Raw genomic sequence first — 109,970 nt, forward strand, 5'->3', positions numbered from 1 at the left:
AGCCAACAAAACAACAGACCACAGCTACCCATTCCAAGAAACAAACCTCCTGGCTCCGCCAGGCTTATGAACAACTGCAGCAGGCCTACGGCCTGCTGCTTTGGGGTGATGACGGATGAGGGGGAAGTGAGGGTGGTTCAGAATCCCTAGAGGGCACGTCCTGTGAGTGTAATCAAGGACTGAGTGAGCTTTTTAAGTGGCAGCAGATCATCAGAATTGTGGCCCTCCTGGGTCTGCCGTACCCAGAGTGGCTTTTCGCCCTGGCTGCTCACCCAAAATAGACTGCTAATATGATTTATTTCAGTGGCTATACCCGGATCAAGCGGCAGGGCATAGACCGACACCGGAGGCTTGTCATCGGGGGGTTTGATACCGGCTCCTTCTAATATTTTCTTTATGACATCAGGGTCTGTAAGTGACATGAGACGATGCTCGTCCTCTGTAAATATACTTGCAACGAGTTGTTTATCAGGAATAGAGCCCCCATATGGGTCTAGCTCAACCACGTGCAGGGTGCCCTTGCCGGCAAACACCTCAAGCTTCACGACGTTGCCCGCCACAAAAACGGTCGGTTCTGTGTGGTCGGCAATCTCTAGAAATCGGCGATCACCATCGTTCATTTCGGGATTATAAACTTCATGCACCGCATGGCCGGGTGCTTGGGTCGTACTGGCAAAAAATTCTTGTTTCTCTAAAAAAGAAAAAGGGGTTTCGGGTGACATAAGATTTTATTAAAACATAAATTAACCTGAGCGCAAAATATTACAAGCTAGACTGCTATGCTTGCGGGTATGGGCCCCTTATGCCCCTTCAGGATTTCCTGGATGATAATTTTCTTAGGGGTGATCTCGACAATCTGAGTACGGTCTATGCTAAGCTGCCCGCCGCTAATACTCTTTAACAAGGTCTGGTTGACGTAGAGCTTTTGAATATAAAACGTGGTGGTTTCCAGCGCGTAGTCGGTTACCTTGCCAATCTTTTCTTTACTGACCGTCTCTACCGACCTGCCCAGCAGCTGAAAGTTTAGCTGCAGCACATCAGTCAAACGCACCAGCTCTTCTGGTTCGCTCAGTACTTCTATGTCGTCTATCACAAAGCCTTGTGGTAGCAGATCCCGAATATCCTGGGTGAGCAAAATGGGCTGCTTTTTTTCGAAGTCACAATAGAATCCCTCGATCTTCAGGTTGTTTGGGTTGATGATGTGCCCCACGGTGCGCGCTACTTCTCCACCGGTGCGCAAAGACATAACAGGAACGGATTGGAATGATGAGCCCAACTGCAACATATAGCTCCAGTATACTCCACGCATTTCGACAGATGGTACTATATACGCTATGACTCTCAGTGTTGTCTCAGCCAGTCCAGAACAAACGATGACCATTGCCGAAACTATAGGCCGCCAGCTAAGGGGTGGTGAGGTTATCGAGCTAGTGAGTGATCTTGGTGGCGGCAAGACTACCCTTACGCATGGTTTGGCAAAGGGCATCGACAGTCCGGACCGCGTGGCCAGCCCAACCTTTACTGTTAGCAAGCTCTACGTGGGCAAAAAACTAGAGATGTATCATTTTGATTTTTATCGCTTGGCCGAGCCGGGGCTGATGGAGCACGAGCTTCAGGATGTCCTGGGCGACCCCAGCATAGTTATTGTGGTGGAGTGGGGCAGCGTGATGGCACATGTCTTGCCGGACGAACGGCTGACCATTCACCTAAAAAGCATCGGCGATACCGAGCGCAACCTAGAAATAACCTACCCAGAGAAACTAAAATACCTGGTGGAGAAACTGGCATGATACTAACCCTACGCACTGATAAACCCCCTATGAGACACCCACAGGTGGGTTTCTCATCGCGCCGGGATCGAAATAAATTCGATCGCGGGCTGCTCTTCCCGGCTGGGGGTAGTGTAGCGTGTTAGTTTTAATCCTACGCACTGATAAACCCGTGTCCGAGATTGGGCTTTACGATGGCGACAAACAAATTGCTTACCATACATGGCAGGCCCATCGCCGACTAGCCGAGACCATTCACGACACCATAAAAGAAACGTTGGATGGACAGGGCAAGACGCTGGCTGATATTTCTGGACTCATTATCTACAAAGGCCCGGGCAGTTTTACGGGGCTTAGGATTGGTACCAGTGTAGCTAACGCCCTGGCCTATAGCCAGGACGTGCCAATTGTGGCTACTGCCGAAGAAGACTGGATTCAGGAGGGACTGAAGCTGCTGCGGACAGATCCCCAAAAACACGTGGTCCCCGAATACGGTTCTGCGGCTATCACCACAAACCCCAAAAAGTAGCTACGCTAGCTGGGCTTTGGCTCGGCGGACAAACTCGGCCACTTGATCGTCCAGGTCGGCGCGGGAAGTTTCGAATGTGTATATGTATGGAAGTTCTTGTACTCCGGGGGCGGCGTGCAGCTCTTTGCGCTGGTACAGATCCAGGGCGTGGTTTATATCTCTGAATAAAAAGCCCGGACCGCGTGCCTTTATATTTTTGACAGTCACGTCTTCTGGGGCTTGCACGCGAATCCACAGCTCTGTTATGCCTAGTTCTTGGTCGACTTGGCCAAGTAGTTCACGAGAAATAGGTGCCGCAAAGTCGCCGTCGTGAGCAATATTGTAGCCCTCTTATTTCAGGCGGATACAGGCTTCTTGGGTGATATACATGGCGTCATCAAAAGGTAAGCCTTTGGTGCGGAGCAGACCACGCACTTCGTCGGCCGATACCCGGATGGCGGGCAATTGGGCGCAGATCTTTTTCAGCACCGTGGTTTTTCCGGTTTCTATTAGTCCAACAGGGCAGATACAAAATTGGGGTTTTGATTTTGCAGCCTCTAACTTGTCTAGCTGGTCGTAAAATTCCATGGCTAGTTCTTTGACCTGATCTGGTGGCATTTGTGCGGGCATAGGGTAGTCTCCTGGTGTTAGTCAAAATCAGAATAACACCGATAGTTTTTTAGGCAAATCCAAGGGTCGCCGTAATGGGTGCGTGGTCAGAGAGGCCAAAGGGCAGAATGGCGTACCCTTGCTCTTCTACGTCCTCAGAAATAAAAATACGGTCAAACTTTCCTTTTATAACTCTGCTCATATGGGTTGGCATGGAAACGTGGGCACCACATTCCGTAAAGCCCTCTGCCTCCATAAGGGTGTGCAAGCTTCGTGCGACGAGCGGGTAGTTAAAGTCTCCGGCAAGTATGACGGGCAGTGTATCGCCTTGGGCGGTGACTCCTTGCAGTATCTCTTGCAGCTGCTTTCGTCTGGCGCGGCTGGGTGCCAACAAGGCAGAGAGATGTATGTTTGCCACCACAATCAGCTTGCCGGTAGCCAAAACCTTAAAATGTGCCACCTGAAAGATGCGGCCGCCATTTCGTTCCTGCCAGGGTAGCGGCAATGCGAAACGCTCTAGGCTTATGAGCTCGAGCTGCCGAGGATTGTAATAAATGGCCATGCCGGCATTCTTCCAGGCAGACGTTGTGGCGGTCTTTTTGCTCTGACGATGTATGAGCGGAAGCCGGTGTACATAGGCATGCGAGCCGGCAAGCCTGAGGCCCTGCACGCTTTTTTTGAGGTCGCTTGGGTAACACTCTTGGAGGCAGATAATGTCAAGCTGTTGTCCGTCAACTATTTCGGCAACCTCATGGTAGGCCTTGTGCCACCAGAGGTTGTATGAGGCTATGCGAATTCTGGAGCGTGGCTCTTTGCGAGAGTTAGACATTAGGAATAACTATAACAAAATCAACTTTACAACCGCTTGCACTGGTGTATAAAAAAGGGCATGGAAGACTATTCAGACTATGTAGTTGTTTTTGGCCGTGGGTTGACCCAGTTTGACGGAGAATGGCAGATGTCTATCGGTACGCAGCGGCGCGTAGAGGCTGCCCTGGAATACACAGAACAGTACGCGGTAGATGGCATATTTTTGCTAGGTGGTTATTCCAAGTGGGCACCCGTGCCGCCTCCGGGCGTAACTGAAGCCGGACTTATGTTGGCGGATATCCAGGACGAGCTAGACTACGGGGTGCCTGTCCTGACAGACGAGGGCATGACATCCCGGGATACTTTTGACAACGCCGTTAACCTGGCAGCGTTGGTACGGGCCCATGATATGAATCTTACGGAAAACGACAGGCTGTTGTTCGCGTCGGGTAGCAACCACTTTCCGCGTATCAGTCAGCTGAGTGGCTTGGCTATCGGCCTGTCAGAAATGGACATTGCCTGCGCCTTCGACCGTATCCCGGTGGCCGAAGACTCTCGCCTGGGTGCCTTTAAGGAGGCGGTAGGTCGTCTGCTGCTAAAGCCGCTATTGCTCGATATCGAGCCAGGCGACATAACCGAACTGCGAAAAGCCCAGGACATCATGGACGATTGGCTGAATCATAAAATAGACATGCGGACCATACGCCAGATCGTGCGAGCTATGGGCATGTACACTTTTCTTGCGTACGGTACGCATAGGTCCGGGGGATACTTTAGTTCTCAGTATGAACATTGACCACTTTTTATAGGGTGTCGTATAATTTACTGTAGGATTTTCTGTTTTGTTGGGAGAAGTCCGATATATCAATTTTTGTGTACCTAGTGCAGCGTACTGGCTAAGAGTTTCGGCTCCTGAAGTGAAAGTGATTGCCAAAAAAGCGCCGTGCTAGACCGATAGAAAGGTAAAAATATGGAAATAGTCGCCGTTATTCTGGCCTTTGCTGGTATTGGTGCTGGTTTTGGCGCAAGCCAAGTTATGACCAAGAGAAAACTCGGTAGCGCCCAAGACGCCGCCGAAAAAGAGATGAAAAGAGCCAAAAAAGAGGCCGAAAAGGCACTCGAACAAGCCCGCGAAGAGGCTGCCCAAGTGTCCGAGCAGGCCCGCAAAGACGAGACTACTCGTCGTAAAGAGATAAAAGAAATAGAGCAACGCCTCATCGACCGCGAAGAAACGCTAGACAAAAAACTAGACAATCTGGACAAGCGGACCGAGCAATTACGCAAGAGCGAAAACGAAGTAGAAGAGCTGAAGAACGAAATCCGCACCATTCGCGCTCGTCAGCAGGAAAAGCTCGAAAAAGTTGCCAAGCTGACCAAGGGCGAAGCTGCTGACAAGCTTATGCAGATGACCGAGCGTGACATCCGCAACGATCTGACCGGCCTAATCAACAAACTTCAAAATGAAGCCAGAGATTTGGGCGAGGAAAAGGCCGGAGCGATCATCGTAGAGGCTATGGAGCGTATGGCCAGCGAAGTAACCGCTGAGCGCACCGTGACAGCCGTCAAGCTAGAGGACGAAGAAATGAAGGGCCGCATCATCGGCAAAGAAGGCCGCAACATTCAGGCTCTGCAGCGTGCCACTGGCGTAGATATCATGGTAGACGACACGCCTGGCATGATCATCCTCAGCAGCTTTGACCCCGTTCGCCGCGAGGTTGCTCGCCAGACTCTAGAAATGCTTATGAAAGATGGTCGTATTCACCCGGGCCGTATCGAAGAGATTGTTGAAAAAGCCCAAAAGAATGTCCAAAAAGATGTCATGCGTGCTGGTGAAGACGCTGCCCGCGAAGTTGGTGTCATTGGCATCCCGCGCGAAGTCTTACAGCTGTTGGGCGAACTCAAGTTCCGTACCAGCTACGGCCAGAACGTCCTAAAGCATAGCACCGAGATGGCTCACATTGCCGGTATTATCGCCGAAGAAGTTGGCGCTAACGTAAAGACCGCCAAATACGCTGCCTTGGTCCATGACCTCGGTAAGGCCCTGACCCACAAGGTAGAAGGCAAGCATCACCACATCAGTGGCGAAATGCTGCGCAAGTACGGTGCCCCAGAAGAAGTCGCCCTGGCTGCCGAGCAGCATCATGACGATGTCGAAGCCACTACTACCGAAGCTTTGATTGTCCGCGTCGTAGATGCTATCAGCGCATCTCGTCCTGGTGCCCGCAATATTTCTGCAGAGAACTTTGCCGAGCGCATGAAAGAGCTAGAAAACGTCGCCAACAGCTTTAGTGGCATCGACAAATCTTACGCCATCAGCGCTGGCCGCGAAGTCCGAGTGTTTGTAAGGCCTGGGTCTATAGACGACCTTAGCGCCATCAAGTTAGCCCGTGACATTGCTACCAAGATAGAAAGCACCATGCAGTACCCAGGTACTATCAAGGTCAACGTCATCCGCGAGACCCGTGCTATAGAATTCGCCAAATAGTGAGCACTCCTTGGACTGGATAGCTGTTAAAATAGTGGTATGGCTACATCGGAAGAGAAAGTATATCAACAGGCTGAACGACGTCTCCAGCGTATGTTAGACCGTAAGATTGCGGCAATGAAAGAAGAGAACGTTCGCTTAGAGCGTATAGAAAAAAACATCAAGCACTTGGCCAAAGAATTGGGGGTGGAGTTAAAATGAAGTCCAATGAAAAAAGTGATTCCCTGTCCCGACAAGAATTTCACGATTTTTCGGTAAGGCTTTTTCGGTACTTGGATGAACGCTTTGATCGCGTAGATAAGAGATTCGAGGAGCTTGAGGGCAAATTCAGTAACCTGCAGACCACGGTTGATTCTTATGCAAAGCAAGTCGAGGTCTATCATCAGGAATCTATTGCCAGAGATGCTCACGTGGACAGGCTGCAGCGTTGGATTGAACAAGTAGCACAAAAGACGGGTATAAAACTAGAGTATTAGCATATGATGATATTTCTTTTAACAAAAATTCGGCTGACGGTTTACTTTTGGCTGTTCTTCGGGCTGTATGTTCTGGCATCTTTTTACCTGCCTACACAAAAGTTTGATAGTACGGCCCTGACCCTGTTCTCGGTCAACTCGTTCCTGTATGGCTTTTACATATCACCTATTTTGGGTGCCCAAAAAAGCCGCATAGAAGAACTGCACAAGATTGTTCGCGGCGAAACCAATGCGTTGTTCAACATGGTGCTCAAGCTCAAGAAGCTGCCAGACGACCTGCGCAACAATCTGCAGCAGATGTTCAGTGACTATATCCATGCCGAGATAAAGGCCAGCAAGCCGGGCGGGGGCGAAAAAGAATACGAAGCGCTCATTGGCTATTGCCTGTCCTACAAGGGCAAAGAACAAGAGTCCATAGACAAAACCCTGGACCTACTCATAGCCAACCAGCAGAACCGAACCAACCTGAGCATGCAGCTGTCCAACAAAGTCTTTAGCAACGAATGGATGATTATGTTCATTCTGTTTTCTATCACCCTCGGCTTTATCATGATGCTGGACCTGGGCGAGTCGATTGTTCTGAAGCTGGTGCGGGCCTTGCTGTGTACCGGCTTGACTATGCTGATTGTTATCCTGGTAAAACTTAGCACCCTGACCCACAAAAAGGCTCGCCAAATCTGGGTGCCCATGAAAAAACTGGTGGACACCAACTTCTATCGTATAGACTAGAGGAATGCAAACAGAAATCGAGGTCAAGTTCCTGGGCATAGACCATGACGCTGTGCGGACTCGGCTGAAGAAAATTGGTGCCAAATGTGCCCATCCTATGCGCCAGCTTCAGCGAGTCAATATGGACTTTCCGGATAACCGGCTAGAGGAGAGGGGCGGCTGGGTTCGTATTCGCACCAACGGCCCCAAAACGGCGCTGGCCTACAAGCAGCTCGAGGATTGGACGCTTCATGGCGTCAAAGAAGTCGAGGTAGAGGTCTCGGACTTTGCCGACACACAGAAGTTGCTGGAGGGAATTGGTTTGGTCGTAAGGTCGTATCAAGAAACCAAGCGAGAGACCTGGCGCCACAAAGGTGCCGAGATTGTGTTGGACGAGTGGCCTTGGGTGCGGTCCTTTATGGAAATAGAAGGAATATCCGAAGAGAATGTACGTCAAGTTGCTAGCGAGCTTGGGCTAGACTGGAAGGATGCTGTATTTGGTAGCGTCGAGCCGGTGTATATCGCCGAGTTCGATATCACCGAAAAAGAATTCTACACCCTAGACCATATGACCTTTAAGTCACCAATTCCAGATTGGCTCAAGGCCCGAACCAGAGCACTATAATACATAAATAAAGAGGAGGATTTCATGAAACTGACCAAATTTGTACACTCTTGCTTGTTGGCCGAAGGCGATGGCATGACGGTCCTTTTTGACCCCGGAGAGTTTAGCTGGAACTCGGGGCTGTTTGACGTAGACAAGCTAGAAAAACTAGATGCAGTGGTTATTACTCACGAGCATCCTGATCATTTTCATGAACCGTTTGTGCAGGCCCTGATAAACAAGTTTCCAGAAATACCTTTCATTGCACCACCTCCCGTAGTTACCAAACTGAAAGTCCTAGGTGCACCGAATGCCACGAGCAAGTCGGTTGATAAACTGGTTGTATTCTCGACCAAACGTCACGCCGAGATCGAACCTTTGGCGCCAACACCTGAGAATATCGCCGTTCATTTTGCAGACAAGCTCACCGTGGGCGGAGACCGCCATGACCTGGAAGAAACCAAAGATATCCTGGCCCTACCCATCACTGCTCCGTGGGGCAGCGCCAAAGAAGCTGCGGACATGGTCATACGGCTCAGGCCAAAGTACGTGGTGCCGGTTCATGATTGGCACTGGAATGATACGGCTCGCCAAGGTGAATATGGGCGCTCCGGAGGAGTTTATCAGCAACACAGCATCACCCTCCTGAAGCCGGTCGACGGCCAAGCCTTTGAGGTTAAAGATTCTGAAGACAACGATCGGCAAGGATTACAATAGATATGAAGAACATAGTAATTATTGGTGCCAGCATAACGCATGGTGTCGGGGGATCTCAGGGTTGGGCGGATATGGTCAAACGAGCTGTCCATCAAAAGCTATACGCCCCCGAGGGTCCCGGTGAGATTTGCGAAGTATACGAGCTAGGCATTCCGGGACAAACCGCAAAAGATATCCTGGAGCGTTTTGAGGCAGAGGTGCGTCTTCGGATTGGCGGACGACAGGCCAATGAGAACTGTATTGTCCTATCGGTTGGCGCAAACGATGCCAAGGCCATCGGTGAGCCTGAAAATTACACCACTACGTCCGGAGAGTATGCCGAGCATATACAGGCGCTCCTGGGGCTAGCAAAAAAATATGCTACCACTGTATTTGGTTTGGGATTGACGCCAGTGGACAAAGTCAAAACTAACCCAAAACATAATCCACTGAACGGCAGTAAGTCCTATTTTGATAACGATCGCTTGAGTCAATTCGAGACAGTCTTTCAAGAAGAGTGCCAGAAACAAGCTGTAGAGTTTATTCCTCTGCACGCGCATGTACCAAAAGACTGGGCACAAAAGTTTATTATTGCAGATGGCCTTCACCCCAACCAAGCTGGACATGAATGGATATTCGAGCAGCTATGGCCGCATATTGCTCCTTTTACTGAGGCTGAGTCATGAATATCTTGTACGTTGGCGACATCATGGGTGACGTGGGCATGCAGGTGGTCAAAGAGGTATTGCCAGGGATCAAAAAAGAACACGCCGTAGATCTGGTAATAGCTCAGGCAGAGAACGTGACCGAAGGCAAAGGCTTGTCCAAGGAAGACTTCAGACGGTTGCGGGATATGGGCATAGACTTTTGCACCGGTGGTAACTGGTCTGGCCACCGTCCCGAGATAGAAGACTACCTGGGTGACCCCCAGCAGCCAGTTATTCGCCCTGCTAATTATCCAGAAGGTACACCCGGTCGGGGCTGGAAATATGTCCACACCAAAGACGGAGCGGTGCTGGTGATCAGCCTGCTTGGTCAGATTGTTGGGCGCGACGCTGACAAGCCTACCGACAATCCCCTCAAAGTTGTCGACGCTATTCTAGAAGAAAATAAAGACGTGGACCGGCTAGCAACTATTGTTAATTTCCATGGCGACTTCAGCAGCGAGAAGAGAGTCATTGGCTACTACCTAGATGGTCGGGTAACGGCCGTCGTGGGCGACCACTGGCATGTGCCGACGGCCGATGCCATGATCTTGCCCGAAGGCACGGCTCACATGACAGACGTTGGTATGTGCGGCAGCCTGCACTCCTCGTTGGGTATAAAGGCAGATCTCATTATTTCGCGTTGGCGTGACGGCCAGGTTAGCAAAAATGAGCTGGCGACTGATAGGCCCTATCAGTTCAACGCTCTTCTCATAGAAACAGATACGATGACCGGCTTGGCTCTGTCGGTGAAACACTTACAAAAATACCTATGATAAAATAAGATTTAGTTAATAATCTAAACGAAAAATAAAAGTGCACTTATATATCGGAGTGCACAAAATTTCGCAGCAGGGGATATTTCCTCTGTTACAGTAGGCAACAATGAAAGCTGAAGTCAGTACTAATACAGTCCATCTGCACGACTCAATAGTAGAAGTGGTTATGGGCGAACAGCAGGGTGCGGAAAGTATTCTAGAGCTCAGGCAGCATATAGACACCGCCTCCCAGGGCAAGGCTTTGGATGTGTTGGTTGACGTCAGTCCGGTTACCGGGGGTGACGGCTCTGGTCGACCGGTTGTCTTGGATCAATTTTTCAAAGATCTGCCATTTCGACGAATGGCAGTGTTTGGCGCGCGGACATCTTCGGCCAGCCTGGCTATCAAAGAGATTTTAGAGGAACTGGCTCAGCCAGACCGCCTAAAGCTCTTTCATAGAGAAGAAGACGCCCGGGCCTGGCTACAAACCAAGCTCTAAGCTTTCCGGTGGTGAAAAATCCGCTTGCTTGTACGGCTAGTCTTTGTATGATCAGGGGGTATGAAGCAATCGTCATACTCGGTCCGCAAAGATGGCAACAAGATAGTCGTCAAGACCACTGGTACCCAGCAGGTGGACTCAGTTATGGCGATCCGAGAGAGGATTATAAAGATTGCTAGCAAAAGCCCACAATCACTCGACGTCCTGGTGATTTCCAGGGGCGTGGGAACTCCTAATATGTCGGCTATCCAGGCAGCGCTACAGGGGCTGCTGGAACTGCCGTTCCGACGGCTGGCAGTAGCTGGGGAGACGCCCCATCGTCTAGAGTCAGCCCGATTGGTTTTGCAAGGCGGCAATGACAGGGAGCGGCTCAAGGTTTTTAGAAGCGAAGAAGACGCCCGTGCCTGGCTGGACGAAGGATGGCCCGTAAAACGTAGCCCTAGCAAAAAACCCAAGAACACGCTATAATCACCCTTGTTTTTCCAGCCATGCAGCTGTCCCGTTGACCAGACCAAGCAAACTTGTTTTGTCGGCGGTTCGGCAACCATACCATTACAGGTCGACGGCGGGGTGTGGCGCAGTTGGCTAGCGCGCCGCGTTTGGGACGCGGAGGTCGAAGGTTCGAGTCCTTTCACCCCGACCAAAGAAAAAAGGTCTCTGACAAGAGGCCTTTTTTCTTTGGATGAGATAGTGGGCACGAACCTTCGACCCAAGCTTTTTGCTTGCAAAAAGATTGTAGGTCGAAGTTCGCTCGCAAAGGCCACGCACAGGAACTTGTTCCGAGCATGGCCTGCAGCTGTGCCGAAGGCAGTCCAAACGTGTCACCGAGATGTGCCTCGCCCTTTCACCAAAAGACTATAATAAATACCTACAAACAGGAGACCAGCCGCATGAGAGAGGAAAACAAGTATGGGTGGCAGCCAGATTGGGGAGTCGTAGGCGAAAACATGCACACAGCCCTGCAAGAGGTGGCGGCTGAACTGGGAGGGCCCGAACTGGCCCAGGCGATTGCTGAAGCCGCAGACTCTGACGGTCTGCTGCCACAGGCGAGCGCTCTGAAGTTGCTCGATGACAGACATCCCGGCTCTGCCGACATGGTCATGCACAGGACATCCGAAATAGGCCAAGAAAGGCACGAGCGTGAGATTGCGGCCATCAACAAGCCCAGTATCAGGAAGTTTGGCCGGGCGATTCTGGATGGATTTGGGACTTTCAACTTATTCGGGAATCGCCGCTAGGCAGAAGGTGCCCACCGTTTCTCTTTTTATTGATATTTTTCTGCCACCCCTTATGCTTGAGCCGACAAGCCATGATAGACATATTCAATAAATATGGTATTATATAGATTATGTCAGAAGTTCCTCCCGTTAGAGTTCTTGAAGCCATTAAGCCTATCAATTCAGGGGCCGGTGAAGAGCAATTAATATATCAAGGATTATCTGAAGTTGTTGATAGATACCGGTCAACTAACAGTGAAAGATCGGCCGAGGTATGGAGTAGTGAGTCGGATAGCTTTAGAGGAACTTTCGGCTGCCAAAGAACTTGCCGCAGAGTATTTACTAAGAACAGCAGACAAGGTAGTTAATTCTCACGACTCAAATCGTGATCTGTGGGCAGAACGCTTCACGCAAGCGACTACCGAGCTTTATGGTGAACCAGATAAGGCTGAGGCCCGCAAGCTGCTAGCCATTGATTATAAAGAGCTTCTGAGTATGGTGGGCAATGGCAGTTTCTCTCAGGCTCATGTTAATTTTTTGCTAACTACATTCCGACCAATCATAGGTGAAACGTATGACGATATTAGCTTCGTCGAAACTGGGTTGCAGCAAGAAAAGGAAGCTATTCGTAAATATGGTAAGGCAATAACTGATGTATATAAGCCTATTTTCGCTTTTGTAGCCGAATCGGGGAAGAGCAAATTTAATCCTACGGACTTGCATGAGTTATTCGATGAAGGCTTGGGCTGGCTAAGGGAGTACGATGACCCTGCTTGGGGAGACTGGGAAGTAGTTGACGTTGATGGAACATCTGTATCGGTTAGTGCCGTCGATCGTAAAATAAAGATACCATCAAGAAGAGAGGATGCTACCGCACAAGATGCCCGAGCATTAATAGCCCACGAGTTGTTAGTACATGCCCTGAGGGCTAAAAATGGCTATAAAACAGGTGACGTAAAGTTAGCCACTGGTCTTCCCGGGTATTTAGAAGCGGAAGAGGGGCTCGGGGTTTTAGCCGAGGAAGCTGTAAATGGGGTTTTGGCTGACAAGTTATACGATGGTTATTTAGATATTGCCCTAGCTCTGGGCACTATTGACGGTGTACAGAGGTCTCGCCAGGAAATATTCCAAATAAGCTTCGCTGAACAGCTCTTACTTGAGCAAAAGAACGGTACTTATGATGAAACAGGTTTACCATCCATAGAGCTTAATGTTTGGGGACGAGTCGATCGCATCTTTAGGGGAAGTCGCGGTGACAGTCTAGGTACTAGACAGGCCGTTTTTACAAAAGACATTGCCTATTACGTTGGTTACAAGCAGATGGCAGCTTACATCAGCAAACAACTGTCTTCTGGTCTACCGGCAGCTGAGATATTCCATTACTTGTCACAAGCCAAGATTGACCCCAACAATCATCTGCACGCCAAAAGATTGAAGAATCCTAAAAAATCAAATTCTGGATAATATCGGCTTTTCGCATTCAGTAATCCTTAACTTACATTTCCCTGGCGGGCTGTAGGGCCTTGTCATTTCCGATTTATGACTGTATAAGGGGGGATATGCCAAAGAAGTCGATTTTTATACCTGCCGCCATTCTGACCGTTGGCTTAGCCGGTGCTTTCTTTATATTCCAAAAAGACAAGCCAGAGCAGGTTGCTAGTACCCAAACTTCTCAGCCACCTGCCGCCGGACATGTCCACGCACACTCCACAACAACCGCTCCACTAGAGGATCTGACCGGCCAAACAGAGGTCACTATAGACATTAAAGATTCTGGCTACGTACGCCCTAACGTCAAGATAAAAAAAGGCACCAAGGTGACCTGGATTAACAAAGATACCCTCCAGCACAACGTCATGAAAGAGCATGACCACAGCGACGAGGCTCACGAAGCTCCCCGGCGTGATGAGGTGAAGCCTGATGTCTTTGCGGGCCCGTTGCTAGCCCAAGGCGAAAGCTACAGTTTTACCTTTTCAGTGGTGGGCACATTCCCATACCACTGCGCACCACACCCGTTTATGACTGGTTCCATCACGGTTGTTGAATAGAGGCTATTGCTGAGATGTTGGGGTAGGTGAGCGCCGTGCTTTGCGTCTGACTCGAAACAGCATAAGAGTACCCAGCAAGATAAGGGCGGCTGGGATGACCAGTGACAGCGCTTGTCCGGTATTGACCAGGCCGTCGTCAGTGGTCGCGGTACCACATACAGCCCCATTGTCATATGTGCCGGCCCCGTAGGCGCCACAGTTGTAGTCGGCGGCAAAGGCAGGCGTTACAACTGCCAGCATGAGGGCCAAGGTTACGCCTAAGCCAGCCAAGAATCTTTTGATAGATTGTTTGTGTGTTGCAACTACCATAATCACCCCTAGTATACCAGAACTGCTTATGGTATTTGCAACTACAAGAATGAGCGGTATAATATCAATCGTACACACAACACACAAAAAATAGCCAGCTATAAGGAAAACAAAAATGATCAGAGACCAAATAGACGCCCTGTTCGATAAAGAAATGGATCGCAAAGAGTTCCTGCAGCATGTAGGCGCCGGCGTGCTCATTGTTTTCGGACTTGGTGGCCTGCTCAAAGCCCTGACTACACAGCCCCAGCGCAAGCAGGATATGGGGTATGGTGCCAGTGCCTACGGTGGCCACAAGCGCTAACCAGCCTTCATTTTCAAAACAACAATTTTCTCTACAACTTGAAAAGTATGTGTTGATATTTGTATGTGCGCTTATGCTATAATTCTAGGTGAACCAACAAGGAGAAAACATGTTTGGACTCGGATTGCCAGAATTAATAATTATCTTGGTTATCTTGTTGCTTTTGTTTGGAAGTACCAAGTTGCCTAAACTAGCCAAGAGTCTTGGTGAATCAGCCGGCGAGCTACAAAAGGGTTTCGATGATACCCGTAGCGTCAAAGCGAACGCAGACAAAAAAGCTGCCAAGCAAGACGTGGCCAGCTAAAAAGAAATAGGGGGTGTATAGTGGCAGAAACGCATCTTACGTTTGCTGATCATATACACGAACTTCGCAAACGGTTGATGTGGTCGCTGCTTTTTGTGGCGATTGGCGCGGGGGTGGGCTATGTATTGCACGACACTATTCTGAGTATCCTGCAGCAACCCCTGAACGAAAAACTGTACTACACCACGCCGACTGGTGCTTTTAGTTTTATCATCAAGATCTGTTGTGTGTTTGGGTTTGTGGTGGCGCTGCCGGTTGTGGTCTACCAGGCTTTTGCGTTTTTTGAACCGCTGGTGTCCCTCAAGACCCGCCGGTCTCTTGTGGGGCATGTCCTTTTGTCTGTGCTGCTCGCTGCGACCGGCATTACCTTTGCGTACTTTATTAGCCTGCCGGCAGCCCTGCATTTCTTGGTCAACTTCGGCAGTGACGGCGGCAATATCCAGGCACTTATCACGGCCAACGAGTACTTCAACTTTGTGCTGGCATACATTGCGGGCTTTGCGGTACTTTTTCAGCTGCCGCTCATTATTAGTTTTATAAATCGAGCCAAGCCGCTCAAGCCTTCGCAGCTGATCGGGGGCACACGGTACGTTATTTTGGGCAGCTTTATTATCTCTGCCGTAATCACCCCTACACCAGATCCACTCAACCAAGCCCTTATGGCCGGACCTATCATTATTCTGTACTTTGTCTCGGTACTGGTGGTGGCTGTAACTAACGGTATTCGGCGGCGTAGGTACAGACCGGCCGTGCCTGACATGCCCACAGCCGGCATAGAGGCACTGTTGTCCGATACTGAGCCGGTAGCTGTTCCGGCGGCACCGCTACAGCTGCGGCCAGCACAGGTAGCCAGTGTCACGCCAATAGTCCGGGCGGCTGCACGGCCTATGCGCCGAACAATAGACGGCATGTTGGTGCCGGCTCGTCGGGCGCCGGTCACCGTGGTCCAGCGGCCACAGCCTATTCAGCAGTCGGCACTGCAGTCCAGCCAGCCCACTCGGCCATCGGTACGCGGAGTCATCTCAGACTTCGTCCCTGTAACAGAATAAATTGAACAGAGAAGATCCAGAGTTTATACTTAACCTGTTAACGTCGGAGTGTGGCGCAGTTGGTAGCGCGCAGCGTTCGGGACGCTGAGGTCGGCGGTTCGAGTCCGCCCACTCCGACCATATTTTTGTTATGCAAGAACCGGTAATTATCCCTACCTTACGAGAAGGGGTGGAACTCCGTCAGCTGGCCACCGAGGCTGATGACGCGGCGTATTATGATGCCGTAAGAGCCAGCCAGGAACATTTACATGAGTTCGGTAACGAGACACTTCTGGCTTATCCTGACTTAGATGCTGTTGCACAAGCACGGCTGAACCCGGCAAACCCTGAAAAGTTGCGGATGGGCATATGGGATGGTGACACGTTTGTGGGCAGCGCCAACCTTACTCCGCAGGGCAATGTGGCAGAGATTGGATATTGGCTGGACGCCAGGCATACCGGGCAGGGCTACGCAACCCTGGCCGCCAAGGCGATCACAGCCTATGCGCTGCGATCGTATCCTACGGTTACAGCCGAAACTATGGATGGCAACAATGCCAGTGCCAAGGTTTTGGCCCGGGCGGGCTTTCGCAAAATAGCCGAGGAAGCGGGTCGCTTATTTTTCGAACTTGTCACGACCAAGAAGCTCACAGCGCCAAAGGCACCAGAGCGTGTCGCTGACACAGTAGAGTTTGCCGAACACCCCAATCGCCAAAAAGCACTGCGTGCCAAAGATAAAAAGAATGGAACCGTATTTATAGCATTTTCTGTGGCAAAAAGAGCGTATAGATGCCTCTGCTGCGCGCAAGAAATCGCCATTGGGCAGGGCCATGCGATTGTCAGCCAAGTACAGCAGACGAGTCGCTTCACTCATCACCACGTCGACCTTGACTGCACACACAGTAAGATACTTCCCGAGCTCAGAGGCATACAGACTATCGATGCAGAGAAGGCTTCAAAAACGGCTATGAATGCGCGAAGACGTAAGCACAGATATCGGCAGCGCAAGCGCGCAAGATAAGAAAAGCATATGCTTTATCCTCTCGTCTAAGATGTTATAAGTGTTACAATAAGCCCATGCTTGTTATCGCCCTGTATCGCTGGTGGTATGGTTCTGGCTGGCTCTGGGCCGCTGCTCGATTGCGCCACCGCCTGAGCGGTGTTGGTCGGGAATATTCGGTGAATATTTTGCTGAAAACAATGTTTAGCCCGTGGAAGCAGATTATAAGCTCGTCTGGCGCTCAATCTACCATTGGGCTGAAATTTAATATGATGATAGACAACTTGGTTTCGCGCATGGTGGGCTTTACTGTTCGGAGTTTGACGCTCATGGCCGCTGGCTTTATTTGGCTGACCACGCTGACAATCGGTCTGGTCATACTTATTGCGTGGCCCATTATTCCGCTCTTATTTGGCATTATTCCGTTGTACGCGTTTGGGGTGATTGCATGAATCCAAATGGTCTTGGATTTTCATCTAGCAGTCTGCGCGCCAAAAAAGCTCGCCTGAGCGGATGGTTTGACAACAAAGTGGGCCGGCTGGTTATCGGTGGCAGCTCATTTACCGCGGCACTTTTCGGGGTATTGCTAACCGTCACGGGTAGTCGTTTGGGGTTACTGTGGGCCTTGCCAGGGGTGGTGGGCTGCATGTTGCTGGCGTGGTACGCCGGGGATTTGAGCAAGATGGATCACCCCAAACAGCAGGTGAGTTCTGTGGACGAAATACTGGAAAGACATGTTTTGGCACGTTTGCGATCTAAGAATCCAAGCCCTTACGATATCTGGCGAGCAATTCAAGAGTTGTGGGGCTCGACCTTTATCGTGGCGCGCTACGGTATGGGGCACAAGATTTTTGACGAAGGGCTCAGCCACCACGACACAGAGACGCCATCTATCTGGCAGCGTGCCTACGCACTTGCCCAGGCCTACAAACAGCCTACAGTTGGCCCTGCCGAGCTGACGGTGGCCCTGTTCGAGAGCTTGCCTCACTACCGTGATTACCTACCAGCCTTGCACCTGACCGGCGAAGAAGTGCTAGAAGGTCTGGAATGGCAGCAGCACGTCGAAGCTCTCTTAAACAAGCAAACGCACCAAAACGAATTTGGCGGTGGCGTGGCCCGTGACTGGGCGGCTGGTTACACGCCCATGTTGAATCAGCTGGGCGTAAATGTCAGCGCCTCTATCCAAAGTGGCGGTGGCATGGCACACCGCGATACACCCAGTCGCAACGCGGTGGTGAGCAGTATTATCAACACGCTTGGGCAAGGGCAGCGCCAAAACATTGCACTGGTTGGCGAGACGGGTGTCGGCAAAACAACTGCAGTGTATGGCTGTGCCGAGGCGCTACTGGGCCGGGGTGCACCACCTTCGCTGCGCTATCATCAGATTTTCACCCTCGAAGCTTCTACTATATTGTCTCGGACTGCAGAGCGGGGAGCCCTCGAGCAGTTGATGATTCGTCTGGCCAACGAGGCCAACAAAGCCAAGAACATTATTATCTTTCTGGACGATGCCCAGCTGTTTTTGCATGACGGGCCTGGCAGTGTAGATATCAGCACCACCCTCCTGCCTATTCTGCAGAACAGTGTTGTGCGCTTTATTTTTGCCACCACACCCAGGGAATGGCAGGACCTAAAAGCACGCAACCCAGCCCTTGCGAGCATGCTGAACTATCAGTACATGGGCGAACCGTCAGAGGCTGACTGTTTGCAGATCTTGCAGGACAGTTCGATATTTATAGAGCACAAGTCACAGGCTGTGTTTTCTTATCAGAGCTTGCGCGAGGCACATCGATTGTCAGAGCGCTATGTCCAGGATATTGCTTTGCCCGGTAAGGCGATTCGGCTTATGGAAACAGCTGCCACCCAAAGCCAGGGTGGGCTCATTACCGAGGAATCTGTACAGGGTGCCGTAGAGGGTCAGTATGGCGTGAAGGTTATGAAGGCAGATGCCTCCGAAAAGCAAACCCTGCTGAACCTAGAGGACGAGCTGCACAAGCGTATGATCAACCAAAAACGGGCAGTCGCCGTTGTCGCCAATGCCTTGCGCCGTGCCCGTAGTGGTATCGGCAATCCAAAGCGGCCCATCGGCACGTTTTTGTTCTTGGGCCCTACGGGTGTGGGCAAGACCGAGCTAGCCAAGGCTATAGCCGACACCTACTTCCGCGGCGCCGGCCAAATTATCCGCGTAGACATGAACGAGTATATTCGGCAAGAAGACGTACACCGCCTCTTGTCGCCCAGCAGCCAAACCAGCAGCAGCTTTATGCAGCAGATTCGGCGTCAGCCATTCAGCGTGGTGTTGTTTGACGAGATCGAAAAAGCGCACCCCGACATTATCAATATCTTCCTGCAGCTGCTAGACGAAGGCATCATCAAGGACAGCGACGACCGCCAGGCCAGTTTCAGGGACGCCATTATTATTGCTACTTCTAACGCAGGAGCTGACGAAATCCGGCAGCGTATTGCCGCCGGCCAGACACTAGAAACCTTCGAGAAAGAATTTACCGACAAGCTCATTACGGCTGGCTCATTCAAGCCTGAGTTTTTAAACCGCTTTGACGAGATTGTCCTGTTCCGGCCACTGACCAAAGAAGAGCTCATGCAAGTAGCCGACCTCATGCTGACCGATATCAACAAGACCCTGGCACCGCAGCACATTGCTGTGCTGCTGAGTCCCGAGGCCAAAGCCTGGGTGGTAGAGCGCGGTTATGATCCACGCTTGGGTGCCCGTCCGCTACGGCGTGTCATTCAGCGCACTGTCGAAAACGTGGTGGCCAGAAAGCTTCTAGACGGTACGGCCGCAGCCGGCACCACTGTTCAACTAAGCCTGGCTGACCTGCAGGCAATCGAGGAAGTTAGGCAGTAGTACCTCTATGATAGGCATCATTATTGGGGTTATTGGTATCGCATGGATATTGTTGTTATCCGAATGGCTATGGCGCAAAAAAGTAGTATCTGCCGAATTCTCGCGCAAGTTCGTCCATATTCTGACCGGTACGTTCATCGCCTTTTGGCCATTCATGATGGACTTTTGGGTTATCCAGCTGTTGAGCTTTGGGCTGCTGCTGGTGGTCTTTTTGTCTATGAAGCTCCATATATTCAAGTCTATCCATGGAGTGCCCCGCCAAACATACGGCGAAGTGCTGTTTCCGGTGGGTGTGGCAATCGCTGCTACCTTTGCCCAATCCGAGTGGGTGTACACGGCGGCTATTTTGCATCTCAGCTTGGCCGACGGTTTTGCCGCGCTCATAGGTTCTCGGCATATCAAAAAACACGGCTATAAAATCTTGGGTCAGTACAAAACTATTGTGGGTACCTTTGTGTTCTATATTATTTCGCTCAGTATTATTATTTGTGTGGTCGTCTTTGACTCGGTCCACTATCAGGCGGTGGGCGCCTCGCTGATATTTTGGCTACCCCTTGCTGCCACGCTGGTAGAGAACGTTGCCGTGTACGGCACAGATAACTTGCTAGTGCCGGTGTTGGTTATCGGCGTGCTCAATTCACTGCAGACCGTGGGCTAGAATCTACCTAACCTCTATTCCGCGCCAAAACCGCCCGAAATGAATCAGTCTTGGCATCGGAAGCGAGATCAGAGGTAGACTCTAAACAGGGGTAAAGGGTATACTAGCAGTATGTCTATTATTGGAAAAATCAAACAACACCTCGAAGATTATCTAAGCGAATTCGTCTATGGCGGTATTGACGGTGCCGTTACTACCTTTGCAGTGGTGGCTGGTGCTACTGGCGCGCGGTTCGATACTAAAGTTATCTTAGTATTGGGTGTCGCCAACTTGATTGCCGACGGCTTTTCTATGGGAGTGGGGTCGTATTTGTCCACCAAGTCAGAACAAGAGCTGATGGTAAAAAAAAGCGAATCCATCAAGGACGAACCCTCGCCGATCATCAACGGTGTGACTACCTACGTATCCTTTATCTTGATTGGGTTTGTGCCGCTTGCTGCCTATATAGTCGACGTTGTATTCGACTTGGGCCTGGATAACCTGTTCAGCATCGCGACCGCCCTCACCGCCTTGGCGTTTATCGCTATTGGACTGCTCAAGAGCCGCGTGGCCCAGTCTAATGTGCCGCGGGCTGTCGTAGAGACGCTCGTACTTGGGGCTATTGCAGCCGGCGCTGCCTATGTCTTGGGTGACGTTCTCGAAAGAATTATCACTTAGTATCTAGCTACCGGTGGTACGACTTGTAGTTTATAATGTATAAGCATTAGAAGAATCAAAAGCAGATATGGCACGACTACCAGTACCTGGCAGTGACGAAAACACCTGGGGAAGCGTTCTTAATGACTTCCTAGCCCAAGCCCACAATACCGATGGCTCTATTAAAGACACTGCCGTGACCGGTCTGGCTGGTCAGTCGGTTGCTTCAACTGCACCCTCTGACAATGATGTTTTAGCATACAACTCTTCAACGCAGCAGTGGGAGCCGACGGCGCCTGGTGCTGTAAGCGTTCCCGATGCTTCGGCGGGGACCAAGGGTATCGTGCAGCTTACTAATGACCTTGGCGGCACTGCTGACCTCCCTACGGTGCCAGGTCTGACTGCTCATATCAACGACACTTCAGATGCTCACGATGCGAGTGCCATTAGCTTCTTGGCTGGCAGCACGGTGAGTGCTACCGATGTACAGGCGGCCATTATAGAGGTGGCGTCCGAGACGGCTACCTCGCTTGCTGGTAAAGAAAACACTATCACCGGCGGTACTACCGCCCAGTACTGGCGGGGCGACAAGTCTTTCCAGACCCTTGATAAAACAGCAGTCGGCCTGGCCAACGTAGATAACACGTCTGACGTTAGCAAGCCTGTAAGCTCAGCAACCCAAACCGCCCTGAACGCCAAGGCAGACAGCAGCACGCTTACCGCTCATACCAGCGCTACTACTTCTGTGCATGGCATAGCCAACACTGCCAGCCTAGAGACCACAACGGGCTCTCAGGCCAAGGTAGACGCTCATGTAAACGACACTACAAACGCACACGCCGCCAGCGCTATTGGCTATACGGCCAACGCCTGGCAAACGGCAACGACCGTACAGGCTGCGCTTGAGCAAGCCTATCCCACCAAGACCATTTTCTGGGACAGCAATAGCTGGACGCCATTTACCCACTACACCATGACACAGGACTTCGGGCAGACCATGACAACTACAGTTGTGGATAATAAAGGCCGGGTGTCAAATACGGCAGGCAGTCCAAATTTTCTCTCGAATGTCCGCCACTGGTACGTCGACAGCACTTTTCCGGCCACTGACTCAGAAGTTACTACCCTCCAGTGGGGCGAGGCTGGCCTTTACGCCAACGGCTCGGGTACCTACCAGCAGGGCAATGTACACCGAGTGCAAAATAGCGCTGGTAGTACCAAGGGATTCATCGCCTGGCAAGACGTGACATTCGGGCAGCCACACATTATCAACGTTGGCTTGTGGCAGGCTGACGGGACCACCTTAATTCTGCACAACACCAACTCCAATTTCGTAGCCACTGGCCTGCTTAAATACGTACAGGTTACTAACGCAGTGCGGGCATCAAATGTAGTGACGCTGACAGTACTGCCCGGTCACGGTATCGTGGCGGGCGATGGTTTGGGTGTGGATCTGACAAACAATACCTTTGATGGGCCGGGCTTTGCCGTGACATCGGTGACTGCAACTACAATTGTATATAACCAAACCGCTTTAGACGCATCTGGTGCTACTGGTACTTGCTATAGCGTAAATCACATATTTCCGTACTGGGTAAAAACCCGCTTAGTGGGCAACACCCTGTATACCAAGGTCTGGCGTTATGGCGATAGCGAATCCGATTGGGGCGACCCCACTCGAGCATATAACTGGACATACTCAGCAGGTACAGTAACCGTTCCTACAGGCGTTGGTCTGACGGGCATATTTGCGGGGCATATGGGCAATGGACGGTTTGTAGACTTTGGCCAGACCACCTTTACCAAACTGAGCTAATCTTCGACAACAATCTTGTGATGAGCTGCCAGAGCAGGGGCTAGCGCCATGAGTTGGCTGCTATCAATGATAGCGCCCCCTAGGCTGTCAACGCCCCTGATAGCCAGTATGTCAGACGACCGAAGGTCCACTTTCTTCAGCTTGGACGACGAAAACTCTACCCTGTCCAAGTTGCAGTTTTCGAACTCTACATTGTGCAGTTCGGCCGCATAAAAATCGGCTTCAGTTAGGTCGCAATCTTTGAAGTGTACATTTTTTAGTTTGGCGAACCGAAAATTAGCCAGGTCCAGTTTGCATCCGTCAAAAGTAATTTCTTTGAGTGTGGAATTTTGCAACTGTACCCCACTGGCTCGGGCGGCCAGCAGTACAGTTCTTTGCCATGAGGCATCCGGTAGCTTGCTTGCCGTGAAGTCACATTTGGAAAAAATACAATCAATAAAGGCGGCACGCTCTAACTTTGCCTCTACAAAACCCGTGCTGGTGGCTTTTACCTCGGAGAGCGATACTGATTTGGCTGCCACGCCAGTCACGTCTTCTTGGTCAACAGATACGGCAGAAATAGTCTCGTCTTTCATGATCTGGCGCTTCAGGTCAGTCAGTGGGGTAAGTTCGGCCGGTAGTTGGGGCGCTGCGACTTTCATAACTTAATAATACATCTCTTCCCAGAGCACGACGCTGGGCACATAGTTTTTGGGGCTTTTGCGGGTGTCTGTCAAGATGGCGTCTTTGGCGACCCATTTGATCTGCGCCACTTCGTCTTCCTGAATGGTAAAATCGCTCAGTGGCTTGTCTATCCCTGCCTTAAAAAACGTGAACATCCGGCCAAAATTACCACCCGGTTCCCAATACAAGCGTTTGCCGACTTCTTCTGGTTTGATGCCGACAACACCGATCTCTTCTTCGGTCTCTTTAATAACATTGCTCAGATAGGTCTCGTGTGACTCTACGGTGCCGGCTACTGCCGGACCCCACAGGCCAGGGCCCAGTTTTTTGGTCAGCGCTCGCTGCTGCAGTAATACCTGGCCGCGGCCATTTTCTATCCATAGGACAGAGACACGCAGAATATCCTTGGGCTTCAGGTCTTCACGAGACTTCGTGCCAATAACGGTGTCGTGTTCGTCTACTACGTATACCAAAGGTTTAGTCATGCTAGCTTAGTAACTCGGTTTTGAGCCTTGTTTCCTTGATCCCGTCACCCACTCGAGTTATATGATACGCAAATTTACCAGGCCTGTCCGCTATGGCCTTGTGAAATTGGTCGTCAACATAGTGTATAGCCGCTCCATCGTCTGTCGCATAGCCTTCGTCCAGGATGTTTTCTTGTACCAGGTTCTGAAACAGTGGGCGTCTTTGCTTGTGTACATCATAGTGGACGCCATTCGAATACGGCAAAAATCCCAGCGCATTGATTACGGGGTGTAGGTCTTCGCCGAATGAATCGGTTGTGCCGCCCGTATGCCAGCAGATCGAGCCAGCACTGCATCCGGCCAGCACAATGCCCTTTTCCCATGCTGTTCGCAAGATGCTATCGAGCTCATGGACACGCCACACTGCCAGAAGGTTGGCGACCGACCCTCCGTCTACCCATATCATGTCTTGTCTCAAGATATGCTCTCTGACATCTTTCACGTTCGGCTCTGTGAATAGTTGCAAGTGACTCGGAGTTACTTCTTGGTCGATACAGGCATTGTAAAAGGTTGTAATCTCGCTTACGGCATCTCCGGTTGCGGTACCGATATAGCAAAGTCTTGGCTTCTTTTTACCCGTCAGTTGTAGCCCGTATTTGATAATGGGTCCTAGGCTTGCTCGTTTGTAGCCGACTATGTATCCGCCACTGGCAGCAAGGATATGTCGGCTATGCATGGCATGATTATACTCCGAAGACGGCTATTTCATAATAGGCTCTGACTTAGGGCGGCTAATGCGGCAGCACAGTGGGTTTCAAAGTAAAAAGACCAGGACAAACCTGGTCTTTTTATTTTGGGGCGAGTGATGGGGATCAAACCCACGACCTCCGGAACCACAACCCGGCGCTCTAATCAACTGAGCTACACCCGCCATATTTACCGTATTTACACTACGCATTGGTAACATAAAACAGGGGTGATTATAGTCTAATATGCACTTTTATACAACCCGACTACTGAGCTTGGCTGCAAGGGCCCGCGCGGCCGAGGCTCGGTGGCTTATCTGATTCTTTTGGGATACATCCATCTGTGCGTTGGTCTTGTCGTGTCCGTCGGGCATAAAAACAAAGTCAAAACCCCAGCCGCGTGTGCCTCGGGGCGAGACAATGGTTCCCCTGACTGCTCCATCGACAATTTCTTTGTCTGCACCGTCAAAGTAACCCATGGTGCAGCGAACGGTTGCTGCACGATTATCGTAGTGTCGCGCCAGTTCCCACAGAGCGGTCTTGCCCAATTTTTCCTCGAAGTGTTTTATGAATGGCCCGGGCAGTCCGTTCAGGCAGTCCAGTTCGACTGACACGTCCTCGACAATTACCGGTTGTCCAAGCGTCTCGTAGGCCCACGCTAGCTTATCTTCTACTATGGCATGCGGCTCGCCTTGTATTTCTGGTATCTCTATGGCTGCGCACTTCAGCGCTAGCTCTGGTGGAAAAATGGCTTGAAGCTCAGCTAACTTGTTGGCGTTTCCGGTTACAACATAAATGTCAGACATAGCGCTATGATAGCATGGCTACTGATTGGCTTTGATATTTTGGTCAGCTAGCTCGACGGTTTTGGCAGCCCGATCTTTGGCGTGAAATTCCGGTACGTCAAGGCACGGTCTATAAATCTTTTCGGAAGTTTTGCTTTACACTCGGGCGTGTCAAATACACTATGGCGCCGGCGTAGGCAACGATAGTCAGGCCGTACTTTATGTACGTCAGTTGCATACTTTTGCCTACTTGCTTTTCGAGGGTGTTCAGCTGCTTGTTCATGTCGTCTAGCTGCTGCTTTTGCGTGGTGGAGAGGGACCTGCTGTTTAGCTGCGCCACGGCTGTGTCATAGCGTTGACGCTGGACTTTCATTCTGCTCTGTAGCCCCACAAAGCCAACTATCAACAAAATAGACAAAACAACAGTAACGCCGGATAAAACAGTCAAAAGCTTACGAGCAATCTCCAGCCGCAGGAACAATCCAATGGTTGTTACCAGCACCAAAAACATATCGATGGTGTAGGCAATGCTGTTTTGGGATGTGTCAAAGAAGCTTACCAAGAAAGCAAGCGCTCCAATGACGGTCAGGATAATAACACCCTTTGGTAGGCGGACTTTTTCAGGCGTGAGCTGCGAGCCGGTCATTCCAATGAGCTTGTGGCTCGGGCCTTGCGGGGGCGGTGTGTCGGTTGGTGACTGAGGGGTGGTTTGTATTGGTTGAGGGTTTTGATTTTGTGGTTGCATAAAGTAACTATAACAAAGAAAGACTCCTCTGATAAAAGGAGTTTAAGCATGAGCAAAATGGTACGGTATTGTTGTAGAGGCTAGAACTATTTTATGTAGCCAACGAGCTTGAGAAGGTTGTGCAAGTCTCGAATTAAATCTGTTCTGGCGTAACACTCATCTGGCGATAACCATTTATATTCTGAGTGAGCACCTTCTTCAAGCTTGACGTGATGGGGTTTGCTTAATTTGACGCTAAATATAACGTATTGGTACTGCAGATTTTCAGATGTTTTAAACTCGTACTCTCCGAGTAGCTGAAGCTCTTGAGCATCCGTTTCCCCCGGTTCAACTTTACCGCCAGGCAGGGCCCAAGTATTGCCTTCGGGTTTATGGCTATGTCTGAAGAGAACCACAAACTTATCATCAAATCCAAGGAAGCAACCAACAACTCTCATCAGCTAATCATAGCAAAGAAAAAGTACTTCATTATGAAGTACTTTAAGCATAAGTTATTTGGTACCCCGGGAGGGACTCGCCTGACCACCCAGCACAAATGTGCTGGTCATGGTCACCCTCGACAGGCCATCGGGCCTGATCTCGGGCAAGGGTCCGGGGAATGCCTTTCATGGCATTCCCGTTCGAGCCCCAGCCCCGGGCAGCCAAATAAAAATAGACCTGCCTTTTCATGCAGATCTATTTTTATTGGTACCCCGGGAGGGACTCGAACCCCCGACCTTGACGTTAGAACCGTCTTGCTCTATCCAGCTGAGCTACCGGGGCACGTTGACGTGTAATGGTACGGTTGCCGAACCGCCGACAAAACAAGTTTGCTCGGCACTTCTGGCAACCCTACCAAGCCGTCTCCTTTTCCGCCGCCCAAACAGCAAACTTGTTTGCTTGGTTTGGTCAGCGGGACCAGGCGGAACGCATTCTGACGTGGTGCGGGATGGGGTAGTATACATACATCCTGCAGCCATGCTCGGAGCAAGCTCCTGTGCGTGGCCTTGGCTGTCGAAACCCCCACGGGTTTCGCCTACTACTCATCTCACATGTTTAAGGTAGAATAAATCCTACTTTAAACATCTGGTGCGGGATGGGGTAGTCGAAACCCCGTCTCAAGTTTGGAAAACTTGCATATTAACCGTTATACGAATCCCGCTCGTTGACTGGCTCATTATACCAGGTTATCTCTGTTAGCTCATCTTAGATTGTATGCAGGCGATGGGTGGTGGGGTTACCCATCGCCTGCGGTGGTGTCTGTTGCATGTCTAGCCGGGCGCGTATGCTAACCAGTCCATGGTGTTCAGCTTTGCTGCCCAGCAGGCTGCTATACATGCGGCGGTGAGCCCCATGGCCACAACGCTTGGAGAAACGCTCAGTATCGATCGTCGCTTGGTATCACCTGCGATAAAGATCATGGTCAAGATGGCTGGTCCACCATACACCATGAAGGCAATAACAAACTGGGCCAGTATTGGCCACCATGGAGCGTGATCTACCCGGTAGGCAGTATCTAGCGCAAGGGCGTAGTCCTGGCCAACCGAGCCGTCAAAGATCGCCCCGCCGATCGCGAAACCAATCACGGCACCCACGGCTGCAAAGATCAGGTACGTCACACAACGGCCATCCCCGTCTTTCGCGGCCAGCACAAGTCTGACCAGGATGATGGCGATCATCGTTGGGATGGCCAGGCTGACCAAAATGAAGCCAAATACTCCAATGACTGCGGCGATAGCCAATAGCCAGGCCATGAACACAAGCCAAATGGTTACCCGTATCACATCTACCTCTCTCGGGTTCTCGGGCTACCTATCGGCAGCGTATGCAAAGTACAAAAACCGCTCGTGTATACGAGGGCATAAATAATATGATATAGCAAACACCCCAGAGAGCGCAATGCCTTGCAGGGTGATGAGCTATACTGGGAGCAGCTATGACACTCCGTCGCTTCAATAACATGTTAAGTATGGTCGTCATCGTATTGTGCTTATACGTGCTGCTGGCGCCCTTGTTCCCGCAGGCAGCTTTTTGGTGGCGCAAGTCGGTGGTCAAGAAAAGTCCCCCCTTGGTTACGGCCGCAGAAGGCAAGGGGCCAGAGGTCATTCCGGCCCAAGATACCTTGGTTATACCAAGGCTACAAATGCAGCAGGTTGTACACGAGAACAAGAATCCCCAGTGGGGACTGGCCAAGGGCGTCTGGCATGACCCCAAGTCCAAGACACCTGGTGCAGGAGGCAATACAGTGCTCACCGGGCATCGTTTTACTTATGCTGGGGCAGCTGTCTTCTACCACCTGGACAAGCTTCAGGTAAACGACGAGTTGATTGTGTATTGGGGCAAAAAGAAATACATCTACAGAGTGCAGACGGTGCGGGTGGTGTCACCCACCGAAGGTGCAGCCATAGCGGCTACTCAGGACGAGACGCTGACTATTTACACCTGTACACCGCTCATCACTGCAAGGAACCGGCTCGTGGTAACGGCCAAGCCAGTCGAGGAGGCGCAATGAAAGAATGGCAGCGAACGGTGTTGTTGATACTGTTCCTAGTGATCCTGGTGGGACTGATTGCCTGGACCCTGCGAATACCAGAAGATACCCTCACCCGCGGACTGTAGGCGGGTCTACTAGCCAACTTTTTCAGCAGATGTGGCTGGAGTAAGCTGCTGGGGTTGTGTTTCTTGGGGCAAGACGTTCTTGCCATAGCGCTCTAGTTTGTTCCAGGTAGCATTATTTCCACGGAGGTATTCAATGCCTGCGCGCAGTGTGGCGTAGCTGATCAGGTGATAGTAGATAAAACTATCGATGACAGCCAGGGCAATAAGCTTTTTATTCTCTTTGTCGGCTACCAGGGCGTACATAATGAGGCTAACTTGGAGCGAAAACATAACAACTACCATGCCCAAGAAACCGAGGAGGTCGTTCGTCACAATGGCCCGGAACAAGGACAGGACGAATAGAATGGTGATACCCATGTCCAGCCAGGGAGACAGCAGGAAGTACGGCATACCTATAAAGCCCATAAAGTTGGTATTGCGCTTCCACAAGGTGCTGCGATGCTTGGACAAAACCTGAAAACTGCCGTATATCCAACGGTGTCGTTGCTTCAGGAAAGCGTCCAATGTTTCGGGCGCCTCAGTATAGGCTATGGCGGATGGGTTGTAGACAACCTTGTAGTGGTGTCGGGCAAGCTCTATGGTGGTGTCCATGTCTTCTACGATGGTGGTGGTAGAGTAGCCACCAATGCCCAAAATAGCTTCACGGCGAAAGGCGCCAATGGCTCCAGAGATGACCTGCATGCAGCCCAGATGGGCAAAAGCCTTGCGTTGGATAGTCAGGCCGGTTATGTATTCCAGTGATTGCTGGCGGCTCAGCAGCTTCTTATTGTTGGCAACTTTAACGTTTCCGCCCACGGCAGCTACGTCCTTGTCATGAAAGGACAGTACAAGCTGTTCGACCGTATTGGGCAAAAAAATAGAGTCGGCATCTATGCAGACAATAATATCGCCCCTTGACCGGGCAATACCACGGTTAAGGGCGGTTGCCTTGCCGCCGTTCTCCTTGGTAACTATACGGATCAGAGGCTTGTACTGCCTGGCTATGCGGCGGGCCACCTGCAGTGTATCGTCGGTGCTACCGTCGTTCACGATAACGATCTCGAAGTTGGGGTAGGTCTGGGCAACAAGACTCTCGATACAGTTATTCAGTGTCATACCTTCGTTATAGGATGGCACAATAACAGATACAAAAGGAGTATAGGAGAGGGCACGTGGGTGGAGGCGCTTGTGCCGGGTGTGGTGTTTCATGGACAGGGTAGTAAAGAATAAGATCTTAGCAATTACAAAAACCAAGATTACCCACGAAAACCAAGACACAAAAGTAAAAAGCCCCGCCTCCATAAAACGTCCTTTATAAGATGAACAGTTAAGTATCAGAAGTAACAGTAGCACTTTGGGAAAAGTGGAAATGTTAGAAATTTCACATTATGTACAAAAAAGTATGCTTGTTGTTAAAACTAAAACTATTAATGCCGAGTTATATAAAAGTCCCGAGCTACATTGCCCGGGACTTTTACGGTCACTATTTTGTTTTAGAGTTGGCTCTGGGTTTCGGTCAACGCGCTCTGATAGGTGCTGACAGTGATACCACTAGCCTGGATAGCTTGCAGCTGAGCCTGGAAGTCGGCAATCTTGGTGTCGAACTGTTCAGGATTATTGGCAATGCGGTGGTAGACCAGTACCAGCCAAGTATTGGTGGCTTTGGCCTGAGTGATCCAGCTCTGGAACTCAGCCATAGTCGTGGTGCTCTGTAGGTTCTGAACACGTACGCGGTACTTGTTGTAGTTGTCCTTCGAGTTGTAGCCTTCGTCAACAGTACGGTGCGACTGATAGTAGTCGTCGATGATGGAATTGACGTTAGCGTTGTAGTCACCATGTGGGCTGGCAAAGTTCAGTACTGGCTGGCCGATGATGCTTTCGAGTACTTGCTTTGAGTGCTCCAGCTCGTAGCGAGCCTGGGCCTCGGTCAAAGTTGTCAGCATTGGGTGGGTAACGGTGTGAGAACAGATCTCGTGACCGCTGTTGAAGAAGGATAGGACGCCTTGCTGTGCGGTTGGGTTACCTTCCAGTACGCCGTTGCCAGTCATGTAGCACTGGGTGGTCTTGAAACCGTACTGGTTCAGTAGTGGCAGGGCGTTGGCGATGTTGTCTTCGTGGCCATCGTCAAAGGTCATGGTCAGTAGTGGACGATTGAAACCAACGGGTGTGTAGTCAGTGATGTTGTAGTCATCGGTCTGAACCCAGCCATTGCCGTTGATGTAGAAGAAGATAGTTACAGTCTTGGCATCTACGGGTACGGTAAAGGTGTCGCTGTACTGCTGCCAGGTAGTGGCGGCGTTGGCACCTGGCTGTGGGTTAGGCATGCCGTAGTATTGGGCGGTGTTGTTGTCTTTGATGAACTGAACAACCGCGTTAGGGGTCGTGTTGGACTTGTACCATGAGCTGAAGCGATACTGTTTGCCGCGCTGCAATTGGTTGGCGCCGGTGCCGGTGGTGATCTCGTCAAAGACCCACTTGGCATCGCCGTCTACATAGTTGCTGACAGTAACTTTAGCGCTCTTGCTGCCGGTGTGACCTTCGTTGAGCCATTCGTACACAGGAGTGTTGGTGCCCCAGTTGCTACCGGTCCAGTTGGCGGGCAGGTTGGGGTTGTTGGCCGAAGCGTTCTCGAATGAGTTGTTTGCAATAGGTCCAGTAGATGGTGCAGTTGCTACTTCTTTCAGTGAAGCATCGTCGAGGCTGAGACTGCCTACGCCTGCAATGGTATGGAAGACGGTGAGTTGCTTGGCGTTTGCGGGCGTGGTAAAGGTTGCGGATACTTCTGCCCAGTTAGCACTGGCTGGAACTGTCTTGATCCACTGGAAGGTCCAGTTGTTGCTGGCGTCGATGTAGGCGGCTAGCAGTTCGGTACTTACAGTTGATTGGTAGAAATGCTTGTAGGTGTATTGCTGATTGGCCTTGGCTGTAATCGGATTGAAGTACCACTTGGCATCGCCGTCAGTAAAGGCGGTCATAGTAGACTTCACACTGCGGCCAGTGTGACCATTGGGTTCCGAGGTAAAGGCGGCTGTATTGGTGCCCCATTTGCTAGAAGTCCAGCCGGTTGGGGTTGTTTCTGATCCGGTGATTTCCATAGAGGGGTTAGGGATCAGGTTGGTTGGATCAGTTGGAGGTACAACTACGGGGTTGTCGACGGTAACTTGTACGCCGGTGGTAGTTGTTGATAGGCCGTTGGTGCTACGTACGACAGCAGTAAGGGTATGGCTGCCGTTGCTGACAGTCTTGGTGTCCCAACTTGCCTCGTAAGGAGCAGAGGTGTCCTCGGAACCAACATTCACACCATCAACCTTGAACTGCACACCAGCTACGGTAGAGCCAGGGCTTGCAGCAGAAGCAGTGATGGTTTGTAAGTCAGTAACAGTAGAGGTAGCGGTTGGTGCGGTAATGCTACCGGTAGGAGCGATAGGGTTGTTAACGTTTACGACAACGGCGCTTGAAGTGGTGGATAGGCCGTTATTACTGCGTACAACAGCCGTGACAGAGTGTGAGCCATCAGTAGCGGTCTTTGTGTCCCAGCTAACTGAATAAGGAGCAGAGGTGTCCTCGGAACCAACATTCACACCATCAACCTTGAACTGCACACCAGCTACGGTAGAGCCAGGGCTTGCAGCAGAAGCAGTGATGTTTACGTTGTTGCTGACAGTGGCGTTAGTAGCAGGAGCAGTAACGGTTACCGTTGGAGCAGCTGCGACGTTGTTGACAGTGACAGGTACATCAGTAGAAGTGACTGTTTGTCCGTTGGCGCTGCGCACTGTGGCGGACACGGTGTGACCGGCGTTACTATAAGAAGTCGTGTTCCAGGCAACTGAATAAGGAGCCGTGGTGTCCTCTGCCCCTACATTCACACCATCAACCTTGAACTGCACACCAGCAACAGTTGAGCCGGGGCTGGTAGCGGTGGCGGTCATGTTCTGAGTGCCGCTGACAGTAGCGTTAGCAGCAGGAGCAGTAACAGTAACGGTTGGTGAGTTATTGACTGTAACGGGTACCTGGGTTGAGGTGGTTGTCAGGCCATTATTGCTGCGAACAACGGCTGTAAGGTTGTGGGCACCAGCAGTTGCAGTGTTAGTGTTCCAGGCAACGGAGTAAGGAGCGGTTAGGTCCTCAGAACCAACGTTGACACCATCAACCTTGAACTGCACACCAGCTACGGTAGAACCAGGGCTGGCAGCAGAGGCGGTCAGGGTAACATTGCCGTTAACAGTAGCATTAGCGGCAGGAGCGGTAACGCTGACAGTAGGTGCAACAGGGTTAGAGGGGGTTGTGTCTGACAAGCCAAAGTACTGGTCATCAAGCTGAACCCAGCCAACTTTGTCTATAACGTGATAGATGGTAGCTTTCTTGGCATTTGCTGGGGCGGTGTAGTTGGCAGTAAAAGTGCTCCAGTTTGTAGCGCTGGCAGCAGGGTTGCCAATGTTTGTGTATGAAAGAGCACCGCTGGTGTTCTCTAGTTCAACCCAAACGCTGGTAGTAACGTTTGATTTGTAGTAGTCAGTAAAGGTATAGGTTTTGTTTGGTTCAATGGTTACGGGAGTAAAGTACCATTTCGCATCGCCGGTAGTGTACTTGGTAACGGTAGATTTAACACTTTTGCTGCCGGTATGCCCGGTATTTTCGTACGTAAAGCTGGCAGTAATAGTGCCCCACTTGTTTGTTGCCCAGCTCTGGGGAGAGCTAGGAGTGCCAGACTTTGGGGTCTCGACCGACGCATTAGGTACCAGGTTGGGACCAGGGGTCAGGGCATTAACTGATAAAAATGTAGACAGAGGCGCCACCAATAGTGCCAATGCTAATAGTGCTGTGAAAAATCTCTTCATACCGGGTTGAACTCCACTACCGATTACGTTAACTCTATAAGCCACAAATGTACCATAGAACGAACTAAAAGTCAATAAGATTATGTTTATGAAGTAAAGTATAAGCATTTAAATAATATACTTTACAAAGTAACATAAATTGGTTATAATAGTGTCGAACATGAGGGTCTTTGTGTGAGAGCACGAAGACTCTTTTGTGATTAACACACATCTCTTAGTGAGGTGAGTAAAAAGGAGTTCCTAGATGTACGGACCAAAAGTACTAGGAAGTGGTGCCACTGTAACTGGCGCCGCAGTACTGCCTGCAACAGGCAGCAACCGTGTGGTTTTTGTAGCAGCTGTAACGCTGTTCGCCGCCGGTCTGGTTACTTTGGCTGTTTCTCAACTGGTTGCCCGCAAGGCAACTAAGTAAGGAATACCTAAGGTATTAGCAAGATAGCGGCCGGTTTATTCTTGGCCGCTATCTTGTTCTAGGAGACAATTACTATGATTATTTCTAAGAAGTTATTGGTAGTCGGTTCTACTGCAACTGTCCTCGGACTGGCTGGTATTGCGCCAAGCGCATACTATCGGTACCGTGACTCGCATGCAGTACGGGCGTCTGCTTACAACCCCCCAACAGTCACAACCCCTACGGTTGTAGCTGCTCCACAAGTGATAACGGGCAAGCCGAGCCGTTTGGTTATTCCAGGCCTCAAGCTCGATCTATCGGTAGCGGACGGCGTTTATGATACAAAGTCTGGCCGGTGGACACTCTCTAATGATAAGGTTCATTACGCCCTGATGACCATGCAGCCAAACGACCAGCAAGGAAACACCCTTATATATGGACACTATCGCCCCGGGGTGTTTGCAACGTTGAAGTCAATCAAGCTGGGTGCGGAGGTGCGGGTGGTGACGGACAATGGGTACACCTTTGCCTATACGTTTCGTGAGGCTAAGACTATTGAGCCATCAGATACCTCTATTTTGAGCTACGAAGGCAAACCTCAGTTGACGCTACAGACTTGCACTGGCGCCTTTATGCAAAATCGCCAACTCTTCAGCTTTGATTTTGTTGGCGTAACCAAAAACTAGTCGTACAGTAGCGGCTATGAGTTTTCGGCATTATTCTGCGGAGCCTATGTTTGGGGCACCTATCGATGACCCTGAGGTCATTGCTAGTGTCGCCAGGCTTGAGAATCTAATGCAGTCATATGATATCGAGCCACAGGCATTGCCTGTAGGTGAGGCGGTGAACCTTACCCCTCCCTATTTTATAAAGCCGAGCCTGAGGTGTTCTGCACTGTTGGCTCATCCCGAGGGGCCAGTGATCATCGAGTTTGTGGTTGCGCCAGGTATGGCTTCGGCACGCTTACGTTCAGCTGCACAGGGGGTAGAGATAACAACTGGCGCCTCAAGTAGGTTCGAGATCCCAACCGACTATCAGTTTGTGCCCATTGCCGGACCAAGTCCACGTTTTGCTGGGCCGTGCTTGCACCACCTGATCTTGTATGAGGACTAAGAGACGGGCCTGTTAGGCGGCGGCGTCTTTGAGGGCGTTGGCGTCTAGCTTGTAGCGACGGCCTTCGGTATCCCAAGGGCGAACGGTTTGAAACTTGCGTAATGCGTAGATTTCTACAAAAGCCCAGACAAAGATACCGATCTCTACCCAGCGCAAGAAGTAGAAGTAAGGCAGGGCACCTACAAGGTTCCAGCGCTTAATAACAACAGACGATGCCATGGTGATAACACCGGTCAATACAAAGTCAGCGGCCAGTACAAAGGGTAGTAGTTCCCAGTTGCCAGTGGTGGCAATCAGGTAGGGTAGCAGTATGAACATTTGGGCTAGGTAGAAGACAGCTTGCCAGACCTGCCAGCCAATGCTGATATCGATGGCGTGTGGTCGAAGACCGATGTTGTACTTTTTGACACCCTGGAAGAACCCACGCTGCCAGCGAAGGTTTTGCTTGCAGAAGTCGATAAAGCTTTGAGGGTCTTGGGTATAGTTGACGGCTTTTGGAATGTAGAGGATTTTACCCAGCTTGTGGCGGTGTACCTGCAGGGTGATATCAAAGTCTTCGGTTAGCGTGTGGGCCTCGAAGTCTAGTTTGTGCAAGATATCGGTGCGGAAACAGGTGATAGGACCCGGGAAAACCGAAATCATACCCAGTTTGGACTGGATACGGCGGTTGACGTGCTGGCTATAGGTATAACTGGCGGCTCGGTAAGTACTGATCCAGTTACCACGTAGGCTCTGCACGAACCCAACAGCTACGGCATATTTCTTGGGATCTAGCTTTTTGCGATAAATACGGAAGTAATTAGCACCAAAGACACTGTCGGCGTCAGCAATATGTAACCACTGATAGCGGGTGTCTAGATCGAACTTCTTGATAGCTTTCTTGACGGCGAGGGCCTTGCCGCTGCGCTGGACGCTGAGGACATGGTCTTTGCCAAGCATGCGAATGGCTTCGGCGCGGGTATTGTCGCTGGAATTATCGTCAACCACGTAGATGTCGCGCTTGTCTTGGCCAGCTGCAATGGCTGATTGAATGGTGGTGGCCACGATCAATTCTTCGTTATGACCAGGCAAGAGCAGGACGAGTTTGCGCTGAGTGCGTCGGTCGAATTTCTTGGAGCGAGCAGGGTCGCTGAGTTTTATCTTTTGTGAATCCATAGCAAAATTACTCCGGTTAGGCCGAATAATACCCCTGGGGGCAGCAGTTACAGCATGACGTATAGGGCCAACAGCACTACCTTGTCGGCTACGGGGTGATGTGGTCTGCCGGGGGTTGTAGGTGGTTATGCGCTTGGTCATTGCGATTTGTCTGATTTGGGGAGGGATAGGCAAACCATGGTCTGCCAAGCCGGTAACGTACCGATTCTCCATAAAATCCACTCGTTTAACTACACAATTCTAACATATAATTCAATACAATGCAAGCACTTATCAGAGATAAGTTTTGGTGCTGTCACGGCTTATGTCAGAATGAGTACCTATGGCGAAAAAGATTTACTTCAGGAATATAACTACTAAAGCTAAAGCGCTTGGCGCTCAGGGGGTTCAACGGATACAGGGCCTTAATACCCGAAATAAAGTTTTGCTGGCAGCGGGGTTGGTAATGGTCTTTAGCACCAGTACTGTGGCTATCGCCCGGCACGGCAATCGATCACGCTCAAAAAGGCCACCCGTGGCTACTACATCAAATGGTACCGATAACAAGCAAGAGGTACTATCCACCAAAAGCGAACCGCCAAAACCGGCTCCGCAGCCAGCTCCTGCGCCAAAGCCCCAAGCCGCCGCACCCAAGTTGGTATGGCAACAAGATTTTAGTAAGTATCCAAATGGCCCGCTAGACCCCAAGTACTGGAATGTCGCTTCTGCTGCCACGCCCATCTATAACGACGAAGCCCAAAAGTATGATGCCAGCTCGGCAAGTGTGCGGATTGTCGGCGGCAAACTAATACTCGAGGCTCGCAAGACAGCCAGCGGTTATACCTCTGGGCGGGTTGATACTATGAATAAACAGCAGGTAACAATTGGCAGCCGTCTTGAGGCAAATATCAAGTTGCCAAAGGGTAAGGGAACATGGCCGGCTTTTTGGCTGCTGTCCGCTAATCAGCCTCACACTACCAAATTGCACCCTACAGAGGCCGACTGGGAAGGCGAACGCTTCTATATGTGGGACGGCGAGATAGACATCATGGAGGCCTACGGCACTTACCCCAACACCGTAGAGGCTTCGGTCTTTACCTTTGGCAAGGACGAAGAAAAGTCTACGCCGGTGGCCGGCGCCTCAGATGGCTTTCACACCTACTGGCTCGAGTGGCGCACCGACGGTCTGACCTTTGGTGTAGATGATAAAGCCTATAGTACGTATAAAAAAGCCAGCGATGATGCACGGCTGTGGCCATTCAACGCTCAGAACAAAATGTATGTCATCCTCAACCTGGCTATGGGGGGCAGCGGTGGCGGCCCTATTGTCCAGGCAGCTGGCGACAACTGGGGTATGGAAGTAGCCTGGGTCAAGTACTTCCAGCTATAAAATTATTGCAAGATAGTAAAAAAGTTTTATAATTGACTCTCTAAATAGAGAGTTTGAGTACCTAATGCCCCCCGAAAATGAAATGTTGGTAGAAGATATGCAGCCTGGACGCCTCGAGCGTTGGCGCCAGGTGGCGGCCAAAGCTACGGGGGTTCTGATGGCGGCAACGGTTGCGTTGATGGCATGCAGTGGTGGCGGTGGCGAGGATGATCCAGCCGCCCAGGCCACTACTGAAACGACCAGCATCACGCAAGAAACGGATACCACTGTAACCCAGCCCGAAACAACTGCGCCAGACCCCACCAACCGCTATATGCACTTTGTGGACATGCCGACTTCTCGTGAGGCTGCTCGGGATGCGGCTGTGGCAGCGGCCCCAGGGATCAAGTTCCTTACCGACCAGGGCATTGCACCTATGGTCATGTTCGAGCACGGAGGGGTAGACCTGCACACCGTAGAAAAAGACACCTTTGTGAGTTATTTCCAGACGCTCAAAGAAAATGGGATTACGGATCAGACTATTGGCACGTGGGCGCTCTTTCCGGAGCCCAATATTCCAGAGTGGGGTGTAGGGGGTGATAAGGGCAATACTGACCCGGAGACGTTCAAGGAAAACTTCGTGACTGTGGCCACTGCCCTAAAAGAAGTGTTCCCCGAGGCCAGGGTGGCACTGTTGCTCAACAATGTGTCATGGCAAAACCACGATACCGGCTATACCGACTCCATCATGTCCGAACTTGACGACCAGGGTAAAGAGATAGACCCGCAAACTCGTATTGACGGACTGTTAGCCTACGTCCAGGGGCTGCCCCCGGGTTTGGTTGATGAGTTTCATTTTCAGGGGCTGACCTTTCCAAACGAAACAGACCCGGCCCTGTTCCTAAATGCCGAGGCTGCTATTGCAGTGGCCCGGGCCCTCGGCGTTCAAGACGTGGTACTGAATACCGGCACTTTTGCCGAGACCAATCCAGAGCACCTGGAATATGCCACACTGACGCCTGTCGAACGCCGGGATATCCTGCTCCAGATCTTAGAGCAGGCCAAGGTTATTAAAGCCGCGGGCTTCAACGTTACCCTTAACGTATTTGCAGAAAACAAGTATGCCGACGAAGCCAATTGGGCCTATGAAACCCCTGAAGAACTGGATGCGCTGAACGAATTTTTGGCCGCAGCCGCAGAAGCGGGTATTCCGGTCATTACCTTTGAAGGGTAACAGCCTCGTCTAGAGTTCGTGCATGACCGTGATATGGGCACCGACCGAGTTAAGCCGCTCGGCTAAATCTTCGTATCCACGGTTGATAGAGTAGACGTTGCGCAGTATCGATATGCCATCGGCGGCCAGCATACCAATCAGCAGTAGTACGGCCGGCCTCAGAGCTGGCGGGCAGACAACGTCGGCGGCGCTGAATTTGGTAGGTCCGTCTATATATGCCCGGTGTGGATCGGCCAATGTCACGTTGGCGCCAAGTTTGCGCATCTCGGTGTAGTACAGGGCGCGTTCTTCGTATACCCAGTCGTGGATAAGCGTGCGGCCCTTGGCTACGGCGGCAATCGGCACAAAGTAAGGCAGGTTATCGATATTCAGACCAGGATAGGGACGAGCGTAGATCTTTTCTTCTAGGGCTATCAGCTTGCCATGGTGTTTGTGGATGGTTACGTCTGCCAGGTTGGTTTGGTCATTATTGGATTTGTACCACTCAGAAATGTCGTACTTGAGGCCCATATGTTTGAGCTTGAGTAGCTCGAGTTCGAGGAATTCTATAGGCACACGAGTGATGGTCAGCTTAGAATCGGTGGCTATGGCGGCTGCAACAAAGGTCATAGCCTCTACGGGGTCCTCGCTTGGGTAATAGGTGACGTTTTTCTTTATGTCTTTGACACCTTTGATCCTGAGGGTGGTAGTGCCAATGCCATCGATACGGACACCCAGCTTGCGCAGGAAGAAGCACACGTCTTGCACCATATAGTTGGCGCTGGCCATCTTGATAGTTACCTCGTGCTCGAACTTGGCGGCAGCCATCAGTACGTTTTCGGTGACTGTATCACCTGACTCGTACAATATAATCTCTTTGGCGTTCTTCTTGGCGACATTAACGCGGTAGTGTCCGGACTTGGCGACGACATCTACGCCAAACTCTTCTAGCGCAAACAAGTGTGGTCGGACTGTACGGGTGCCCAGCTTGCAGCCACCGGCATAGGGAATACGGAATTCTTTGAAGAGGTGCATGAGTGGCCCGATCATCATGAGAACCGAGCGTGTCTTGCGGGCGGCATCTTTGTCCATGCTGTCCATGCGGAGTGTTTCGGGCGGTTTGATCTCTAGGTCGTTGTCGGGTAGCCATTTAACGTGTACGCCGACGCTAATGAGTACTTCTATAATGCGGTTGACTTCCTCGATACGGGGCATGTGCTTGAGCTTGGTTGTGCCCTTGTTGAGTAGCGAGGCAAATAGCAGCGCAGTAGCGGCATTTTTGGATACACGAGTAGCAACTGAACCTTTCAACTCGTGTCCGCCCTCGATCCGTAAGTTTACTGAGCCTCCGTTGAGGCTTATGAGTGGTTTTTTGAGTACGTCGCTGATGCGGCCCAATGTCTCTAGGCTGAGGTTTTGCTTGCCGTGTTCTATGCGGTTAACGGCCGACTGGCTGGTGCCCAGTTTGCGCGCGAACTCAGCCTGCGTAAGTCCTCTATCTTGTCGTATCTGATAAATAAGGTGGCCAATTTTCTCGTTTGTGGATATCATAGCGGAATAAATTATACCGTCCAGGATATAAAAGTCCAGACTTTTTTGTAAGAAAAATTACTCTGGAGTGACTTCTGGTAGCCGACAGCGTAAAATGACAGCTATGATCTGACACTATCCTCTACCTAGCAACCAAACGACAGATAATGAGGAGATCTTAGTATGAAAAAAGACGACGCCATAGCCAAACTGATACGCGCAGAAGAAAAGCGCCAACGCGAGGGCCTAGAACTTATTCCGTCCGAAAACTACGTGAGCCGTGAAGTTCTAGACGCCTTGGGCAGCATTTTTACCAACAAATACTCCGAGGGCTACCCGCACCGTCGCTACTATGGCGGTCAGGAAAATACTGATAAGGTCGAAGAAATTGCCATCGATCGGGCCAAACAGCTCTTTAAGACAGACCACGCCAATGTGCAGCCACACTCTGGCGCACCCGCCAACATTGCCGTTTACCAGGCATGGCTGGAGCCCGGCGACACCATTATGGCCATGAAGTTGGACCACGGTGGGCACCTGACGCACGGACACCCAGTGACCAGTAGCGCTAAGCTGTACAACTTTGTTCGCTATGGCATAAAAGACGTCGAAACGGGCGAGATTGATTATGAAGAGATGCGTCAGGTAGCACTGAAAACCAAGCCGAAGATTATCTTGGCTGGCTTCTCGGGATATCCCCGCGATCTGGACTATGCCAAATTTGCAGCTATTGGCAAAGAAGTAAACGCGGTTCTGATGGCCGACATGGCCCATATTGCTGGCCTGATTGTGGCCGGCGCCAAGCCCAATCCATTTGATTTTGGGTTTCATATTATTACCACTACGACGCACAAAACTATGCGCGGTCCCCGCGGCGGTATGGTGCTGAGCCAGGGTACGGTCGGGAATCCTCTAAGAAAAGTAGAAAAGACGGTAGACAATCTGCCAACTCTCATCGACCGTGAAGTCTTCCCTGGTTTTCAGGGTGGCCCGCACATGCACACTATTGCCGCCAAGGCCGTGGCTTTTGGTGAGGCCCTGCAGCCAGAGTTCAAGACCTATGCCGAGCAGATCCTGAAAAATGCAAAACGCCTGGCTGATGAATTGATGAAGCGCAACTTCAAGCTAGTGACCAACGGCACTGATAACCACCTGATTCAGATTGATATGATGACTAGCTTTGGCATAAATGGCCGTGAAGCCCAGGATCTATTTGATCGCCTCGGCCTGTCCGCTAACTGCAATGCCATACCTAACGACACTTTGCCACCCTTCCGCCCCAGTGGCCTGCGCCTGGGCACACCGGCTATGACAACACGCGGGCTGAAAGAGGATGACATGGCCACTGTGGCTGAGTTTCTGCTGCAAGCCACTAAGGCCAAACAGGATGACAAGAAACTAGCCAGTCTGCAAAAAGATGTCCAGGCATTTGCACTGCAGTTTCCGCTGCCGAGTGATCAGTAACTCTTGCGATAGGGTATAAAAAAGTCCGCTCTTAGGCGGCTTCCATGGGCGTATAAAATGATTTTGACATGCCAGGTGTGAGAGAGAAGAGGAGGGGTAGAAGCGAAAGCTCGCGGAGTGCCCCATGGGCTGTAATACCACATGGGGCACTCCGGGCTGTCTAGCTACTACCGGCGACGGTCGTCCCGCGCGTTCGAGATCTCGCTGGCCAGCAGCAGGGTCTCGGCGGGAGCGACGACGGCGCAACCGACCACGGCGGCAGCGGTGGTGGCGACGACGGCGGTGCCGACGGCGAGCTTGGTCGTCCCGACAGCGGTGTCGACGGCGAGGTCGAAAAGTCTGCCTAACATTGGTGGCTCCTAATTCGCTGACGAATCAGCGGGAAGGTGATGGTGTGTCGGTGTGTGGGTCAACAGTCTGGCGGATGGCCAGGCGGTGACTTTTGCTGACTAAGTGTCAACTCCTCTCTGGATCGTGTCGGAATATGGGCACAAAGCAGTAGGCTACTGCCCTCTGTCCATATTCCAAACTCTACCTGGCATGTCAAGGGGCTGCTTTGGTAGTTAAAACACCACTAAAGCTATAGCATTATACACCTTTTAATGCAATTTGTCAATATTACCTACAGAGGTGACTAAGCGTTTATGCGCCTATGAGCTCTGGCTCCTGAACGAGGGCCACACCAAACTTTGCCTGCACTGCGTCAATGATTTTTTGCTTGAATTTTAAGAGGTCGGCGGTGGAATGTGCTCCTTTGTTGGTGAGTACCAGATTTTGGTAGGGCCAGGTGGCCATGCCGGTTTCTTTGTCTTCGTAAGCCTTAAAGCCAGCTTGCTCTACCAGCCAACCAGCAGACAGCTTTACTTGTTCATTGTCCAGAAACCAACGGGGTGGTTGCGACCAGCCCATAGGAGCTTTTTCGATCTGGGGATGATTCTCGACGATGGTCTGGTATGCCTCTTTGCTGATAATCGGATTCTGAAAGAATGATCCGGTGTTGGGTATAATACGGGGGTCAGGCAGCTTCTTTTCACGAATGTGGCTGACGATATCACGTAGGCTAGCAAGGGTAATGTCTGTGACTTTGTTTTGTTCTATGTAGGCCTGGATGTCTCGGTAGTACGGAGGCTGGGCCATGCCGTGCTCGAGGCGTATGGTAATGCCGGTGATAAAGAACCTTCCCTTATCGGCGGACTTGAAACGGCTAGTCCGGTAGCCAAAGGCGCAATCTGCGGCCATGAGTGTTACAAACTTGTTGGCCTGGAGGTCGTAAGTTTCTAGGGTCACCAGCACATCAGACAGTTGAGCGCCATAGGCACCTATGTTCTGAACAGGCGCAGCGCCAGCCGTGCCTGGAATGCGCGACAAGAGCTCTATGCCGGACAGGCCCTGTTCTACGGCTCGTGCTACTACCGAGTCCCAGTTTTCGCCCCCACCCACTATCAAATACTTGCTGCTAGCGTCTATATCCTGTATTTCGAAGCCAGTGATTTTATTGACTAGCACTAGTCCGGCAAAGCCTTTGTCACCCCAGATGATGTTACTACCGGTGCCGATCATCATAACTGGCAGCTGTTTTTGTGCTGCCCAGGTCAAGGCTTCGGTGAGGTCGTTTCTGCTGGCAATGTCGGCAAGATACCGTGCCGGTCCCCCAAGTTGCATGGTGGAGTGAGCAGACAGGGGCACGTTTTCCTGAATATTCATATCCCTATACTACACGACCTTCGCCTTGGTCGTTTGGCGGTAGGGCTTGCCAACCGCGTGTCAACAGGCGTAACATAGGTGTGAATGAGTGACAAATCTACCGAAAAGTTTCCGTATAAGCGTCTTGGGACGCACTTGAAGAGCCGCCGCCAGAAGCTGCAAGCCAGCTTGGCTGAGGTATCCGGTGCCGTCGAGATAGAGATGGAAACCCTACTGGCCATAGAGGATGGCTCACTTTGTCCAAGCGAAGACATTCTGCTGCTCCTGATTAGCTACTTCTCTATTAAAGAAGACGAGGCCACTAGTCTCTGGAAACTGGCCGGCTATGAAGCTCCAGAATCATCCACCTCTGCCCCAGAAAACTCACTGTCTGCACAGCAAGTAATGGTTTTACCTATTGATGCTCGTGTGGTCTATACCGATATGGCTCACATAGCCACCACCCCTTACGGCGTAACAATAAACTTTATGCAGAGTCAGGGCCTGGACGGTCGTCCACTGGCGGTCTCTAGGGTTGGAATGAGCCGCGAACAAGCACTAAAAGTATTGGGTCTACTACACAAGGCACTCATAACGGATGCCCCAAAACTACTGCCAGCGCCAGAATCTAACCCCGACAGCCCTACCTCCTAGACCCTAGAGCCAATCTCCATTTCGCCTCACAACCGTCCATTCCGGCAGCAATCCGCCCTGGCTTACCAACCGTAACTACGGTTACGCTTTGGCAGCCCAGAACGAATCACTTCTCGAAATGGGCCGATTGTGAGATCAAGAGAGCGAGATTGGCTCTAAGGTCTGGGATTTTTGTATTTTGGTAAAAACAGAGTACTATAGGCATAAGTATTTTGGCATGTAAATAAGGAGTAATCTACATCATGGAACCAAACGCACCAAACCCTGTTAACCCTAATGGCCCTGCGCCAACCGACCCTAATGCCGTACCACCAGCTGGTGCTGCTCCGGGTGTCACTCCTGGTACCCCTCCGGCAACTCCCGCCCAGCCAGCTATCACTGACGTGCCAGCTCCCGGTGGTGTGACGCCACCAGCAGGTCCACTGGCAGCCGCCCCCACAAAGAACCGCAAGATGATGGTCGCTATCCTTATGGTAGTGGTCGTTCTGGTCGCTGTTGCTGTTGTAGCAATGTTGTTGATGTAAAACAGGTTATAAAAAAACTCAGAAGAGGCGAGGAACAGCCGGACAGGGCGTCGTTGGTGCGACGGTTGTCGGCTGAACCTCGGCTCTCTTCTGTTATGGTCGACGCTAGGCGTCGGCGGGGGTCTCGACTCGGGGGAGCGCCGACTGGTCGTTGGCGGCAGCGGTCAAGTTGACCCGATCTTCATCTTCGAAGACGCGCTTGGCGTAGGCACCCAGAGGGATCGTCTCGTCTTCACTCTGGAGCTCGGTGTAGCGGAAGAGCATGAAGTCGTGGGTGGTGTCCGGGTAGGGGTACTCCTCGATGTAGCTGGCACGCTTGAAGGCGTGGTGCGCTTCGTTGGAGATTGCCAGTGCCCGCACCATGCGGCGCAGGATGAGTCGCTTGAGCCAACCCCAGAGCGGCGCCAGATCTCTGGTGCTCACGTTGTTGTCGATAGCAACGGCATCCAGGCCCCACTTGATGTGCTTCCACAGCCTTAGCTCTCGCTCCAGCTGCTCGCGGTTGACGCTGGCTGGCAGGGTCTCGGGGGCCAAGGTCTCGTAGATGGCGGTGGTTCGACCGCCGATGTCGTCCAGCAGTTCGCTGAGAACACGCCTCTTGGCGGTTGTCCAGGTCAGCATTTCGGGTACTCCTCTGTGGTGGAGGGGTCGAGTGTTACTCCGATGAGTCGAAGTAAGCATACGATACAACTTTATAGTTATTAGATCAATGATTCTGGACCTGAATCCCGAAACTACACCCCTGTTATAAGGATTTGGGTGAAGTTGCCGTCTCTGTTGGGGTGAGTAGACTTTCATTTTCACCTACCTCTGTTAAATGAGTTTCGGGATTCAGGTTTCTGGTCGTTGACTCGTGGCAGGGTTGGTGGTAGTTTAACGACAACCTGCACTCGACGTGAAGGAGTACCGCATGAGACGTGTCGCCGTCGCACCAGGACTGGTGTTAGACGATGAGATGTATGCAGCTACAGCACATGTGTTGGAAGAACGCGCACCAGAGTGGGCCCACCGGCTGACCTGGGAAGTGTTCACCACCCGCAAGAGCTGGGTCCTGGTCCCTGACGCCGAGCGCCCCGACGAGCCTTTCCATAAGGCTGAGTTGGTAGTGCTCAACGAAGAGCCCTGGACACACATGCTGATGCTGAGTGTCTGGCATTCGCCGGATTCCCGCAAGAACGGGACACCACTCCCGTACAGCCACCCGTGGCCCTGCGACGAGTATGTTGCCGTAGGTGGCTTTGCAGAAGATCGCTACCACGTAGGACCCGGTGGCGGTGTGATCGGCCCCGAACGGCATGTGTACCAAGCGGGTGATGTCAACCATCTGTCGCTCACTGACTTCCGTGAGGTCACCGAGATTCTGGTGCCTGACTGCACCCTGACTGTCATGGATTGTGGTCCGCGCAAGAAGGGCCCATGGGGTTACCTGGACCCAAGGACGGGCGTGTACACCCCGGTGTTCAAGCAGCCTCTCTCTGATCGGAGTTCCCAATTCAAGCAGTAGCAGGCCACGTGATCGAACACAAACAAGCCAGAACTCTTTGTTCTGTGTTCGATCACGTTAGCCCTTTATTCAGTATTGGCCAGGGCTATAGAGGCCATCCACCGATTGCCCTCTGTGGCAAGCAGTCTGTCATCCATGCCCATTCCGGTCAGCCAGTCACCCGGCGCCTCAAATCCAAATAAAGTAGCGTCGCCAAAGGCTGTCCGTTCACGATCTTTTTGGACCAGCACAATCAGGTCGGTCTCTTGGGCACCTCGGCCAGCCAGGTAGGTTGTGGTAAAGGCAGCGGTTATACCTTCGTCTAATACATCGTCCAGTAATACCACGGGACGGTCTTTTACAACTGTTTTTGGCCCCAGGTCCATGACAATTCTGGTGGAGCCTGCCTCTCGTCGCTCACCATAAGTGCTGACGGTCATATAGTCTAATTCTGGGTGAAAGCCCGGGTCCTGGCGGGCAATAGAGAACATGAGCATAGACGCAAAAGGAGCCCCACCGCGCAGCAAACACACAAACAACGGATCCTTGTCTTTATATCTTTCTATAACATTGGTGGCGAGTTCATCAATCCGCTCAGCGACTTGCTCCTCAGAAATAAGTACCTCTTTGAAGAGTGGTGAACGTTCCGGTACGGGTTCTCCACGTAGCATGCATGTATAATAGCAAATACCCAAAAAAAGCTTAAGCTTCTGTAGTAATGTTAGTTCGTTGCTTTCGTCCTTTTGGACTCATCAGCATGACCACACAGTCATGGAGCAGATATGACAAGTAGGGGATGTTCGGGGGGTGGGGAGGGGCAGGGTAGCCACGACCTGGAAACTCCAGAAAATCGTGACTACCCGCCACCTCAACCTTGCAGGGCTAGCTTGCGGTGTTAGCGCAGCAGCGGGTCAGCCGACGTCAGGTCGCTGGGCGCGTTCTGGACGAGCTGGATCGCCAACGACGAAGCCAGATCGGTGTTGCCACCCTGGACAGCGGCCAGGTAGGAGACGTAGACACCCAGGGTCTCGTTGTTGACGGTGCCGTCGCTGTCGTAGACGCCGAGGCAGTAGGGGTCCATGAAGACCGGCGTCACGAGTGCGCCCGCACCACCGTTGCCCTTGGTGGAGGTGATGTAGCCGGTGGGCCCGACGCACTTGTGTCCGATGCCGAGGAAACCGTCACCCATCTCTACGGCCAGGTCCATGTGTCCCTGGTTGATGTGGTCGACGGTGGTGTCGCCGCGGCCGCGGTCGGTTTCGTGGGCCTCCTTGCCACCACAGCCCGAAAGGGCAATGATTGCCACGATGGCCGCGACGAGAGCGACCGGGAGAATCCTCTTGCGAGTCATGACTCGAACTCTCTCCTCGTTTGGCTGAAGCGCCGCAGCAAACAGCTACGTGTGTATCCCGAACACACAAGACGAGGGAAAAGATCACTCTAGGATGAGCTTTTCCCTCGTCTTGTGGTTTCTACTTGTCAAATAACCTCCGCCAGAATATGAAACGAAGTTAATATATTATACTGTTTTTTCATATTAAAGTCAACTTTTTTGCTGATGGGCTTCGTTCTGAATACCCCTGTGATCTGCAGGCTCTTGGAGCTAAGGCCGTATGCGCTCGTTTGTCCTATGGTTTAATTACGACAAGCTCATAGTCGAGGTTCTGCCATCCCTGGGCATCGGGGTCCTGATATTGTAAGAATGCACACATTGAAACCCAGTAGTTTGAGTATGGTTATTTCCTCGATGCCGCCATCTGTAAAGAATAGGCCGCCTTTACGAAGTGTTCGGTAGACTTCTCTGTAGATTCTTACTCGTTGCGCATGTTTTGCCTTATCAGGACTTAGGATGCCTGTCGCAATTTGCCCCATTTCTAATTTTGCATTATCAAACACTTCTTCGAAGCTCGCAGCGGCGTTTTCCTTTGAGGTGTCATCTAGATCGACCCACCAGTCACTAGAAATAGACATGGCTGCCATAAAGAAGACTCCCACAGAATCGTCCGCATATTTCATGTTTGTGGCGTCCATGACTTCGTCTACCTGCTTGGCGAACTGCGCAGCCCTTGGCGAGTGCTGCAAAGGCTTGGCCGAGATGTTAGTGATAATTGGTTTGGTCTGTAGGGGTAATCCGTCCAAGAAGTAATAACCCAGCTCGGTGGGGCCACCGATCTCTATGATAGGCCCCTGCAGATCCTTGGGCATTGAGCTGTCTTGCCATATAAAGTAGTCTCGCCCCTGGCGTAGCTTTTTTAGCTTTGCTTTCAGCCATGATTTGTAAGGGTAGGTGAAGGGCATGGTCACATCATATCAAATAAACTACCCGTTCTTACGCACGGGGACCCTAGCTTAATGACTGAATCTCGAGGGCAATATTTTGATGGGCAGATTCTTCGTAAATTTCTTTGAATAGAGTGGTTCTGAAGAGACTGCTTTGGCCAACGCGACTTGCTAGGCCTTGGAGTACCCCGACCCTGGCTTCTCTGTAAGCATCGTCGGGAACGTGTGCGTATTCCAATTTTATATCCTTGGAATACTGTTGGTAGCGTTCTGGGGTAGCACCTAGGATTGCCAAGTCGGCATCGAGAAAGAAATCAAAGTCATCGTCCCCTGCATTTGCGGGTTTGTGACTTGCGGTAGCACGAGTGTATTTGGCGACCTGACGTGTTTCATGCGCGGAAAGTATACGTGGTAGCTCGCTCTCCGCTAGACGCGCACTGAGTTCTTCGTTTCTGGATGCGACTGCCGTGGGGTCATAAACTGCGTCATGATAGAGCATTGCCCATCCAATAGTCCTCGGGTTTCGGACATGTTCGATGTGTTGAGTGAGTGACGCAAATAATTCTGCTATATGTTGAGCGGTGTGATAGTGGCGCCAAGGCTCTGAATAGCGACTGTCTAAACCAATCAGTAATTCTTTGGTAGGTGTTTCTGGCAAGCCAGTGGCTGCTACAGCTGCAATACTTTCAAAGGCGACTTGTGTCATATTCTTAGTATCCATTCTTGCCCACGCTCGCGGGACAAGCAAGCAAAAAATAAGTAGGTTCGATACAAAAGTACCAGTGAAAGCGCCCCGCCCTAGGCGGGGTGTTTTCATTGGTACACCCGATAGGATTTGAACCTACGACCTTTGGTACCGGAAACCAACGCTCTATCCAGCTGAGCTACGGGTGCGAATGAGAAGCATATACTATGTGCTTGTATATATTATATCTTCGAATGAGCATTTGCCATGCAACGCATGACGGGTGCTTACCGGGGTTAGTATACGGGTTTGTGGGGATAAGAAAAGCTTTGGCCAAAGGGCAACAGAGTCGTTACTATGGTACGTAGTATGTCTAACGAGGAGCGTGCGCCAGAAGGGTATGGGCTACAGAAGTGTGGCAACCTTGGTGTTGCTACTTTTATGCCCGAGGAGTGGCACTATTGGCACCAAGATCTATCCGTTTTGATTGGCCACGAACGCATAGCAGTTGGGTCTGTAGATGACTTCCTAGCAGGAGTGCCGCTTAACGAGGGGTATATAACCGGCCTGTCGGTTGCTGGTTGCATGGGCGAACCCGGCATGCTTCAAGAAATTGCAGAGCGTCATATCGAGAATCCGGTAGAAGCCCTTGTGCCTGCTAGTGGCATCCAATCCTTAGAGAGCGGGCCGCTTGTGACGCGCAATCGCACTTTTGAGCACAAAGGGGGCTCGATTATGGGGGTGCAGAAGGACGCTATGACTTTCTACTGTGCAAGTATCATTCAGCGCGGAACGGATAAGCTGTACACTGCAACCTTTGAAACGCTCACAGAGTACTGGGACACATTTCGAGAGGTTGGCAAGATCATGGTAGAAGGTTTCAGGGTGTCGGACCTGTAGTTACAAACAGGGGTGACATCTGATATACTGTACAGCTATACGCCCGCGTAGCTCAGCTGGATAGAGCGACTGTCTTCGGAACAGTAGGTCGGCGGTTCGAATCCGTCCGCGGGTACCATTTCGCTTACGCTTAAAAAGGACTTCTTGGGAGGTCTTTTTTAACGGAATGCGCTATCAACTTCAAGCTTTTTGATAAGCTCGTTTAGCTGTGGCTCAATGTCCAGTTCTAGCCCCTCCTCCGTATGTATATGCACCCTACGGAGTTTCCTGAGCTTTAATAGTGTCTAAATATTTATTAGTGAGTTGTGCGTCAGACGACATGCATACATACTACCCCATCAATAATAATAGCTCTAACCCGTGCCAAAGCGCTGTACCAATCTAAAATTTTTGTTTTTGGTGGGCAAGGTCGAGTCCCTCCCGGGGCTCCAAGCACAAGCTTGACCCATGTTAAGAATGTATATATAATGTAATTACTATGAAAGCTTCAATCATTAAAATTGGCAATTCAAAAGGTATCCGCATTCCGAAGAAGCTGCTTGAAGAAACCAGGCTGTATAACGAGGCAGACATTGTGGTTGAGAAGGGCGCGCTCGTGATCCGTCCGATCAAAGCCGGAAATATTGATGAAGGTGTCATGCTTAGCTACACCGCACTCGCCAAAGAATGGGATACACCCGAAGAGGACAAAGCGTGGGCCAGCTTGCAATAGGCACTGTGGTGCTTATTAACTTTCCGTTTGCTGACCTAAGGGGTTATAAGAAGCGTCCTGCTATGGTAGTGGCACGCAGCTCTCTAAATACAGTTATTTTGTGTCAAATTACCAGTCGACGCCTTCCTGACGTTCCTTCCATAGAGCTGACCAAGGCTGACTTTGAGAGCGGGGGCCTACCAATTACCAGCTATATCCGTCCGGATAAGCTTTTTACAGTAGACAGCAGCACGGCTGAGAAAAAGCTGTTGGGTATGATGAGTGCAGGACGCGTGGAAGAAGTAAAAACAACTGCTAGAAAACTATTTGAGTAAAAAGCGTAACTGCCTGCGTGCTACTGCGACTACTCTTGGCGTCGGAGCTCATCAACCAGGCAGAACAAACAGGGTAAGCGGTGTTCCACCTTTTATCCAGTGAGCGTACCAGTTCAGATACATTTAAAAGGGCTGCTAAGGGAGTCTTTTCTTTTGTTATGATAGGGTTTATGGATCGTCATACCCGACACGTCGGCACAAATATCTTATTGGTACGAGATGGAAAAGTGCTGTTGCCTCGTCGAGCAAATACTGGTTGGGCCGACGGCATGCTTGGTATCCCTGGTGGTCACCTAGAAGAAGGTGAAACGGCAAGACAGGCTGCTGTACGCGAAATAGAAGAAGAGTTGGGCTTGAGGGTTGATGAAAATCGTCTACGCTTTTTTGCCACTGCAATTGTACGCACGAATCGTGAATACATATATACTGAATTTTATATAGAGCTTGAGGTTGGAGAAAATCCGGTCAATCAAGAGCCCGGAAAATGCTCGGAGCTGGTGTGGTGTGACCCCAAAAACTTACCAGACGACGTGCAAGATATCTTCAAGACTATCATCAAGCGAGGCTACATTGAGAAGCGGCATTATTTAGAAATCGGCTACTAAGCAGAGCCCCTAGCCCGTGCCGAGGTTTGCGGTTGGTTCTTAATAAGCATTTGCTCTGTTGTCGAAAGAATAGTACAGTAACCTTTTCATGGAACGTTCCCCTCTATTTGTCCCAGTCATGCTTAAACTGCCCGATGGGCAGTTTGTTTTTGAGCGTCGTACCGCTGACGCTCCCTATGAACCAGACAAACTGGGTATGTTCGGTGGGGGTCTAGAGCTGGGTGAAACGGTCGAGGAATGCCTGAGGCGAGAACTGTTTGACGAAGAAACTTCTCTAACACCGGGTGATGTGACTGACCTCCGGCACATTAAAGACTACGAAATCCCAGCCGGTGAGTACCCCGTAGATAGATATTTTTCTTTATACGAAGGTGTGGTGCCTAACTTAGACTTCGAAGTTCATGAGGGGCGAGGCGTGGAGGCCTATCATCTCGCCGAGTTGCCCCATCGCTTAGATCTCATGGCTACCTCTGTGTATTTATTGCGCACAGTACTGCAACTATATTGATAGTAGGGCGCGGGCATGCACACCCAGCCACCACAGGAAGCAACATAATCAAAAGTAATTTTGAATTTATTTAGTGTTTATGAAACAATAAGTAAATATGAGTGAGTATGAATTAGAACGACCTATGGTGGGCTTGGGGCTACTGGTGGTCCGTGACGACATGATCTTGCTGGGCGAGCGCCAAGGTTCGCATGGCGAAGGTGAATGGGCTGGCCCCGGTGGACACATGGAGCAGGGCGAAAGCTTTGAAGATGTGGTACGTGAATTCCGCGAGGAAGCGGGCGACCATATGGTGGTCAAGGACATTGGCTTTCTTTGCGTGACCAATGTTTTGCGCTATATGCCCGAAAAGCATTATGTCGATATTGGTATGGTGGCCACCTGGGTGTCTGGCGAGCCGGTAGTTATGGAGCCGGACAAACTTAAGAGGTGGGGATGGCACCACATGGATAACCTGCCTACCCCCCTGATGGATGGTATGGAGAACTACATTGTGGCCTACCGGACTGGCCAGACGTACTTTTCTGCCGTCATGGATGGTGACGCGTAGTACTGATTTGTAGTATAAATATATCTAATGAATGAACAGCTTGCACAAGCGGCGAATTATATACAGCACAATTTGCAGCAAGGGGTCCCAGAAGCCACTCTTCGTCAGGTGCTCAGAGAGCAGGGGTGGGACGAAGCACTTATAGAGCAAGCCTTTGCGGCGGCTCAAGCCCCGGTGCTGCCCGCCATGCATCAGCAACAGGCTCCAGTTCCGGGCGCGCCTGCGGGGCTAAATCATCACGTTAGAAGTGGTGTCTTGTGGATTTTGTCGCCGTTTATTGTGTTGGTCGGAGCGGTTATTGTCAATTTTGCAATACGGGTGGCGGGAGTAGATTCGTCACCCATACTCAATATTTTAACCCTTTTGGCCGGAATGGTCGGCATGGTGTTGCTCTTTGTGGGTCCGGTTATCGGGATTGTAAAACTGTCCCGCCCTAAGTAGAGCAGACATCTCTGAGGCGGCTGAACAGGCTGCTGTTTTCGAAGCTTTTCGAAGACACTAGTCTGCGGGCTTTTTCTCTGGTGTTGTTGGTTTTCCCGTGAGGGAAATCCAATCAGAGAGGGCGCCCGAGACCCTATGTATTCCTGTGAGTTGTGGCGGCCGTTAGGCTGCCGGTGCGGGTGTGGTGACAGGGCGGTTGCACTGGCTGAACGCTTTCTGGACGTAGAGATCCTCGATTCCATTGGTGACGTCCACGTCATCGATTACATTGCCTAGGCCGCCGGTCAGGTCGGTTGCTATGTGAGCCTCGACGACCTTGCCGCCAGCCACGGTGTAGTACACGCGTACGTCGCAGGTGCCGGCCATGGCGGTGAACTGGTCGTTGGTAGCGGAGACGTCAACGTCGGTGTAGCCTACAGCGTAGTCGGTGACCAGCTCCACTTCGGCTTCACGGTTCCTGACCTGGGCGGGGCTGTCGGAATAGCTGTTCTGGCCGACCGTGATGACGGTCACCAGTACGCCACAGATGACAGCGAGTGTAGCCCACCACTCCAGGGCGGAGGCGTCGGTGGATTTGCGGTACGCGATGAGGCCGATGACGAGGGCGGCGATACTTCCGATGAGCCACTTAATCTCGCCGCTCGTCCAGTCGGTTGATGCGGCTGCTGCCAGGATGGACATGTACTCACGCTCCTAGAGTTCGGGGGTGAACCGGAGATGGAATAAGTATATTATGGCATATTGATTATAATTTTACAATACCCTGGTATGATTGACCTCGAGTATGCATACCCTTTTACGCGGCACTGACGACAAAGAAATAGAACAAGCCCTCGACGCCAGCTGGGATCAAGTGCCTGCCGGCAGCACGGTGTGGAGGCTGGACGTGGCGCACCACGGTGACGCTGATGCGCCCTCTTATCGTGCTTGGCAACAGGGGGATCGGCACCTGGCCGCACATATATTGCTGGCCGGCATTGGTCTACCGCACGACCCAGACGTACAGGCAGAACGGCACCAGCCGATGATCGACTTACTGGGCAGTATGCGCGCGTTTATAGACAAAGGTGGCAGATTAGAGCGCGTGGTGGTGATTGATCCTGCCGACCGCGAAGACCCCCTAGGGGGATTGGCCTGGCGCCACGAGCTGCTGTGGCCGCTGATTTATATGCCCCGGGGTGAAAGGGTCTGGCAGTTGTCGCACCAGGCGTGCAAAGAGGCGGGTGTCGTTGTACCTGATTACGATGTTAATGATTTTACGGCTACAATGTTCGAGACTTATTACGAAGAACCTCGTCGGCGCGTGTTCTACGATCTGGACCACCCAGAAGACCTGGGGCGTATACAGGCTGCATGGCAGCTTCGGGCTGTGGTCACCGAACTGATCAGGAGTGGCGCTGGTGTCGAACTGGAGCCTCTGGACGAGTCCCTCTGGTAACAACCACTGATCTCGAAACCTTCAAGAGCACTGGTTGTGGGCCTTTTTCTCTTGTTCTTGGTGGTCTCCCTAAAGGGAGGACAAGAATGAGAAAGGTATAACGGCCCGAACCTTGTATAGCAGTGCTTGGCACTACGTGCGGTGACAGTACTCGCTCGGCTTCACGCCGTCGTCGATGGCGCTCAACAAGGTGAGAGGGAGGCGCATGCCACCAGGCTCATCCTGGAAGAACGTCTTCGTCACGCCGTCGTCGTTGACGCGGTACTGGACACGGCAGTCGCCCTTCCAGTCCTCGGCGGTGAAGCTGAACTCGCCACCATTCCACCCTGAGGCGTAGACCTTGTCGATCTCGTAGTCGAGATCGTGGCTCTGCTCGTACTCCTGGAGGAGCACTTGGTGCTCGTCTTCCTGGATGTCGCTCAGGCGGCCATCGTGCGTGACGGTCGGGGTCAGCAGACCGATGAAGAACCACACGAAGATGGCGATGACCCATGCGGCCCAACGAGGAATGGCCTCGTAGTTCCGACGGTAGTCCTGGTAATGGGCGTAGCTCACCAGCGCGAGGCAAGCGAGCGGGATGCCGACCATCAGGGCGATCTGCCATCCCTCGAAGGGGATGGAGCGCGTCACTGCAAGCATCACAGTCTCCTAACTGCTGCTAGGGGTGTCTCATCGATTGAAGAAACTATATAATTATAGCATTTTTTATAATATAAGTCAACATCCCTCACCCCCGTTGCTAGCTTTTGTTACAGGGTAGGCTACTCGTCAGTCCATATCAGGGGTGGTATGATATATCAAATGATTGAAATCTTGGATCTTGTGGCCCGAGCCGGCGGTGGCGGTTCCAGCGGCGGCGGCGGTGGTGGCGTGGGAATTGTTGTGCTGCCATTGATACTTTTTAGCATAGTGGCCTCTCGGTGGGTGCGCAAGAAGAGGATCAAGAAAGCCCGGTCCAAGCAAAAGGCTGCTTTGGCCAAAGATCCTACCTGGTCAGAAGAGGTTATACAGCAAACCGCTGGCAACATCTTTTACGCCTTCCAGAAGGACTGGAGTGATTTTAATACCGACAGCATGAAGGCCTATCTGACGCCCCGATATCATTATCACACTTCCCTCATGCTGAACGCACTGTGGCACATGAATCGTCGCAACGAGATGCGAGACGTCAACCTAAAAAGCGTGACGCTGTTTGACGTGCATGACAATGCCGACGATGAACTAGATCGCTTCACGGTCGAGATCAGGGCTTCGGCAACCGACAATTTACTAGATATGGCCACTGGCAAGCTGCTGCATGGTACTTTTCCGGCGTTCGAAGAATTGTGGCACTTTGAGCGAGAGGGCAAGACCTGGATGCTGGACTCGGTTACCCAGATAAATAGAGACAGCCTGATTGTTAAATACGACCCAGTGATCGACAAGAAATACGCCGATTTTGCCAAAGCCAATAAGTTCTTTTATAACGCCGACTTTGGCTGGCTGCTGATGCCGCTGCACGGTATTTTGTTTAGCGATGCCAGCTATGGCCGGTCGGACCTGAACCATCATGTCATCGGACTGTATCACAACCTGATAGTGCAGTTTTTTGAATATACTCCGCTTATCCAAAAGCAGGCACAGTTGAAAGATCACTTCAGGCACTTGTACCAACCGCGAAATCCCATGGCAAACTACACGGTGGCGCATACCACTCTCCCCAAGAGTTACGGCAATATACTAGTCGCCCGGCACAAGTCATCTGCATTTTTCAAGTTCTCCCCACAAGGGATGCACAAGATTACGCTGGAATGGCCCCAGTTCAATAAGCTGTTCGATGTCTATGCCACTGATATGGATAGGATCGCTAGTCTTGAACTGGTGCATCCAGCATTTATGGAGCAGCTGGTTGGCCTGTCTTTCAAGGTCAGTATCGAGGTGATTGGCACTGACTTGTATCTGTATTCTACCGATAAGTCCGCAGACTATCAGCAGATGCTGGATATTCTCAAAAAAGCTTTCAAAGAAATGAAGCTGTAGCCGGTTAGTAAAAGGTTTTGTCAAAGCCGGCACCCTTCAGGGTGTTTTTGTCGACTGGCTTGGCACTGAGGGTGATGGCATCCTGGCTGGCAATCAGCTCGGTGGGACGGGCAGGTGGTTGGCGGTCCTTGCTCATGACATGAATGTGGCTGATCACCAGGCTGTCTCCCACTGGATAATAGAGATACCGGACGTAATCATTGAGCCTGTTATAGAACTCTGCCTGGTAGTACGGGCCAATTTTGCGGCAGGCAACGTATCCCATGGAATTGCCGGGGGACGGACCACAGTTTGGCCCCATGAGCTGGTAGTCTGAGAGGCGCCCGACATGCATAGTGACACTTTGTTCGTGGTTTTTTTGGTAGCTAAAGTTGATAAGGCTGGGGTGGTCGGCGTTGAGGCCGTCGATCTCCATGTGAGGTGGTGGGCCCAGCCGTTCGTTAATTGTCCAGCCCGGAGGTAGCGATTGTGGTATGGCCGGCGTGAAGTCTAGTTTGGAATAAGCCTGGGCGTTTTTTTGGCTCAGGGTAACTTTGTCTATTCTGGACTGGCTGTTTATTTGCTCGACACGTCTGGCATTGGGTAACAAGTATAATCGATCGCTGCCGGGCGTAACTTCTGTGAAACTATCAAAATATTTCTGCCCACTGCTGCCACCTGCTGCTTTGATGTACAAAAATGTATTGCCAATGGTCACAAAACTTTCGTCTGTCGTAGATGGCATGCGCCGGCTTATGGTGTACACCGGTGCGCCCTGTAGGGTGCCTTTTTGAGTGCACGCGGAGGGGTAGTATGGTGTGATATCGGCAATGTTGGGACAAGCCGATGCCTTGAGTAGTGGGCTGGCCGGAAGGGCTACGATGATTGTCCAAGGGCCAAGGGGCTCATCTCGGTGGAGTACGAGCGTCTGGGCAGAGCTGTACATGAGTCCTCGGCCATATTTGGTGAATACTTGTTGCTTCTGAACCGGTACGCCAAACATAAAGCTTCTGTCATCTGAAAAGTGGGTGGCATCGGGCAGCCAGACCCGACTGGGGAGCCTGATAGCAAAGGTTGCCGCAACCAGCAGCAGTCCTAGCGTTATCCAGCTGAGGGTACGCAGTGCCTGGGTGTAGCGGGGGTTTCTTTTGGCGAAGCGTCGGATGGCATGCATACGCTCATAATATCATTGAACCCATCTCATATCTCCCCTCCAGCCTCAAGCCTTGCTGTTGGCGTGCTTCGCCAGTTTTGCTTCGCAACGTATCTACGGATACGTCTTGTCGCAAGAACTGACAAATCACGCTCACCAGCAAGGCTTTCACTTAACAGACGGGAGATATGAGATGGGTTCATTAGGCCATTTACTTGGTATAATGACCGGCATGATCGATATTATATTTGAGTCCCATGCCACTACGCTTGATAACGAAAAAAAGATTGCCTCTGGGCATTTTGATGTTGCTTTGTCCAACATAGGCATAGAAAAAGCCAAGCAATTGGGCGAACGCCGCGCTGGCGAACATTTTGACGCCATCTTTTGCTCTGACTTGCAGCGGTCTTATAAGACAGCCGAGCTGGCTTTTGGCGATAAGTTTCCGATATTTCAAGACCGTCGACTTCGTGAATGTGACTACGGTGACTACGAGCATCGGCCCAGTTCTGAAATAGAAGCCGAGCGACCCAAACGCGTAACCCGACCATTCCCCCACGGCGAAAGCTACGAGCAGTGTGCCGAATATATGAAGACTTTCCTGGAAGAGGTGCTGGCCAAATACGATGGTAAGCGAGTCATGGTTGTTGGGTCGCGGGCTACCCAATATGGCCTGGAGAGATGGGTGGACGGCAAAACCCTAGAGGAAATTGTTGCTGCGTCTTGGCAGTGGCAACCCGGCTGGACGTACAGGCTTGAAAAAATTAGCGCATAGAGTTGAACTTGATGTGGCAGCGAGAGCTCCGTGTACCCACACGCTCTCGCTGCCACATCCCGATTTTTATAGAATAAGAGGCTCCCGTCAGGAAGCTTTTTTTGTTGGAGTACAATAGCATGCATGCAAGTGTTCGAGAATTTTGCCAGCGTACATGCCTATTTGAATCAGCGGTTGCCTCAGGCATGGCCCAGCGGGCACGCTTATACACTAGATCGCATGCGTCAGCTTATGGACTATTTGGGCAATCCCCAGGATAGTTACAAGGCTATACATATAGCTGGTACCTCTGGAAAAACCTCGACAGCTTACTACGTAGCGTCGCTACTACGCCAGGCAGGATTCAAGGTGGGGCTGACGGTCCCCATGTAGATGAGATTAATGAGCGTGTACAAATAAACAACAAGCCCCTTAGCGAATCGCGATTTTGTAGCAGTTTCGGAAAATTTATAGAGAAGGTGGAGAAAAGTGACATCAAGCCCACCTATTTTGAGACACTGGTAGCATTTGCCTTCTGGCAGTTTAGCCAGTCAAAGGTAGACTATGCCGTGATAGAGGTTGGTCTGGGCGGCTTGCTGGATGGCACTAACGTGATGCATCGGCAGGATAAGGTATGCGTTATTACCGACATAGACTACGATCACACCTCTACCTTGGGCAAAACCCTGGAAGCTATTGCGGCTCAGAAGGCCGGCATTATCCAGCCGCACACCGCTGTCTTTTCATACGAGCAGAACGACGAGGTGATGGGGGTGCTGCGCGAGGCGTCCCGGCAGCAGCAAGCCGAGCTGCACGAAGTATGGCCACTCAAGGACACAGAACTACCCGAGAACCTGCCGCTGTTTCAGCGGCGCAATTGGTACTTGGCCTACTCTGTAGTTGAGTACTTAACGACGCGAGATAACTTCAAGGCGCTGGGTGAGGCTGGGCTGGAAAAGTCGACGCATGCTTACATCCCTGCGCGAATGGAACAACAGGAACTAGCGGGTCATACGCTTATTATGGATGGCGCCCACAATCCGCAGAAGTTCCAGATGCTTATGAAGAGTGTTGCGCATGCTTACCCAGATGCTCCCCTGGCCTGTATGGTTAGCTTTGTGCGCACCAAGCAGGCCAAGGTGCGAGACAGCTTGCAGGCCTTGGTGCCGTATTGTTCGCACCTTATCATTACTAGCTTTGCCCAAGACAGCATGGGTAAGACGTCTATAGACCCACTAAAAATAGCAGAGCAGTGTGAAGAGCTCGGCTTTGAAAACTGGGAAATTATACATGACCCAATCCAGGCCTATAAAAAATTACTGAAACGTCCTGAACCTTTATTGCTTATAAGTGGTTCGTTCTTTTTGCTAAACTACGTCAGACCCTACATAAAAAAGGAACAGCCAACATGATCAGGTGTATTGCAGTAATGGATGAAAAACAAGGCATAGCTGATGATCATGGCATTCCCTGGCAAGGTAAGCTCCCGACTGATATCCGGTATTATCGCCGGAAGTCCAGGGGCGGCACGGTACTCATGGGTGAGGTCATGTATAACGAACTGACCCGGCCTATGCCTGGCAGGCGGAATTTGGTGTTGGCGCTGGCGCCCACCTTGCGTCCTGGCTTTGAAAAAGTAAAAGACCTTGCGACATTGTTGCAAAACCCTCCTGAGAACTTCTGGGTACTCGGCGGTGCTAGCATTTTTGAACAGACTTTAGATGCGGCGGACGAGCTGTATCTGACCCAAATAGAGGGCGACTTTGGATGCACTAAATTCTTCCCAGAATTTAAAGATACATTTGAACTGGCAGAAGAAAGCCAGCCCCAAATAGAGAGTGGTATTACCTTTCGCTTTCAGATCTGGAAAAGAAAGACCTAGCTTTTTAGCGGGCGACCGTCGGCGTCTTGCAGGTTTTTGGTGGCGATCAAGATGACGTCTATAAGCCACCAAACACCGCAGCCTCCAAAGGTCAGAAGCTTGAGGATGCCTAGGCCGATATAGCCCATGTAAAAACGGTCAATTCCCAGCTGACCCACCAAAATAGACAGTAGTAGTGCTACCAGAAACTCTCGTTGTTCGCCTTGTGGTTTTTTTGTTGTTTGTGCCATGACTGGCTCTCCTTGTTATGTCTGTATATCGTTAGTGTATGATTTTTTGCCTAGTATTGTCGACTGCTTTATACGATAAATGTCCCCCGCTATGACAACCAGGCCCACAACACACACGGGGACAATCAAGAAATTGCGGTCTAGAGCAGCAGCCGGATGGCCATGGATAAGCAGCCAGTAGGCACGGGTTAGGCCAATAGAGGGCGCCCAGTCAAAGCCGAGCCTTTGCCACAAAGACAGGTTGGATAGCCAGGAAAAGGGCACAATGAAGACAATGGTAGTTGCTGCAAGCCATGCCAGCACCCGCCCCTGGGGCGTGCCGAGGGTAACGATCTGCCAGACAAGCTGCTTGGCGTGCATAGGGTTATTGTACCGATTTGCAGGGAGCTTAAGAAACCGAAGCGGTTATAAGTTCGGGTGTGGGCCATTCGGCGAACCGAGGGTGGGTAGTGATGTAATTGCTGGCCTCTAGTAGACCTTCGAAGCTACCGCCATCTAGATATTTGCCCAGTACTCGGTGGACATAGAAGCTTTGGTCGGCAGCCAGAGCGGACTGAATGGCAAATGTCACGTAGTGCTCGGCAAGGCCACGGTTGCGCTGCATCTCTGCATCTATATGCTCCCAGATAGAGCCGCTAAGCAAGTAACGGCTGATGTTGGCAACCGGGTGCTCTGCTATGCGTTCTAGTGGTGGTTTTTCATCAAAGGCGCCCAGGTTGCCATACTGGTCTACCAACAGATTGCCGTATTTTGTGGCCTGTTCGCGGTCAACGGGCAAGCCCATAATGGCATGTTCGGTGCCTTTTTCTTTCCAGTCAGCAATGGCTAGGCTCAGTTCCGAGGTGCCGTTCTGGTGGTAGACAAAATCGTCACCGCCCATGAGGGCAAAGTGCTTCTCGCCCTGCAGGCGCTCTCGGGCTAGGAACGGCGGGATGGCTGTTCCGTAGTTGTCTGGGGGTTGAATAACGTATTCGAACTCGATGCCGTAAGCACGGCGGCGTTCAATCTCTTGATCTATTTTGTCAGTTTTGCCAACTCGCAGGAGCTGTTGGCGAATAGTGGGTGAGATGTCTTGCCCAAAGTAATCCCTGAGCTGCTGTTCTCCGCGTTCGCTTGTCACAAAGATAACCCGGCTGAGCCCAGCCAGGACGCAGTCTTCTACCATGTAGTCCACAAGCGGTCGACTCTCTGGACCAGCATAGACAGGCATCATGCACTTTTCTATGGCTGTAGTAACGGGAAATTCACGGGACCCGGCTCCGGCAACCGGTATAACGGCTGTTTCTATATTCATTGCCGTTTTATATCATAAAAAGCGCATAAATCAACGAGCTCACGCTTAAATCACCCAGAACCCTAGGTCTTTTGCTGTAAGGAAACCATAAACGAGGCAAGTCTGGTCAACCTTCTTAGTTGATGCTTTCTCATCCTTTTTTCTTTTATGTCTAGCGCAAGGTTTTCGTCGGCTTTGGTCAGGCGTTCTGCCTCCTCGTCAAAACCGTGTAGTTTCAAGAATTCAGCCTGGCTGCCACGATATAACTCCCGAAGGCCTGCTTGTTCGCCAGCACGCTTCATATGCTCAAAGTCCAGCGATACTGTGATATCCACGGCCCCTGGGAATAGATAGGCGTTTTCAATGCCATTCTTACTGATCGGATATATCCGGGGAGCATACTTGGCAGGGTCTGCGACCCCATCTTCAATACCGTAATCTATGGTGAGTACGTGTCCACTCTTCATGACGCTGCTAAGGCTCTTTTGCCAGCGAGCTACCATGGGGCGTGTGGTGAATTCGGCGCCATCGGGAACGTCGTCTATGCTAACGGTGCCAGCTACGGCAAGCGAAAGCTCTCCTTCGACCTGTATAAATTCTCCTTCGTCATTCTGGGAGACATATATTTCTAGTAAAATATCTCCGCGACGAATAACGCGATGTGCTGGAAAAGCATCGGGCAGTTCATTGGAAAGGAAAAAAGCGTTATCTACATGAAAAGGCAGGGCATCTGCCGAGGCATTGACCCACCGTACGGGCATATCCTGGAGTGATTGTTGCTGTCTTGCTATAAGGCCCGGTGATCGCTCTATTATTGTATAGCGGGTGCGCTCGTAGAGCATGGGATAAGCCTGTTCAAGCTTGGTTAGTATATCTTTGGCTAGCTTACCGTTGCCGGCACCCATCTCTATGATGTCGAATGGTTCAGGCCGGCCACTGGCCTCCCATGTCTTATGAACTGCGTTGGCTACGCTGAACCCAAACGCCTCGTGCATCTCGGGGCATGTAGTAAAGTCCGCCCCAGGGCCTATATCTACTCGTCCCGAGGAGTAATACCCATGCTCGGAATACAGTGAAACGTCTGTAAACTCGGCAAAGGTTATCCTGTTGTCGGGGCTGTCCTGTATGCGCTGACTTAGTAACTCCACCACCTCAGGAATTGGCTGTAGTTTTTCGGTAGCAGCAAAAGGATCGGGGGACTGATCTTCACAAACCTCTATCATTTTTAGTTTTATAACATATTTTGTATTTTTTCACAACAATTATGTGATCAGAGATAGCTAAGTGGGTAACTAGGCCTTGTGTACCAGGACGCTCACATCGTCCTGGGCATTGTGGGAAAAGGCCAAGTATCCCAGTGACTTCACGACGTTGGCAGCCGGGCTACCGTCGAATAAAGCAGCAATTTCCTCGGGCTGCACGCTGGACTTTTCGTCATGTTCCCACTCATCCAGCCCGTCAGTAAATAGCGCAATATAGTCGTCAGGTAATAATGGCACCTTTTTAAAGATCAGTGCTTCGTTTACGGCTTTTCTATTACCTAGGCCCGCATGAGAGAAAGCGCCAAGCCACGTTGCCTCCTTTGGCAACTGGAATCGAATGCGGCCATCATTCACCACCAATAGGCTGCAGTCGCCATAGCTTGTGACTGAAAGCTGACTGTTGGCTACCGCGACTGCGATAAATGCAGCTTCGGGGGTGAGGTCTGTCGGGGTGTCTGCTTGTTCGCTTCCATAGCGTTCGAATAGAGCTGTCTGGAGGCGTGTTACCTTTGTCACGGCTTCGCTTCTGGCATGTGGGTTTTCTTCTGTGCCCAAAAATCAACAATGTGCTGTGCGGCCCCGTCTCCCCAGTGTCCGTCTGCGATACATGCGTTCAGGCTATTCTGCTCTGGCCACACCCCTAGACGATCTTCGTTTTCATGGCCAGTAGGGCCGCGCCGATTGAAAAATATGCTGTTTTTTCGTCTGGCGTGATTATATGTTTTTCCCAAGAACCAGCTTCTGTTCCCATAGCTGTAGTATACCTTCTGAGGCACGACCATTTTGCTAAGGCGGCCTTGATGTAACAGATGTAATCTGTTAATATAGCGGAGTTTAAGCAAACGTGGGCCAGTAGCTCAGCTGGTTAGAGCACCTGCCTCTTAAGCAGGGTGTCGAGGGTTCAAGTCCCTCCTGGCCCTCCAGATAAAAAGACCTACCGAAGCGTAGGTCTTTTTATCTGGTTGATTATCGAGAGACTTGAACCCGGGAGGGTGAGGACAGCCCGGTGGCTGTCCGAATTTTCCATGCTTGGCCTCACACAAAAATGCTTGAAGTAGCGAGTCCCACTGAGGGCTCGGCGCTCCAAAACACTCTAAACTGGTCGACTCTCCGCAGGAACCTCCAGGCTTTCCGGCTTGCCGTTTCTGTTCAAGATCATGCCGGCTTGCTGCAGGAAAAATGCGCCAGGGAGACATCTGAGCTCGTTCATAGGCAGATCCGGATACCAGGTACGCATCATTTCTAGCACGTGAGTAGTACCGGTTTCTAGGCGGATACCAAGCGCAGCAGACCAACCCAAAATAGTAGCGGTCTGGACACGCGCCCAAAAATTAATGAGCTCCAGGTCTACTTCGCTGCCCGTTTGTTCGTGATATGCTGTCGCAGCGCTCTTAACGGCTTCTCCCAAACCTAGCGCCGCCAGATGTCGGAGCTCTCGCTCTGGACTGCTCGGCTGGGTAGCCCCAAAGTCGATGACGCCGACAGGCACGTAGCACGGCTGATCGACGGAGCCGCTAGTGGTAAAAGTTAAATTGTTCGGACGCAGATCGCTATGACCAATAATCGGTCGAGGTTCCACGCCGTCAGGAAAATAGGCCAAGTGTTCTTGGGTCAGATCTTCCACGATGCCAGCGAGCCTAGGGACGCCCATTTGCTGCAAAAAATCGGCGTTCATACTCAATCGGTAAAGCCTCTCTGTTCTGTCAGCAAATAGCAAAGGCTCGTCACCGACGAGCTCGAAAAACTTGCCTGGGGTGATTGTTTGAGCCAACCACGCGACAAAGCTACCGATTTTGGTACCGAGCTCTTGCTGCGCCACTGGATCAAGCTGGTAGTAGCGGTTCAGCTGATCCGCGGTAACCACATCGCCCTCCACATAAGTCGATACCACAAAACCCGTACCGTCATCGTCCGTGTCGGTTTCGATGAACTGTGGCACATGCAGAGGCGGCTCGCACGCTGCGCTGTCGAGTTCGTCGAGCATCATGGCTTCATGCCATGAGTGATGCCGCCCTCTGTCTTTATCGCGCAGCAACTTTACTACTACGCGCTCGCCGTCCCGCTGGCCAAAATGAACCGCCCCGTACGCCCCGCTAGCATCAGAGGGTTGGTCGAAAGACACCCCAAACCACGACTCCAGATACGCGATATGTGCTGCTTCGGAAGCCATGCCTGTAGTCATCAACCCAGAGCCATTTTCATTTCTCTATTCTAGCAACTACAACGGTGGCGACACGGTAATCATATTCGGCTTCATCGATACCCATGGTCAGCTGTACTAGTGTTTTTCGCGTCTAAGCTTCGCAACCTCTCGTACATAGAGGTAAACTTCGATAGAAGGTGTTCCACCTACGGGCAACTTGGCCCTCCATTCAAAAAGCTCACTCGTAAAAGTGGGCTTTTTGAATGTTATGATTTAGATATGCATAAAGCACAAGTTGATACGCTAGACCTACGGCAAGCCATCGAAGCATCGTGGCAACTCGATTCGGCTTATGAACATATAGAAGAAAGGGGCAACCCATCCCTGGGGCAGTGCCATGTTACGGCACTTGTCGTACATCACTACTATCCAGAAACCAGGATTGTTGAAGGCGAAGTGCAAACCGGCAAAGGTTTAGAAAAACATTTCTGGAATATGTTCCACATAGATGGTCACGACTTGCACCTCGATTGGACTTGGCAGCAATTCCCACACGGTTCAACGATTAAAAGTTGGAAAGTGCGTGCAAAAGACGACATAAATAATAGTCAAGATACTACTGATAGATTCAAACGACTATTGCGCAGAGTTAAGTATGAGCTAAGTAAACTTTAGTTTTTAGCAGCGCTCACTTTGACATTAAGTACTACCAGGTGTACTATATAAAGTACTATGAATGTTACATCTATCTCCAAGTTTCGTAAGGATACTAAGGGTTATTTTGATAAGGTCATTGATGACAAAGACGTTCTTCTTATAACGCGCAACGATGGCCAGACGGTTGTTGTAATGTCTTTAGATGAATACAACTCTAAGGCCGAGACCGATTACCTAAACAGCAGCCCTGATAACCGAAAACATCTGGAGAAATCCATTGCCTCACTGCACGCGGGCAAGACTGAAAAGCACCACTTAGTAGAAGAATAGCATGGCTCGTATTATAGCTTTTACCCCAGAAGGGTGGGACGACTACCAATTTTGGATGAATCAAGACAGAAAAACCCTCAGAAAGTTACATAAACTTATTGCCGACACGCAAAGGGACCCGTTCAATGGTCTAGGCAAGCCAGAACCTCTCAAAGAAAACTACGCAGGGTTTTGGTCGCGCCGCATAGATGAAAAGAATAGATTCGTTTACGCAGTTACAGAGAAAGAAATACAGATCATCAGCTGCAGGTTTCATTATTAGCAGGTATGAAGTTGATCCTGACAATATCTATGATGGCCGTCCAGGATAGGAGCCGGCTTTTCCCATGGTTGTTATTCATCTGACGTGAACACAGAATACGCCTAAACATCTTTCTCCTCCAAGTCTGCGAGGTAGACTTTGCCGTTATGATACTCCATGCCGAGGTCAACCAATCTGGCATATAATAAGATTAAATCTTCAATGAGATCGTCGATAGGCTGGGGTTTCAAAAAAGTATATGGTGCCAAGAAAAGAACTGAAAGACTTCAGTTCTGGGGACTTGAACGGGCATGCCCTGTGGGCATTCCCCGCCCTTGGTTTTTGAGCTGTGCTCAAAAATGCCCGTATGCAAAAGTAATTTTCTTATGCCGGGCAGGGCAAGTCCCTCCTGGCACTCCAATTCGGTTATGCTTAAAACAGAGGTAATTTGCCTCTGTTTTTTGATACACTTTTACTATGAAATTGATTTTTATCTATGGACCGCCTGCTTCAGGAAAGTTAACCGTTGCAGAAAAGTTGTCAGAAGCTACCGGCATACCACTTTTTCATAATCATCTTTCCAGAGATATTGTTAAAGATATATATAGGGATGAGCTTGGAAAGCGTTATGACTTAGTAGATAAAATTAGATTCGACGTACTAGAGTACTGTGCAAAGAATAATACTGACTTGATTTTCACTTATGTTTACGGAGGATCCTTTGACGACAATAATGTAAGAGATTTCATTAACATAATCGAAACTAATAGAGGCAAGGTTTTGTTCGTGGAGTTAACAGCAAACGTAGAAGATTTAATAGATAGAGTTGATAATGATTCTAGAAAAAGATTCAAAAAACTTACCGATAAAGAAATAATGGCGAAGCTATCAGAGGATATGTCTAAATTCTCAATTCCGTACGTAGAGTCTCTAAAGATCAACACTTCTGACTTAAGTTCTGAAGAGGCGGCAAGCCTAATTGCCAATGAACTACGATTGGTGTAGCTCTTCGTTGAAACTTGGTTGCAATAAGCTCTACGGCGGCCCTCCATACAAAGAACGTCGATCTTTTCGCTACCGGTGGGCGTTTTTTGTTTGATAAAATAATCTAGCGGATCTTTATTTTGATTCGATCTTTTCTATCACGGCAATACAATCCAACTGTTGAATTAGGCCATGCTTACTTCTAATGAAGCCTAGGGCAGCTTGTTGGATGACTACTGGAATATCTGGCCACTGTTTATTGAGGTAGAATTCTACAATTGATTCCGTATCTTCAGGGTTACTGTCAATGGGGATCTTTAACTCAGACTCACTGACATGTCGGGTAATCCTTAACTTGTTAATATTTGGAAGTGCGGACACAACGTCATCAATAGTCATGGCCGAGAAGCTCTTATCAGAAAGAAGTGGTTTAAATTTCATTTTAAACATGTACGCATCGTCCTTATCACGAAGAACAATAATAAGTCGCCCCTGGGGTTTGAGAAGAGACAGCATCTTTTCTAATTGCTGGGGCCATGAGGAGCGGGGAATATGGTAGAAAAGATGGGCGGCGATTATTGCATCAAACTTTTCGTTGCTCGAGAAGTTATCGAGATCAGAAGGAGCAATCGTCACGTTAGCTCCTGGAAGAATGACATCAAATCGGCCTTTTAGTTGTCTGACTAGGTCGGTGCTTGGTTCAACCAGAGTGAGGCGAATATCTTCCACATTCTCCATCCGAGATAACGCAAGACTAAGATATTCACCATTGCCCGCGCCGAGGTCTAAGATATTAGATTCACTACCAAGGGCTTGCAAAACGTTAGAGAGTTGCTTGGCTGACATTTCTTTTTGGTTTGTATATCTCAAGAAGGTCTCAAAAGGTGATTCGTTTTTCTTGTTCTTATATTCAAAGCCACTCGATTGTTTACTTACAGTCATAGACTGATTATACATCGCTTCTCATGTCCCCCGGGTTGACGTACGTGAATAGTGTGTGTACAATATTGCGTACAAGGAGTTGTACAATGAAAATAGCATCCATCTCGAAGTTTCGGAAAGACATAAAGCGCTATGTTGACGAAGTCGACCAAGATCAAGAGCCGTTAGTGGTAACACGCGGGGATAATGTTTCCGTCGTTGTGATACCTCTCAACACTTTTAACTCCTACTCAGAAACTGACTACCTACTGCGCAGTCCAGCCAATGCCCGTCGCTTGCTAAAATCAGTGGAGAGCGCCCGTGCAGGCACTGTCGAGGCTCACGAACTCATCGAGGAATAGCCGATGAGCCGAAGACTTACTTTCACAGCTCAAGCCTGGGAAGACTACCTTTATTGGCAAGGGCACGATAAACAGCTGCTAAAAAAGCTTAACCAACTACTAAAAGATTGTCAGCGAGACCCGTTGGCTGGGATTGGCAAACCCGAACCGTTGAAAGGCGATCTGTCAGGTGCATGGTCCCGCAGAATCAATGATGAGCATCGTCTAGTGTATATCGTTGCCGACGAAGAAATAAGAGTCTCCTCCTGCCGCTACCATTATTGAGGCGCGAATCTTAGTTGCGATAGCGTCTACTATGGCCCTCCAAAACAAGAGCTCCCTTCCCGGAGTTCTTTTTTTGCTATGATAATAGAAATGCATGCCGATATTTTTAGGTGGTTTGCCGCGGTCGCTTTTTTAGGCTATTGGTCTACGGTCACGTTTTTATTAGCTCATTGGCCACGCAATAGATCAAAAAGCCTTAGTGACCATATCGCCACAGGAAAGAAACAAATCAACCTGCTTCTTATCGTAGTGACAATAGAAACTTCTTTGTATGCCCTCTACTTTTATAATTGGTTCATTCCTACTTTTGGCATGTCGGCAATTTTCACATGTTTGATTACGATTGCTCTCATAACTCATTTAGCGACATTCGTGTTTCCAAGCACTCAGGGTAGGGTCAAAAGGACGCACTGGCTTGTGTCGTACATAACAGCGCTTCTATTTATTCCATCTGCGTTATTACTAATTGCGCAATCAAACATACCACTAGCTGGGAGGTCGGCCGTAGTTGCTGCATTAATAACTATGGTAGGCATTTCTTTGGGGCTATATGCGACATCACTTTTTCGCAGACACATACTCATTGTCCATTGCACATATATTTTTTCACTGCAGCTAGCTGTAGTATTTATATCGTTTTTAGAAGTGTCGTGATCGGGACTTGACCGGGAAGATCTTGTGGCTGTTTCCCGCCGTTGGCTTTGAGCTGTGCTCAAAAATGCCTGTATGCGAAAGCATTTTTCTTTCGCCAGGCAGGTCAAGTCCCTCCTGGCTCCCCAAAGAAAATACACCTGCATGTCCGGTATTCTCTTTATTAAGCAATAGTATCAGAGGTATTTCTGCGAGCTGGGAACAAAATGGGTGTTTGTTCCCAGCTCGCTGGTATGGCTTTCTTTCGTGGGGCTAGCTGGCGAGACCGTTGCGAACGCTCTCTAACACTTCCTCGGGTGACAGGTTGGACGTGTCGATGACTGTGGAATTGAACCACTCACGGCTCAATGTGATGAGTTCGTGCTCCATTGCCATGAAGAGGTCTGGGTCGGTGAGGATGAGCAGGTCTTCGGTGGAACTCCAGGGAGCTTCGCGAAGCCGTGCGTTCAGCCGTGCCTTTCGGCTCTCGACGCTCGCGGTGAAAACGAACGAGGCGTCGAACTGCGGGTGCAGAGGGAGGTATGACTCAAGCAGTTTCATCAGACCGGTGGTGCCACGCACGCGGTGGATGGCGAGGGAGCGCAGCAGGATCGTTGATTCCTGGATCGTGTTGACCTCGGGCTTGTTGAAGGCCCTGATGTCTCCCAAGATGGCCGCGGCGTACATCACGCCCAGTACTTCGGGGTCGAACGCCTCCCGACGTCGCAGCGAGTCGGCGAAGTGGTAGATGGCGTTGTTGGGTCCCAGGGCGTTCCGGCGAACCTCCCAGGGTGAACTCTCGCGGGCAAAGCTGGCAGCGACGGTGGTCTTGCCAGCCAGATCCATGCCCTCCACGTGGACGTAACGAGGGATCATGATCCTCTTTTCTCGGTTTTCAATCAGCCGTGCGGCTACCAACTTGACAAACAAAGCCAATGACGGGATTATACGCAACAAATAGGTTTGACGCAATGGACGAAATATGTATTGCATATGATATCTTACCCCTGTATACTGTGCCGGAACGATCCAAGATGGGTGGCTCGTTTTTTTGGACCTTCACAACCGAATTTGGAGGCTTATGTGTCAGGCGGTATCGCCCTGGTAACCCCCTTCACCAAGTCCCATCGCACCGCCGAAGAGACTTTGGCGCTGGGGTACCTCGCTGCCGTTTTGCGTCATGCCGGACATGATGTCTCTGTCGTTGATGGCTGGCTCGAAGCGCTCACCCTCGAAGAACTCGTCGATCGCATCGGCGCTGATGGACCCCCGGCCCTGGTCGGGATGTCCTGCTATCAGTCCAACCTGCATCAGGCTGAACAAGTCGTACAGGCCCTCCGGGCTCGCTACGGCGATATCCCCGTGATCTGTGGCGGCTACGGCCCCACGTTCCACGCGGAGTTCTTCCTGAAGGCCGGTTTCACCGTCGCTGTCATCGGCGAAGGCGAACACATCATCGTCCGTCTGGCGGAAGCGCTTATGAACGGGACCGACCTCGGTTCCATTCCGAGCATTGCCTTCCTCAAGGATGGCCAGATGATGGAGACACTGCGGGCGGAACCGATCGTGGATCTGGACGAGATACCTTTCCCGTCCAGAGACACGGTGGGGCACGCCATTACGCGACGGAACTTCGTCCATGTCTGTACTTCACGCGGCTGTGAGGCGCACTGCAGCTTCTGTTCCATCTTCGCCTTCGCGGCCGGTGGATCCAGCAAGCTGCGTTGGCGTCACCGTGGTATCACGAACATCGTTGATGAACTCGAAGTCTTGCACCGCGAGTTCGGTGTGAGCGCCTTCAAGATCGTCGACGACAGCTTCATCGAACCGCCACGTGACGAAGCGTGGGCCGAAGCGTTCCGGGACGAGATCCTGGGCCGCGGGCTCACCATTCGGTTCCGTACTCAGGTGCGTGCCGACCGGCTCACTCCGGACATTGTCCGGGCACTCAGTGAAGCCGGTTGGTTCTCGACTGCGGTCGGCATCGAAAACGCGGCGCCAACCGCCCTCCGCCGGATGCGCAAGTTGGCATCCCCGGAAGACAACGAGGTAGCCCTCCAGCTCCTCGAAGCGCACGGCGTCTACGTCCAGATGGGCATGATCCTGTTCGACCCGGACACTACTCTGGACGAACTGGAGATCAACTTGGGGTTCCTGCGGCGCAACCGCTGGCCCTTCACTAAGGGGATCTTCACCGAGATGTACGCCGCCGAAGGCACGCCGTTCACTGGACGGCTCGGCCGACGCGGACTGCTCGTCACGGCGAACGCCCAGAACTACAGCTATGAGGTTCAGGACCCGACGGTCCGGCGAGTGTATGAGATGCTCAAGTCCTGGCACCGTGCTCACAGCACGGTCTATGACTGGGTGATCGACTCACTCACCGCACCCAAGGTTTTGCCTGACGTTGCTTTTCGCGGGGCGCATGCTCTGTGTCGCCAGCTTCAGGCTATGGATCTTCGGTTTCTCGAGACTGTGCTCAGTCGTGTCTCGGAGGCTGCAATCCCCAGCGAAGACAGTGAGTTCGTAGCAGAATGGATTCGCACCGCGGAATCGTTCTACGTCGGCATCGAGGAAGCAATTGCTCGTCTCTATGCAGACATCGGACTCCGGTACGAAGCTGTTCCCAACCCGTTCCTCACGTAGGACCCGACAGAGGAGATGCAGTGACAGATACCACCAGCACGCCGGTCGTGCTCTCGCCCCGAGGCGGCATTCCGCCCCAGATCGAGAACATCGGCTGGACGCTCGGCAATGCGTGTCCCTACCGGTGCCCGCACTGCTACTCCACCATCGTCCGTACCGCCAGTCTGAACATGACGACGGCTCACGTCGATCGTGTGGTCAGTGAGCTGGCGAGCATCGGCGTCCGTACCGTCAATCTGGGTGGCAACGAGCCGCTCTACACCAGCGGTCCGAACGCCAAGGACACGGTGCTGCCGCACATCATCAAGTCGCTGTATGGCGCCGGCATCGTCGTGGGTCTCACCACGGCCGGCATCACCATGCAGTACATGTACAAGCATCACCGTGACGCGGTGGAGTTGCTCAACGACTGCGACATCAGCCTCGACAGCCCGTTCCCGGAGGAGCACAACCGCAACCGCGGTGCCGCTCTCTACCCTCGGGCGCTTGATGCGATCCGCATCTGTCGCGAGCTCGGCATCGACCGCACTATCGTCATGTGCGGCATGAACTGGAACCTGTCGGAGAGTCACCTCAAGGCGCTCGTCCAAGCGGCGCGCGAGCAGGAGACCTTCATTAGGATCAACTTCATGAAGCCGACCGAATCGCAGCACATGGATCTAGTGCCAAGCCCGGCGGATTTCTACGCCGCGTGTGAGTACCTGTTCCGTCACTGCGACATCATCGAAATGGGCGAACCACTTGGTTCGGCTATATCCGGTGCGAAGTCCCGTGGCTGCCCTTGTGGCACGAAGTCGTTCCGGATCCACTCGATGACCGCCGACGGCAAGCTGCCGGTCAGCCCGTGCGTCTACGCCCACCAGTACAAGGTGGGAGACCTCCTGACTGACAGCCTCTACGACATCGTGCGCACCCCGGAGTTCCAGGCGTTCCGCCAGCGGCGACACGACCCGGATTCCATCGCGGAATGCCATGGCTGTGAGTACGTCGAGGAGTGCCGGGGCGGCTGCGCCGCGCGTGCCTACCTGTGGCGGGAGTTCACGGAAGGTGGCGGTTCGATCGTGACCGATCGTGACCCCTACTGCCTCAAGGACTTCGGAGACTCCGGTCTCACGCCGCCGGCCAACATGGTCATGCAGGACAAGGTGCTCGTTCACCGCGACTACCTCTGCACGGTCATCGGGAAGCCGAAGGACTAACCCCAACCCATCACTGTAGGGGCCGAGAAAGCCTCAAGCCGACTCGGCCCCTACCTCAACCTTTTATTCTCTGCTACCATATCTCCTTATGACACATTCTCATCATCTCGCCCAAGCCTTGGGCTTTATAGGCAAAAAAGTAACCGTCGAGGTGGACCGGCCATTGTATTCGGAGCATCCCAAGCACGGCTTTGTGTATGAACTAAATTATGGCTTTGTACCCGGGACCGAATCTGGCGACGGGGAAGAACTAGACGTGTATATTATGGGGATCGATAAACCAGTCGAGGCATTTGAAGGTACGTGCGTGGCCGTGGTCCACCGTACCAACGACAACGATGACAAGCTTGTTGTGGTACCCAATGGCGCTGGTGTGCCGAGTGACGCGGATATCCGAGCAGCAACGCACTTTCAGGAACAATTCTTCCAGTCGAAAATCTTTTTTACCTGACAATTAGAACGATATTCGTCAGGATCACCCAACAAATCGAAAAAACAGAAGTTCATAACTGAGCATAGTGCTGGTAATTTCCCCCAGTACTTCATGCTGGTGCCTGAAGCATTGTCACCGGAAGAGCTCCGACCTTATATCTATGCAAGATCCTTGCGTACACAATCTCAATTAACGAACATGTTGACGAACGATTGACTAAGCTTGGATAGCAAACAGCCTGATACAGGTTGAGGGGGTACTGGCAAAGTTCATAATTTTGCCCTGATAGTTCCACTGTGTCCAAATCAGCACCCCTCGCTAGGGGTTTGCGTATCTAAACGAGAAGTTTTACTATATCTCCACTGTGATAACTGTTAATCAGCCTTTTTATAGCCTTGAGCCATTAACCACTTACCTTGGGGCGTTAGAGCAAGTCACCGAGCATCCGACTGAAGCTAGTATTGCGGAGCTTGATGTTGCCGATAAGGCACTTACCGATCGAGCGGTGCTTTTCCCGAAGCAGCAGTATGTCCATCAAGAGGGGTACCGTACGTTCGGTTTCAAGCCCTGTACGATATCAGATGGCGTAGAAGCACTTGCTCGTTTAGCATTACACGAGCCGGGCAGCTCGGGCTACTCTGAGGAATATGGTCGAGTGTTTCCTTCGGGAGCGAGCCCTAATAGTGATACTGCAACTGAAGAGAACCGTCGCAGTCAGGCCAGAGGAGCTCTGATTACGCTCGGAGGTAAACTTGCTGTCTCAGGAGCTTTTATTGAACATGAGATAGAGCCAGCGTATACGGCTATCAGTGAATCCCTCGGTGCTATTGGCAAAAGTGATGAAGATTTTAAGAAATTTGGGCTACATAGAATAAGCCACCATTTGTTCAAAGAGTGTGTTTATATGCGACAAAGTGGCACATATCAAAACCCCATCGGTAACAAAGAGGCAAGGAAAAATATAGACATTGCCTGGGGTGTCGTTGGTCGCCCATACGGTGTATTCACGAAACTTATTGCAGCAGTATCATAAATCTATAAAGCCCGGTTGCCTTTACGTCGAGAGGCAGCCAAAAACATGAAACCTCTGTCGCGGGATGGCAGAGGTAAGTTGCCTCTGTTTTTTGTTATAGTAAGCACATGAATACAAAACCAACCGTTACCTTACTTATGACACCAGGGCTGGAGGATACTCTCTTTAATAAGCAGGCAAGAGCTGACCTGGAAGAACACTGTACGGTAGTTGACTGGTCTCCTGCTCAAGGTCAACCCTATACGGACAGCGATATTTTGCTGGCAAGCTGGGGCTGTCCAAAGTTCGATGCAGAGTTCTTGGAGGCTATGCCTAGTCTTGGGATGGTTGCTTACGCCGCTGGCACTGTGAAGAAGATTGTTTCCGATGAGTTCTGGAATCGTGATATAAAGATCACCTCCGCAGCAGCGGCGAACGCAGTTGCAGTCGCTGAATATACCGTAGCGGCGATGGTGATCATGGCAAAAAATATGCGACATGGCTCAGAACAGTATAAAAATGATGATAAAGAAAAGTTTCTCACACTCCGTGATATGCCGAGAGGTTTCAACGGTCTGAATATTGGCTTGGTGGGTGCTTCACATGTTGGTCGAGAAGTCATCAGGTTACTCAAGTCATACAACGTCAAGATTGCCGTTTACGACCCATACCTAGCTAACGAAGAAGCTGATGCATTAGGCGTTACGAAAATGGAGCTTAACGAACTAATGACTTGGTCTGATGTCGTCAGTGTTCATGCTCCAAAGCTACCTGAAACCCACCATCTCATTGGTCGGGAACAGCTGCTACTTATGCAGGGTGGCAGCTTCTTTATAAACACCGCTCGGGGCACAATCGTGGACTATGATGCCCTGGCCGAGATAACGCCCCAGAAAAATATTGAAGTAGTTTTGGACGTAACAGATCCTGATGAACCATTGATTGAAGACAGCCCCCTCCGAAAACTATCCAATGTCATGATTACGCCACATATTGCAGGGTCTCGTGGCAATGAACAGCAGCTAATGGGAACGCTGGCTGTTGAGGAAATTATTCGATATGTAACATCTCAGTCGCTCAAGCATGGTGTATTGCAGAGCGAATTAAGCCACATTGGTTAGCTGCAGGGCAGCGCTCAAATTTTGCTGGCAATAATCTTTTTGAGCTCTTGGCTTCTTTGTTGTCGATCCATGCCTAGTGCCCATTTCCAGGCTTTTTCATAGTATTCGGCATCTGCTAGTTCACGCTCCATGGCCGAATTTGCAAATGATTCATCCTTCAAGTCGCACCATGCGTCATAAAGAAAAAGATAAATGCGGCAGTGCTCGGCATACTTTGCGTCTTTGCGGTCGGAGTCTACCCCCACCCCGTTACCCCCTAGTAGCCGATGGGATAGCTCGTGTGAGAGCACTGCCAACTTCTCGTTATCTGTTCGATAGTCAGAGCCTACCCTCATGGGTTTGCCGGTCATGCCCGAGTTATTTACTGACCCCGCTACTACTACGGCTGTGATTTCGGGCTGCTGGAAGCTCAGGCCCGTAAGCTCCTCTAGCTTGGCTTGGACATGGCTGCCATGTGCTTGCCAGCACTTTTGGTAGCCGTACAAGGCAAGCGTGAGCTCAAATACATTTTCATCCTCAGGAGTGAACTCAAGTTTTAACATAACAACCTATTCTATAATTTTAGTTCCGATTACGTCTACGCCACTTTCATCCGACCTCAAAACTGCTTCTGGTATACTCCTGGGATGATGTATGAGATAGCCCAAGGTGTCGTGTTCCGGCGACACGAAACAGGAATTGATTTTTTGGTGCTCAAACGTGCTCCTGAAGACGGAGGATTTTGGCAAGCAATTACCGGTACTATCGAGGACGGCGAGCTTGCTCTAGAAACGTTGGAGCGAGAGCTTATGGAAGAGGCTGGCATAAGCGAAGCTATACATATAAGTGACATGCTTGAAGAATACTTTTGGGAAATACCAGAACAGAACATGAAAGGCAAGGACCACGTATATGCGGTTGAGGTAGCGGTAGATATGGAAGTGGTACTTGACCCTACGGAACATACCGAGTTCCGCTGGCTCCCACTTGCCGATGCCCTGGAGCTGCTTAGGTACGACGGCAACAAAAAGACTATGCAGCTCGTTTCAGACTATGCAGCCAGACGAGCGATGATGCCATGAAGAAGATTTTGGTTACGGGCAACGCTGGCTCGGGTAAGTCGACGCTGGGCAAAAGCTTGGCGGCATTTTCGGGCTTGCCCTATTTCGGGATGGACCAAATTGTCTGGAAGGAGAACTGGCAAAGGGCGTCAAAGGAAGAGGAGCAGAAAAAGGTTGCCGAGCTTGTCGCTCGGGAGGCTTGGATTATCGACGGTGTCTCGTACGAGGTAATGGCAGCAGCGGACACGATAGTCTTTCTGGACATGCCTAGAAGCGTTTGCTTTTGGCGAGCGGCCAAGCGCAATCGAAAGTATTTGTTTGCGTCTCGTCCAGGGCTGCCGGCTAGTTGCCCTGAAATTCTTATTGTCCCCAAGCTCATTAAAATTATTTGGCGATTCCCTAAAAGAGTACGGCCAAATATTTTGGCAGAAAAAGACAGAAGAGGTACTGACTTTATCCATATCCGATCAGACAGGGATTTAAAGAAATATTTAGCCCAAAACAGCAAAGAATAGGTGTGTTTGCGGGTTGTCGAGCGGCAATGATAGTTTCAGCAGACTTTTAATATGTCTTTCACAATTGTTGCGGCTGTTCGGTGCAGACTCTACAATGAAATTGCTTATGCGATTCAAATCAAAGACAACCAAGGGTTACACCGTCTACGCCGTGAGTGGGGTCAACTCTATCTCGTTCGCAGTTGACGCCGCCATGGCAGCCAGCCCAAAAACTTGGACAGGAGCTCTCAGCCAATTGAAATCATGGTGCAGACTGAGCCCCTGTATAGCCCGGATGACCAGCATGACGTATTTTTTAACCGCGGCGTAGCCAGCAGCCAGGCCTTTGCCCGGCAATTCAGTAATGAGACGCCGGATAAAATAGAAGACCCAGGCAAAAAGAAGGCGGTCCTGAACTGGTTGGCCCGTGACCTCAAGCGGGCATTTGTTGCCTTCATAGAGCAAGCCCAAAAGGGCGATACGGTGCTGGGCTGTTTTTATGAGTTCCGGTACGAAGAGATCGCAGTGGCGTTTAAAAAAGCTATCGACCGAGGGGTGAAAGCTCGTATAATTATTGACGCCAAACCCAACAAGCTGGACTTTCCAAGGGCCGAGAACCTGGCGCTTATCAAGAAAGTCGGTATACCTAAAAAGCACATTATTTACCGCGAGGCCAATCCCAACAACATTCAACACAACAAGTTTATGGTGCTCTTAAGGGGATCGGAGCAGACTCCAGCTGCCGTGTGGACTGGCTCTACCAATGTGTCGGAGGGCGGATTGTTCGGCCAGACTAACGTGGGCCACTGGGTGCGCAACGAGAAAACTGCTCGCCAGTTTCGAGACTATTGGCAGCTGCTGAGCACAGACCCGGGTGGGAAGGCCACGGATGATCGAGTACAGAAGATTGCCCACAACCGGGCCTTCAAGAAAGCTGTGGTTGCCTTGCAGAAAGACATTGCTGCGGATGACCTGGACGGCATTCAGACTGGTATTACTCCACTATTTAGCCCACGTACTACTGACGCCATGCTGAATACCTACGCTCAGTTGCTGGACAGCGCCAGCAGCTACGCCGGTATCACACTGGCCTTTGGGGTAAATGATGTCTTTAAGCAGCAGCTGGCCGACAACACCGCCAAAGATCAACTAACCTTCATGCTACTAGAAAAACGTGACCAGCCACAGCCGGGCAGTACCAAAAAGTTTACCTCTCTGACGGCTGGCAACAATACTTACCAGGCGTTCGGGTCATACATAAAAGACCCGCTGTACCAATGGACCAAAGAGGTCAATACGCAGTTGCTGCAACTCAACCAGCACGTCCTGTACATTCATTCCAAGTTCATGCTAATTGATCCACTCGGTGACGACCCGATTGTCGTCACTGGATCGGCCAACTTCAGTACTGCCTCGACCACCGCCAATGACGAAAACATGCTGATTATCAAGGGCAACAAAAGGGTGGCAGATATCTACTTTACCGAATTTAACCGTTTGTTTAATCACTACTATTTCCGCTCTGTCTATGAGACTCAGCAGGGCAAAAACGATAAAGCGCCATCGTCTAAGCCGCCAGATCCAAACCAGAATAGCCTATTCCTGCTGCCCAACGACAACTGGCTTGCGAAATACAAAAAAGGTACGTTGCGAAACAAGCGTGTCCAGGTTTTTCGTAACGCGCAGGTGTAACTAGGACATATCCACGGCACTGCTGCGGGCTGGGTGCGTACTTGAAAGAATATATAGAGAACTATTGAGCATCGCTTTAGTTGTGGTAGCGACTACGATATACTTTTTATCACATGGCAAGACGATCATTACTGCAAGCTGGTTTCTCTGTCGTTGAGCTACTCATTGGGTTGCTCATAATTGGCGCCATTGGTTTTGCGGGCTGGTTGTTCTTTGACCGCCAACAGCCAACACCTGCTACTACTCAGCCTGATACCGCGGCCCAATTAGGCGCTGAGGTCCTAGTGGATATTGGTAAAAGGGTAACTAGCAAGTACGACTACCTGGCGGCAGACTCTTCTTGGGTGGCACAAATGGGTTCTGGGGCTGCTCTGCAGCCAGATGGGTATAAGTTTCGGGTGAATAGTGAGTCTTTCCCCTCGCTACACATTAGCTACAAAGCTAACGCGGCGTCCGATGCGCCTTTGCTGCCACAAACCTTGGACCCGGCTGTTCAGCTGGCCATGGAAAACGCCGGATACTATCGAGCCTCTGGCGAATACGATCTTGTAAGCACCCAGTCTACTTCGGACCTAAAATACAGCTCGTACTCCACTGACGAGTCCACGTGCTTATACATACAGGACACCCAAAGAGCTGCTACCATTAGCTGCTTTACCAAAGACGAACTGAAGCAAGCCGCCGTGACCGCCAGCCCTTATATAACGAGCTACTTGGACGCTCAGCCTCACCTAGTTGCTAATCAGCTTACCTTTGGTCCTGTTACCATAAAGAGCCAAACCAAGTCGGGCGTTATTGGAGCAAGCGAGACGGCTGGATACGACATAGCCGAAGCAGTGATTGCAGTAGATGGCAGCAAAAAGTTGGTGTTGTACTACAGCCAGCAGGGCGGACCGTGGAAATACATCGCGCAGGCAGATGATGAGTATGGCTTTAGGTGCCAAGTCTTTATGGCAAACGAGGACGTCCGGAAGGCTCTGCATGGTCAGGTGTGCTTGGGCGACACTGGACACGTGCGTCTGGATTCTACGCGTCGTGCGCTGCAGTAGGGACGTTCAGTGAAGGTTATATTTGTTGGTCACCCGGGCTCGGGCAAGACATATGCTGCGGACTTGTTAAGCAAAAAAGGGCATCTGAAGAAAATTGATATTGATAGTCTTTTTGATGAACATCCCTTGCATTTTTTCTTAAGAAATTCTTATAAAAAAGCTTTGCATGCGTTGCTAAAAAACGAAAACGAATGGGTTATTGATGGCTATCATGGGCACCGGATGCCCGATAGTATTTGGACGGATTCAGATGTTATTGTGTTTTTAAATTTGCCAAAAGTTGAGCTAAAACAAAATGTATTTAACCGTTATAGAAATAAAAAGAGTGATAAAGATTTCTCGCACTGGCAGTCTACTTTTGTTAATGTACTGAAAAATCTAGGGCAGATTTATTTGCTAGACAAGCCGTTGGCCCGGAATGTCAGCAGAATAAGATCACTCACCCAAAACGATGGTAGGCTGGTGGAGCTAAGATCCAGACAGGATCTGGATGAGTTTATTGATACTTTGGTTCGCGAAAATAAGTGAGCAGTATTGGAGCGGTGTGAGGTAGGGCGGGGGGCTGGCGCTTGTACGGCCATCCGGAGTGACTTGATGCCGTTGCTCCGGATGGCCGTTTGCGCTACATGGTGAACTCGTTCCAGGACATGAGGTTGTACCTGATCATGCCGACGTAGGGGACGAGCTGGTTGTCGCTGTCGATCCAGGCCCGGACGTAGCGCGTCGCTCCGTCTTCTTGGACGAGGTTGATGAGCTCGTACTTGTAGCCGGCGGCAGCCAGATGGGCGGCGGCGGTGACGAGGTTCGCCAGGTTGTCGGGGTAGTAGAGAGAGATCTTCTGGCCGATCTCACTGGCTGCCTCTCGTTTCCGCTTGCTCAGAAACCACTGCTTCCTAAAGTCCCACAGGTGGTTGCGGGCTTCCTGCCCGAACCGCATGAGGAAGTCGAGGGAGCGGTAGAAGACATCCGTGTTGCGTGCGACGTCTTCGGGCACGGTGGCCAGGGTCGCTACCCGCGGGATCTCGGGTGGGGTCCAGGTGCTCAAGGTGACTCCAATACTGCCAAAGGACGAGACGGGAATATCTCTTGCAATATTATGCTGTTATATGTGAATTACGTCAATAATCTTCCCTGGGAGCACTCTGTTATGATTTAGGGAGTGAAGATCTATAAATATACCACCAAAGAGCACGCCGTACGTTTGGCCCGGTATGGCAGTTTTCGGATTGGCACACTTTATGAGTACCGGAGCACCGAGCATAGAGGCGGCATAGCTGACCCTGAAGAGGGTACAAAAACAATCCAAGGGACTATCACCGAGTACTTCGCGTCGGGTAGTGACATTCCGACTAACCTCGCCGACCTCGGCATTATCAAGGTCGATGGCGCATCTTCTAACATAACGCTGAATGACTTTAGCTTTAGGTCTTCCGTCAGCTCGGGTGATGCGTATATATGGTGTGGTTCGCTCGAGAATTCCTTGGATGTACAGCGACAATTTGAAGGAGCAGAAAGCTGTGTTGAAATATTTAACGCAAAAGGCTTCTTTGACACCCTAGACGCACTCATGCGTGATGCATACAACGTGCGGTACAAGGGCCTGCATATAGTTGCATACAAAGAGCGGCAGGAGGAGTGGCAGAGGGAAGGCCTGGGTGTGCATCCAGGGCTTATCAAGGCACCGGCCTTTGGCGGGCAAAAAGAGATTCGGGCCATCTGGGAACCTATCCCTGGCACCACCATTGCACCCATCACGGGCCAGAATAAACGGCTTGCTGATTGCTGCAGGCTAGTGAGGGTCAGGCGTTAGAAGCCCCACTATTTTTTACTTAGCGGATGGTGACGCAGTTGACGCTGGAGCGCTCGTCATCGTCTTGCTGCATGCGTAAGGTTTTTTCGTCTGTGAATTGCTGAGCGTTGATAGTAATTTTGGCGGGCATTTGCCACAAGTGCGCTAGTGACTCGTAGAGATTACACGTTTGCTGGCTGCTGAAGGTAAACTCGTCCGCAGCAGTGATGGTAAAACCAGCGTCACCATTCATCCAGACACGGTCCTGGGGAAAGCCGGGGGTTATGCCTGTGATACTTAGTGTGCGGGTGTCTGGCGTTGGGCTGGGGTCTTGCGGGGAGCCTTCTGTATTCAGCAGCACGTGCTTGGCGTGTACATGAGACAGAAACAGGTTGGCGTCTTTTTTTGTTACCACGGTCAGATTTTCTTGGTGTAACTCTTTTTCAGAACGAAACGCAGCGTTTTCGTGCACGGTTACCTTTTGGAGCTGTGGTCCCCGGACCGTGACCGAGACATCTTGGTTATCGATACAGAACCAGTCGCAGCCTTTGCTTCGGATATCAGAGACATTTACGGACAGTGTACTGTTCTGCAGGTCTGTTTTGACCGAGTCTTCTTTTGCCTCACCGATAACGCGGATATCTACTGAGGGGGTGGCGGCATATTCGTAGTAAACGGCCGCCTGGTCACCACTGACTTCTAGTGTCTGAAAGTCACCTACCTGGCGAGTTACGGTTTTGTGGGCCGCCTCATATCGGTCATGAATGCGAGGGCCAAACTTGGCGCCCAGTCCGACGCTCACCGCAGCGCCGACGATAAAGACAGTCCCCAGCGCAGCCGAAACCCAGAGGGGTAGGGGCCACTTTTTGCGCAAGAAAGCCACGCCAGATCCCAGCAACAGCACCAAGGCGCTGAGCGCTACGGCCATGACCAATATCACTAGAGCTGTTTCTCCGGCACCAATTGGAAAGATACGACCCGCACTCAACAACCGTTCTGGGCTGGTCAGTACATATGTACCGGCACCTATAGTCCAGATAATCGCAATCAAGGATATAACGGTCAGGAAGGTACCAATGGCGTATCGCGCCAATTTGACCAAAGCCCGAAACATTTCGGACAAGGCCTGGCCTATTCGATTACCAGCTTGTTTGGCGTCGTGCTCGAAGTCTTGGCTGGACACATAGTCGGTCAGGGCTTCGATAGTTACGGGCTTGCCCTTCATCTGCAAGAAGTCGCTATTGGTCTTTGCCTTTGGGACAAGCAACCAGAGCAGGGCATAAATCATGAACCCGCTACCACCGGCAAAAGTCAGTGCAGCGAATGCGGCGCGGAAAATCCAGGCATCGATACCAAAGTATGTGCCCAGGCCCGACGCTACTCCGCCCAAGATTTGGTCGCGCGGATCGCGCAACAAGCGGCGCGATGGATAGTCCTCGGCCTGGTGCTTTTTGGAAGGCTTTTCGTCGTCGTCCTCGAAATCGCTCGGGCTGCCCAGCTGCTCTTTTAAAAACTCTACGTCTTTGGCTACGACCACTTTGTCGGCGGTGACACCTCGTTCGGTTAGCAGTTCTGCCATGCGCAGCTCGACTTCTTCTAGCACCTCTTCGTGCTTTGGGCCTACATGTCTTTTGATGGCGTCTAGGTAGTGCCGCAGTTGCTTGTGTGCGTCTATGGCAATGGTAAATGCCGTGCGACCTAGATGAATTTTGGTTATTTCGTTCATAGGAATCCTTTCTCCAGTTTGTTTATTGAAGTTATCAGGCTTTTATACGATTGTTTGAGTTCCTTCAGCATGTCGTGGCCTTTGTTGGTCAGCCAATAGTATTTGCGCGGCGGGCCTTGTTCGGACTCTTGCCATTCGTAGCCCAGCAACTCCTCGCGCGCTAGCCGATTGAGCAGGGGGTAGAGGGTGCCTTCTACTACGATAAGTTCTGCCTGGCGAAGGGCTTTGATGATATCAGAACTGTACACCTTGCCGTCTTTGCAAAGCAGGAGCACACAGTAGACCAACATGCCTTTGCGCATTTGGCTGTCCGTTTGACTGGTGAGGTCGGTAGTTTCATTCATACGGTACTATGTTATACAAGGTACTATAAAAAGTCAACCACCCGGACTTGTCACGTTAATCGGCCGAATAGTGGAGGAGTTTTTGCTATAGTGAGCGCATGAATACGCTCTATCTACTTGGTGGACCCCCGCGGACTGCAAAGACCACTATCATGACTGGCTTGATAGCTAAAAGAAAAATCCAGTTTGTCGCTGCTGATGCCGTAGAGCATGGGCTGCGAAACGTCTTAACGGGCCAGCCACACCAGATGTTGCGGGACATCGAGTTCACTGGCAGCGCAGAGCATAAAGCTTCGTTCACGGGTGGGGGCGAACGGAAACCTTTTGCCAACAGTGGTAAGGAATCAGAGCTGACGCTTCAGGCGGTTGTGGGTATGTTTGATTACTATCGTCGTAACAAAGAGTCTGTGGCGTTTGAGGGTTCGTTGTTTACGCCTGAGTGGGTGGCTGACTTCAAGCTGTCAGGTTTCCAGATTCGGGCGGCCTTTGTTGGTTACACAAATCCGTCGCATGCAGACTCGGTTATTGCTCATGCTAAAGAAAATCCCCATGACTGGATAAACGAATGGCTGAAAAAAGAGGGCGACGAAACCGGTGTTCGGAAGTGGGTGGCCAAGCAGGTTGAAGAGTGCGCGCGCCTGAAGTCAGAAGCCGACAAGCGCGGGTATCCATTCTTTGACATTTCCAGCATGCCCTTCGACGCATACATAGACTCTGTCCGAGCCTACCTGCTTGAAGTCTGACTTTGGCATACTGCCGCTATTTGTTCTCGGATATGCAACTCCTAGGAGCTTGTAGAGGACTTTCCCGTCAGAGAATTATTTGTCGTGGAAGATGCGCAGGCTGTGATCGTCGCCGGGGTCTACCTCGGCATCTTTATGAGGTTTTTTAGGGTGCTCTTCTGGGTGGGGTTTTGCCGGCTCGGCTTCGGGCGCCTTGTGGTGTTCGGCTGGTTTTGGTTCCGGCTTGGGTTCGGTGGGTGGAGTGTGGTGCTCGACGGGAGGTGTGGGCTGCACAATTGGCGGCGGGCTTGCGTAGTGCGCGGGGCTGAACATGTCTTCGGGCTCATCTGGTTTGGGCTGATCGGACTTGTGATACTTGGCGTCCAAGTCTTGGCGGACCAGTTCGGGCAATGTGGGAGTGTGCGCGGGCGATGCAGACGAGTGGGGCGTGGGGGCGGTGGGATAGGAGGGTGAGGGCAAGATTCGCCGCCTACTTCTACGCCGGAAGATCACTAGCGCTGCTGCGCCAACACCGCCAAACAGCAGGATTGGCAGGACTATCTTCCATGGGTTTAGCTTTTTGTCTCCTGATGCGCTGGACTTTGACTCAGAGGCTGGTTTGAGGTCGATGGTAACCAGTTGGGGCGCAGCTTCTTCGGCGCCAGGAAGGGCGATCTCTGCCGATATGTCGGTGGTCAGGTCGTCTTTTGTGGCCCTGATAGACACTGCGCCTTCGGGGACGATCAACTGAGCAATGCCCGCGTCGTCGGTAGATGCATCGACTGTATCGGTCTGAACGCTGGCTCCCAGAACTGGCTGACCTTGAGTGTCGACTACTTTGACACGAATACTTATGCCTTTGGTAGAGAACTTACCATCCAGTGTAACTGGTCCGGCACCGTCGTCGCTGGTGATACGCACGGCATATTCCGTGCCGGCACGAATGACATCGCCCTGCACGACTAACCGGTGGGTAGTCGTTTTGGCCTGATCGACAACATCGTACGGCATATTCTTGTCGGTGTATCCATAGTTGACCTTGCCGCTGGCTGGCTTGTTGGTCTCCCAGTTGAGGACGGCCGAACGATATCCAACCTCCGTGATGGAGAAGTTGGATATTTTGAGGTTAGAGGCCGAGGGGGCTGACTCGGTCTGGGGCACCGTAGCCGTGGGCGTTGTGGAAGGCGCTGGTCGTGATGAGGAGGGACGGGGTGTGGGAGAGGGGGCGGGGGAAGGTTTTGGTGCTGGAGCGGGTGCGGGCGTTGGTGCTGGCGAGGGCGTCGGTGCGGGGGGTGGCGGGGCTGGTGCGGGCGGTGTAACAAAGGTGTAGTCACCCCGGCCGGTGGTAAAGGAGATACTGTTGTTGGGATAATTGACCATATAGCAACTCGCTAAGGGTGTAATACCAAATGTGCCCGTCCTTCTTGCTCTGAAAGTAATAGTTGCGTAGTGAAAATCACCTGCCGTCGAGACGTTTCGGGTGCTTTGCATTTTGATAGTGCCCGTGCCGGTAGTGCTGGGTGTATGTTGTGTTGCGGCGTTTTGGTTGGGAAAGTCGGTGCCACGCTGGATGCTCAGCACCTGCAAACCCACACCGTTATAGTTCATATCTACAAAGGCGGCGTTAATAGCGCTGGTTGACCTGACCCGTACCTGCACAGAAAATGTCTCGCCCACATTCCTGGTGCCCGTGGTCGGCGAGATATAAATATATCCAGCGGCAGCTTGGGCTTGAATGAGGAAGTAGCTGCCTATAGCCATGAAGGAAACAACGGTAATAATGGCCAGCCGCTGCCTAAAGCGCCCTAGTTTGATTTTCTGTATGTGTGTTTTGTATCTATTCATTGGCGAAAGCTCTCTTGGTAGTTTACAGAAAGAGTCTGCACCTATCTACCTTTCGCTCTGCTTTCAACCGGCCATGACCGGCCTGTAAGCAGTTAACGACGGGGCAGAGCAGTTACGATATCGTCCAGATAGGCTGCTAGCTTGAGGGCTTTTGAGCCGACTTCGCGGCTAACCGCAGGAGCTAGCCGCTCTGAGTTGTCATCCTGCGCTGCATCTACTAAAGATCCCAGCGTTTCAAATCCGTTATTGTAATGCTCTTTTTGCTCATGCTTGCATCCGGAAGGATATCAGGCATTATTAATTTCTATGTGGCCCGAGCGTAATGGAGGTAAGGAAAACGGAGAAAAGATAGCGGCAACAGCTGTCGAGACATACTTGCAATTTGCCCAAACCACCCCGCCTCGCACTGAATTGCAAAGACTGATTGGGGGCATGCGACAGGATATAAGTGATCGCTATGTGGGTATGGTTTGTAGCGGCGCTTATCTTGACCTAGCTTTGCACCCCGACACGCCCAGTGAAGAAGCGCTGGGACTTGTAGATCAGGCTTTTGAAGAATTCCACGGCTTAGACTCTGATGACTGGGAAAAGGCGTCGCCCGAAGAGTTGTCTTATCTATACCGGACATCTCTGTACGAGGCGTATGCATCAAAGTACAAAAAGACTTTGATAGGAGATGCGCTCAATCTGGCAGACGAAATAGATCTGTACAATCGGTTTCTGTACCTTGCTCATACCATGGTAGACCCTGCACCGTATCTGACCGAGGGGGCAGAGGTGCGTGGTGTGCAATTTGAGGCAAGCGTGCACTTACTGAACGCACGGTTCAATGTACGGCATCGCGGGATGCTTCAATCGGCCTGGCCCAGCCTGCCCCGCGAAGACGACCCACACGACTTCAAGCGCGCTAGCACGGCTTGGGATATTGCCGTTAGTACCGTTGATTTTATGGATCAGTCAGAGCGCAAACTTGTCCAGCTGAAGGCAGTCAAAGACAGCAGCAGATATGACCCAGCCATAACGGTCATTGTGGGCAAGACGCATTTATACACGCAGAATAGCGAAGATATTCTAAGAACAGCAATACAAGAATCCTACCCCAGCTCTGAAACGCATCGTACGCAAGCCGAAGCAAAAATGAATATGCACGAGCGTTACTTAATGGAACGATTGGGCTGGCAGTTCACGGATGACTAAGCTGCTATTTTTAGAAACTTTCGGCCAGCGGCCATGTTGATACCTTGCTGCATGCCGGCCACTAGCAGGTGTGGTGCCAAGTTTCTGTTGGCAATATCTTGCTGTATTTCGGCTCGTGCTTGTTCGATCTCTTCGTCGGTTTGGGCGCGGATGGTCTGGTGCAGGTCGTTTTTTGCCAAGCTGTCAGCGACAAAGAAAATACCCATTTCGCGTACCATATCTGGGTACAGGCTGGCGATTTCCTGTGCCATGTCCTCGAATTCCTCGGACTCTGTAAAGGCGATGGTGTAGCCAAGCTCGCTGTCCTTGGCTTTGTCACGTAGCTTGCCAAGCTCGTAGTGCAGTTGGGCGCACTGGGCCACGTACTCTATTTGGTCTTCTGTCATGCCAAATTTGGCAAAGCGATCCTTCCAGGCCCGGACAATGTTACCAGACTCGGCCTCGTGACCAGCAAAAGTAAACATGGGGTTGCCGTCAGCGTCATCGCCTCTGTATTGTCGCTTGGCGAACTTACCGTAGTCGTGGGTAGGGGCGGCAATCCTCAGCAAGTCCCACTTGGACATGCTGTCTATAGATTCATCGGCCAGACCTAGTTTGCTACCTCCGGTATCGGGGCCAAACCACTCCTCGGACTCAAGGAGGCCTGGGACGATGTCGTCAAGATATTTACCAGTCATTAGGGTGTGTCGTATGATGCCCCACTGATGCCATTTGGAATGCATTTCTGTAGCGTTGGGGTTTTCGGCAAACTGGTCCCGGTGCGGGTCGTCCGGGTTTTCATAGCGTTCACTGTTAACAAGTTCGTTGGCCCATTCAGGTAGCCTCTTTTGCAATTCCAGTACGATCTCGTCCGGGCTTAGTTCGGGATTGCCCAAGCTCTCCTGCGGGGCAGGTTGGTGTGACATATCTGGTTGGGGCGCCGAGTCTGTGTTCATGCGACTAGCTTAGCATAGCTATTGACATTTTGCTTACTATTTGTTATTATACTTTTAACCTAAGATTTCTCTTTTTGGCAAATTTATCATAAAACTATCGGTTTCCCTCTGGAAATCACCACAACCACACCATCTTTTTATAAGTCGCTGCCCGTAAACCTCTTTTAGAACGGCAGCCAAATGAAACAACTATAACCAATAAAATTTAAAGGAAATATATATGAATATATCTACTAACAAAACTCGTGGCGCAGCCATCCGGGCGCAAAGACGCAACCAAGACGACGCCCAGCGAGTGATAGATCAGTATGCGGCTGCTGGCCAAAAGCCTGGCAAGCGAGCCAATGTTGTCACTGACACTTTTGACAAACTCAAGGTCACTTTTTTGGGTGGACTATACGACGTGGGCGAGAAAAACATGGCCGTTATCGAGTACCAGAACGACGCAATTGTATTGGACTGTGGCATCAATTTGAGCGTTGATCTGCCCGGTATCAACTACGAGGTCAACGACATGGCGTACTTGGAAACTATCAAGCATAAACTAAAGGCCTATGTCATCACCCACGGGCACCTAGATCACATAGGTGGACTCCGGCATACGGTGCCAAAATATCCTGCACCTATTTATGGGTCACGATATACCATTGGCGTGATCGAAAAGACTTTCCAGGACGAGATTACAGAAACTGACTTTGTGCCAGAGTTTGTCACCATAGACATTGATGCGCACGAGCGTATCAAGATGGGCGCGTTTTTCGTGGAGTTCATCCGCGTTACGCACGCTATTCCTGATCCCGCGGCGGTCTGCATTGATACGCCGGTTGGGCGGATTGTTGCCACCGGCGACTTCCGGCTGGATCCAGAGCCACTAGACAATCGGCCAAGCGACAAAGCTCGCCTGAAAGAGTTGGGTGACCAAGGCGTTCTGTTGCTGATGAGCGATAGTAGCTATGCGGATGTTGAAGGTCGTACCCCCACAGAGCACACACTGCAAAAGAGTTTTCATGACGTTATCACAAATGCCACAGGGCGCATTTTTGTGGCAGTCTTTTCCAGTAATATCAACCGCACTCAAATGATTATCGATGCCGCCGTAGCTGCTGGGCGTAAGGTAGCGTTGGATGGCCGCAGCATGATTGCTTATGCCGAGATTGCTGTGCGCCAAGGGATCTTAAAAGTTCCAAAAGGCACCATTGTATCCATGCAGCAGGCCAGCACCATCCCGGCAGACCAGTTGCTGGTGATGTGCACGGGTGGGCAGGGCGAACCAAACGCTGCACTGCAGCGCATGAGCGAGGGCCAGCACAAGTACGTTAACCTGAACCAAGGCGACACGGTCCTCATCAGCTCGTCACCAATACCCGGCAACGAAGTGTCTTATGATCACATCAGCAATCGGCTCAGCAAAAAAGGCGTGCACTTGTTTCGTCACCCAACCCACCAACTGGACGGCTGCGGTCCGCTGCACGTGTCTGGGCATGCCAAACGCGACGAATTGCGAGAGATGCTGCAGCTGGTTCGGCCCAAGTTCTTTATCCCTGTGCATGCCGGTACCTTGCGACGAACCTATCATGCCGAGTTGGGTGTGCAGGAGGGTATTCCGCGCCGGAATGTTTTCCTACCGGACAATGGCGACAGCTTATTGTTTACGGCTCAGACTGGTGAGCCCGGTGGGCAAGTGCCACATGGCAGTTTGTTGGTCGACCAGACTGGCTCTATCGTCAGTGGCATTGTCGTGAAAGACCGTCTGATGCTGAGTGAAGAAGGTATCTTGGCGGTTGTCCTAACCATAGACAAGAAATCCGGCAAGCTGCTAACCAGCCCCGATATCATTAGTCGTGGTTTTATAGCCATGCGCGATAACGAGGAGCTCATGAATAGTTTTAGAGATGAACTGCGTCGGGCGGTCCAGCAGCGTTTCAAGCGAATTGACCTGGACCGTTTCAAACTAGAAATGAAGGACCTCATTGCCCATTTTTGGTTTGAGCAAACCGGCCGCACGCCCATTGCCATTCCGGTAGTTAACGTTATCAGTGGCAAGGCATCAGCCCAAACTAGTCACGCAAGCGCCAAACAAAAACCTGGTGAAGATTTGGTGGCACTGGAACAAAAGCGTTTCCAAGAAATGCGTGCCCGCCTGCTGGGCCAAGACCAAAGAGACTAATACATCACAACGTCGCTGGCTTTGACATATGCCTGGCGGTGACCGTAAGTGATGGGTAGGTACTTCTCGGTGCCCATGGTAATAGTGCCATCACCCGGGGTGCTGCGGTCAAAGGCCAATACATGGAAGTAGTCGTTGGGCACCTTTGGCTCATAGACGACGTAGGATTGACCGGCTGGAATAGTGTATTGCAGGGGCACAATAGTTTGCACTGGAGCGTGTGTGGTATTGTAGGCGCCAGGCTCGGGCAGGGGTCTTCCGTAGACCGGCACAGAACTTGCTCCGTTTTTTGCTTTTACAAGTTTTGAACGGCCCGGTAGCGCGGTTTTGCTGGGTCCGGATGGGTTGTAGAACCAGCCTTTTTGGCCGTTAAACCAGATAGCTGTCCAGTCGCCGCTCCTTCCAGCAACAGCAAAGTGCTGACCGTGCGTGGCTTTGGCGCTCCAATCTTCGGCTTTGGTCGTGCCTGCCGTGCCGTCAGGATGCAAGCCGGCGTCAGTCAGTAAGTCAGCGGTTGGGCTGGGCTCTTTACGCAAGTACACAAAATTAGCAGATTGGCTTGGTAGCGGGGTGCACGTGGTGCCTGTGCAGGTGGTGATTGGTGGTTTGTTGGTAGTAAAGTTTGGGGCGATGGTAACTACGTCGCTGCTACCTGGCGCTGCGGATGTGTGTGTTCCGAGTAGCTCCATGTAATGGTTCCAGTCCCAGAAAGGGCCTGGGTCCCAATGTGCACCGGCTACTCGCTCGGGTGTGGGGGCGTGATATTGACTGTGCCCAACAATATGTTCGCGGTCCAACGGTACGTTATACTTCTCGGCCAGATAGCGGACAAGTTTGGCAGACGAGCGGTACATAGCCTCGGTGTACCAGGCGGCACCCTCGGTTGCAATGCCCTCATGCTCAACGCCAATAGAATGCATGTTGACATACCAGTTGCCAGCATGCCAGGCAACATCTTCATTTTTGACCATTTGCGTTACTTCACCATCAGAGGACCGAATCACATAATGAGCCGCTACGTATGATGCCGGGTCACGGAACCAGTCTATGGCGCTTTGATACGAGCCTTCGGTATCATGAATGACAATATATTTGACCTTCATATCGTTCGGACGGTGGGCTTGGTCATAGTTGCCGTAGTCAACGGGGTCATTTGGGTTGTTCTGTGCAAACCGAGCCGGTACGAATTTGCAAATGATGGTACGGGGACATTCTGTCTGGTTTTGCTGCTGGTTGGTGTGGCGGCCAGATCGGGGTAAGCGTAACCGCTCTACTCGTGATCGGTTTGGTCTAACTGGTCTGCCCGGCATGCTGACCGACTGACCATCCTCGGTGTGGCGGGCAGCGCCATTTTGTACTGTGTTATATACGTCATTGGCGAAGTCCTCGGCGCTTTCTTGGTCGGGCGAATCGGCTATTTTGGCAACTGCGCCATACCACTCGTCAACGTGTGTAGGCTCTTGTCCGTCGTTAGTTTCACGGCCGTATTTGGCCAATATGGCTGCCCCACCTCTTATGTTTTGGCGGTCATCATGCTTCAGTGTTTCGACAGAGACTTGCAGTTGGGCAGCTGCCTCGTCCAGGGTGTGTTTTCTTGAAGAGTGTCTGTTTTGTCTGGGGCGGTGCGGATCACCACGGCCGTCCTCTGACTCGGCTTCTGAAGTCAAGTGCATCAGGCCATAGCCACCACTGGCGCTGGGCCTGCCTTTGTGATTTTCCCAGCGTGTTTGGTTATATGAAACGGCCATTAAGATTTCTTGAGGCACGCCAAACTCTGTGCTAGCCACCGCAAAGTCTTGTTGTGTGTTTTGATTGGCAGCCGATGCTACTCCAGAAAGAGGGAGTGATACCGTAGCAAGCACTGCAGCAAACAAACTCGCTTCTTTGACACATCTTTTAAAGGTTAAGCGCATACAGGATCCTTGATTAAGTTTCTTTACTTTACTAAACAAAACTTAGGGTAAGTATGAGCTTTTTCACAGACGTAAATGGGATCTGGCGCTCGTTTAATAATCTTTGAAGAAGTGCCCTATAATATCATAGTCGTTACATAAGATTCTTTACAGCGCGTTTTGGCATAGTTTTATAAGCTAGTATTGCCACCTAACCGAAAGGAGGCAAAACATGGCAGAAAAAAGCAAACGTGGGTTGGCTAGCGCTGATGCGGCAACCCGAAAAGCAGTCGCCAGCAAAGGTGGCAAAGCCAGTCGTGGCGGTGGCCGTCGCAAGGTCACCATCCCTTAACGGTGCCCAAAAAAGCACGAACAAAAAGAGACATGTGACCCTAAGAGCCTCCCATCCCCGGAGGCTCTTTGGCTATACTAGTAAGCTTTGTATGGTAAGCGCCAGTTGCTTGGGCGATAGGGTAGACTTGAGGATATTTTCGGACACTCCCAAAGCTATCATTTGGTCCAGTTTCTGTTGATCAGATAGGTTGCTAAAAGCAATAACTTTAACACTTGGAAAATTCTTGGTGAGCTTTGCGAGGGTTAGGAATGTCACTCCATCCATTTCGGGCATGAGGATGTCTAGCAGAATAAGGTCGGGCTGAAAAGTTTTGAGCTGCTTGAGCGCCAGCCGGCCATTGGTGGCCGTTGCCACTTCATAACCTTCCTGCGTCAGGATTTGGCAATACGCCTCGCGCAAGATTTGTTCGTCCTCGACAACCAGTATTTTATACTTAGTTCCCATCTCCTGTGTGCTTGCCTTGAGGGATTTTTATGGTAAATGTCGACCCTTTATGCAGCCTTGAAGTAACGTCAATGCTGCCATGGTGGAGACTCACGATCTTCTCCGCCCAGTATAATCCCAAACCGGTACCGCCGACTAGTGTAGATAACGAATTGCTGACGCGTGAGAACTTTTGAAACAAGCGAGGGATATCTTTTTGGGCAATACCTACGCCTTCGTCCGTAACGCTGATAGTAACGTGGTCTTTGTTTTTCTTCAGCTGCACCATGATTTTCTTGCCCTCGGGCGAGTATTTGCCGGCATTGTCTATCAAGTTCTCTAGGACCATGCGCATGCGTTCGGGGTCTATAGACGCTGGCACTTTTTTACGCACGTGCCTAAAGCTGACGCCTTGTTTCTTTTGCTTGAACTTGTCGGCTTGCTCGTCGATGATGTCGTCTATCATGTCCACCAGGTCGACCTTTTGCTTGCGCAGGGCGACCTTGCCGGCGTCTATGTGTGCCACCTTGAGTAAGTCGTCGATGATATTCAGCTGGCGTTCGTTGCTTTCATAGGCGGTATGTAGCATCTTCATCTGAGGCTTGCTGAGCGGCCCCCCATACCCCTCTAGCAGCATGCCGATGTACTGCTTGACCCCCGTAGCCGGTGTACGTAGCTGGTGCGATGCCAGCGAAATAAACTCGTCCTTGGAGTTGTTTAGTGTCACCAACTGGTACTGCTGTTCGCGTAATTTTTGGTTGACCTCCTCCAGCTCCTCTTTGCTTTTCTTGGTGTTTTTGACCTCTTGTATGTCGGTCATGGAGCCAATAAATCCCAAGAACTCGCCCTCGGGTGAATAGCGCGGAGTGCCATTGGCCAGCATCCAATGGTAGGTGCCATCGTGGTGGTGCAGGCGATATTCCAGACTGTAGGAGGCGCGCTCATCAAAAGCTTGGTTATAGGTTTTTAGATTGCGCTCGTAGTCGTCTGGGTGGATGCCTTTGGTCCAGCCGCTCCCCAGCTCTTCGGGGAGGGTGTGGCCGGTAAAATCCAGCCACGGTTTATTAAAATAGGTGCGTTGTTTGTCTGGCCCGGCCATCCAGATCAGTACTGGAGCTGTGTCGGCCATCATTCGAAAACGTTGCTCGCTCTCGTGCAGGGCTATCTCGTATCGCTTGCGTTTGTCTATGAGCATGCTGGTGCCCACCATGCGCACGGCCCGGCCGTTTTCTAGGTAGGCCCGGCCCTGGCCCATCACCCAATGCTCAGTGCCATTGGGCCACAACACCCGGTGTTCAAAGCTGTAGCTGCTGCCGTCGCTGAGGGATTTGTCTATGAATGATTGCACGCGTTGGCGGTCGTCAGGGTGAACGATTTGTTTGTAGAGCGCATAGGTGACAACATCCTTGGCCTTCAGGCCAAAGATACGCTTGAGCTCGTTGGTCCAGGTCAGCTTGTCGTTGGCGATATCCCATTCCCACATGCCGGTTTGCGAAGCGGCTAGGGATAGTTCTAGGCGTTCCTGGCTGGCGTGCAATGCCCGTAGAGCAACGCGTTGCTCGGTGATGTTCTGTTGTGTTCCCCAGGCATGTACCAAATGGTCGTCTCGCACCATACCTACCAGACTATTCCGGAAGTATTTATCGTTACCCTTGGTGTCGTGCTCGTGTGACTCGGCACCGGAGAGGTTGTAGCCGTTGGCGATAAAAGCTTTGAGGTATTCGATGTTTTTTGGGTCGTCTTGTATCAGCAGGTCACCCAGCCGGGCGCCCACAATATCTTCGACCGCTTTTAGCCCATACATGCGGGCCATGGCTTCGTTGGCCTCAGCCAAGTAGGCGTACTTGTACATCAGCTCGATTTGCCGAGTGGGCGATAGCCTTATAGAAATAGGCTTTTCGACCTCGACCCGCCAGATACCTTCGTTACTGTTATGAATAAAGGCCTGGTAACGTTCTTCGCTGGCGCGCAAGCGATTCTCGATAGTGTGTGTGCTATCGACTGGTTCAGTGCCTTTGGCCGTCTCCTGACCTGTTTTGGCTTTCACAGTTTTATTATAACGCTGTAAATCTGCGTGAAAATATAAGATCGCATACAGTAGACGTTTCGTCTTGGCAGAACTCACCTGAGGTGAGTTCTAGACTCGTCAGCACAAGCAAAACTTGTGGACGTCTATCTGTATGCCGGTGGGCGGGGGGTGAGTGTGCCCTCCGGCATACAGATGGTGCAGACGTATAGAGAGGATGTGGCTGGGTTAGCCGACGGGTGTGCTGGCGACTGCCTGCATGACGGCTTCGTGCCGCTGCAGCCTGCCGTATTCGGCCGTGGTCTCCGTGACCCATCCATCGTTGCGGATGCGGGCGAGGGTGGTGGTCAGGTCGAACCCGAACATGCCATCGCGGTTGGTCACGTCGACCTTCAGCATCTTGCTCAGCATGGTGAGTGCTCGGATGTTGCCGGCGGTCTTGATCTGCAGCCAGTCGGGTACGAAGAAGAAGCCGTCACGCATCTCGTCGTTGTACCCCGCGGCTCGCGGGTGGGACAGACGGACGTGACCTTGGGCGCGCAGCTCGGGCTTGGTGTCACGGGGACCGGTCAGGGTCGTGACGAGGGTCTGTCGCAGTATGCGCTGCTTCTCGAGCTCTCGCGATAGCTTGACGATGTCACCTCGCTTGACCATGCTACAGGCCTCGCACATGAGGTCGTCCTGGCTCAACCGCTCCTTGACCACGTCGAACGTGGGCTCGTCGCCGATGATCCAGGCCCGGTACACGTGGTTGCCCTTGCAGAGGCGGCAGGGGGCGAAGACCCGGAGGATGTCGTCGTAGGATCGGTCCGTCACCTCGAGCTTGATGATGTAATCGCCGTAGCGGAAGCCCGAGTCGGTCGTGACCGACTCGTCGAGGGTCAGGCCGAAGGCGGTGGTGGGGTGGGTCATGGGTAGTGCTCCAGTCTCTCTGGTGTTTCGAATGCGAATAGCAGGACACAACATCCGGTGATGTCCTGTTACTCGCATTCGTGCCAGCGTGGAATACTACGTCTCTCTAAACGTGCGTGAGTTGCCCGTGAGGGCAATCATATAATTTATAACATTTTTGTTTATAAAAAGCAATAGATCTTCAGTATGACAAACAGGGGTGATTGGTGTGCCTAGCGCGACGCTGCAATTAGTCAAGAGGTAGCTTTTCTGCTAGGATGTACCCCATATGAAGCTACTAAACGGCAAGGAACTCGCTGATTTTATTAAGCAGCGCCAGGCCCAGCAGGTGCGTGCACTGCGTCAGGCCTCTGGCGTGGTACCCAAGCTGGCTATTATTCAGTGCATAGATGACCCCGTTATTGATACGTACGTTCGGCTCAAAAAACGCTACGGCGCAGACATCCTAGTAGAAGTAGAGCATCACAAAATAGAGCAATCAGAAATTGCAAATCTGTTGCAACAACTGAATAAAGACGACACCGTTCATGGCGTTATCGTTCAGTTGCCGCTAGTAGACCCTGCTCAGACTGACGAGATCGTAAACTTGGTGGCGCCAGAAAAAGACGTAGACGCCCTTGGCAAAGAGGCCAAGTTTGACCCAGCCACACCCATGGCAATACTGTGGCTACTGGCCGGCTATAACGTAGACCTGAAAGGCAAACACATCTTGCTGATTGGTCGTGGCAAGCTGGTGGGCGCACCATTGGAGCGCATGCTGTTATCTGCTGACCAAGATGTAGAAGTCATTGATCGCGAAACTACTGACCTGTCTGCTCACACAAAGGGTGCAGACGTTATCATCACCGCCACCGGCAGCCCTGCCATTTTGTATCCCGACATGATCAAAGAAGGGGCAGTAGTGGTAGACGCAGGTGTTGCCTCAGAATCTGGCAAAACTGTCGGCGACCTAGCAGCAGAAGTCTACAACCGCGACGACCTGACCATCACCCCCTCAAAGGGTGGTGTAGGACCTCTCACCGTCTGCGCCCTCTTTGATAATGTCATCCGCGCCGCTCGCCGCACAACAGAGTAGAAATATTGACTTTTTCACTATAAATTATAAAGTATATTGGTCTTCGTAGTTTTCTCTTGGAGGCACCTTAAGGCATCTTATCTTTGTTTACCCCGAACGTCATGAAAGGACGTGAATCGTGAGTAATGCAGTTTCGAACGATCTGCTGGAGTGGATCGCCCAGGGCCATTTCAGCCCGCGTGTGCGCGAGGCTGTGGATGACATCCTCAACCCTGTCGCTGGTACCAGCTGGTACACAGAGTTGGAGCAATCTGTCGGACCCGGTGGTGCGCTCAGGCAACTGAAGGAGTGGGTGGATGCCATGCGCATCGATGAGATCAGTAGCTCCATGGAAAGCATCGCTGCAGGCATCATGCATCTGGCTGCCTCTGACACCGCCAGCGATCTGCCCAACACGGGTCCCATCGAGGTGGTTACTGCCGATAGCGGCAGTCTCTTCCCCGGGATGGTGGACTGTGCCAGCGACGCAAAGATGGTCGTCGTCCTCAACCCCAGCACTCCCCGCTGTCCGTGCAAGCCGCCCGTTCACGCGGACGTGTTCAGTCCCAAGGCACCCCTTGGCCTGAGGGCGATCACCCTCAGCTGTCACCCCGCCACACCGACGCGCAATCGCCTCTGTCTGGTGCTGCAGCCGCCGGGTGCCGACCCCGCCACGTACAATCTTGTCGAGTTCGACATGGCGGGGATCATGACCGTTCAGGCAGTCAAGCCCTTCCTGTTGGCCGGCGGCCCTTTCCAGGCCGCCATGGGCGTGCTTCCCTTCGACCAGGTCTGGGCGGCGAGCGCAAACGACCTCAGCAGGGATCCAGACCGTGCCTTGGGCGCTGGTTGTAGCGAGCTGCTACGGCAGAAGGTGCCCTTCCTGGGGATGTACCTCACCGCTCTGGCCAATCTGCTGAACAACCACGAACACTGAAGAAGATGCCACCTCGTGGGAGCACCAGCAATATGAGCACTTCGCTCGCTGGTGCTCCCACTACTTCATTCCTATGCATGCGTAACTATTAAAAACTTTATAAATGCCTTTAACTCCATGCGTATTTTTGACTACAACTAGTGGTCAATTTTCCAGATGTGAAAATGCTTAAGCTGATTAAGTAATATATTTAGCTTGTTGGAATTCTCTCATAGCACTTAGATGCCTGGCATTATATAAGGACTGGTAGATCTACGCTTCATAAATCTAAGGGGGAAATGCAATGAGCGACACAAGTTCTGTGCCAGCTGTTGCTAGTGCCAAAGCGGTGACAACCCGCAAGAACTCCTACTGGTGGATTGTGGCTATTGTAGCCATAGTCGCTGTAGCCGTTATTGCCGGTATCTGCATTGTGCGAGGTATGCGCTTTTCCGGCCAGTTTGTTGTCGGCAGCAAATCTTGGTACGGTAGCAAGGTGTATGTCGGCTGCCAATAGGCACTAAAAGGTAACATGAGGAAAAACATGCCCACTACTCGGAGTAAACAAGCAATTCGGATCGATAAAGTAAGTATCGTATATGGCCAGAATACGGCCGTAGACAACGTATCTTTTTCGGTACGGACGGGTAGTGTGCATGCCCTCATTGGACCAAACGGAAGTGGCAAGAGCAGCATTATCCATGCGGTCATGGGAATCAATCCTCTCCACGCTGGCCAAATTGAGGTTGCTGGCACATCTGTGTATGGCGATGGGACAAGTCTGGCAGCCTTGCGGCGTGAGTTTGGTATCGTTCCCGACGAGGACGACCTGATTGAACCGTTGACCGGGCACGAATATGCCCGTCTTTCGGCAGCGCTTTACGGCTTGGACTCTGATCAGGCACATGCAAGAATCCAGGAACTGGGTGAGCTATTTGAGCTAAAGGCTCTAGATGATCGTATTGGTTCGTACTCGCATGGCATGCGCAAGAAGCTGGCATTTATTGCAGCCATGGTCGCCAAACCAGCTCTCTATATTATTGATGAGCCTACCAACGGCTTGGACCCAGACATGATCTTGCTGATCAAAGAAATCATCTTGTCTCTCAAGAGAAACGGCAAGAGCGTTTTGCTAGCTACACATAATCTGGATTTTGCCCAAGACATTGCTGACGACATTACGATGATTCGGTCTAAGCGTATAGCCAGCGGCAGCGTGAAAGAAGTTTTGCAAAAGGCCAAAGCAAAGACACTCGAAGAGGCTTATTTAAAGTTAAGCGGTGGGCAGAAAAAGCATGAAGCAATCGAATCCTATATTGTTGATTAGCGCTACGCTGCTAAAAGTATGGCGGCGCAAAGCAGTTGGTCTGGTGGCGGGTAAGCCGCACATGGTTGCCATGTTGCTACCAATCGTGGCCCTCTACGGTTTCTTTGCCTGGCAGATACGTCAGCTCCTAGTGCCTTTTTCGGGCATGGTGGCAGGTGATAGCGAGCAGGCCGGGCTGGTGGTGCTGGTGGCGGGACTTACCTTTGGGGTGGCCGTTTCTTCTACTTGGTTTTTGGCTAGACAGACTATTGCGGTAAATGTGCCGTCTACACTCCAGTCCTTGCCCTTCATGAGTCGTACTTGGCTCCGGGCTCAGTCTCTGCTGTTTGTTGGTGCTATCTGGTTACTTAACAGCCTGGTGGCATTACCACTCTTCGTAGCTCTTGGGCAACAGCAGGGGATGCAGTTGGGCTGGTGGTTGCTATTTGCCGAACTGACGCTGCTTATGTACGTAACGGTTGGGCTACTGCTGTACTTATTAGTAGAGCGCGTGATTCATGTAGAGCGCTTACGAAAGCTGGCGGGTGGGCTGAGTAGTCTGCATACCATTGGGCAAGTTGGGCTGGTGGTTCTGGTTGGGTACGGCCGGCTCTTTAGCAGCGGGGCTTTGAACCGCATCAATATAGGACTGGAGACTAGCTACTTCACGGATATGATTCGTGATGGCGGTTTAGGGATACTGCTTCCATTTGGTGCTGTGCTGCTATGCACCGCCCTAGGTGCTGTGACCATCGACGCTATCAGTAGGGGCTTTACCTCATCGGTAGTAGAGCATCATGCCTCACGGCCTTTATCTGCCCGATTGCTGCCGGTGCCAAAAAGCAAAACAGGAACATTGCTGGTTATGGCCTGGCGAATTATTTTGAGTGACAAAGAGATATCTATGCCAAATTTGCTGATCATTGGCATTGTGCTGGCCGCCGCATTCGGAGTAAGGGCAGAAGCGTTGTCGGTCACGGCGGGTCTAATCCTCTATTCGATATATAATGTGCTGTTCCTGCTGCTCTTTTCTAGCTGGGCCCTCTCGGTCCGTGGTCGGCTGGGGACGAGCCGCGCGGTTGTCTATGGTCTGCCAGTTGACCCAAAGATTTTTATTCGGACCCTTGGGGTTATGACCCTGGGTTCAATCCTTGCCCTGTACGCAATCGTGGAGCTGGCTTTGTTTGCGGTGATGGGCGATGTCACGGGCGAGAGTTTGGGAAATATCGGCAAGAATGCGCTGACACTGGCAGCGGTTGCTTCTCTGACTTTTATGCTTGGTGTTATGAGCTATGCGGGCCAAAAGAACAGGCTCAATCAGGTGCCAGTGGCTGTTGGCTTTGCGGTAACGAACATTTTGGGATTGGCTCTGCTGGCGTGGCTTAGTGGAAAATATGGCATGCCCGGTTTAGCCGTGGCCGCTTGTGCCTGTGTTATGGCTAGCGTTATTTTTGCAACTAGTTACGAAAGGGAACACATCCTCGATGAGGTCTGATGTGCTGTTTGCTGCCGCCTTTGCGCTTGCTCACACGTTGCTGGCTATCCTGTGGTTTGATATTTTGTCAGGTTCAGCGCTACTTGTTGTGGGTCTAGCTAGCGTGATTGTCTACGGAGTTCTGCTGGCCTATGTCCATGAGGGTGCTCACTTTGTGGCTGCAAAGTTGGCTGGTGCCCAGGATGTGAAACTGCATGCTAGTACAAAAGGTTTTAGCGTGACGTACGCACTACATGACTTTCCCCTAAGGCTCTTGGCAATCAGTCTGGCAGGCCCATTGAGTGGTGTGGTGTATGGAACTCTGGGACTCATTGCCGCCGGCAGCTGGCAGCAAGCTCATCCTGTGTGGGCTACTTGGGTGGCTATGATATCGATCATAGCCTGCTTGCAGGCGGTGCTACTGTTGCCATTTGTAGCAGATGGCAACATGTTTTGGACCAGCTTGTGGAATATTATAATGAGAAAGAAGGGAACATCGTGAAACAAAATAAAGCAATGTCTTGGAGCGCAACAGCGTTTATCGCATCGTTCAGTAGTATACTTTTTGCTCCAATGACGTATCTGATTGTTGTTGGCAAAAGCAATAATCATCTGAATCCGAGTATTGGACCAGTCGAACTCTTTTCTGTAGATTCACAAAGCTCTGGAAGTTTTTCGTTGTCCTACGGACTGGGCGCATTGCTTGTCCCTGCTGTGTTTAGCTTGCTTGTGTGGGGTGTCTTGCAGGTTCTTGCAAGCAGAAAACAAGCTTCTAAGTAGTCCGTTTTTCGTCCTTTGGGCCTTGTCGGAGTTTTACTCCCAATGGGTCCGGGACTCGTCAGCACAAACGCACATTTGTGGAAACGGTATAACAATGGAGGGTGTGGCGGGGTGTGTTGCGGCGGCGCGCATAAAGTACCTGAGCGGTACACCACACCCATCTGGGCTTGTTGGTCGTGATCTCACTGGGGCAGCAGAGCCTTGAAGGCGCCTTCCTTCCGGTTTTGGACCTTGTGCTTGATGAGCTTTCGGACCAGCCAGTAGGTGACTAGGAGCAGGAGCCCCAGCTTGCTGCAGAGGGACCACAGTTGGAACGCTTCTTGCTGCAGGGGCAGGTGTGTCATGCCGACGGCAGTCCACGCTTTCTGCATGAGTAGGTCGGCGTTGCCGAGGACGATGGTCAGGAGCTGCTGCATCAGGATGACGTCCAGGAGCTTGATGAGCAAGAACACGAAGGGGGCCATCATGGTGGTAGCCATGGCCACGTCGACGGTGGTGCCTTCCACCTTGCTTGGGGTTCGATGAGCCTGCAGGTACTTGGTCTCGGCGGCGTCCAGGACGGACAGGTGGCCGAGCCAGAAGATCACCGCGCAGATGGCAGTAAACACGATCCAGCCAACCACGGCGGGCAGGCTGAGGAGTGCGAGTACCAAGGCAAGTCCTCCATTGTTAAGGGTGACACGAGTTGTCACGCTTATGATTATACCATATTTGATAAGTATTTTACACAACTAGATGGTGTAATAGTTGTTTTTGGGGTCTGCAACAGCGTGCATAAACCTACGGGTGATACAGGCTAGTTTGCAAATATATCAGGGAATCCAAAAATCTGTGCGCGCTTTTGTGTGCGAGGACAAGGGCATGCTTCGCTGTCTTGGTATGGCGGTATTCGTCTCGTCCGATGGCGGTTATACTTGGGAGATAGCCAGTCGTAGCATGTCTTCGGGCATGCGGCTGGGGTAGATGGTTTTGTAGTCGTAGTTGGGCGGCAGCTCGTAATGATACTTGAGCAAGTCTGGATAGACGGTTTGCGCCATGGTCATGGCGGCCCGCGATTCTTTGACTTCGCCCACGCACTCTAGTGGTTTTTCGCCGGCAATGCCCAGCAGCTGTTCGTAGGTAGGTTCTAGCTTGGGGTCGTGCAGCAGGTTTTTGCCACTCCACAATTTTTCTAGATCCGCGCGGGGGATGAACGGTGTGAGCATGAGGAAGATAAAGGCACACTTTGGACATTCACCACACCACGACATGCGGTCACTGGTGTGTATGTAGGCGCGGTTACAGCTGCTAAAAACATCTTTGTATTTCTCGAAACTCAGGCGCGCAAAGAACTCGGCAATGCGGAGCTCACTAAAGGGACGCAGCAGAGAGTAGTAGCGAATGCTATCACCAAAAAAAAGAGTCAGCACTGCTTGAAAATCCTGTTCGAATTCCTCGGATTTTGAGTACTGATGGTTGATGGCTACACCTTGATAGTGCAGAGTTGGCTCGTTGGCAGATTGCTCATTGGCCATAACCACGTCTCTTTTACCAGTCAGGATGGCTACGACAGTACCCACACAGGCAAAGATAGCGGATATGGGAATATGACCGTTCAGGGCATCTTTTTCTTTAAGCTCCATAATTTGCTTGTCCCACTGACGCTCTACCCATTTGTGGGGCAGCCCAATACGTTCGACTAATGGTGTAAGCTGCGGGCGATGATTGACACTCCAGGTGGCTAAGTCAGAATGCTTAGGACGTAGTAGTTCTATGGCTACCAGGGAGTCTTTCCCGCCGCCTACGCTCGCGAGTGGGCCGGTGCCGGTATGGTGTGCTTCCTTGATAACGTTCGTGGTTATTGGAAAGGTGACCGGTGTGCGGGGGTCTAGTTGGTTTTCATACCAGAATTCACCCAAACCACGTTGATAGGTCTTAGAGAAAAAGCTGGCGAGCGGCCTATCCAGCTGACCACGGCGCACAACAATTTCTGAAGGAATATACATTTTGTAGTAAGAGACGCCGGCCATAAAAAACAGCAGCTGAAAGGCGCGGTCTAGGGTTGCTTGGTTGTACTGCGCAAAATCAAAGTCGAACTTGTAGGTTTCGGTCAGCTTGAGGGCATCATCAAAAGCATATTGGAGCTTTAGTATTTTGGTGTTTTCGTCAAACTGGTAGTCTTCAAAGATGAATTGATTGTATTTGTTGGGTCTCATAGGGCGTTCACTGCTTCTTTGTACTGGATGCCTCGGTCCTCGAAGTTCTTGAACATATCAAAACTGGCAAAACCTGGTGACAGCACTACCTTGTCGCCGGGATGAGCAGCGGACTTGGCGTGATCGACAACATTTTTCATGGCGGCGTCTTGCAGTACGTCGTAATTGGTAAAACCATGCACGGACAAGGCTTTTTCTATATGAGGGGCTGATTGGCCGATGATAATAACCCGCCGTAGGTCCTCTTGGTGTTTGACGATACCACGAGCTAGTTCGCCCAGATCCAGCCCGCGGTCAAAGCCGCCAATAAGCATGACTTTGCTGCCAACAATTGCGTCCATGGCCGCTACAGTAGCTGGGGGTGCGGATGCAAAAGAGTCGTTGTAATAAGTTACGCCGTCTACCTCACGGACGCGCTCCAGGCGGTGGGGTAGGCCAGCCAGACCGGCAATGGCCTTACGAATAGCTGGCACGTCTTGGGTGATATTCCATACAGCGGTGACGGCAGCGCAGACATTTTGCCAGTTGTGTTTGCCCAAGAGTTTGATGTCTGATATGTCACAAATTTTGTGGTGGTCTATCATGACGTACTCTTCGCCTTCGGCGTTGTCGGTCACGTAGGCACCCGGGTCGGCCATGAAGGGCATGATACTGCCGGCGGTAGATTCTGCTATAGCTTGGGAATAGTGGTTGTTGGCGTAATAAATGGCAATGTCTTGTTCTGCCTGGTGGACAAATAGCTGGCGTTTAGCCTCTACATATTCGTCTATGTCGGCATGCCAGTTGAGGTGTTCGGGCTCGATTAGCAGGCAGACGGCAATATGGGGTGACGATTTGAGATCTATCAGCTGGAAGTTGGCTAGCTCTAGTACCACCCAATCATCTGGCTTGATACCGTCCTTTAGCATGTCCAATGGTGGTATGCCAATATTACCGCCCAGATGTACTCGGTGGCCGGCTGCTTCTAGCATCCGGGCAATAAGGATACAGGTAGTGCCTTTACCCTTTGTGCCGGTGACGCCAATGATATTGCGGGTGGGACAGACCTCGAGGAATTCGTTGGTATTGGTCCAGATTTTTTCTAGGATATCCGGTGCATCGGGATTTGCCTCTTGGATTTGCCGAGGATGAATAACGGGGGTGCGAATAATTAGATCGTATTGGTCCAACTTTTCCAGGTATTCTGGCCCCAACTGTTTTTTTGCACCAGGCGGGATGTGCTTTTTGGTGTCAATATCGCAAATAGTAATATCGTTTTCGGGTTTGCCCCAATAGTCGTAGGCCGACTTGCCCTGTCCTTCAAAGCCCAAGATAGCTATCTTCATAGGGTCTATTGTATCAAGAATCTAGCTGTCCTCTTTGACTTGCTTTCGAAAAGCAAAACGGTAGCTTCCATACTGACTGATAGCAGCCGCAATCACTATGAAGAGCTGAAACTGTAGAAAGGTTGGAAGATTACTGGTCAGTGTGGGGTCGGGCCCCTCTGGTGAAGCTGTAAGGCTTACGATCGTAATGAATAAAACAACAAGGATCAGGAGAAAGACCCAGGGTAGTACTTTGAGTCGTAGCTGTTTTCTGAATATAAACAAGACAAATGGCTGTACCAGGAGGGCAAAATACTGTAGCGCTGCCAGAAGAGACCACAGGGGATTGTAGTAGGACGGCAGCTGCCGGTAGCTTGGATCTTTTAGCGCGAACATGTTTTGTTCGTACTCAACACGGAATTTGCCCAGAACGACAATAAGTATAAAACCCAAGACCATCAACCCTGTGAGTACAAGCAGCCCCTTGAGCGCTTGTCTAAGAAAATCGGACTGACTTGTGGTGGGTGAATTACTTTCCATGGCGACCATGCACTAGAGGATTCAACGCTTATCAGGAGCCAAGAAAGCTGATAGATAGATCGCTTATCCAGTCGGCCAGAGGTTTCAGGATGATCAGCTGTATGCCAAACAAGATGAGTAATATGTTGGTGGTGCGATTGAAAACCTGTTTTTTATCCTTCACAAATAGCAAAAGGATGGGAAGCATGATCAAGGTTGCTACCGAGAGTACGACCCATACAAGCGCTAGGGGCTCGGCGGCGCTCACCAGCCAGCCATCCTGTTTGTCTATGGTCAGATATGACACAAGCGTACCGATGATATAAAAGATAATTTGAAGTGACAGAACTACATTAAATGCCCACAAAAACTTCTTTGCAAACGGTTCAGAAAAATATTTCATTACTCTTAGCAAAGCACACGATTTGCCCTACTTCAATCAAAATGTCGACAAAGGCGAAGATATCGACTTTTCGGATATACTTTTTCTTGTAAAATAATTTCTGCTATTGAACATTTCCAGATTGTTAGAGGTGTTATACCAAAGCTGAGGCATCCCCTGCTTCAGGATCCGCCGCAAATCCGAGGAGTCCCCCGTGCGAAAGTACATCGTCGGTCTACTGACCGTTGTGTGCATGACCATCGGCATGCTGTGCATGCCGACCGCCCCCGCTGACGCTCAGGCGTCACAGACCTTTCGGATCGCTCGGACCGAGATCGGCATCCGCTTCCGGACCAACCCGAACGACTGGAACTCCGCTGCTGGCCCCGCTGGCTACGACGGTGACTGGGTGACGCTGCACTGCGTGCGCGAAGGCACCGCTGTCGGCCCCTACAACAACCGCATGTGGTACCAGGCCACGACTGCCACAGGGTCGGGCTGGCTCCCGGATCGGTACACCACCACGCCGATCAACGCCAACGAGTGGCTGCCCAACCTGTCCAAATGTGACCAGCCGGCTCCGGCTGCTGCGCCAACCCCGGCAAGCCAGTCGGTGTTCTTCTCGCCCAACGAGACCCCCGGTGGGCAGGACGGGCTGAACCCCGGAACGACCAACCTCAAGCTGTCGCAGTGGGCTGGCGGTGAAGGGTGTTCGGCTGACAACGTCATGTCCTCGGTCCCGGCCAACACGACCACCATCGCTGGCTGGAGTCGCGGGCGTATGGGTGTGGTCTACTTCCTGACAAAGGCTACGCCCCGGCAGATGCAGCAGCTGGACACCATCGTCCTCTTCGATCCAGGCAGCGCCCGCAATTTCGAGGATCGCTGGGTCATCAGCTGGGATCCACACCAGGAGGCTTGCGATGACAATTACGACATCAATGGCTTGCTGGCCAACTGGCTGAAGTCTGAGCGCGAGAAGCGGTTGATCGTGGTAACTGGTCACGACAGTGAGATGTACGAGTTCGCCGGCCTTTGGGACCACTATTTCGCTGGCATCTGGGCGTTGGACGATGACATCAGTGCGGCGCGTGCGCGCGTTTGCGACTACACCAACATGGACCACTACGTCCTGATGCGGCAGTTCGCTGGCATGGTGAAGAGCCCTCCAGACAGCTGCCCCCGTGGTGTCGGCAACCAGGACGCCGTCAAGGGCGCCCAGGGCTGGCACCCGTAGTTCAATAGCAACCTTGCCGGAGGGCAGCGTGTTCGAGCGTTTTTCGCTCCTCGCACTGCTCCTCCGGCCCTACCATTTATAAAATATTCCACACATGAAGAAAGACCCGTCAAGCGCAGAACCCTGGTAAGGGTATCGGTGCTGAAGAATCTTTCTCCAGTACGTGCATTTGACGAGTCTTGTTGCTCGTTCTTTGTTGGGCTAGCCCTGGGGCTGGGGTGGGAAGGGGTCGAGGCGCCAGATGCACCACTCCAGGAAGTGCGCGTAGGCGTAGCCTCCAGCCAGCATGATCGGCAGGGCCCAGGGAAGGACCAAGAACATGCCCAAGCTGGCAGGCACGACCACCCCGAGGCCCAGCACGAGTGCGCCGAACGTGGCGACCTGGTGCTTTGTGGGTAGGAGCAGGCAGCCAAGGGCCAGCGAGAAGACCACCACGGAGACGACTCCACCTAGCAGCAGGAAGCTGACAGAGAGGCGTTCACCAGGCAGCTTGGTTCCAAGGCACACGGTACCCAGGAAGAGGGGCCACTGCAGGGCAGCCAGGACTCTGGTCAGACGCAGCCGGATGGGACCCCAGCCGGTTGTCTGGCTCTTCAGCCATTGCTCTCGCTGAGCATCTACCTGAGCGGCATCAACTGCCTTGATGGCTGCGTCCGTAGTCACGGATGCGGAAGTGTCTTGAGGGGTCAAAAGAGAGACTCCAGGGGTTAGATACGAGCAAGGACATACAACCTGTTACGACAGATCGTAGGACATATATTATAATATTTTTCCACATAAATTACAAGGCATGAAGAAAGGCTCGTCAAACGTGGGATACCCTGTAGGGGCGCCAGGTGTGAAGAGACTTTCTTCACTCACGTCTGACAAGCCTTGATGCTCGTCGTACTGGGCGGATGTTCGTTAGACCGGCCGGGTGGGTCGGCGGTTGAGGAGCGCCATGGGGATGTGGGCGTGCAGCACCATGAAGATGATGCCGAGGTAGCCCATGATGATGCCGGTGAGCACCGGATAGTCACTGCCCGCCGGACCGTCGAAGGCTGCGTTGATCAGCAGGACGGGAACGACAGACGAAACCACGGTGGCCGCGCCAACGTAGAGCAGTCCACGGTGGTGGGCGGGACGCCACAGGACGGCGCACGACAGGCCGATGGCCACAATCCTGACGATCAGGAAGGCGGCGGTGGGCAGCGTGTGCGTCGAGGCCTGCGACGAATCGTCGGGCAAGTTGGGCAGAGCCCATGCGGCCGTAGCGAACCACTGTACGAAGCCGGCCGGAACCAGCCACAGCATCCGGGCGTCGTATGACTCCCATTGGGCCATGCGCTGCCGGTGCTCCTCGTCCCGATGGGCTTGCTCGCGGCGAGCGGCAGCCTCGGCGAGGGAGGGTTGAGTGGTCTTGCCAGCGCCGGTGATGAGCAGCGATAGTACGGTGTCAAGAAAGGGCATGGTATCTCCAGGGGGTGGGTGAGTACGAACGAGAACGTACGATCTGCCGAAGACTAATCGTAATAGATATATTATAACACAAAAAATTACTTAATTCAATCTCTTGTCAGGAGGGAGTCCAGCAAGGCGCCACCTCCCCCCAGCAAAATATGCGGGTCGGTTGGTCCTTGTTTGTGGACAAAGCGTGTTTCTGGCACGTGCCCCGCCAAGGGAGTGTCCGAGGCCATGAGCTCATCGACGGCAGTTCTGTAAGCATCTTCGTCCAGCTTGAGCCCGTGTCCGGTCGTATCCCAGCTGATGATAAGTACCTGGGCAGTGGAAGCTCGACCAAGTCTGCCTGCCATCAGCGCCAACTGGTGGGGATCAATCTCTGACGGCGTATCTGGTGTCTGCTCTGGCGCTTGTTCTACTGCGGGCTTATCGGGCAGTTGTGGCCAGTCCGGGTGAGCAATGTCGTGGAAGGGCGCCGGAAGGTCGATAGCCCTCCAGGATTTGTTGATCCTGTGTACTGCACCACCGGTCAAATTCCTCCTGCCTAAATCGATTCCAGCAACGGCATCGGCACTGGGATTGTAGGCTGCCGCCGCATGGGCTACGAGGGTGTTGTAGTGGACCACTTCATACAGGGGT

General features: G+C 51.5%; 129 protein-coding genes and 8 tRNA genes (1 of these 137 running past the window's edge). 80 read left to right on the forward strand and 57 right to left on the reverse strand.

The features are described 5' to 3' along the window. Positions 1 to 146: 146 nt before the first annotated feature. Positions 147 to 722 (reverse strand): hypothetical protein, encoded by a 576-nt coding sequence (locus VK694_00680; GenBank protein HTE57237.1) that lies wholly within the window; start codon positions 720 to 722, stop codon positions 147 to 149. A gap of 47 nt (positions 723 to 769) precedes the next feature. Next, positions 770 to 1,246, reverse strand: coding sequence for a hypothetical protein (locus VK694_00685; protein HTE57238.1), 477 nt, complete (start codon positions 1,244 to 1,246; stop codon positions 770 to 772). Between the two features lie 88 nt (positions 1,247 to 1,334). Here VK694_00685 and tsaE point away from each other — a divergent pair, with 88 nt between their 5' ends. Both tsaE and tsaB read left to right on the forward strand, forming a co-directional pair. After that, complete coding sequence (gene tsaE / locus VK694_00690; GenBank protein ID HTE57239.1) at positions 1,335 to 1,790, forward strand: tRNA (adenosine(37)-N6)-threonylcarbamoyltransferase complex ATPase subunit type 1 TsaE; 456 nt, start codon at positions 1,335 to 1,337, stop codon at positions 1,788 to 1,790. 118 nt (positions 1,791 to 1,908) lie between these two features. After that, complete coding sequence (gene tsaB, locus VK694_00695; protein HTE57240.1) at positions 1,909 to 2,298, forward strand: tRNA (adenosine(37)-N6)-threonylcarbamoyltransferase complex dimerization subunit type 1 TsaB; 390 nt, start codon at positions 1,909 to 1,911, stop codon at positions 2,296 to 2,298. Here the strand turns inward: tsaB and VK694_00700 are convergent, their stop codons facing one another. The 3 genes from VK694_00700 to VK694_00710 all read right to left on the reverse strand — a co-directional run bounded on the left by VK694_00700 (position 2,299) and on the right by VK694_00710 (position 3,715). Further along, positions 2,299 to 2,523 carry a hypothetical protein gene (locus VK694_00700; protein ID HTE57241.1) on the reverse strand — a complete coding sequence of 75 codons (225 nt, stop codon included), beginning with the start codon at positions 2,521 to 2,523 and terminating at the stop codon, positions 2,299 to 2,301. Between the two features lie 105 nt (positions 2,524 to 2,628). Continuing rightward, positions 2,629 to 2,907, reverse strand: a complete 279-nt coding sequence (locus VK694_00705) for a hypothetical protein (GenBank protein HTE57242.1) — start codon at positions 2,905 to 2,907, stop codon at positions 2,629 to 2,631. 49 nt (positions 2,908 to 2,956) lie between these two features. Then, a complete protein-coding gene (locus VK694_00710; protein ID HTE57243.1) occupies positions 2,957 to 3,715 on the reverse strand; it encodes an endonuclease/exonuclease/phosphatase family protein in 759 nt (252 codons plus the stop codon). A gap of 60 nt (positions 3,716 to 3,775) precedes the next feature. Between VK694_00710 and VK694_00715 the strand changes: the two genes are divergently transcribed. The 15 genes from VK694_00715 to VK694_00785 all read left to right on the forward strand — a co-directional run bounded on the left by VK694_00715 (position 3,776) and on the right by VK694_00785 (position 13,891). Further along, complete coding sequence (locus tag VK694_00715; GenBank protein ID HTE57244.1) at positions 3,776 to 4,492, forward strand: ElyC/SanA/YdcF family protein; 717 nt, start codon at positions 3,776 to 3,778, stop codon at positions 4,490 to 4,492. 174 nt (positions 4,493 to 4,666) lie between these two features. Beyond that, positions 4,667 to 6,181, forward strand: a complete 1,515-nt coding sequence (rny, locus tag VK694_00720) for a ribonuclease Y (GenBank protein ID HTE57245.1) — start codon at positions 4,667 to 4,669, stop codon at positions 6,179 to 6,181. A gap of 39 nt (positions 6,182 to 6,220) precedes the next feature. Next, complete coding sequence (locus VK694_00725; GenBank protein ID HTE57246.1) at positions 6,221 to 6,382, forward strand: hypothetical protein; 162 nt, start codon at positions 6,221 to 6,223, stop codon at positions 6,380 to 6,382. Then, on the forward strand, positions 6,379 to 6,657 hold the full coding sequence (locus tag VK694_00730; protein HTE57247.1) for a hypothetical protein: 279 nt from the start codon (positions 6,379 to 6,381) through the stop codon (positions 6,655 to 6,657). Before VK694_00725 ends, VK694_00730 begins: the two co-directional genes overlap by 4 nt. 3 nt (positions 6,658 to 6,660) lie before the next feature. After that, complete coding sequence (locus VK694_00735) at positions 6,661 to 7,386, forward strand: hypothetical protein (GenBank protein ID HTE57248.1); 726 nt, start codon at positions 6,661 to 6,663, stop codon at positions 7,384 to 7,386. A 4-nt stretch (positions 7,387 to 7,390) separates the two neighbouring features. Next, entirely contained in the window at positions 7,391 to 7,990 is a 600-nt protein-coding gene (locus VK694_00740; GenBank protein HTE57249.1) for a class IV adenylate cyclase, read from the forward strand. A 24-nt stretch (positions 7,991 to 8,014) separates the two neighbouring features. After that, positions 8,015 to 8,686 (forward strand): MBL fold metallo-hydrolase, encoded by a 672-nt coding sequence (locus tag VK694_00745; GenBank protein HTE57250.1) that lies wholly within the window; start codon positions 8,015 to 8,017, stop codon positions 8,684 to 8,686. Positions 8,687 to 8,688: 2 nt separating this feature from the next. Then, a complete protein-coding gene (locus VK694_00750; protein HTE57251.1) occupies positions 8,689 to 9,351 on the forward strand; it encodes a GDSL-type esterase/lipase family protein in 663 nt (220 codons plus the stop codon). After that, positions 9,348 to 10,145 (forward strand): TIGR00282 family metallophosphoesterase, encoded by a 798-nt coding sequence (locus tag VK694_00755; protein ID HTE57252.1) that lies wholly within the window; start codon positions 9,348 to 9,350, stop codon positions 10,143 to 10,145. Before VK694_00750 ends, VK694_00755 begins: the two co-directional genes overlap by 4 nt. Before the next feature lie 109 nt (positions 10,146 to 10,254). Beyond that, on the forward strand, positions 10,255 to 10,626 hold the full coding sequence (locus VK694_00760; protein ID HTE57253.1) for an STAS/SEC14 domain-containing protein: 372 nt from the start codon (positions 10,255 to 10,257) through the stop codon (positions 10,624 to 10,626). 60 nt (positions 10,627 to 10,686) lie between these two features. Further along, a complete protein-coding gene (locus VK694_00765; GenBank protein ID HTE57254.1) occupies positions 10,687 to 11,094 on the forward strand; it encodes a hypothetical protein in 408 nt (135 codons plus the stop codon). A gap of 98 nt (positions 11,095 to 11,192) precedes the next feature. Beyond that, positions 11,193 to 11,269, forward strand: a tRNA-Pro gene (locus tag VK694_00770). Between the two features lie 247 nt (positions 11,270 to 11,516). Continuing rightward, positions 11,517 to 11,864, forward strand: a complete 348-nt coding sequence (locus tag VK694_00775) for a hypothetical protein (GenBank protein HTE57255.1) — start codon at positions 11,517 to 11,519, stop codon at positions 11,862 to 11,864. 261 nt (positions 11,865 to 12,125) lie between these two features. Then, a complete protein-coding gene (locus tag VK694_00780) occupies positions 12,126 to 13,307 on the forward strand; it encodes a tyrosine/phenylalanine carboxypeptidase domain-containing protein (GenBank protein ID HTE57256.1) in 1,182 nt (393 codons plus the stop codon). Between the two features lie 95 nt (positions 13,308 to 13,402). Continuing rightward, a complete protein-coding gene (locus VK694_00785; protein HTE57257.1) occupies positions 13,403 to 13,891 on the forward strand; it encodes a plastocyanin/azurin family copper-binding protein in 489 nt (162 codons plus the stop codon). A 3-nt stretch (positions 13,892 to 13,894) separates the two neighbouring features. On the opposite strand, the gene VK694_00790 is transcribed toward VK694_00785, so the two are convergent. After that, positions 13,895 to 14,200, reverse strand: coding sequence for a hypothetical protein (locus VK694_00790; GenBank protein ID HTE57258.1), 306 nt, complete (start codon positions 14,198 to 14,200; stop codon positions 13,895 to 13,897). Between the two features lie 115 nt (positions 14,201 to 14,315). Between VK694_00790 and VK694_00795 the strand changes: the two genes are divergently transcribed. From VK694_00795 to VK694_00840, 10 genes are all read left to right on the forward strand, one after another. Continuing rightward, complete coding sequence (locus VK694_00795; GenBank protein ID HTE57259.1) at positions 14,316 to 14,504, forward strand: hypothetical protein; 189 nt, start codon at positions 14,316 to 14,318, stop codon at positions 14,502 to 14,504. Between the two features lie 109 nt (positions 14,505 to 14,613). After that, on the forward strand, positions 14,614 to 14,808 hold the full coding sequence (gene tatA, locus VK694_00800) for a twin-arginine translocase TatA/TatE family subunit (protein ID HTE57260.1): 195 nt from the start codon (positions 14,614 to 14,616) through the stop codon (positions 14,806 to 14,808). 20 nt (positions 14,809 to 14,828) lie between these two features. After that, positions 14,829 to 15,857, forward strand: coding sequence for a twin-arginine translocase subunit TatC (gene tatC / locus VK694_00805; GenBank protein ID HTE57261.1), 1,029 nt, complete (start codon positions 14,829 to 14,831; stop codon positions 15,855 to 15,857). A gap of 44 nt (positions 15,858 to 15,901) precedes the next feature. Continuing rightward, a tRNA-Pro gene (locus VK694_00810) sits at positions 15,902 to 15,977 on the forward strand. A gap of 10 nt (positions 15,978 to 15,987) precedes the next feature. After that, complete coding sequence (locus VK694_00815; protein ID HTE57262.1) at positions 15,988 to 16,857, forward strand: GNAT family N-acetyltransferase; 870 nt, start codon at positions 15,988 to 15,990, stop codon at positions 16,855 to 16,857. Positions 16,858 to 16,913: 56 nt separating this feature from the next. Then, positions 16,914 to 17,288: a hypothetical protein gene (locus VK694_00820; protein HTE57263.1), complete on the forward strand. Its 375-nt coding sequence runs from the start codon at positions 16,914 to 16,916 to the stop codon at positions 17,286 to 17,288. Continuing rightward, entirely contained in the window at positions 17,285 to 19,702 is a 2,418-nt protein-coding gene (locus VK694_00825) for an ATP-dependent Clp protease ATP-binding subunit (GenBank protein HTE57264.1), read from the forward strand. Before VK694_00820 ends, VK694_00825 begins: the two co-directional genes overlap by 4 nt. A 7-nt stretch (positions 19,703 to 19,709) precedes the next feature. Beyond that, positions 19,710 to 20,360 (forward strand): hypothetical protein, encoded by a 651-nt coding sequence (locus VK694_00830; GenBank protein ID HTE57265.1) that lies wholly within the window; start codon positions 19,710 to 19,712, stop codon positions 20,358 to 20,360. Positions 20,361 to 20,471: 111 nt separating this feature from the next. Continuing rightward, positions 20,472 to 21,017, forward strand: coding sequence for a VIT1/CCC1 transporter family protein (locus tag VK694_00835; protein ID HTE57266.1), 546 nt, complete (start codon positions 20,472 to 20,474; stop codon positions 21,015 to 21,017). A gap of 67 nt (positions 21,018 to 21,084) precedes the next feature. Next, on the forward strand, positions 21,085 to 22,812 hold the full coding sequence (locus VK694_00840) for a hypothetical protein (GenBank protein HTE57267.1): 1,728 nt from the start codon (positions 21,085 to 21,087) through the stop codon (positions 22,810 to 22,812). Here the strand turns inward: VK694_00840 and VK694_00845 are convergent. From VK694_00845 to VK694_00890, 10 genes are all read right to left on the reverse strand, one after another. After that, positions 22,809 to 23,453 carry a pentapeptide repeat-containing protein gene (locus tag VK694_00845; GenBank protein HTE57268.1) on the reverse strand — a complete coding sequence of 215 codons (645 nt, stop codon included), beginning with the start codon at positions 23,451 to 23,453 and terminating at the stop codon, positions 22,809 to 22,811. The two genes, VK694_00840 and VK694_00845, sit on opposite strands and share 4 nt — an antisense overlap. 3 nt (positions 23,454 to 23,456) lie before the next feature. Further along, positions 23,457 to 23,960, reverse strand: coding sequence for an NUDIX domain-containing protein (locus VK694_00850; protein ID HTE57269.1), 504 nt, complete (start codon positions 23,958 to 23,960; stop codon positions 23,457 to 23,459). Position 23,961: 1 nt separating this feature from the next. Then, entirely contained in the window at positions 23,962 to 24,675 is a 714-nt protein-coding gene (locus tag VK694_00855; protein ID HTE57270.1) for a peptidase E, read from the reverse strand. A gap of 118 nt (positions 24,676 to 24,793) precedes the next feature. Next, positions 24,794 to 24,870: transfer RNA gene (locus VK694_00860), tRNA-His, on the reverse strand. Between the two features lie 69 nt (positions 24,871 to 24,939). Beyond that, on the reverse strand, positions 24,940 to 25,491 hold the full coding sequence (locus tag VK694_00865; protein HTE57271.1) for a non-canonical purine NTP pyrophosphatase: 552 nt from the start codon (positions 25,489 to 25,491) through the stop codon (positions 24,940 to 24,942). A 109-nt stretch (positions 25,492 to 25,600) separates the two neighbouring features. Then, on the reverse strand, positions 25,601 to 26,215 hold the full coding sequence (locus VK694_00870) for a hypothetical protein (GenBank protein ID HTE57272.1): 615 nt from the start codon (positions 26,213 to 26,215) through the stop codon (positions 25,601 to 25,603). A gap of 86 nt (positions 26,216 to 26,301) precedes the next feature. Then, positions 26,302 to 26,652, reverse strand: a complete 351-nt coding sequence (locus tag VK694_00875; GenBank protein ID HTE57273.1) for an NUDIX hydrolase — start codon at positions 26,650 to 26,652, stop codon at positions 26,302 to 26,304. A 248-nt stretch (positions 26,653 to 26,900) separates the two neighbouring features. Continuing rightward, positions 26,901 to 26,977 (reverse strand) — tRNA-Arg (locus tag VK694_00880). Positions 26,978 to 27,281: 304 nt separating this feature from the next. Next, a tRNA-Gly gene (locus VK694_00885) sits at positions 27,282 to 27,356 on the reverse strand. A gap of 109 nt (positions 27,357 to 27,465) precedes the next feature. Beyond that, positions 27,466 to 27,978: a hypothetical protein gene (locus tag VK694_00890; protein HTE57274.1), complete on the reverse strand. Its 513-nt coding sequence runs from the start codon at positions 27,976 to 27,978 to the stop codon at positions 27,466 to 27,468. A gap of 152 nt (positions 27,979 to 28,130) precedes the next feature. Here VK694_00890 and VK694_00895 point away from each other — a divergent pair, with 152 nt between their 5' ends. Continuing rightward, the gene (locus tag VK694_00895; protein ID HTE57275.1) at positions 28,131 to 28,706 is read left to right on the forward strand and encodes a class E sortase; all 576 of its coding nucleotides are present in this window, start codon (positions 28,131 to 28,133) and stop codon (positions 28,704 to 28,706) included. 116 nt (positions 28,707 to 28,822) lie between these two features. Here the strand turns inward: VK694_00895 and VK694_00900 are convergent, their stop codons facing one another. Both VK694_00900 and VK694_00905 read right to left on the reverse strand, forming a co-directional pair. Beyond that, positions 28,823 to 30,094, reverse strand: coding sequence for a glycosyltransferase family 2 protein (locus VK694_00900; GenBank protein ID HTE57276.1), 1,272 nt, complete (start codon positions 30,092 to 30,094; stop codon positions 28,823 to 28,825). A gap of 191 nt (positions 30,095 to 30,285) precedes the next feature. Next, positions 30,286 to 33,630: an Ig-like domain-containing protein gene (locus VK694_00905; GenBank protein ID HTE57277.1), complete on the reverse strand. Its 3,345-nt coding sequence runs from the start codon at positions 33,628 to 33,630 to the stop codon at positions 30,286 to 30,288. 244 nt (positions 33,631 to 33,874) lie between these two features. On the opposite strand from VK694_00905, the gene VK694_00910 reads away from it, so the two are divergent. The 3 genes from VK694_00910 to VK694_00920 all read left to right on the forward strand — a co-directional run bounded on the left by VK694_00910 (position 33,875) and on the right by VK694_00920 (position 35,134). Beyond that, the gene (locus tag VK694_00910) at positions 33,875 to 34,042 is read left to right on the forward strand and encodes a hypothetical protein (protein ID HTE57278.1); all 168 of its coding nucleotides are present in this window, start codon (positions 33,875 to 33,877) and stop codon (positions 34,040 to 34,042) included. Positions 34,043 to 34,116: 74 nt separating this feature from the next. Beyond that, entirely contained in the window at positions 34,117 to 34,707 is a 591-nt protein-coding gene (locus tag VK694_00915) for a sortase (protein HTE57279.1), read from the forward strand. 16 nt (positions 34,708 to 34,723) lie between these two features. Beyond that, positions 34,724 to 35,134 (forward strand): hypothetical protein, encoded by a 411-nt coding sequence (locus VK694_00920; GenBank protein ID HTE57280.1) that lies wholly within the window; start codon positions 34,724 to 34,726, stop codon positions 35,132 to 35,134. Positions 35,135 to 35,146: 12 nt separating this feature from the next. Here the strand turns inward: VK694_00920 and VK694_00925 are convergent, their stop codons facing one another. Continuing rightward, on the reverse strand, positions 35,147 to 36,289 hold the full coding sequence (locus VK694_00925; protein ID HTE57281.1) for a glycosyltransferase family 2 protein: 1,143 nt from the start codon (positions 36,287 to 36,289) through the stop codon (positions 35,147 to 35,149). Between the two features lie 322 nt (positions 36,290 to 36,611). Here VK694_00925 and VK694_00930 point away from each other — a divergent pair, with 322 nt between their 5' ends. Both VK694_00930 and VK694_00935 read left to right on the forward strand, forming a co-directional pair. After that, the gene (locus VK694_00930; protein ID HTE57282.1) at positions 36,612 to 37,658 is read left to right on the forward strand and encodes a glycoside hydrolase family 16 protein; all 1,047 of its coding nucleotides are present in this window, start codon (positions 36,612 to 36,614) and stop codon (positions 37,656 to 37,658) included. Positions 37,659 to 37,722: 64 nt separating this feature from the next. Continuing rightward, entirely contained in the window at positions 37,723 to 38,871 is a 1,149-nt protein-coding gene (locus VK694_00935; GenBank protein ID HTE57283.1) for a hypothetical protein, read from the forward strand. Between the two features lie 9 nt (positions 38,872 to 38,880). Here VK694_00935 and VK694_00940 read toward each other — a convergent pair whose 3' ends face one another. Beyond that, positions 38,881 to 40,401 carry a UDP-N-acetylglucosamine 1-carboxyvinyltransferase gene (locus VK694_00940; GenBank protein ID HTE57284.1) on the reverse strand — a complete coding sequence of 507 codons (1,521 nt, stop codon included), beginning with the start codon at positions 40,399 to 40,401 and terminating at the stop codon, positions 38,881 to 38,883. Between the two features lie 162 nt (positions 40,402 to 40,563). Between VK694_00940 and glyA the strand changes: the two genes are divergently transcribed. Next, the gene (glyA, locus tag VK694_00945) at positions 40,564 to 41,844 is read left to right on the forward strand and encodes a serine hydroxymethyltransferase (GenBank protein ID HTE57285.1); all 1,281 of its coding nucleotides are present in this window, start codon (positions 40,564 to 40,566) and stop codon (positions 41,842 to 41,844) included. Between the two features lie 167 nt (positions 41,845 to 42,011). Here glyA and VK694_00950 read toward each other — a convergent pair whose 3' ends face one another. After that, positions 42,012 to 42,194: a hypothetical protein gene (locus tag VK694_00950; protein ID HTE57286.1), complete on the reverse strand. Its 183-nt coding sequence runs from the start codon at positions 42,192 to 42,194 to the stop codon at positions 42,012 to 42,014. Between the two features lie 292 nt (positions 42,195 to 42,486). Next, positions 42,487 to 43,548 (reverse strand): UDP-N-acetylmuramate dehydrogenase, encoded by a 1,062-nt coding sequence (gene murB, locus VK694_00955; GenBank protein HTE57287.1) that lies wholly within the window; start codon positions 43,546 to 43,548, stop codon positions 42,487 to 42,489. An 84-nt stretch (positions 43,549 to 43,632) separates the two neighbouring features. Here murB and VK694_00960 point away from each other — a divergent pair, with 84 nt between their 5' ends. Beyond that, entirely contained in the window at positions 43,633 to 44,181 is a 549-nt protein-coding gene (locus VK694_00960; GenBank protein ID HTE57288.1) for a hypothetical protein, read from the forward strand. Between the two features lie 242 nt (positions 44,182 to 44,423). Beyond that, on the forward strand, positions 44,424 to 44,705 hold the full coding sequence (locus tag VK694_00965) for a hypothetical protein (protein HTE57289.1): 282 nt from the start codon (positions 44,424 to 44,426) through the stop codon (positions 44,703 to 44,705). A gap of 105 nt (positions 44,706 to 44,810) precedes the next feature. Here the strand turns inward: VK694_00965 and VK694_00970 are convergent, their stop codons facing one another. Continuing rightward, entirely contained in the window at positions 44,811 to 45,386 is a 576-nt protein-coding gene (locus VK694_00970; GenBank protein HTE57290.1) for a hypothetical protein, read from the reverse strand. A 229-nt stretch (positions 45,387 to 45,615) separates the two neighbouring features. On the opposite strand from VK694_00970, the gene VK694_00975 reads away from it, so the two are divergent. Next, positions 45,616 to 46,209 carry a hypothetical protein gene (locus VK694_00975; GenBank protein ID HTE57291.1) on the forward strand — a complete coding sequence of 198 codons (594 nt, stop codon included), beginning with the start codon at positions 45,616 to 45,618 and terminating at the stop codon, positions 46,207 to 46,209. 65 nt (positions 46,210 to 46,274) lie between these two features. Here the strand turns inward: VK694_00975 and VK694_00980 are convergent, their stop codons facing one another. From VK694_00980 to VK694_01000, 5 genes are all read right to left on the reverse strand, one after another. Continuing rightward, positions 46,275 to 46,859, reverse strand: coding sequence for a phosphoribosyltransferase family protein (locus VK694_00980; GenBank protein HTE57292.1), 585 nt, complete (start codon positions 46,857 to 46,859; stop codon positions 46,275 to 46,277). A 224-nt stretch (positions 46,860 to 47,083) separates the two neighbouring features. Beyond that, a complete protein-coding gene (locus VK694_00985) occupies positions 47,084 to 47,539 on the reverse strand; it encodes a hypothetical protein (GenBank protein ID HTE57293.1) in 456 nt (151 codons plus the stop codon). Between the two features lie 299 nt (positions 47,540 to 47,838). Further along, positions 47,839 to 48,486: a hypothetical protein gene (locus VK694_00990; GenBank protein ID HTE57294.1), complete on the reverse strand. Its 648-nt coding sequence runs from the start codon at positions 48,484 to 48,486 to the stop codon at positions 47,839 to 47,841. 46 nt (positions 48,487 to 48,532) lie between these two features. Next, positions 48,533 to 49,174 carry a hypothetical protein gene (locus VK694_00995; GenBank protein ID HTE57295.1) on the reverse strand — a complete coding sequence of 214 codons (642 nt, stop codon included), beginning with the start codon at positions 49,172 to 49,174 and terminating at the stop codon, positions 48,533 to 48,535. A gap of 111 nt (positions 49,175 to 49,285) precedes the next feature. After that, positions 49,286 to 49,362 (reverse strand) — tRNA-Arg (locus tag VK694_01000). A 160-nt stretch (positions 49,363 to 49,522) separates the two neighbouring features. On the opposite strand from VK694_01000, the gene VK694_01005 reads away from it, so the two are divergent. The 8 genes from VK694_01005 (at position 49,523) to VK694_01040 (ending at position 53,183) form a co-directional block, all read left to right on the forward strand. Next, a complete protein-coding gene (locus VK694_01005) occupies positions 49,523 to 50,053 on the forward strand; it encodes a hypothetical protein (GenBank protein HTE57296.1) in 531 nt (176 codons plus the stop codon). Positions 50,054 to 50,094: 41 nt separating this feature from the next. After that, positions 50,095 to 50,171: transfer RNA gene (locus VK694_01010), tRNA-Arg, on the forward strand. 360 nt (positions 50,172 to 50,531) lie between these two features. After that, positions 50,532 to 50,765: an AbrB/MazE/SpoVT family DNA-binding domain-containing protein gene (locus tag VK694_01015; protein ID HTE57297.1), complete on the forward strand. Its 234-nt coding sequence runs from the start codon at positions 50,532 to 50,534 to the stop codon at positions 50,763 to 50,765. Next, complete coding sequence (locus tag VK694_01020) at positions 50,747 to 51,079, forward strand: type II toxin-antitoxin system PemK/MazF family toxin (GenBank protein HTE57298.1); 333 nt, start codon at positions 50,747 to 50,749, stop codon at positions 51,077 to 51,079. Before VK694_01015 ends, VK694_01020 begins: the two co-directional genes overlap by 19 nt. 170 nt (positions 51,080 to 51,249) lie before the next feature. Further along, positions 51,250 to 51,684 carry an NUDIX domain-containing protein gene (locus VK694_01025; protein ID HTE57299.1) on the forward strand — a complete coding sequence of 145 codons (435 nt, stop codon included), beginning with the start codon at positions 51,250 to 51,252 and terminating at the stop codon, positions 51,682 to 51,684. 88 nt (positions 51,685 to 51,772) lie between these two features. Continuing rightward, positions 51,773 to 52,192, forward strand: coding sequence for an NUDIX hydrolase (locus tag VK694_01030; GenBank protein HTE57300.1), 420 nt, complete (start codon positions 51,773 to 51,775; stop codon positions 52,190 to 52,192). Positions 52,193 to 52,289: 97 nt separating this feature from the next. Then, complete coding sequence (locus VK694_01035) at positions 52,290 to 52,742, forward strand: NUDIX domain-containing protein (protein HTE57301.1); 453 nt, start codon at positions 52,290 to 52,292, stop codon at positions 52,740 to 52,742. A 27-nt stretch (positions 52,743 to 52,769) separates the two neighbouring features. After that, complete coding sequence (locus VK694_01040; protein HTE57302.1) at positions 52,770 to 53,183, forward strand: hypothetical protein; 414 nt, start codon at positions 52,770 to 52,772, stop codon at positions 53,181 to 53,183. Between the two features lie 162 nt (positions 53,184 to 53,345). Here the strand turns inward: VK694_01040 and VK694_01045 are convergent, their stop codons facing one another. Next, positions 53,346 to 53,864, reverse strand: a complete 519-nt coding sequence (locus VK694_01045; protein HTE57303.1) for a hypothetical protein — start codon at positions 53,862 to 53,864, stop codon at positions 53,346 to 53,348. A gap of 103 nt (positions 53,865 to 53,967) precedes the next feature. Between VK694_01045 and VK694_01050 the strand changes: the two genes are divergently transcribed. Beyond that, positions 53,968 to 54,621, forward strand: a complete 654-nt coding sequence (locus VK694_01050; GenBank protein ID HTE57304.1) for a hypothetical protein — start codon at positions 53,968 to 53,970, stop codon at positions 54,619 to 54,621. Between the two features lie 132 nt (positions 54,622 to 54,753). On the opposite strand, the gene VK694_01055 is transcribed toward VK694_01050, so the two are convergent. Next, a complete protein-coding gene (locus VK694_01055) occupies positions 54,754 to 55,260 on the reverse strand; it encodes a hypothetical protein (GenBank protein ID HTE57305.1) in 507 nt (168 codons plus the stop codon). 162 nt (positions 55,261 to 55,422) lie between these two features. On the opposite strand from VK694_01055, the gene VK694_01060 reads away from it, so the two are divergent. Beyond that, positions 55,423 to 56,640 (forward strand): TIM44-like domain-containing protein, encoded by a 1,218-nt coding sequence (locus tag VK694_01060; protein HTE57306.1) that lies wholly within the window; start codon positions 55,423 to 55,425, stop codon positions 56,638 to 56,640. Between the two features lie 4 nt (positions 56,641 to 56,644). Here VK694_01060 and VK694_01065 read toward each other — a convergent pair whose 3' ends face one another. Next, positions 56,645 to 57,793 carry a hypothetical protein gene (locus tag VK694_01065; protein ID HTE57307.1) on the reverse strand — a complete coding sequence of 383 codons (1,149 nt, stop codon included), beginning with the start codon at positions 57,791 to 57,793 and terminating at the stop codon, positions 56,645 to 56,647. Between the two features lie 211 nt (positions 57,794 to 58,004). Here VK694_01065 and VK694_01070 point away from each other — a divergent pair, with 211 nt between their 5' ends. The 4 genes from VK694_01070 (at position 58,005) to VK694_01085 (ending at position 60,408) form a co-directional block, all read left to right on the forward strand. Next, the gene (locus VK694_01070; protein HTE57308.1) at positions 58,005 to 58,547 is read left to right on the forward strand and encodes a histidine phosphatase family protein; all 543 of its coding nucleotides are present in this window, start codon (positions 58,005 to 58,007) and stop codon (positions 58,545 to 58,547) included. Between the two features lie 123 nt (positions 58,548 to 58,670). Then, positions 58,671 to 58,919 carry a hypothetical protein gene (locus tag VK694_01075; protein HTE57309.1) on the forward strand — a complete coding sequence of 83 codons (249 nt, stop codon included), beginning with the start codon at positions 58,671 to 58,673 and terminating at the stop codon, positions 58,917 to 58,919. Positions 58,920 to 58,942: 23 nt separating this feature from the next. Continuing rightward, positions 58,943 to 59,938: a Mur ligase family protein gene (locus VK694_01080; protein ID HTE57310.1), complete on the forward strand. Its 996-nt coding sequence runs from the start codon at positions 58,943 to 58,945 to the stop codon at positions 59,936 to 59,938. A gap of 17 nt (positions 59,939 to 59,955) precedes the next feature. Further along, positions 59,956 to 60,408: a dihydrofolate reductase gene (locus VK694_01085; protein HTE57311.1), complete on the forward strand. Its 453-nt coding sequence runs from the start codon at positions 59,956 to 59,958 to the stop codon at positions 60,406 to 60,408. Here the strand turns inward: VK694_01085 and VK694_01090 are convergent. The 5 genes from VK694_01090 to VK694_01110 form a co-directional block, all read right to left on the reverse strand. Then, positions 60,405 to 60,638, reverse strand: coding sequence for a TM2 domain-containing protein (locus tag VK694_01090; GenBank protein ID HTE57312.1), 234 nt, complete (start codon positions 60,636 to 60,638; stop codon positions 60,405 to 60,407). The two genes, VK694_01085 and VK694_01090, sit on opposite strands and share 4 nt — an antisense overlap. Positions 60,639 to 60,653: 15 nt before the next feature. After that, the gene (locus VK694_01095) at positions 60,654 to 60,998 is read right to left on the reverse strand and encodes a DUF2752 domain-containing protein (protein ID HTE57313.1); all 345 of its coding nucleotides are present in this window, start codon (positions 60,996 to 60,998) and stop codon (positions 60,654 to 60,656) included. 28 nt (positions 60,999 to 61,026) lie between these two features. Further along, entirely contained in the window at positions 61,027 to 61,932 is a 906-nt protein-coding gene (locus tag VK694_01100) for a sugar phosphate nucleotidyltransferase (protein ID HTE57314.1), read from the reverse strand. 62 nt (positions 61,933 to 61,994) lie between these two features. Further along, complete coding sequence (locus VK694_01105) at positions 61,995 to 63,134, reverse strand: SAM-dependent methyltransferase (protein HTE57315.1); 1,140 nt, start codon at positions 63,132 to 63,134, stop codon at positions 61,995 to 61,997. 69 nt (positions 63,135 to 63,203) lie between these two features. Continuing rightward, on the reverse strand, positions 63,204 to 63,689 hold the full coding sequence (locus tag VK694_01110; protein HTE57316.1) for a SpoIIE family protein phosphatase: 486 nt from the start codon (positions 63,687 to 63,689) through the stop codon (positions 63,204 to 63,206). Between the two features lie 330 nt (positions 63,690 to 64,019). Between VK694_01110 and VK694_01115 the strand changes: the two genes are divergently transcribed. Further along, positions 64,020 to 64,096 (forward strand) — tRNA-Lys (locus tag VK694_01115). A 170-nt stretch (positions 64,097 to 64,266) separates the two neighbouring features. Here the strand turns inward: VK694_01115 and VK694_01120 are convergent. Next, the gene (locus VK694_01120; GenBank protein ID HTE57317.1) at positions 64,267 to 65,343 is read right to left on the reverse strand and encodes a phosphotransferase; all 1,077 of its coding nucleotides are present in this window, start codon (positions 65,341 to 65,343) and stop codon (positions 64,267 to 64,269) included. Between the two features lie 252 nt (positions 65,344 to 65,595). On the opposite strand from VK694_01120, the gene VK694_01125 reads away from it, so the two are divergent. The 4 genes from VK694_01125 to VK694_01140 all read left to right on the forward strand — a co-directional run bounded on the left by VK694_01125 (position 65,596) and on the right by VK694_01140 (position 67,549). Further along, complete coding sequence (locus tag VK694_01125; GenBank protein HTE57318.1) at positions 65,596 to 65,991, forward strand: hypothetical protein; 396 nt, start codon at positions 65,596 to 65,598, stop codon at positions 65,989 to 65,991. Positions 65,992 to 66,048: 57 nt separating this feature from the next. After that, entirely contained in the window at positions 66,049 to 66,303 is a 255-nt protein-coding gene (locus VK694_01130; protein ID HTE57319.1) for a type II toxin-antitoxin system prevent-host-death family antitoxin, read from the forward strand. A 1-nt stretch (position 66,304) separates the two neighbouring features. Next, positions 66,305 to 66,565, forward strand: a complete 261-nt coding sequence (locus tag VK694_01135) for a Txe/YoeB family addiction module toxin (protein ID HTE57320.1) — start codon at positions 66,305 to 66,307, stop codon at positions 66,563 to 66,565. A 456-nt stretch (positions 66,566 to 67,021) separates the two neighbouring features. Beyond that, the gene (locus VK694_01140; protein ID HTE57321.1) at positions 67,022 to 67,549 is read left to right on the forward strand and encodes an AAA family ATPase; all 528 of its coding nucleotides are present in this window, start codon (positions 67,022 to 67,024) and stop codon (positions 67,547 to 67,549) included. Positions 67,550 to 67,663: 114 nt separating this feature from the next. Here VK694_01140 and VK694_01145 read toward each other — a convergent pair whose 3' ends face one another. Further along, complete coding sequence (locus VK694_01145; GenBank protein HTE57322.1) at positions 67,664 to 68,470, reverse strand: class I SAM-dependent methyltransferase; 807 nt, start codon at positions 68,468 to 68,470, stop codon at positions 67,664 to 67,666. Positions 68,471 to 68,556: 86 nt separating this feature from the next. Between VK694_01145 and VK694_01150 the strand changes: the two genes are divergently transcribed. Both VK694_01150 and VK694_01155 read left to right on the forward strand, forming a co-directional pair. After that, a complete protein-coding gene (locus VK694_01150; GenBank protein HTE57323.1) occupies positions 68,557 to 68,811 on the forward strand; it encodes a type II toxin-antitoxin system prevent-host-death family antitoxin in 255 nt (84 codons plus the stop codon). A gap of 3 nt (positions 68,812 to 68,814) precedes the next feature. Next, on the forward strand, positions 68,815 to 69,075 hold the full coding sequence (locus VK694_01155; protein HTE57324.1) for a Txe/YoeB family addiction module toxin: 261 nt from the start codon (positions 68,815 to 68,817) through the stop codon (positions 69,073 to 69,075). A 903-nt stretch (positions 69,076 to 69,978) separates the two neighbouring features. Here the strand turns inward: VK694_01155 and VK694_01160 are convergent. Beyond that, positions 69,979 to 70,698 (reverse strand): hypothetical protein, encoded by a 720-nt coding sequence (locus VK694_01160; protein HTE57325.1) that lies wholly within the window; start codon positions 70,696 to 70,698, stop codon positions 69,979 to 69,981. Between VK694_01160 and VK694_01165 the strand changes: the two genes are divergently transcribed. The 5 genes from VK694_01165 to VK694_01185 all read left to right on the forward strand — a co-directional run bounded on the left by VK694_01165 (position 70,699) and on the right by VK694_01185 (position 76,116). Then, entirely contained in the window at positions 70,699 to 72,351 is a 1,653-nt protein-coding gene (locus VK694_01165) for a radical SAM protein (GenBank protein ID HTE57326.1), read from the forward strand. 20 nt (positions 72,352 to 72,371) lie between these two features. Further along, positions 72,372 to 73,550 carry a radical SAM protein gene (locus VK694_01170; protein HTE57327.1) on the forward strand — a complete coding sequence of 393 codons (1,179 nt, stop codon included), beginning with the start codon at positions 72,372 to 72,374 and terminating at the stop codon, positions 73,548 to 73,550. A gap of 88 nt (positions 73,551 to 73,638) precedes the next feature. After that, entirely contained in the window at positions 73,639 to 74,001 is a 363-nt protein-coding gene (locus VK694_01175; protein ID HTE57328.1) for an inorganic diphosphatase, read from the forward strand. Between the two features lie 346 nt (positions 74,002 to 74,347). Next, positions 74,348 to 75,016, forward strand: coding sequence for a hypothetical protein (locus tag VK694_01180; GenBank protein ID HTE57329.1), 669 nt, complete (start codon positions 74,348 to 74,350; stop codon positions 75,014 to 75,016). A gap of 107 nt (positions 75,017 to 75,123) precedes the next feature. Next, the gene (locus VK694_01185) at positions 75,124 to 76,116 is read left to right on the forward strand and encodes a hydroxyacid dehydrogenase (GenBank protein HTE57330.1); all 993 of its coding nucleotides are present in this window, start codon (positions 75,124 to 75,126) and stop codon (positions 76,114 to 76,116) included. Positions 76,117 to 76,130: 14 nt separating this feature from the next. Here the strand turns inward: VK694_01185 and VK694_01190 are convergent, their stop codons facing one another. Beyond that, positions 76,131 to 76,658, reverse strand: coding sequence for a hypothetical protein (locus VK694_01190; protein ID HTE57331.1), 528 nt, complete (start codon positions 76,656 to 76,658; stop codon positions 76,131 to 76,133). An 84-nt stretch (positions 76,659 to 76,742) separates the two neighbouring features. Here VK694_01190 and VK694_01195 point away from each other — a divergent pair, with 84 nt between their 5' ends. The 5 genes from VK694_01195 (at position 76,743) to VK694_01215 (ending at position 80,919) form a co-directional block, all read left to right on the forward strand. After that, the gene (locus tag VK694_01195; protein HTE57332.1) at positions 76,743 to 77,177 is read left to right on the forward strand and encodes an NUDIX pyrophosphatase; all 435 of its coding nucleotides are present in this window, start codon (positions 76,743 to 76,745) and stop codon (positions 77,175 to 77,177) included. Further along, positions 77,174 to 77,671, forward strand: coding sequence for an AAA family ATPase (locus VK694_01200; protein ID HTE57333.1), 498 nt, complete (start codon positions 77,174 to 77,176; stop codon positions 77,669 to 77,671). Before VK694_01195 ends, VK694_01200 begins: the two co-directional genes overlap by 4 nt. Positions 77,672 to 77,914: 243 nt before the next feature. After that, complete coding sequence (locus VK694_01205) at positions 77,915 to 79,342, forward strand: phospholipase D-like domain-containing protein (protein HTE57334.1); 1,428 nt, start codon at positions 77,915 to 77,917, stop codon at positions 79,340 to 79,342. Between the two features lie 113 nt (positions 79,343 to 79,455). Beyond that, the gene (locus VK694_01210; GenBank protein HTE57335.1) at positions 79,456 to 80,391 is read left to right on the forward strand and encodes a hypothetical protein; all 936 of its coding nucleotides are present in this window, start codon (positions 79,456 to 79,458) and stop codon (positions 80,389 to 80,391) included. A 9-nt stretch (positions 80,392 to 80,400) separates the two neighbouring features. Beyond that, entirely contained in the window at positions 80,401 to 80,919 is a 519-nt protein-coding gene (locus VK694_01215; GenBank protein HTE57336.1) for a hypothetical protein, read from the forward strand. 94 nt (positions 80,920 to 81,013) lie between these two features. Here VK694_01215 and VK694_01220 read toward each other — a convergent pair whose 3' ends face one another. After that, a complete protein-coding gene (locus VK694_01220) occupies positions 81,014 to 81,385 on the reverse strand; it encodes a hypothetical protein (GenBank protein HTE57337.1) in 372 nt (123 codons plus the stop codon). Positions 81,386 to 81,550: 165 nt separating this feature from the next. On the opposite strand from VK694_01220, the gene VK694_01225 reads away from it, so the two are divergent. Next, positions 81,551 to 82,201, forward strand: coding sequence for a hypothetical protein (locus tag VK694_01225; GenBank protein ID HTE57338.1), 651 nt, complete (start codon positions 81,551 to 81,553; stop codon positions 82,199 to 82,201). Between the two features lie 19 nt (positions 82,202 to 82,220). On the opposite strand, the gene VK694_01230 is transcribed toward VK694_01225, so the two are convergent. Together VK694_01230 and VK694_01235 are read right to left on the reverse strand one after the other, a co-directional pair. Next, positions 82,221 to 83,906 carry a PspC domain-containing protein gene (locus VK694_01230; protein ID HTE57339.1) on the reverse strand — a complete coding sequence of 562 codons (1,686 nt, stop codon included), beginning with the start codon at positions 83,904 to 83,906 and terminating at the stop codon, positions 82,221 to 82,223. After that, positions 83,903 to 84,250, reverse strand: a complete 348-nt coding sequence (locus tag VK694_01235) for a PadR family transcriptional regulator (GenBank protein HTE57340.1) — start codon at positions 84,248 to 84,250, stop codon at positions 83,903 to 83,905. The genes VK694_01230 and VK694_01235 overlap by 4 nt, the downstream gene beginning before the upstream one ends. Positions 84,251 to 84,348: 98 nt before the next feature. Between VK694_01235 and VK694_01240 the strand changes: the two genes are divergently transcribed. Further along, positions 84,349 to 84,993 (forward strand): hypothetical protein, encoded by a 645-nt coding sequence (locus VK694_01240; GenBank protein HTE57341.1) that lies wholly within the window; start codon positions 84,349 to 84,351, stop codon positions 84,991 to 84,993. 75 nt (positions 84,994 to 85,068) lie between these two features. Here the strand turns inward: VK694_01240 and VK694_01245 are convergent, their stop codons facing one another. After that, positions 85,069 to 86,817, reverse strand: a complete 1,749-nt coding sequence (locus VK694_01245; protein HTE57342.1) for a cohesin domain-containing protein — start codon at positions 86,815 to 86,817, stop codon at positions 85,069 to 85,071. 432 nt (positions 86,818 to 87,249) lie between these two features. On the opposite strand from VK694_01245, the gene VK694_01250 reads away from it, so the two are divergent. After that, positions 87,250 to 88,014: a hypothetical protein gene (locus tag VK694_01250; protein ID HTE57343.1), complete on the forward strand. Its 765-nt coding sequence runs from the start codon at positions 87,250 to 87,252 to the stop codon at positions 88,012 to 88,014. Here the strand turns inward: VK694_01250 and VK694_01255 are convergent. After that, complete coding sequence (locus tag VK694_01255) at positions 88,011 to 88,949, reverse strand: hypothetical protein (GenBank protein HTE57344.1); 939 nt, start codon at positions 88,947 to 88,949, stop codon at positions 88,011 to 88,013. The genes VK694_01250 and VK694_01255 overlap by 4 nt on opposite strands. 220 nt (positions 88,950 to 89,169) lie before the next feature. Between VK694_01255 and VK694_01260 the strand changes: the two genes are divergently transcribed. Continuing rightward, a complete protein-coding gene (locus VK694_01260; protein ID HTE57345.1) occupies positions 89,170 to 91,116 on the forward strand; it encodes a ribonuclease J in 1,947 nt (648 codons plus the stop codon). Here VK694_01260 and VK694_01265 read toward each other — a convergent pair. The 4 genes from VK694_01265 to VK694_01280 all read right to left on the reverse strand — a co-directional run bounded on the left by VK694_01265 (position 91,113) and on the right by VK694_01280 (position 96,724). Continuing rightward, entirely contained in the window at positions 91,113 to 93,029 is a 1,917-nt protein-coding gene (locus VK694_01265) for a peptidoglycan recognition family protein (protein HTE57346.1), read from the reverse strand. The two genes, VK694_01260 and VK694_01265, sit on opposite strands and share 4 nt — an antisense overlap. A gap of 403 nt (positions 93,030 to 93,432) precedes the next feature. Next, complete coding sequence (locus VK694_01270) at positions 93,433 to 93,807, reverse strand: response regulator (protein HTE57347.1); 375 nt, start codon at positions 93,805 to 93,807, stop codon at positions 93,433 to 93,435. Then, positions 93,797 to 95,833: a PAS domain-containing sensor histidine kinase gene (locus VK694_01275; GenBank protein ID HTE57348.1), complete on the reverse strand. Its 2,037-nt coding sequence runs from the start codon at positions 95,831 to 95,833 to the stop codon at positions 93,797 to 93,799. The genes VK694_01270 and VK694_01275 overlap by 11 nt, the downstream gene beginning before the upstream one ends. Positions 95,834 to 96,040: 207 nt before the next feature. Further along, a complete protein-coding gene (locus tag VK694_01280) occupies positions 96,041 to 96,724 on the reverse strand; it encodes a hypothetical protein (GenBank protein HTE57349.1) in 684 nt (227 codons plus the stop codon). A gap of 268 nt (positions 96,725 to 96,992) precedes the next feature. On the opposite strand from VK694_01280, the gene VK694_01285 reads away from it, so the two are divergent. The 7 genes from VK694_01285 (at position 96,993) to VK694_01315 (ending at position 102,254) form a co-directional block, all read left to right on the forward strand. Then, entirely contained in the window at positions 96,993 to 97,799 is an 807-nt protein-coding gene (locus VK694_01285; GenBank protein HTE57350.1) for a bifunctional 5,10-methylenetetrahydrofolate dehydrogenase/5,10-methenyltetrahydrofolate cyclohydrolase, read from the forward strand. Between the two features lie 118 nt (positions 97,800 to 97,917). After that, positions 97,918 to 98,715: a hypothetical protein gene (locus VK694_01290; protein ID HTE57351.1), complete on the forward strand. Its 798-nt coding sequence runs from the start codon at positions 97,918 to 97,920 to the stop codon at positions 98,713 to 98,715. Positions 98,716 to 98,998: 283 nt separating this feature from the next. Continuing rightward, positions 98,999 to 99,211 carry a hypothetical protein gene (locus VK694_01295; protein ID HTE57352.1) on the forward strand — a complete coding sequence of 71 codons (213 nt, stop codon included), beginning with the start codon at positions 98,999 to 99,001 and terminating at the stop codon, positions 99,209 to 99,211. Positions 99,212 to 99,238: 27 nt separating this feature from the next. Further along, on the forward strand, positions 99,239 to 100,021 hold the full coding sequence (locus tag VK694_01300) for an ABC transporter ATP-binding protein (GenBank protein ID HTE57353.1): 783 nt from the start codon (positions 99,239 to 99,241) through the stop codon (positions 100,019 to 100,021). Further along, positions 99,990 to 101,495 (forward strand): hypothetical protein, encoded by a 1,506-nt coding sequence (locus VK694_01305; protein ID HTE57354.1) that lies wholly within the window; start codon positions 99,990 to 99,992, stop codon positions 101,493 to 101,495. Before VK694_01300 ends, VK694_01305 begins: the two co-directional genes overlap by 32 nt. Position 101,496: 1 nt before the next feature. Continuing rightward, positions 101,497 to 101,976 (forward strand): hypothetical protein, encoded by a 480-nt coding sequence (locus VK694_01310; GenBank protein ID HTE57355.1) that lies wholly within the window; start codon positions 101,497 to 101,499, stop codon positions 101,974 to 101,976. Further along, positions 101,973 to 102,254, forward strand: coding sequence for a hypothetical protein (locus tag VK694_01315; protein ID HTE57356.1), 282 nt, complete (start codon positions 101,973 to 101,975; stop codon positions 102,252 to 102,254). The genes VK694_01310 and VK694_01315 overlap by 4 nt, the downstream gene beginning before the upstream one ends. Positions 102,255 to 102,436: 182 nt before the next feature. Here VK694_01315 and VK694_01320 read toward each other — a convergent pair whose 3' ends face one another. From VK694_01320 to VK694_01340, 5 genes are all read right to left on the reverse strand, one after another. Beyond that, positions 102,437 to 102,946, reverse strand: coding sequence for a hypothetical protein (locus VK694_01320; GenBank protein HTE57357.1), 510 nt, complete (start codon positions 102,944 to 102,946; stop codon positions 102,437 to 102,439). Between the two features lie 216 nt (positions 102,947 to 103,162). Further along, positions 103,163 to 104,449, reverse strand: coding sequence for an endonuclease domain-containing protein (locus VK694_01325; protein HTE57358.1), 1,287 nt, complete (start codon positions 104,447 to 104,449; stop codon positions 103,163 to 103,165). After that, positions 104,446 to 105,774 (reverse strand): UDP-N-acetylmuramoyl-L-alanine--D-glutamate ligase, encoded by a 1,329-nt coding sequence (gene murD / locus VK694_01330; GenBank protein HTE57359.1) that lies wholly within the window; start codon positions 105,772 to 105,774, stop codon positions 104,446 to 104,448. The genes VK694_01325 and murD overlap by 4 nt, the downstream gene beginning before the upstream one ends. Before the next feature lie 21 nt (positions 105,775 to 105,795). Then, complete coding sequence (locus tag VK694_01335; GenBank protein ID HTE57360.1) at positions 105,796 to 106,293, reverse strand: hypothetical protein; 498 nt, start codon at positions 106,291 to 106,293, stop codon at positions 105,796 to 105,798. Positions 106,294 to 106,324: 31 nt separating this feature from the next. Next, on the reverse strand, positions 106,325 to 106,675 hold the full coding sequence (locus VK694_01340) for a hypothetical protein (GenBank protein HTE57361.1): 351 nt from the start codon (positions 106,673 to 106,675) through the stop codon (positions 106,325 to 106,327). A gap of 193 nt (positions 106,676 to 106,868) precedes the next feature. Here VK694_01340 and VK694_01345 point away from each other — a divergent pair, with 193 nt between their 5' ends. Beyond that, positions 106,869 to 107,891 (forward strand): hypothetical protein, encoded by a 1,023-nt coding sequence (locus VK694_01345; GenBank protein HTE57362.1) that lies wholly within the window; start codon positions 106,869 to 106,871, stop codon positions 107,889 to 107,891. Between the two features lie 201 nt (positions 107,892 to 108,092). Here VK694_01345 and VK694_01350 read toward each other — a convergent pair whose 3' ends face one another. From VK694_01350 to VK694_01360, 3 genes are all read right to left on the reverse strand, one after another. Next, positions 108,093 to 108,554, reverse strand: coding sequence for a hypothetical protein (locus VK694_01350; protein HTE57363.1), 462 nt, complete (start codon positions 108,552 to 108,554; stop codon positions 108,093 to 108,095). A gap of 240 nt (positions 108,555 to 108,794) precedes the next feature. Then, entirely contained in the window at positions 108,795 to 109,340 is a 546-nt protein-coding gene (locus tag VK694_01355; GenBank protein ID HTE57364.1) for a hypothetical protein, read from the reverse strand. A gap of 95 nt (positions 109,341 to 109,435) precedes the next feature. Continuing rightward, a protein-coding gene (locus VK694_01360) for a hypothetical protein (GenBank protein HTE57365.1) crosses the window boundary here: on the reverse strand, positions 109,436 to 109,970 show its 3' portion. 386 nt of this gene lie beyond the right edge of the window; only the last 535 of its 921 coding nucleotides appear in the window; its start codon lies off the right edge, out of view; the stop codon is at positions 109,436 to 109,438.

Source organism: Verrucomicrobiia bacterium (assembly GCA_035489575.1).
In the GTDB taxonomy this organism is placed as follows: domain Bacteria; phylum Patescibacteriota; class Saccharimonadia; order Saccharimonadales; family JAGQNK01; genus DATHJY01.

Excerpts from the sequence above, each read along its gene's own strand:
- VK694_00785 (HTE57257.1), top strand. The coding sequence starts at position 13,403 with ATGCCAAAGAAGTCGATTTTTATACCTGCCGCCATTCTGACCGTTGGC.
- VK694_01105 (HTE57315.1), bottom strand. The coding sequence starts at position 63,134 with ATGATAGAGGTTTGTGAAGATCAGTCCCCCGATCCTTTTGCTGCTACC.
- VK694_00715 (HTE57244.1), top strand. The coding sequence starts at position 3,776 with ATGGAAGACTATTCAGACTATGTAGTTGTTTTTGGCCGTGGGTTGACC.
- VK694_01045 (HTE57303.1), bottom strand. The coding sequence starts at position 53,864 with ATGTCCATCCTGGCAGCAGCCGCATCAACCGACTGGACGAGCGGCGAG.
- VK694_01245 (HTE57342.1), bottom strand. The coding sequence starts at position 86,817 with ATGAATAGATACAAAACACACATACAGAAAATCAAACTAGGGCGCTTT.
- VK694_00735 (HTE57248.1), top strand. The coding sequence starts at position 6,661 with ATGATGATATTTCTTTTAACAAAAATTCGGCTGACGGTTTACTTTTGG.
- VK694_01285 (HTE57350.1), top strand. The coding sequence starts at position 96,993 with ATGAAGCTACTAAACGGCAAGGAACTCGCTGATTTTATTAAGCAGCGC.
- VK694_00745 (HTE57250.1), top strand. The coding sequence starts at position 8,015 with ATGAAACTGACCAAATTTGTACACTCTTGCTTGTTGGCCGAAGGCGAT.
- VK694_00965 (HTE57289.1), top strand. The coding sequence starts at position 44,424 with ATGGAACCAAACGCACCAAACCCTGTTAACCCTAATGGCCCTGCGCCA.
- VK694_00895 (HTE57275.1), top strand. The coding sequence starts at position 28,131 with ATGACACTCCGTCGCTTCAATAACATGTTAAGTATGGTCGTCATCGTA.
- VK694_00960 (HTE57288.1), top strand. The coding sequence starts at position 43,633 with ATGAGTGACAAATCTACCGAAAAGTTTCCGTATAAGCGTCTTGGGACG.
- VK694_01235 (HTE57340.1), bottom strand. The coding sequence starts at position 84,250 with ATGAATGAAACTACCGACCTCACCAGTCAAACGGACAGCCAAATGCGC.
- VK694_00940 (HTE57284.1), bottom strand. The coding sequence starts at position 40,401 with ATGATATCCACAAACGAGAAAATTGGCCACCTTATTTATCAGATACGA.
- VK694_01055 (HTE57305.1), bottom strand. The coding sequence starts at position 55,260 with ATGCTTGCAGTGACGCGCTCCATCCCCTTCGAGGGATGGCAGATCGCC.
- VK694_00990 (HTE57294.1), bottom strand. The coding sequence starts at position 48,486 with ATGCCCTTCACCTACCCTTACAAATCATGGCTGAAAGCAAAGCTAAAA.
- VK694_01355 (HTE57364.1), bottom strand. The coding sequence starts at position 109,340 with ATGCCCTTTCTTGACACCGTACTATCGCTGCTCATCACCGGCGCTGGC.
- VK694_01050 (HTE57304.1), top strand. The coding sequence starts at position 53,968 with ATGCATACCCTTTTACGCGGCACTGACGACAAAGAAATAGAACAAGCC.
- VK694_01120 (HTE57317.1), bottom strand. The coding sequence starts at position 65,343 with ATGGCTTCCGAAGCAGCACATATCGCGTATCTGGAGTCGTGGTTTGGG.
- VK694_01085 (HTE57311.1), top strand. The coding sequence starts at position 59,956 with ATGGATGAAAAACAAGGCATAGCTGATGATCATGGCATTCCCTGGCAA.
- VK694_00900 (HTE57276.1), bottom strand. The coding sequence starts at position 30,094 with ATGGAGGCGGGGCTTTTTACTTTTGTGTCTTGGTTTTCGTGGGTAATC.
- VK694_00855 (HTE57270.1), bottom strand. The coding sequence starts at position 24,675 with ATGCATAGCCGACATATCCTTGCTGCCAGTGGCGGATACATAGTCGGC.
- VK694_01295 (HTE57352.1), top strand. The coding sequence starts at position 98,999 with ATGAGCGACACAAGTTCTGTGCCAGCTGTTGCTAGTGCCAAAGCGGTG.
- VK694_01185 (HTE57330.1), top strand. The coding sequence starts at position 75,124 with ATGAATACAAAACCAACCGTTACCTTACTTATGACACCAGGGCTGGAG.
- VK694_01175 (HTE57328.1), top strand. The coding sequence starts at position 73,639 with ATGACACATTCTCATCATCTCGCCCAAGCCTTGGGCTTTATAGGCAAA.
- VK694_01070 (HTE57308.1), top strand. The coding sequence starts at position 58,005 with ATGATCGATATTATATTTGAGTCCCATGCCACTACGCTTGATAACGAA.
- VK694_01140 (HTE57321.1), top strand. The coding sequence starts at position 67,022 with ATGAAATTGATTTTTATCTATGGACCGCCTGCTTCAGGAAAGTTAACC.
- VK694_01270 (HTE57347.1), bottom strand. The coding sequence starts at position 93,807 with ATGGGAACTAAGTATAAAATACTGGTTGTCGAGGACGAACAAATCTTG.
- VK694_01145 (HTE57322.1), bottom strand. The coding sequence starts at position 68,470 with ATGACTGTAAGTAAACAATCGAGTGGCTTTGAATATAAGAACAAGAAA.
- VK694_01265 (HTE57346.1), bottom strand. The coding sequence starts at position 93,029 with ATGCGCTTAACCTTTAAAAGATGTGTCAAAGAAGCGAGTTTGTTTGCT.
- VK694_01040 (HTE57302.1), top strand. The coding sequence starts at position 52,770 with ATGAATGAACAGCTTGCACAAGCGGCGAATTATATACAGCACAATTTG.
- VK694_00950 (HTE57286.1), bottom strand. The coding sequence starts at position 42,194 with ATGTTAGGCAGACTTTTCGACCTCGCCGTCGACACCGCTGTCGGGACG.
- VK694_00870 (HTE57272.1), bottom strand. The coding sequence starts at position 26,215 with ATGCAACCACAAAATCAAAACCCTCAACCAATACAAACCACCCCTCAG.
- VK694_01300 (HTE57353.1), top strand. The coding sequence starts at position 99,239 with ATGCCCACTACTCGGAGTAAACAAGCAATTCGGATCGATAAAGTAAGT.
- murD (HTE57359.1), bottom strand. The coding sequence starts at position 105,774 with ATGAAGATAGCTATCTTGGGCTTTGAAGGACAGGGCAAGTCGGCCTAC.
- VK694_00925 (HTE57281.1), bottom strand. The coding sequence starts at position 36,289 with ATGGATTCACAAAAGATAAAACTCAGCGACCCTGCTCGCTCCAAGAAA.
- VK694_00915 (HTE57279.1), top strand. The coding sequence starts at position 34,117 with ATGATTATTTCTAAGAAGTTATTGGTAGTCGGTTCTACTGCAACTGTC.
- VK694_00755 (HTE57252.1), top strand. The coding sequence starts at position 9,348 with ATGAATATCTTGTACGTTGGCGACATCATGGGTGACGTGGGCATGCAG.
- VK694_00865 (HTE57271.1), bottom strand. The coding sequence starts at position 25,491 with ATGTCTGACATTTATGTTGTAACCGGAAACGCCAACAAGTTAGCTGAG.
- VK694_00775 (HTE57255.1), top strand. The coding sequence starts at position 11,517 with ATGAGAGAGGAAAACAAGTATGGGTGGCAGCCAGATTGGGGAGTCGTA.
- VK694_01160 (HTE57325.1), bottom strand. The coding sequence starts at position 70,698 with ATGCAATACATATTTCGTCCATTGCGTCAAACCTATTTGTTGCGTATA.
- VK694_00830 (HTE57265.1), top strand. The coding sequence starts at position 19,710 with ATGATAGGCATCATTATTGGGGTTATTGGTATCGCATGGATATTGTTG.
- VK694_01200 (HTE57333.1), top strand. The coding sequence starts at position 77,174 with ATGAAGAAGATTTTGGTTACGGGCAACGCTGGCTCGGGTAAGTCGACG.
- VK694_01230 (HTE57339.1), bottom strand. The coding sequence starts at position 83,906 with ATGAACGAAATAACCAAAATTCATCTAGGTCGCACGGCATTTACCATT.
- VK694_01065 (HTE57307.1), bottom strand. The coding sequence starts at position 57,793 with ATGCATGCCATCCGACGCTTCGCCAAAAGAAACCCCCGCTACACCCAG.
- VK694_01335 (HTE57360.1), bottom strand. The coding sequence starts at position 106,293 with ATGGAAAGTAATTCACCCACCACAAGTCAGTCCGATTTTCTTAGACAA.
- VK694_00725 (HTE57246.1), top strand. The coding sequence starts at position 6,221 with ATGGCTACATCGGAAGAGAAAGTATATCAACAGGCTGAACGACGTCTC.
- VK694_01015 (HTE57297.1), top strand. The coding sequence starts at position 50,532 with ATGAAAGCTTCAATCATTAAAATTGGCAATTCAAAAGGTATCCGCATT.
- rny (HTE57245.1), top strand. The coding sequence starts at position 4,667 with ATGGAAATAGTCGCCGTTATTCTGGCCTTTGCTGGTATTGGTGCTGGT.
- VK694_01240 (HTE57341.1), top strand. The coding sequence starts at position 84,349 with ATGAATACGCTCTATCTACTTGGTGGACCCCCGCGGACTGCAAAGACC.
- VK694_00795 (HTE57259.1), top strand. The coding sequence starts at position 14,316 with ATGATCAGAGACCAAATAGACGCCCTGTTCGATAAAGAAATGGATCGC.
- VK694_01030 (HTE57300.1), top strand. The coding sequence starts at position 51,773 with ATGGAACGTTCCCCTCTATTTGTCCCAGTCATGCTTAAACTGCCCGAT.
- VK694_01210 (HTE57335.1), top strand. The coding sequence starts at position 79,456 with ATGGCAAGACGATCATTACTGCAAGCTGGTTTCTCTGTCGTTGAGCTA.
- VK694_00930 (HTE57282.1), top strand. The coding sequence starts at position 36,612 with ATGGCGAAAAAGATTTACTTCAGGAATATAACTACTAAAGCTAAAGCG.
- VK694_00680 (HTE57237.1), bottom strand. The coding sequence starts at position 722 with ATGTCACCCGAAACCCCTTTTTCTTTTTTAGAGAAACAAGAATTTTTT.
- VK694_00765 (HTE57254.1), top strand. The coding sequence starts at position 10,687 with ATGAAGCAATCGTCATACTCGGTCCGCAAAGATGGCAACAAGATAGTC.
- VK694_01100 (HTE57314.1), bottom strand. The coding sequence starts at position 61,932 with ATGAATATAGAAACAGCCGTTATACCGGTTGCCGGAGCCGGGTCCCGT.
- VK694_01250 (HTE57343.1), top strand. The coding sequence starts at position 87,250 with ATGCGACAGGATATAAGTGATCGCTATGTGGGTATGGTTTGTAGCGGC.
- VK694_00790 (HTE57258.1), bottom strand. The coding sequence starts at position 14,200 with ATGGTAGTTGCAACACACAAACAATCTATCAAAAGATTCTTGGCTGGC.
- VK694_01325 (HTE57358.1), bottom strand. The coding sequence starts at position 104,449 with ATGAGACCCAACAAATACAATCAATTCATCTTTGAAGACTACCAGTTT.
- VK694_01125 (HTE57318.1), top strand. The coding sequence starts at position 65,596 with ATGCATAAAGCACAAGTTGATACGCTAGACCTACGGCAAGCCATCGAA.
- VK694_00760 (HTE57253.1), top strand. The coding sequence starts at position 10,255 with ATGAAAGCTGAAGTCAGTACTAATACAGTCCATCTGCACGACTCAATA.
- VK694_00935 (HTE57283.1), top strand. The coding sequence starts at position 37,723 with ATGCCCCCCGAAAATGAAATGTTGGTAGAAGATATGCAGCCTGGACGC.
- VK694_01150 (HTE57323.1), top strand. The coding sequence starts at position 68,557 with ATGAAAATAGCATCCATCTCGAAGTTTCGGAAAGACATAAAGCGCTAT.
- tsaE (HTE57239.1), top strand. The coding sequence starts at position 1,335 with ATGACTCTCAGTGTTGTCTCAGCCAGTCCAGAACAAACGATGACCATT.
- VK694_01305 (HTE57354.1), top strand. The coding sequence starts at position 99,990 with ATGAAGCAATCGAATCCTATATTGTTGATTAGCGCTACGCTGCTAAAA.
- VK694_00705 (HTE57242.1), bottom strand. The coding sequence starts at position 2,907 with ATGCCCGCACAAATGCCACCAGATCAGGTCAAAGAACTAGCCATGGAA.
- VK694_00740 (HTE57249.1), top strand. The coding sequence starts at position 7,391 with ATGCAAACAGAAATCGAGGTCAAGTTCCTGGGCATAGACCATGACGCT.
- VK694_01255 (HTE57344.1), bottom strand. The coding sequence starts at position 88,949 with ATGAACACAGACTCGGCGCCCCAACCAGATATGTCACACCAACCTGCC.
- VK694_01280 (HTE57349.1), bottom strand. The coding sequence starts at position 96,724 with ATGACCCACCCCACCACCGCCTTCGGCCTGACCCTCGACGAGTCGGTC.
- VK694_00840 (HTE57267.1), top strand. The coding sequence starts at position 21,085 with ATGGCACGACTACCAGTACCTGGCAGTGACGAAAACACCTGGGGAAGC.
- VK694_01025 (HTE57299.1), top strand. The coding sequence starts at position 51,250 with ATGGATCGTCATACCCGACACGTCGGCACAAATATCTTATTGGTACGA.
- VK694_01195 (HTE57332.1), top strand. The coding sequence starts at position 76,743 with ATGATGTATGAGATAGCCCAAGGTGTCGTGTTCCGGCGACACGAAACA.
- VK694_01130 (HTE57319.1), top strand. The coding sequence starts at position 66,049 with ATGAATGTTACATCTATCTCCAAGTTTCGTAAGGATACTAAGGGTTAT.
- VK694_00980 (HTE57292.1), bottom strand. The coding sequence starts at position 46,859 with ATGCTACGTGGAGAACCCGTACCGGAACGTTCACCACTCTTCAAAGAG.
- VK694_01075 (HTE57309.1), top strand. The coding sequence starts at position 58,671 with ATGCAAGTGTTCGAGAATTTTGCCAGCGTACATGCCTATTTGAATCAG.
- tatA (HTE57260.1), top strand. The coding sequence starts at position 14,614 with ATGTTTGGACTCGGATTGCCAGAATTAATAATTATCTTGGTTATCTTG.
- VK694_01165 (HTE57326.1), top strand. The coding sequence starts at position 70,699 with ATGATATCTTACCCCTGTATACTGTGCCGGAACGATCCAAGATGGGTG.
- VK694_00730 (HTE57247.1), top strand. The coding sequence starts at position 6,379 with ATGAAGTCCAATGAAAAAAGTGATTCCCTGTCCCGACAAGAATTTCAC.
- VK694_01190 (HTE57331.1), bottom strand. The coding sequence starts at position 76,658 with ATGTTAAAACTTGAGTTCACTCCTGAGGATGAAAATGTATTTGAGCTC.
- VK694_01205 (HTE57334.1), top strand. The coding sequence starts at position 77,915 with ATGGTGCAGACTGAGCCCCTGTATAGCCCGGATGACCAGCATGACGTA.
- VK694_00875 (HTE57273.1), bottom strand. The coding sequence starts at position 26,652 with ATGAGAGTTGTTGGTTGCTTCCTTGGATTTGATGATAAGTTTGTGGTT.
- VK694_01060 (HTE57306.1), top strand. The coding sequence starts at position 55,423 with ATGATTGAAATCTTGGATCTTGTGGCCCGAGCCGGCGGTGGCGGTTCC.
- VK694_01035 (HTE57301.1), top strand. The coding sequence starts at position 52,290 with ATGAGTGAGTATGAATTAGAACGACCTATGGTGGGCTTGGGGCTACTG.
- VK694_00835 (HTE57266.1), top strand. The coding sequence starts at position 20,472 with ATGTCTATTATTGGAAAAATCAAACAACACCTCGAAGATTATCTAAGC.
- VK694_01340 (HTE57361.1), bottom strand. The coding sequence starts at position 106,675 with ATGAAATATTTTTCTGAACCGTTTGCAAAGAAGTTTTTGTGGGCATTT.
- VK694_00970 (HTE57290.1), bottom strand. The coding sequence starts at position 45,386 with ATGCTTACTTCGACTCATCGGAGTAACACTCGACCCCTCCACCACAGA.
- VK694_01090 (HTE57312.1), bottom strand. The coding sequence starts at position 60,638 with ATGGCACAAACAACAAAAAAACCACAAGGCGAACAACGAGAGTTTCTG.
- VK694_00850 (HTE57269.1), bottom strand. The coding sequence starts at position 23,960 with ATGACTAAACCTTTGGTATACGTAGTAGACGAACACGACACCGTTATT.
- VK694_00815 (HTE57262.1), top strand. The coding sequence starts at position 15,988 with ATGCAAGAACCGGTAATTATCCCTACCTTACGAGAAGGGGTGGAACTC.
- murB (HTE57287.1), bottom strand. The coding sequence starts at position 43,548 with ATGAATATTCAGGAAAACGTGCCCCTGTCTGCTCACTCCACCATGCAA.
- VK694_01095 (HTE57313.1), bottom strand. The coding sequence starts at position 60,998 with ATGCACGCCAAGCAGCTTGTCTGGCAGATCGTTACCCTCGGCACGCCC.
- VK694_00845 (HTE57268.1), bottom strand. The coding sequence starts at position 23,453 with ATGAAAGTCGCAGCGCCCCAACTACCGGCCGAACTTACCCCACTGACT.
- VK694_01005 (HTE57296.1), top strand. The coding sequence starts at position 49,523 with ATGTCTAACGAGGAGCGTGCGCCAGAAGGGTATGGGCTACAGAAGTGT.
- VK694_00710 (HTE57243.1), bottom strand. The coding sequence starts at position 3,715 with ATGTCTAACTCTCGCAAAGAGCCACGCTCCAGAATTCGCATAGCCTCA.
- VK694_00985 (HTE57293.1), bottom strand. The coding sequence starts at position 47,539 with ATGACTCGCAAGAGGATTCTCCCGGTCGCTCTCGTCGCGGCCATCGTG.
- glyA (HTE57285.1), top strand. The coding sequence starts at position 40,564 with ATGAAAAAAGACGACGCCATAGCCAAACTGATACGCGCAGAAGAAAAG.
- VK694_00905 (HTE57277.1), bottom strand. The coding sequence starts at position 33,630 with ATGAAGAGATTTTTCACAGCACTATTAGCATTGGCACTATTGGTGGCG.
- VK694_00975 (HTE57291.1), top strand. The coding sequence starts at position 45,616 with ATGAGACGTGTCGCCGTCGCACCAGGACTGGTGTTAGACGATGAGATG.
- VK694_00685 (HTE57238.1), bottom strand. The coding sequence starts at position 1,246 with ATGTCTTTGCGCACCGGTGGAGAAGTAGCGCGCACCGTGGGGCACATC.
- VK694_01155 (HTE57324.1), top strand. The coding sequence starts at position 68,815 with ATGAGCCGAAGACTTACTTTCACAGCTCAAGCCTGGGAAGACTACCTT.
- VK694_00825 (HTE57264.1), top strand. The coding sequence starts at position 17,285 with ATGAATCCAAATGGTCTTGGATTTTCATCTAGCAGTCTGCGCGCCAAA.
- VK694_00820 (HTE57263.1), top strand. The coding sequence starts at position 16,914 with ATGCTTGTTATCGCCCTGTATCGCTGGTGGTATGGTTCTGGCTGGCTC.
- VK694_01260 (HTE57345.1), top strand. The coding sequence starts at position 89,170 with ATGAATATATCTACTAACAAAACTCGTGGCGCAGCCATCCGGGCGCAA.
- VK694_00750 (HTE57251.1), top strand. The coding sequence starts at position 8,689 with ATGAAGAACATAGTAATTATTGGTGCCAGCATAACGCATGGTGTCGGG.
- VK694_00920 (HTE57280.1), top strand. The coding sequence starts at position 34,724 with ATGAGTTTTCGGCATTATTCTGCGGAGCCTATGTTTGGGGCACCTATC.
- VK694_00995 (HTE57295.1), bottom strand. The coding sequence starts at position 49,174 with ATGACACAAGTCGCCTTTGAAAGTATTGCAGCTGTAGCAGCCACTGGC.
- VK694_00910 (HTE57278.1), top strand. The coding sequence starts at position 33,875 with ATGTACGGACCAAAAGTACTAGGAAGTGGTGCCACTGTAACTGGCGCC.
- VK694_01135 (HTE57320.1), top strand. The coding sequence starts at position 66,305 with ATGGCTCGTATTATAGCTTTTACCCCAGAAGGGTGGGACGACTACCAA.